Here is an 82783-nt window from a genome sequence, read left to right as displayed (position 1 = left end):
CGTGGGCTTCCTGGATCAATTGTTGTTTGAACTCGATTGAATAGCGTCTCCGTTGCATAAAAATATCCCCCTCTGTTCTTCTGATATCAGCTTAACAAGATAAGGGGGTATGACTCAAATCCAATTTTGGGGCTTAAAAGCTTTCGGGAAGAAGGGAGGGTGGGGCTTATAAAAGGGGAGGAAATGATTTATTATGGTCGTAAGGGTACATGATTATACGCCTGAAAGTGAATGCTAATGGCAGGGCACAGTCGGTTGCAAGTGGAGAAACAGTGACTTTCGAGGATCGGGCCTGTTTTTGGACAGAAAGGGAATGCTCGAAAATAGTCAAGGATATTGAGAGCTTTGACTGCGAGTGAAGCCTTGGGATTACTGGGTTTGTTCATGCCGGGCGAGGTCGGTTACATTGAGGACCCGAGGAACGAGGGGACTGAAACTCCGCCAGCCGCCGCGTCCGGGCACGTAGTCGATTCCGGTTACATTGAGGACCCGAGGAACGAGGGGACTGAAACTCCACAACAAAGGAGGCTGTCTCTGATACGCCTGTGAGTTACATTGAGGACCCGAGGAACGAGGGGACTGAAACCGTCTTCGTCACAGTGTCGTAGATGTCTACGAGTCTAGTTACATTGAGGACCCGAGGAACGAGGGGACTGAAACTGGTGAACGGATCGCAAGAGGAAAAGACGGCAAGACGGTTACATTGAGGACCCGAGGAACGAGGGGACTGAAACTGGTAGCATGATCGCTGATAAAGTCCGAGCAGTTACCGTTACATTGAGGACCCGAGGAACGAGGGGACTGAAACTTTAAAAATTTACGTAACCGCAAATCAACTTGCCAAGTTACATTGAGGACCCGAGGGACGAGGGGACTGAAACGTCTCCACTACGTCCTGCTCGCGTCCGGTTGCGACCTGGTTACATTGAGGACCCGAAAATAAGGAAACTGAAATACCAGAACCAAAATCCTCCTGGTTCCATCAGACAGAGTTGTGTTTAGGACATGAGTGGAACGGTGCAAAACTTGTATTCACCCCCTACTTTTAATAAACGAACAGTTCAGTAAAATGGCTAGGATCGTCCGTCTACTGCGCGGGGCTATGCAGCATCTTAGAATCTCAGCTCAATTTGTGCAATTCATGCTCGTAAACCTGCAAGGCCAGTAAATGGAGCTAGTTTGCATACTTTTCCATAGCTCCACTCTTGCAAAACAAAAGACACATTGGCCAACTGAAGTAGCCCGTCCAACTGATAATTTTCCGTCAGCCGATTTCGATAAAGTTTAAGCCGGCTGACGGCTTTTCAGTTTTCTTCTGCATTTGCACGAAATAATCTATAGGGGCTGAGCGAAAAACGCTCTGAATGGCTATCCTTCTCGTTTTCAATTACGAGCGTATAAACAGGAATGGATTCCTTGCGCGTCCCAGTTGCAAACAGTCGTTCTCCCATAGCAAAGAGAATATCCACATTTTTCGATCATCCAGAATTTAGGGACGATTTGCTGAATGCAATCCTGCCGCCCAATTTCAGCACATCGGATCAAATACGGGGTGACTCTCGGATGGGAGACTCTTTCTTTTGGGAAGCATTCTTCGGGATATCGTTCAAATAGTCAGCCAGGGGGTTGTTCAAATGCAGTAGCCAAGGCATCCAGATGTCTTATGTCAGCGGGCGGTTACTCCCCAAAATATCGCTGTGATTGGTCCCGACAGCGCATTGAGTTTGCTTAGGGTATAGCCGTATTGTTTTTGGATTTTTTTCTATCTCTGAGAGGAAGGAACGTTGCAACGGTTCTTGCAGCCTTATAGATAATACCTTCTGATTGTAAAAATTGATTTGTTTGGACGAGTTTCTCTCTTGGTGAATACTGGGATATTCAAAATTCACTTAGAATGCTGAGTCAAGGGAATATTGGGCGATGGATGGGAATGGCTGTTGAAGGGGAAGAGGGGAGGTTGCGGTGTGCCTCCTTAATTAACAAAAGATATTCTGTAGTGATTTCGTTAGGAAACGAGGGAGCAATCTTACAAAAATGAGGCAAATGATTTATTATAGTCGTGAGAGCACATGATTATACTCTTGAAAGTGAATACTAATGGTAGGATACAGCCGGAAAGCAAGTGGAGAAAAAGTGTTTTCGAGGATGAAGCCTGTTTTTGGACAAAAAGATAATCCTCGAAAAAAGAGAGGAATGTTGAAGGCTTTGACTACAAGCAAAGCCCTGGCATGACTGGGTTTGTTCACGCCGACCAAGGTCGGTTACATTGAGGACCCGAGGAACGAGGGGACTGAAACATGATCTTCTTAACGGCTTTGTCCGAAATCGCATCCGGTTACATTGAGGACCCGAGGAACGAGGGGACTGAAACAGGCCATTGTCCACCGTTCGGCAGGGATGCTCTCCAGGTTACATTGAGGACCCGAGGAACGAGGGGACTGAAACCGCCAAAAATCGCCAGTTGGCTGATCGGCAGCACCGTAGTTACATTGAGGACCCGAGGAACGAGGGGACTGAAACACGTATTGTGCCACGGGTGAATTTTCCCGTCCGCCTGTTACATTGAGGACCCGAGGAACGAGGGGACTGAAACGTAAACATCTCCATTGCAGAGGTCTATTTTCGCTGGGTTACATTGAGGACCCGAGGAACGAGGGGACTGAAACCTTGGAAGTGAGGTATCCAGGCTAATGGACGTATTGATAGTTACATTGAGGACCCGAGGAACGAGGGGACTGAAACTTTGTCGCGAAGAATCTCTATCATGTATCTCTTGCGCGTTACATTGAGGACCCGAGGAACGAGGGGACTGAAACGAGATTTCCTCCGGGTATTCTCCTTTTGCCAGGTGGCGTTACATTGAGGACCCGAGGAACGAGGGGACTGAAACGTGTAGGGTATACCGTCCAACTCCCACGCACGGGCGTTACATTGAGGACCCGAGGAACGAGGGGACTGAAACGGTTGCTGTTGATACGTCATTGTCGATAGCAGCTCATAGTTACATTGAGGACCCGAGAAAAGAGGGACTGAAACAACCGCATTCTTGATGATCGGGCCAATTTTACGTATCATTACCTTCATTTTTTAACGAAAACCTAATTTTGCAAAAGGCTCAATGATACATCCACTGCTTTTTTCTCGAACGCAGCGTCAAGAGTTCCCCAGACCTTTTCTATAAGAAAACCCCTCATAGTAGACAGAAAAAGTAAGCATGTACTCTGTCTACTATGAGGGAGCATATCATGGACGGGTGGTTATGAATTTATAGTATGTTTATCAGTCGAGAAGGAATTTTTTTGGAAACCAAGGTTTTGGTGCAGAGACTCGCATAATTCTGTATTTACTTTTTTACAATATGATGACGGAATAACTCATCTCGGGCAGGCACTTCCCGATTCGCTCGGCGATAAGCGTCAGCGATCATTTCACAATAGTGGTCAAACCACTCGCGGTTTATTTGGCAACGGGTAAGCCCCTGATAGATTGGATGATTTGTGATGTCAGGGTTTATCTTCTTTAACTCTTCCAAATAGGCATGGAGTGAGGCTACCAATTCTTTTTTAAAAGTATGATAAGGAACCGGTGCTTCATAATGGGCCACCAAATCCTCAAAAATAAAGTAATCAAGGACGAATTGCTCATCTTTCAATTCAAAATAGTAGGTGCCAACCGAATCTGGATTCTCCATCTTGATCTTGACACCCCTTGATTCCATGAGATAAAGCAGACTAAAAAACTCATCCAAGGCATCAACTGCCCGAAAGAAGGAAAACACAAACTCGTTTCCATTCCATGTGCACGTAATATCTACTTTTCCTTTAAAAAACTCAAAAAATTTCCCCTGTTCAAGCCGTTCCTGCTTCTCGATTTGAAAATGCATCTTCAAGTTAAAGCAGCCTCCTTTACAATCTTCCTTCTCGCACTTTCGATCCACTCAATGGATATGCAGTCGTTATCGTTCCTAAATTATGATTGACGACAATTCTCAATGATTTAATACCGTGCTTTTCTTGTGAAAATGTAATATCGTAGACATCATTCAAGTCGTAAGTTCCAGCATTATTTCTCATAAATTCCTGTGCGGTAGGTTTGTTCACCTTATTCAGTTGATCCATAATCAAATTCATGATGTCTCTCTCAGACATGGCGGAAGGGAAGATGGTTTTGCCTCTAGGGAGACGATTTGGGTCGCCTACGTGTAAATCCTTAATATGTTTCCAACCCCAGTTGCTATTCCCTTCAAACAAGACAGCTTTTTTGGATTCAGCCAAAGCTTCCCCGACATTGCTACCGAGATTAGCCATTCGAAGTACATGTTCCCCATCACCGCCAAATCTCGTCAAAAGGGCTGCGACAGCAGGGATTTTTAAAGCTTTACCAGTTGGAAGCAAAGAGGCGGCAGCTACTGTTTTCTCTGTTTTGCTGGCTTTGGGATCGAATAGGGTTTTCACATCGGAAAAGGCAAATTCAACCGCCATTTCACCCAAAGCGGCAAAGATAAAGCTTCCCGTTCGATTTTCCCAATCATCGAATGTAGATGTATTAATTTCTAACGTTCCTTTCCTCTGATCCCATTCTACATCCGTATCAGGCAATTTGTTTAGGAAAGAAGAAACGCGCACCACATCTTTGTGATCGAAGTTTTCCAGTTTGACGTCATATTTTTTCACCTTATGATTTTCATTAATCTCTAAGGAGCCTCTTTGAAGGTTGTATTTTACCCGTGTATCTCCTTTAGTCCCAATCAAGGTGGTTCCTTCATATTTGGTCTGATAGCCAGCCGCCCAAAGCAATTCTTGTGGCGTCGCATATAAATTATGGTCCCGAACCATTAAACTGTTAATTTTGACCTGATTTCCGTTTACCTCTGTTTGATTAATCGAGCTGTTAATAACTACCGAGTTTCCCTTTGGGTTTGAAGTGACTTTGACCGCATACAATCGACTAATTACATCATCCGAAACATAGGTCGTTCCATTTTTAATTTCAGCAGCACCGATTGTAATACTCCTTTCACTGTCACCGTCCTTCGAATATGTACCAGCGTAGGTGATTTGTCCACTGCTAATTCTGAGTTTAACGTAACTACCACCTTCCCCTTTTAAGGTGATTTTTGCAAACCCATTCCCCTGTTCATAAGAGACTCGCCCGCCAAGCTCCTCTAGCACAGCCTTGATTGCCACCATGTTCATTCCGTCTTTTTTATATCCATCCACGTTAGAATTACCAGCGGATATGTTTCTGCCGTTCACTGTAACATCTATACTATTAGAGCTTGCACTGTACGCCGTAACTCCTGCTACTTTACTTCCAGAAGCGGATGAAATGGACGGGCTATAGGATGTTGTAGACGTTGTTGAGCGGTTTGCAAAAGAAGACTGTTCGTAAGCCTGTTGTGCAGCCAGACTAATTTGAACGGAGTCACTTTTTGGTTTGGGTGTCGCAGTGGCTACTTCTTTAGGAGGAGGGGATGTTTTGGGTGGAGTAGTAACTTTTGCAGTTTGATCCGTGTTGCTTCTACTAGGTGTGTAATCGCGAATAGAGATGTTCTTTACCATTATGTTCACTCCTGGAATAACTTGTTAAAAACATATAGAATATAGGAATGAATACCATAATTGTAAATTATTTTTTGTTTACAAATTTCGACAATTCTTGTCGCAGTAAATTCGTATATAGTTGCATGTTTTACTTAATGTTCACGATATGAGCATAAGTTCCGTCTTGAGTGCGAGTAACATGAGAAGGCAACTACAAAGAGCCGTAGAGCAGCAGAACGATATCCAGAGCATCTGCTTGGGCATCGACGTTCAGACGACAAAGCGCACTTTATGGCCGCTGGAGATCGCGTGTGATTGATTGAAGGCATATTGCCTCGCAAGGCGGACGCCGCGTGTGTTCCTACCCGCCTCTACATGTAAAGCTGCTCATGTTGCCATCCGCCTGTTAAAAACCCATTTACTCAAAAAAATTTACATTCCCGAGAAATCGTGTAATCGCTATCATTTTGGATTCATACTGCTTTGAAACTGGACAATATATTCATCCAGACGCTGGCTCAGAATTACAACCTCTATATGGTCCAATCCTTTTTCCTGAACGAGTTTAACAAGTTGTCTTCGTAATTCTTCGATGATATTCAATAGGTCTTCTTCATTTTTCCTTTTTTTGTTCACTTGAATCATACATCTGTCTTTATGGAGAGATTAAAAGTGATTTGTACTAGTTTAATTGGGAAAAAGATCTGTTTAATCCAAATTTCTTTGCAATATCTTCCTTTTTGTGTGAGAGAAGGGCAATTCTACTATACAGCATTCTCCAAAAGATTCGGTTTAGAGAAAATAAGGAAATATAAAAGCCAGCACGTTTACACAAATGCTGGCTTTTATCTCAGGCTATTTCGTTTTTGAACTGCCAAGCAAAGCAAGTACTGCTTTGCGGAGTGGTTTGGACACGTCGCAGAGGACCGATACATTAACCAAAATCTAGCACAAGTCGGCAAGGTCCATGCAGCATAAAATTTCGTCGAGTGCTTTGTTCATGCGGCCGCGCTTCAATTCATATGCGATTTTAAAATACCGGAAGTTATAATGTCTTCCCTTATTAATCTGATCCTGATGTTCATAAAAGCGTTCGATTTCCGCAGAATACCGCTCTAAAACATGATCGATAGAAATGTCGAATTTGCTGGCAACTTCCATGATCGTCAAAAGTCCGGCTGGTATTTCCGCAGGGTGTTTGTCTAAAAAATCCAAATACTCGGGCAAGACTTGGGTATCTCCCATCAGTAAATCATACGTGTACATATTGGCTTTTGCCCATGTCTTGAACTTCTCTACTTCCATTCGCCCTGTATTATCAAGGAGTTCAAACCAGTCAAGGTCAGCATAGCCCTGCACATACTTTTTCGCTTCACCATACAGCCCTTGCATCTGCAAGGCAGCTCCTTTCAGCAGAAAGCCTTGACCGTAATACACAACCAGATGACGCTCGGTCTTGAGCGGCTCACACGTCTTGGCGTTTTTCCGTTTGCGCCATTCATGCTCGTAAACCTTCGAGGCCAGTAAGCGGAGCTCGTCTGCATACTTTTCCATATCGCTCCACCTTTGCAAAACAAAAGATACATTCGCCAACTGAAGCAACCCGTCCAACTGATAATTTTCCGGCAGGCGATTTCGATAAGGTTCAAATCGGATGACGGCTTTCCAGTTGTCTTCGGCATTCGCTCCTAGCGTTGCACGAAACAATCTGTACTGACTGAGCGAAAAGCGTTCTGAATGGCTATCCTTTTCATTTTCAATCACGAGCTGGTAAAAAGGAATGGATTCTTTGCTCTTCCCCGCTTCAAAGAGGCGTTCTCCTACTGAAAAGAGGATATCCACATTTTTTTGCTCATCCAGCAGTTTAGAAACGATCGGTTGAATGCAATCCTGTCGCCCAATCTCAGCACACCGGATCAAATACGGGATCACCCTCGGCCGCGAGACTCTTTCTTTGGCAAAGCACTCGTCGGGGTACAATTCATACAGCCATCCGGGAGGCTGTTCAAATGCTGTAGCCAAGGCATCCAACTGTCTTATCGTCATCGGGCGATTGCCCCGTAAAATATCGCTGAGATGCCCGTGATTGATTCCCGACAGCGCACTGAGTTTGCTTAGGGTGTAGCCGTATTGCTTTTGGATTTTTTCTATCGCTGACCGCAACGAACGTTGCAACGGTTCTTGCAGCCTCATAGAATACCTCCTAATCGAAAAAGTTTTGCGTGGGCGAATTTTGTTTCTGGTAAATATTGAGAAATCCAAATTCCACTTTAGTTTACTGTACAGTGCTGGTCAAGGGAAACTGGCATCTCGGTAACGAGAAGTTTTTTAACCAGGCTGCGAGTGGTATGGCACTGAGCTTGAGGGGAAAAGTCCCGATGGGGTCTTGTTTCTCCAAGAGCAATAGATACGCAGATGAGAGTGAGCAAGAAAGAATCTGAGGAAACAGGAAGAACCTTCGGCGCCATGCTGGGCGATGGGGATGTCTGCCGAAAGGGAAGATGAGAAGTGAGGTGCGTCTTTTTGTGGACAAAAGATATTTTGTCGTGATTTCGGCAGGAAACGAGGGAGAGGTATTATAAAAATGAGGCAAATGATTTATTATAGTCGTGAGAGCACATGATTATACCCCTGCAAGTGAATACTAATGATAGGACTCAGCCGGAAAATAAATGGAGAGAAAGTGTTTTCGAGGATGGGGCCTGTTTTTGGACAGAAAGGTAATCCTCGAAAAAAGTGCGGAATGTTGAGGACTTTGACTACAAGCAAAGCCTTGGCATTACTGAGTTTGTTCATGCCGACCAAGGTCGGTTACATTGAGGACCCGAGGTACGAGGGGACTGAAACTGCTGGAGCGTTACGCCTGGAATATCCTCGCCAGCGTTACATTGAGGACCCGAGGTACGAGGGGACTGAAACACGCTGAAAACTCAGGGTAAAAACCGATGAGGTCACGTTACATTAAGACCCCGAGAAACAAAGGGACTGAAACCGCTCTAACACAGACTGTTCTGCTTTTTTCGCTTCTGTACATTACGAACCCGAACACGAGTGAACTGCCACAACGAACCAAGTTCTTACGACAAAATGGCAACTGCCTAGAACACCCTAAACCCACAAAATAAGCCTACGAAAAAATTAAACTCATACTGAACAAACCGCAAAGCCCAACATTAAAAAATCCGCCCAACCAAAACCCCAGTTCCGAAACGAGGTGACCAAATGTTCGGATACTTCATCACGTTTGCCCTTAACTTTATAGTGGCCTACTTTATTTACGACGACCCCAGCATCCTGAAGCCTTTCGTGCACTCCGTTTTGATTCTGGCTTTGATCGTCCTCGTGGATCTATTTAAGAAAAAACAAAGAGCCACGCGCTGACTTTCAAGAAGGCAGTATGGAGCGCTAAAACAACTGGAAAGTAAGCAAAATGCCCTAATTCACACTTTTACAATTGTTGTATTTTGGGAACTATCCCGGACTGATCCAAATATAGGGAGCGAACCGTTACTATCCGTAAGACCATCCCCCATACACCCCACCCTCATTCCTACAACTACGCTATATCTATCTGTAATGACAAACGTACGTTCCTATGCTACTATAAAAATAAAAAGCAGGTGCTCCCCCAATGAACAAACCCGTCCACGTTAAATTGACGCACTATTCTCCCGCTCACTTGCCAGCGCTGCGCTCGTTTGAACTCCCCGAAGAACAGGGACAGTTTACATCATTGCCTGTCGAGACTCTCGCGGTAACAGAAGGCCAATACCCGATTGTGATTGTAAGCGAAAAGGAACCCGTAGGCTTCTTCTTGCTCCATTCCACGGAGCGGGTAAAGGAGTATTCCGCGAACCCCGACGCGATGCTGCTCACTTCCTTTTCCATTAACCATGCACAACAAGGCAAAGGCTATGCAAAGCAAGGAATGCTTCTCTTGCCGGCATTTATCCGTACCGAGTTTCCTGCCTGTACGGAAATTGTTTTGGCAGTGAACCATAAAAACATCCCTGCCCAGCGGCTGTATGTGGCAGCGGGCTTTGCAGATACCGGGCGCAGAAGAATGGGGCCGCTCGGCGAGCAATTTGTTTTCTGTTTGCCGCTGCCAAATGACCCGCAATAATCGCTAGCTACGCTATACGCTACTACAGCGCCAGCAGACAGCGGAGCGGCACACGAAAAACAAGCCGGAAACCCGCATTGGTAAAGGGCTCCCGGCTCTTTTCACACTCTGTTTGTTCCTGCAACTCGCAGTTCTCCTTCTTCGACAGCACTCATCTCAGCTCCGGCATGCTTGCTACGCATTCACACGAATACAACCGCCAGCCTGGACACTAGCCATCACACCGGAAACAATCGACCAAAAGCCAAGCCCGGCCCTAAAAGCGCAATCCATTCAGTTTTGCCTCTCTACCATACAAAATCCGCTTGTTAAGCCGAGCTACAACGACTTTCACTCGCTCTATACACGACAACCGCAACGAAAACAAACCGACAACACAACCGACAAAAAAACCGAAAACAAAAACAAGGCCCCACCCCAAAAAGGGACAAGACCTCGCTTTTCCAAACTCATTCACATTCAGCAACAATCGCGCCTGACACAGCGTAATGCTCCAACTGAATATCCATGTCCAGTCCTAGGGCAAGCTTGGCCATCTGATAACCGACGTAAGGCCCCATTGTCAGGCCGGACGCGCCGAGGCCATTGGCGACGAAAATGCCTTCCCAGCCGGGGAGCGGGCCGAGGACGGGAAGAAATCCCGGCGTGAACGGGCGAAAGCCTACCCGCGCTTCCACGAACGTGCTGTCGGCAAGCCTGGGGGCGATGTCCAGCGCTTTTGTGAACACTTCATGCAAGCCGCCTGGCGTTACGCGCGTGTCGAAGCCTGCGACGTCGTTTTCGTGCGTGGCTCCGACGACCATTTTTTGCTGATCGAAGGCGAGCAAATATTGATCGTTGGGCGGAATCACCACAGGCCAGTTGCCCGTATTCGCGTCTGGATAGTCCAGATGGACAATTTGCCCCTTTTGGAAAGTAACCTGAAACTGGACGCCCAGAGGCTGGAAAATTTCGTTCGCCCACGCTCCGGCACAGACGATGACGGAATCGGCGGTGATCGTTTCAGAGCCTGCACGCACTCCGGTTACCCGCGTTCCGTTGTGTACCAGGGTAGCTTCCTCGTATAGAAGCACAGCTCCATTTTTTTGCGCAGCCCGCAGCAAAGCATCCCGCAGAGCGCGGCCATCCACGCGAGCGGCTCCTGTGACATGCACCGCGGCGTAGTCCTCGTCGAGCGGAGGAAAAAGCGCTTTTGTCTCCTCGGAGGAAAGCATGGTGACGTCGCCCAGCTCCGGCGCATCTTCCTTGCGCGTGAGAGCCCGCTTTTCCAGCGCCTGCAGCTTGTCTGTATCCTTGTGAATGCTAAGAGCGCCGACACGGGCATACCCGGTGCTCGTCTCGCCGCTCTGCTCAAGCTCGGCGATCAGCGAGGGGTAAAAGCGCGCGCCTTCCTTCGCCAGTTTGTACCACGCCTGATTGCGCCTTTGCGACAGCCACGGGCAAATGATCCCTGCGGCTGCATCGGTGGCCTGGCCTTTATGTTTTCGGTCCACAATGATTACTTCTGCGCCTCTTTTTGATAGCTGATACGCCGTCGAAGCACCCAAAATTCCGGCACCTACAACAATGATTTTTTGCATGGTTCGCATCCTTTTTCATGAGGGGTGTACAATGGCTTCCTTATTACTATAAACTAACGGAGCAAGAAAAGGTACGTCTGCCATGGACCCAAGCTTGTGAACAGATGAAGGCGTAATTGTCGAAAAGATAATTAGTGCAAAAGTACCAATATTGGCGTAATCTGATAGTAATATAGTCGTTGGCGGATTGCTAGACAGCTAAAGGGCAAAACCGTCATGATTTTGCTTCTGGCGCTTATACGAAGCCAAGCCAAAAAGGAAAAAGGAGGAGAGGGAAAAAGTGAGAGTATGGAGGCTTTTGCTATTGTTCCTGCTCATGGTTCAACTGACGTTGGGGACTTGGGGGCCGCAGGCGATTAGCCATGCGAATAGCGGGAACGACTTGAAAAAGCAGATTTTGGAGATTACGGATTCCGGCAGTTCGGAGCTTTCCTTGTCCAGTTCCGACTATGCGATCACGACGATGAGCATGAAAAAATTCGTCGCGATTCGCGAAGAGCTGGACGGGAAATACGATGCGATCTACATCGGCTCCGGGAAGTACAGCACGGATCCGGTAAGCTATCGCAACATGGAAAACTCCAGTTCCCCGACGGATCGGGCCAACGCGCACGATACAAAAAACAAAATGAACGACATCACCGACCTGAAGGCCGAAGCGATCAAAAAGGAGTTTATCAGCAAAGGCCAACTGGTAGTCTTGCACAACGATACCGTTACCAAAAATACAGGCAAGTTGAAAGCGCATTTTAACCCATATAAAAGTGGCAGCCAGAAAAATGTCCTTTTTGCCAGCAGCGCCTCAGATGCAGCGAAAAAAATTGCGCAAAACATAGCGACAAGACCGCGCTTGACCATTCTTTCCCAGCCGAGCGATTACACGCTTTCCTCGCATGCCATTTACGGTCCGGGAGATAAGATCACCTACACGTTCAAGTTGGCGAACTACTCTTCTTTTGTCGGCCGCGGGCTGAGCGCCAATCTGTACATTGACGCTGACTTCGACAAAGTATATGAGCCGGAAGAGCTGGTCAGCACGACTTCGCTTACGGCGAACAACGCAGCCAACGAGCTTTCCTTCGTCCTGCCAAAAGGCTTGTCCACGCTGTACTACTGGAAGCTGGAGCTGGTAGACGAAGCGACCAAGCTGAAAGATTACGAGACAGGCATTTTTCAGTTCCGCGATCAAAAAGTGAACGTCAGGGTGCTGCAAGTAACCGTCAGCTCCAATGACGAGAGCGATTTGAACAAGCGGATTCAGAAGGCGTATCTGGACAACGGCACCGATTACGCCCTCCAGATCAATACGGTTTCGATGAGTGATTTCAACAAAACGTACTACAAGACCTTGAACGGCAACTACGACATGCTGGTGTTTGGCTTCCGGGATACATACAACGAAGGCGCGTCGATCAGTACAGCAGCAGCCGAAGCGGTGCAATCTTTTATCCGCACAGGCCAGGGCGTCATGTTTTCCCACGATACGATCTACCGCAGCAGCAACAACTGGCTCACGTATTTCAAAGACATTAGCGGACAAATCGACCCGATGCACAACCTGGGCTTCGGAGCGCCGAACCGTTCGAAAACGACCAAGCAAGTCAACAGCGGCTTGCTGACGCAGTACCCGTTTGCTTTGGGAGAATCCGTCACGGTGGCGGAAACGCACGACCAGTACTATACGCTTGACCTGGAAGATCCGACTGTCATTCCGTGGTACAACATGACAGGCAGCAACCGGGACGTCGACGATAGCTGGAACCATTACTACACCTACTCCAAGGGAGGCGTCACCTACTCGGGTACGGGACACACCTCCAGCAGCTTTCCGGATTCCGAGCAAAAGCTGTTCGTCAACACGCTGTACCGCGCCTTCATCGGTGCCAACCATGCGCCGATCATTACGATGATTGCGCCAAATGACAAGGAGCGCATTCGCAGCACCGACAAGGCGTTCGATATCGTCTACCGCGTGGACGACTACGATTTGAAAGACTTCATGCTGAAAACGAAAATCTACGTCGACGGCAAGCAGGTCTACTCCAATGATCGGACAGGTAACGGCTCGATCGTCATTTATCAGGCGGCCAATACCAAGCCGAACGGCGGCGAGATCGAGATCAGGGTAGAGGTGGAAGACAGCAAGGGAGCCAAGCAAACCGTTACGCGAAAAGTCATCGTGGACAAAGTGACACCTGCGCTCGCCCTGTCTCGCAAAGTGCTCAATGAAAATCCGGGACGGATCAAGAAAAGCGATCCGATCGCGATCGAGTACACCATCGAGCCTAGGGATATTCCCGTCAGCGAGCTGGCGTTGACAGGTCTGCGTCCAATCTGGATGCCGCAGGAGAGCTATGTGGTCGGCCAGGCGTATTCGTTCCAGGACCCGACAAAAGGAGATTTTGGACCGATTGCGTGGGCAAGTCCAAACACTGGCACGGCATACCTGAATCTGTTGAAGACAGGCTACACCCAATCCGTTTCACTCGGTGCGACCGTCAATACGCTGCCAGGCAGCAATCTGAAAAACGAACTGAATGAAGGCTTGAAATATTTGTATGATCGAAAGGCGATCATTACGCTGCCGATCGTCGACGATACGAAGCTGACCAGCAGTTCCACAGCGGCGCCGATCCTCAACTTTGGCCGCTTTGAAGTGAAAAAGGATGCGGCTGGCAACTACACAGGCGTCTTCCAGGGATACGTGTATCAGGTTACTGGCAATCAGCTTACCTTGAAAAATATCAGCTTCAACGAAATTTACCCGGAGGGCATTGAAGTGAGCAGCAATTCCGAAGGGTGGCAACAGTCTACGTCAGGAGGCAAAAAGCAACTGGCTGGACAGTTGCAGGATGTGACGTACAACCTCGTGAATACGTCTGCCGGCAAGGTGTACCGTGCGGAGAAACAGCAATTCACCGTAGAGCTGAAAGCAACGAAAAGCGGTCTGTACACGCTCAACCAAGCTCAGATGAATTACACCGATTTTACGGAAGCGGAGATTACGGACAAGTTCAACAGCGTGAACTTCAATGTGTACACGGCTGTGGAAGGCGTCACCCTCAATAAAGAGCAAATTACACTCGTCGCGGAAGATCCGGCTCGCAATACCGAGAAGCTGGTGGCAACCGTCTTCCCGGCTGATGCAGAAAACAAAGACGTGAAATGGACCTCCAGCAACGAAAAAGTAGCGACCGTCGACTCGGTAGGGCGTGTCGTCGCTGTCGGCAGCGGTCAGGCAACGATCACGGTGACGACAGTGGACGGCGGATATACGGACACGTGCCTGGTCATCGTTTCGTCCCAGCCGCAGTTGACCATGACACCTAACGATGGCTGGAACAGCTTGTATCCAAAAGAAGTAGTCATTACGGCAGAAGTCATCCACTTCAGTAAAACCGAAGTGCTGCAACCGGATTTCCGCATCAACGGTACTTCTGTAGACCCTGGCACACCGAAGGCTCCGGTTGAAGTCGGAAACGGCCTGTTCAAAACGACGTACCAGTTTACGATTGAGCAAAATCAGACCTCGTTGGGCGGACCTTTTGTCGGGCCTGCGGTGATTACAGGTCAGGTGAAAAACGGGCTGGGACAGCTTTCCAACGAAGCAGAAGGGAAAGTCTACTTTAACCCGCCAATCGAAATTACGGCGACGGGCGAGCGAGAGGGCAGCTCGCAGACGGCCAAGCTTGTCGCTACGCCGTCTGGAACGATCATGCCAAATGCAACCTTTGGCTGGGTTTACGAGAGCGATAACAAGAATGTCAACCACCAGACGCAACTGACCGATTTCAACAACGGCACCACTGCTCAAGGCGTACCGTTGAAGCCAGGCGTGAACCACTTTGTAGTCGCCATGCGCCAAGACTTTAACGAGGACGGAGATACGACGGATGTTAATGAAATGAGTGTGTCGAAGGTCATCACGATCGGCGGTAGCGAGTATCCGGTATTTACGGCAGAGGCGGAGAAGGTTTTGGAGCTGGAAAGCATAGGGACTGTGAAGGTGACCCCTCAAGAGCATGTCACCGAGGATACCGTCTGGAAGTACAGCACAACGCCTAACCCTACGGAAAGCGACTTTACGCCTATTCCCAACATGGACAGCAAAAACGATAACTACCTGGACATTCCGCTGCGCACGGAAGGCGGAAAGTACGTGGAAACCACGGTTATCATCAAGGCAGATAATGGCGACGGCTATGTGACGACTCGCCAGGTTGTCCTGACACCGCCGAAAGAAAGAACTTCGCCGTATGCCTTTGTCATCTCGACTGGAAGCGTGCAGGAAAACAGGGCGGTAAACGTGCGCCTGGGCTACTCTTTTAAAGACGTAGATGTCGATGGCAGAGTCAAGGTCAACGTAAAAAATGCAAAATATACGATTGTGCAGGTCGGAAGCGGTGAACCTGGCACAACGGTTGCTCTCCCGCATAGCGATATTTTTGCAGAGAAGTTCCTCAATCTGAAAACGGACAATTCGAAGACGAAAACATACAAGATTACCGTAGAAGTCGAATACACCGTTACGACCATTCGCAAGGGAGGAAAGAAAATAGAATCCCCAATCAAGCATACGCAAGATGAGTTGACCATCACCGTTCTGGCAACGGGTACACGTCAATAACCGCTTCCTGACATGAAAAATAGAAAGTGCCAATGCGAACTGGTTTGTCTCGCATTGGCACTTTTGCTTTTACTCCAGGATCGGATCTCCTACTTCGGGATACTCTTTGTCGTACATGTCGATGTGAAAACGGTCGCCAGGCGGGAGGCCCGGTGTCTTCTCTTCGAAAATGTTGCGGTCAAAAGAAATCGACATGTGCGTCGGTGGCTTTTCCGCACGGTCTTCGCGCACGGAGTTCAATTCGATGTAGCTGGTTCCTTCTTCTACAGCATCACGCACGCTGCGGCCTGTGGCGATTCCGCCAATCAGCCGGTTGTGGGAGTTGATCGAGTAAATCTCCATGGCGCTCTCCGAGTACAGGAAGGCCGAGAGTGGATAAATGTCCTTGCTGTCGATCGAGCTTTCGTCCTTGTACCTGTCTGTGAGGCTGATCGTGCCGGACGCGATAATGACCAGGTTGTTTTTCCGACCGGGCTGCGTAATATTTTGGATCTCGCGAATGACCACGTTGCCATCGACATAAACCGTGCCGTTGATGGACACGTCTCCGACAATGTCCAGGTTGCCCTTGATGTAGATCGTGCCCGTGTAAGTGAAAGGCTTGCCTTCATGGTCCGGCTCCGCCTTGAACGAGCCGCTTCTGCCCATCTCTACCGCTGCCATTCCTTCGCCGTCCGGACCGCTGATGTACAGATGGCGAATGTTTTCCAGCGAATCTCCCGTGAAGCGGGCCGTCAGGTTCAGGAAATCCGGGTTGGCATCGCGATAAGGCGATTCGATGACGAGCAACTCACCGCTCGGCGCGTAGGCATCGATAAAGCCAGGAGGCACTGCGCCATCCGCTTCGTCAGGGTCTCTGAACCATCTGGCCGATTCGACAGGCGGCATTTGCTGTGCGCTGGTCGCGAGTGCTTTTCCTTCGCGGATGCGGTCGGAGACGTATTTCGCCGTGCTTCCCACTTGTTCATCTATGAACAGCGAATCTGTCGGACGGTTTCTTTCGGTCACGATAGGCGGCTCATATCCGGGGATGTACGGCGTGGCCGGATCAGCACTGAGCGTAACCGCATTTTCCTCCGTGTCTGGCAGCGGGCTGGGGACGAAGGCAGATTCCAGATCAGCAATTCGCGGGCCGGAAAAAGCGGTGCTGCTCGGCTCCTCCGCAGGAAAAGCGGCAATTTCCATCAGGCGGCTGCGGCTCGGCAGGAAAATTTCGCCCTCCACGTAGTTGGGACCGCTTGTGCCGACCTCCCAGACTACCTCATCGTTTGCCGGATCGCTGTCCTCCGTATTTTTCAACGAGCTGTAACGATAGCGCGAGCTGGTCACAACCGAGTCGGCTGCGATGTTGCCAATCACGTTGCTCCCGCCGAAAAGCCGCAGTTGGCCGGGAGTGCTGATCGCATAGTGAAAAGGCGCAGGCACGGTATTCACGTAGACAGTCGAGGTGAGCTTGACCTTCCGCAAGTTTTCCGCCCGGTCGGGAATGCCGATCACGGACACTTTGAGCTTCAGCACATACGGCTGGCTGGTGCTGCCGGTGTCGCGGGGAATCCGCGACTCGATGGCGGTATGGATGGCGAAGCTGCCGTTCATGCCCGGCAAGCGGATTTCCTTGTATGTATTCGGTTCCGTAGCGGAGATGCTCTCGACCAGGTCGATGACCTTGTCGCTGGATTGGGTCACTGGCACCTCAGTGGGACGCGACAAAGAATCCCGCACCTCGCTGATCGTCCCATTCCCGTTCAGGAAGGAATGAGGCATCTGCAACTGCGTCTCCAAATACTCCTGGAAATAGGCCAGTCCCGCGTCTGCCAGCAGTTTGCCCTGCACCTCATCCTCGGCAAAGGTGCGCTGCTTTACGCTCTGCATGGTGTAGCTGGCGAGCGAGAGGGCCAGGACCGTAAACAGGACAATGATAAAAAAGACGATGACAAGGGCGCCGCCCCTCTCTTCTTTGACGATCTGCATGGACTCACCCCTTCTGCTCGCTGCCCAGCTCGATTTCCGTACGGACGACACGTACATACTGGGCTTTTTCCGTGTTTTGTGTGACGGCGTTCTCCACCTCGGTCCAATTGGCAAAAAGCTGGTGGTTTTGCCTGTCCTCCTCTGTGGAAGGAAGCGGGAAAGAACCGTAGCGCAGGGCAACGACGAGATAGAGAACTACCTGTTTTTTGGCAGCATCGTCGTTTTCTTGCTGAGGCATGGTGAAAAAGCCTTTTACCATATACTGGTTACGATCTGCCGGAAAGGGAATGTGGCTGCATGGATTGATCTCTGACCCGTGTGTTTCACAGGCGGCAAAAGCATACGTTTCCCTGGTGAGCAGCGACACTGTTTGCGTGCTCGTGGAGGCTCGATCAATTTTGACGGAGCGCTTGTGCAAATAGACCCGGCTGGAGCTGGTGGCATCGGCAAACTCGGGAAAAGAGGCGCTGACGATATGCCGTGCTGCCGTATCGTCCGCTGATCCTTGCTCGGGGTCGGCCGAGGCAGAAGGCAGCTTGACGTAGTCCGCCTCCTGGATCGTGCGCATCACGTCGCCAATGACAAAATCTGTATCGTTTCGCAACGTGTTTTTTAAGGAAGTAGTTTGATAGATTTCTACTCCTTTGACGTACACACCGATCAGCGGGATCAAGATGGCAAAGAAAATGAGCGACGTGGTGAGCACCTCAACGAGCGTAAGCCCGCGTTCATCCTTGAGGTATTTGGTTAGCGGTAGTTTGCGCGATCTGATTATCATGCGTCATTCTCCTGCCCAATCTCTGGATTGGCTATCAATGTTTCCAGCTCCGCGACTTTCACATCGTTTGAAAAGACTGTGACGACGACTCTGATGAGCGACTGGGATGCTGTTTGCTCTGTTGTGATAAACCGGGGGAGCACGTAAGTCTGGTAGACGCGATCGTTGATGGTCATGTCAGCGAGCTTGATCCCCTTGAAGTCGTTGGGCCAATTCGGTGCCTCGTTGGAGCAGATGCTTGCGAGCAGGTGAAAAGGAAGCGGTTTGCCCAAGTATTGATCTGCCAGCGAAATTCCTTGCTGCTGATCGGCTGGGATCACGCCATTTCCGGCCCGCCACTCTTCCACAGTCTGCCTGGCCAAGTTCATGGCGACTTGCCGACTGTCCTGATTGCCGGAGATTTCAAAGCTTCTGACGAGAAAATGGCTCAAAAACAGGAGGGCGATGGAAAAAATCAGAAGCGATGCGACCACTTCGACCAAGGACAAGCCTTTTTCGTTATCTAGTACTTTCATCCTGGTTATCCTCCTGGAAAGGTTCGTGACCTTATTGTACACGAAATGAGAAAAATAGGATATTATACAGGAATGTCAAAATTTCGAACAGGAATTTGCACATCAAAGTCGAATCGGGTTAGAGAGAAAGGAATGGGTCTAATGGCATATTTTTTTGAGAGGATAGGGTGAAATAAAGATGGATACAACAGGTGTCCTGATATTTATTGGCTGCTATTTTCTATTGTCTGCCCTATTTGGAGTGATGCTCTATCGGAGGGCGAAGCGCACTTTTGCGCGAAAAGGCTGGCTGGTAGCAGCGGGGGCGGTCCTGATCGGCGCCGTTTCTCCTTTCTTTATTGCTTACACAAGCTTGTGGCTGTGGCTGTCCGTTTTTCTTTTGCTCGCGGTTTGCCTGGCGTGGGGCGCATGGAAGCTGTCCGCAGTGCCTGTAAGGAGAGGCGGATTTGCTCCTGTTTTTTCTGTGCCGGCGACAGCGGAGCTGGGTCGGCAGCATCCGTGGAGTTTGGAAGAGGCAGCGGATGAGCAGCAAGACGAAGGCGTGCCAGCAGTGAGCGAGCTTGAGCAGCAGCATGAGAGTGAGCACCAGCATGAGCATGAGCTTGAGCATGACCTTGACCTTGAGTTGGAACTGGAGCTGGAGGAAGAAGTCGAACAGGCGGCTTTGGCTGAAGTGGCCGTGAGCCAGGAGGAAGGCAGCTTGCCGGAAATCCGCGACGAGGATGAGGCGATCAGCTACGACTTTTTGCAGGAGGAAGAAGCGGAGACGATTCCGTTCATGCCTGCACTGGAGCCTCCTTCGGCAAAAATAGAGGCCGAGGAAGCAGACGAGGATCGGATCATCTACTTTTTCGAGGAAGAGCCTCCTGCCGAAAAGAAAACCATGCCTGACACAACGGAACGGACAGATGTCGGGAAAGCAGATGAGCATGAATGGAATTTCATCCACGATGACAAGCAGACAAATGAATAACCGATAAAGAAAGGCGTTGACGTATGTACGCAACCCAACTCTCGCCTCGACGGCGCTATTCGTTTTCTTGGTTCTTTGCCATATTTTTCGTCCAGCTCATCCTGATCCCGGCGCTTTCGCTTTTTTCGATGATCGAGTGGGGAGGCGCCACTTTTGGCGAGAAGATTTTCCAGGAAGAGATCAGGATCGCATCGCTTCCCGTAGGCGGCCAGACATATGAGGAAGCAAGGCAGAAGCTGCTTGAGGCCGTACAGGCAAGCCGAAATACAGAAATTCGCTTTGTACTGGATGGACAAGCGTACCCGATTGACAAAAGCAAGCTGCAACTCAGCTTTGATGTAGAAGCGACCTTGCAGGAGGCGTATGCCCGCTCCCGAGAAAAGACCGGGTTTTTCTCCCGCTTGTGGGGGGATTCTGCGCCTGTCAATGTGCCGATCAAGATTGCCTTTGATCGCGCGGAGATGTCCAGACAGCTTGACGCCATCGGACAACAGATCGAGCGCCCGGCTGTGTCTGCGACAGGAGCTGTTTCGGGGAATACGATCTCAATCGTGCCAGAGGTGGTCGGTTACCGGATCAATCTGGAGCAGTCTTTGTCCGCCTTTGAGCAAGTCATCTCGTCCAATCTCGCAGATTGGTCGGGAGAGCTTCGTCTGGCTGTACAGGAGGACGTGCCACAAATCCGCACAGCAGATTTGGAGTCGATCAAAAACATGCTGGCTGAGCAGTCTTTGCCGATGGCTGTTTCCGGGAGCAGCGGGCTTGCCAATTTGCAGCAGCTCGTCTCCCGCCTGAACGGCACGGTCGTTTTGCCTGGCGAGACGTTTTCCTTCCTGAAGGCGACAGGGCCGTACACGCAGGAAAACGGCTATGTGCTGCAGCCGATTCTCGCCGACGAACAAGTCGTTCCGGACCAGCTCGGTGGAGCCGCGACACAGGCAGCGACTGCTCTCTACCAAACCATTTTGCAGAACCGTCTGACCGTGATCGAGCGGCATGCGGCTCAGCGGCCTGTTTCCTATACAAGTGCAGGGCTGGAAGCGCGGGTCGATGGGGAAGAACTCGATCTGCGCTTTTCCAACCAGACGGAGAAGCCGCTGTTTATCCATGCGGCACTGCAGAACAATCAGGTGCGAGTGGCGCTTTTCGGGGCAAAGCAGGACGTGCCTGTGGCGACGCTTGTTACGGAAAAAGGCGCGACGGTGTCGCCGAATACGATTGTTCGCGTAGACCAAACGCTGGGGCCAAACGAGGAGTTCATCGAGCGCAAAGGCAGCGAGGGCTTCACGATCGCCGTTTACCAGAGCTGGCAGGAGAAAGGGATATTCCGGAAGCAAAAGGTTTCCGAGGATTACTACAAGCCGCTGCACAACGTCGTTGCGGTTGGCCCCGTTTATGAAAAAGACAAGAAGGCGCGGGCGACAACTGTGCCAGGGGCGCAACAGGAAGGCGATGCGGCTCCGGCCGAAACGGCTGATGACGGCGGCGGAACACCTGCCGCTGCACCGCCTCCAGACATACCGATGCCAAGCGCCCCTTCCACTGACGCAAACAGCGGAAGCACTGGCGGGACGGAAGTGGTAAACGGCATTATTTATCAAAACTAGGCAAAGCAACCGTACGTAAGAGGGGGGAGTCTCTTGTCCCGCAAAAGGCTTGGCGACATCTTGGTCGAGAGCGGCATCGTTACCACCGACCAGTTGCAGGAAGCGCTGGTCGAACAAAAAAAATCGAAGCTGAAGCTCGGTGACCACCTGCTGCAAAGCGGCTACATCACCGAGCAGCAACTGATTGAAATTCTGGAATACCAGTTGGGGATTCCCCATGTCAGCCTGTTTCGCATGCGTCTGGATCCGTCTTTGTCAGCGATTGTGCCAGAGGAGCTGGCTCGCCGCCACTCGCTGGTTCCGTTGAAAAAAGAAGAGAACAAGCTGACTGTCGCGATGGTTGACCCGCTTGATTACTACGCAATTGACGAGCTGAGGATGAGCACGGGTTTTGTCATTAACGTGGTGATCGCGACCCGCGACGAGATTCAGCGCGCCATCTCGCGAATGTACAGCATGCAAGGCTCTGTGCAGGAGCTGATGGAAGGCATCGAAGTGCCGGAGGATTTGGAAGAAGCGCGGATTTTTGACGACAACTCGCCGATTGTTCGCCTGGTCAACCAAATGTTTGAGCAGGCTGTCCAGCTTCGGGCGAGCGACATCCATATCGAGCCGATGGAAGACGGCATCCGCGTCCGTTTCCGCATCGATGGTCTGATGCGAACGGAGCGGGTTTTGCCGCGGCACATGCAGGGGATGCTGACGGCCCGGCTGAAAATCATGGCGAATCTGAACATCGCCGAACGCAGGATGCCGCAGGATGGCCGGGTGCAGATGAATGTAGACTTCAAGGAAATTGATATCCGGATGTCGACTTTGCCTACCATCTACGGGGAAAAAATCGTCATGCGTCTGCTTGACCTGACCAACGCTCTGGTGGAGATGAGCCAGCTCGGCTTGTCGAAGCGCAATCTGGCGATGTTTCAAGAGCTAGTTACGATGTCCAACGGGATCGTACTGGTGACGGGCCCGACGGGAAGCGGGAAATCGACGACGTTGTACTCGGCGCTCAACCATTTGAACTCAGAGCATGTCAACATCATTACCGTCGAGGACCCTGTCGAGTATCAGCTTGACGGGATCAACCAGGTGCAGGTCAACGAAAATATCGGGATGAGCTTCGCCTCCGCGCTGCGCTCGATTTTGCGCCAAGACCCGGACATCATCATGGTCGGGGAGATTCGCGACAAGGAGACGGCTGAAATCGCCATCCGCGCCGCGCTCACCGGACACTCGGTGTTCAGCACGCTGCATACCAACGACGCGGTCAGCAGCATTACCCGTCTCGTGGACATGGGCATTCCGTCGTTTTTGATCGCTTCTTCGGTGCACGGCGTACTCGCGCAGCGGCTCGTCCGTCGCATCTGCAAGGACTGCAAGCAGGAATACCAGGCGTCCGAACAGGAGAAGAAGCTGTTTGCCCAAAAAGGGTTGAACGTGGAAACATTATGGAGGGGAAAAGGCTGCGCAAGCTGTCAAATGACCGGATACCGAGGCAGGATCGCCGTTCACGAGGTGTTCAAGATCGACGACACGATCCGCTCGATGCTGATTCAAAACCTCCCGTCCCACGAGTACAAAAAGTATGCGATGAAAAACGGGATGGTCCTGTTGTTCGACGATGGCCTGCTCAAAGTAAAGCAGGGCATCACCACCATGGAAGAAATTTATCGGATATCGGTCAGCCAGTGACGGCCGACGTCAGGAAGAGGGAGGATGAAGCGTGTCTAGTGTCGATATTAACAAGCTGCTGAAGTACGCCTTTGAAAAAAGAGCATCCGACCTGCACATATCGGTAGGGACGTCGCCTGTCTTTCGGATTGACGGCGAGCTGAAGCGGCTGGATTTGCCGCCGCTCACTCCGGAAGACACCGAGTCGATGGCGCGGACCTTGATCCAGGAGCACATGTACCACAAGTTCCAGGAAAAAGGCGAGCTGGATTTCTCTTACGGCCTGGCAGGGGTGTCCCGTTTTCGGGTGAACGCGTATCAGCAGCGCGGCTGCACAGGGATCGTGGCTCGGGTCATTCCGACATCGGTGCCGACCATTGAATCGCTCTGTATGCCGGAGATTTTGCGGAAATTCTCGCAAAAGCCCCAGGGACTGCTGCTGGTAACAGGTCCGACAGGCAGCGGGAAATCGACCACGCTTGCCGCGATGATCGACTATATCAACCGCACGATGAGAAAGCATGTGATTACGTTGGAGGACCCGATCGAGTATTTACACAAGCATCAGCTCTCCATCGTGAACCAGCGCGAGATCGGCTTTGATACAAAAGATTTTGCCAGCGGGCTGCGGGCCGCGCTGCGCCAGGACCCTGACGTGATTCTCGTCGGCGAGATGCGCGATCTGGAGACGATCAGCACCGCGATTACGGCGGCGGAGACCGGACATTTGGTGCTCGCGACGCTGCATACGTCAGACGCACCGCAGACCATCGACCGGATTATTGACGTTTTCCCCGGCAGCCAACAGCCGCAAATGCGGACACAGCTCGCTTCCGTCCTGGTCGGCATCATCTCGCAGCGCCTTTTTCCGAAGGTAGGCGGTGGCAGGACGGTGGCGACGGAGATTCTCGTCAATACCCCTGCGGTCGCCAACCTGATTCGCAGCGAAAAGGTGCATCAGATCAAGAGCATTCTCCAGACAAGCAGGGAGATGGGCATGCATACGCTGGAGATGTCGATCAAGGAGCTGATCGCAAGTGGCACGATCACGATGGAGGCGGCCCAGTATTTCCTGAATGAGAGGGTGCTGGAGTAATGCCTACTTTTCAATACGAAGGCCGCGAGCGGACGGGGAAAAAGGTCAGGGGCAAAATCGAAGCCAATACAAGAAACTCTGCCATCATGGAATTGAAGCAGCAAGGCGTCCTCGTGCTGAACATGCAGGAGCAGATCAAAGGCGTGCTCGACCGCAACATCGAGCTCACCCGCCCGGTAAAAGGCAGGGACATCGTCATTTTCTTGCGCCAGTTTGCCACGCTGATTCGCGCGGGCATCGGGATCGTAGAATCGGTACATATCCTCGCTGCACAGACCGAGAGCAAAAAGCTGCGCAAATACTTGGTGGATATCGAGGTAGATTTGCAGCAAGGGACACAACTGTCCGAGGCGTGCGCCAAGTTTCCGAAGGTGTTTGAGCCGCTATTCATCAGCATGGTGCGCGCGGGCGAGGCGTCGGGGAATATGGAGCTTGTGCTGGACAGGCTGGCTACGTTTTACGAAAAGTCCTACTACACAAAGGAAAAGATCAAGTCGGCGATGGCGTACCCGGTGACCGTAGGCTTGATGTCCGTCACCGTCACGGTCTTTTTGCTGGTCAGCATTGTGCCGACGTTTGTCGATATGTTTGCAGGCTTTCAAGCGGAATTGCCGGCGATTACGAAAGCGGTCATGGGCTTTAGCAACAGCCTGGTTGAAGTGTGGTATCTCTATTTTCTGGGACTTTTGGCACTGTTTATCGGTTTTCGAATTTTTGTCAACACTTCTTATGGACGATATTACACTGACTATGGTATGTTGAAACTACCAATATTCGGCAAGCTGCTGCAAAAAGGCGCGGTAGCAAGAATGACCAGAACGCTTGCTACGTTATTTGCCAGCTCGGTTCCGATTCTGCAATCTCTCAACATCGTCGAGGGAGTGGTAGGGAACCAGCTTATCAGCAAATCCATTGGCGAAGCGAAAGAAAGCCTGCGCCAAGGTCGTCCTCTGTCAGAGCCGTTCAAAAAATCGTGGGTAATCCCTCCGATGGTGTCCCATATGATTGCGGTTGGCGAAGAGACAGGTTCGCTTGATTCGATGCTGGACAAGGTTGCAGATTTCTACGAAAAGGAAGTGGAGAACTCTGTTGACAAAATCAAGTCGCTAATCGAACCAATTATGATCGTCTGTTTGTCCGGAATTGTGGGAGCCATCGTGTTATCTATCATGGTGCCGATGTTTGATATCTTCAGTAAAGTAAAATAACGGTCGGGGAGGAGTACTTGTATGTTGAAAAGAATGTTGAAGAATGAGAGAGGCTTTACACTGATCGAGCTGTTGGCTGTTATTGTGATTTTAGGGATTATTGCTGCGATTGCGGTTCCTTCGATCGGGAATATTATTGACAACTCCCGAAAAGATTCGCACATTGCGAATGCTCGCATGATTGTGGATGCGACGAGAATGTATTTGGTGAATAACTCGAGTGCAGCATCCCCAGTGACTCTGAAGACTCTCGTAGATAATGGTTATATCAACAATCCGACCGTGCCTGGGTTTGATGAAAATTATGACCCAGATGATACTAAAGTAACCTTCGATAAAGATAAGACAACCGGCCATGTCAAGGAATACTTGGTTACGTTAGTAGTGGACACCCAGTATGTTATTGGTTCAGCAACTAAAGCTGAGAACGTAGACGAATTAACTCGTGAAAAGGTAACATTGCCAACAAACTAATGACTTTGCCTATGGTGGACTTCCTTCACAAGAAGAAGGAAGTCTTTTCTGTAAGCTTGTCGCAGCGATACTCCCAGCAGAGGTGAAGAAATGCTCCAACTACCACTCTCCATAAGCTTCTTCCTCCTCGGCCTCCTCTTTGGCTCCTTCTACAACGTAGTTGGGCTGCGAGTGCCAAAAAAACAGTCCATCATTTACCCGCCGTCGCATTGTCCGACCTGTAAGCGGCGGTTATTGCCCGGAGAATTAATCCCGGTTATTTCCTATCTTCTCGCAAAAGGAAGATGCAAGGGCTGCAAGACGGCGATTTCTCCGCTCTATCCGGTGATGGAGGGCTTGACGGGGCTTGGTTTTGTCCTTGTCTATTTGCGGTACGATCTGACCTGGGAGACGTTGCTCGGGATGTTGTTTGTCTCCCTGCTGTCGATCATCACGGTGGCGGATTTGACGTATCGGCTGATCCCGAATAAAGTGCTGCTGCTGTTCTTTTTGCTTTTTCTCGTCATGCGCTTTTTTTGGCCCTATGGCGATGCCAGCTATGTAGCGCATTTGATCGGGATGGCGGCAGGGTTTTTGTTCTTTTTTCTGCTTGCAGTCATCACGCGTGGCGGGATGGGGGGCGGCGATACCAAGCTGTTTGCTGTGATCGGGATGTTTCTGTCGCCGACGCTGTTGTTTTTGACCGTGTTTCTCTCCTCGGCCTTTGGCGCCTTGTATGGACTGTTTCTGCTGGCGATTCGCAGGGCGACGCGCAAGTCGATGATTCCGTTTGGGCCGTTTATTGCGCTGGGAGCCGTCACCGCCTATTTATACGGTTCGGCTATCGTGGACTGGTATTTATCTTTTTATTAAGCCATCGGTCTGCCACTATTTACGGCAGGGTGGAGGCGAGCTTTGTCTAATTTAGTAGAAAACAAGAAATGCATTTCCTAGCATCAATAGAAAGGGTGGAGTCGAATGGGGGTCCATCTGCCGTTTCTCCCGTCCAAAAAGAGAATTGGCATTACGATAGAAGATGACGGGATTCGCGTCGTCGAAACGTCGCAGAACGCAGGAGCTGTCCAGGTCCACCAGATGGGCATGATTCCGTTGGAGCGAGGTTTGCTTGTCGGCGGGAAGATTATGAACCAGCAGGCGCTGGAGCAGCAACTGTCCGCAGCCAAAAATCAGTTACTATTGAGCGGGAACAAGGTGTGCCTTGCCGTACCGAGCTCGTTTGTCGTCATCAGGAAGATCGCTTTGCCGCGAGTGCCGGATAAGGAAGTTCGCCCCTTGATCGAGATCGAGCTGGAATCATCCGTTCACTTGCCGTTTTCCCGTCCTTATTTTGACTATTACAAGCTGCCGAAAAACAATGTGTGGGCGCTTCCCAACCAATTCTCCGCCGAAAAGCTCGGCTCGGGAGAGGAGGAGCAGTATCTGGTCATTGCGGCGCCGGGTGAGCTGATTGACCAGTATTTGTCGCTTTTGAAGGTGCTCCGTTTGGAGGCGACTTCGGTTGATATCGAGCCGTTGGCGTTGCATCGGCTTCTGACCAGTGGCGGGATGGAGCTGAGCCGGAACATGCTCGTGGTGCAGCTCGGGGTACGCTCCATCAATGTCGGCATTTTTGAAGGCGATATTCCGGAGTTTTTGCGCAATATTCCGCTTGACCTGGAAAATTACAAGAACAGTGCAGACGAGAACGAGCCGTCGACCAAAGAGCTGCTGCAATTCCTTGAACGCCGCAGCGCCTTTTCCAACTTTGCGGAGGAGTTGGCACGAGAGCTGGAACGGGTAATTAACTTTTACCAGTTCTCCTTGAAAAACGGGATAGTCAAGCTGGACACGATGTACCTCACAGGCGACTTTCCCGACCTGGATAAAATGGTCAGGTTTTTGCGCGAGCGACTTCCTCAGTTGAAGATCGCGCCGCTGCCGCTAGAGCACATTGAGCACGTAGGGGCAAACCAGGCAATGCTGCAAGCCTTCTCTGTGGCGCTGGGATTATCTTTGAGAGGTTGAGGGCTATTGGTTACGATAAATCTGCTTCCGCGAAAGAAGCGGTTATTTACCGCCTCGCATATCGTATTGTCAGGAATCGGCTTGACGTGGGTAGCTGCTGCCAGCTTTCTCTGGCTCACGTATGGCTCAACGAATGAGTCGGTCACTCTCTTGAAACAGGAAATCAAAATGAAGGAAACGGCGATTGCTGCCCTGCAAAAACAGGCGGTAGCCGTGCAAGCGGACGACTCGCTGGATCAGTATGTGCTTTTTTCCGAGCGGATGCAGCAGTTGTTTTTGCCGACGAACCTGCTCATGGACGAGATAGCGCACGCTTTGCCCGAGCATGGCCGCCTGGACAGCATCAAGTATAGCTTGAGTGGCAGCATTGAACTGGAAGGCAGCTTTGAGCAGTACGAAGATGTTGCTGCGTACCTCCACAATTTGCAAGCCTCTCCCTACGTCGTGAAAGCGGAAGTTACCAGCATCAAGGCGAGAGAAATCAAATGGCAAGGCCCTGTAGATGACCAGGGAAAACCGCTGTCGGCCATTTTGAGCACCGTTGGCGGAAAGCTGCTCCCTCGCTATACTGCTTCCCTGAAAATAAAGGCGATTACTGTTGATTTGCAAGAGCTGGTTGCCAAGGAGCAAGCTGCCGCAACAGGAAAAGCCGAAGTGAAGAAGTAAGAGGAGGGGAACCGTTGCATGGGAGAAAAGACGCGTCAGATTGCACTCTTCATCTTTGCGTTATTGTTCGCTGCCTTGGCAGGAGCTTACTATTTATACATCGTACCTGTTACGGACCAAAAGACGAGCTTGCAGGTGCAGCTTGAGAAATTGAAACAAACCTTTGACCAGTTGCAAAGCGCACAGGCGACGGAGCCGACAACCCCAATGGTGATCTCCAATAAAATCCTGGAAGCGATCCCGGTTAGGCCGTATGCGGATCAGCTTATCAAGGACCTGGAGAGGCTGCAATCTGTCAGCCAGATTTCGATTGAAGAAGCCTCCTTTTCCGAGCGGGAAAAGCTGTCTGCAAAAGAATTGGCTAATCAGCTCACCTACATGGATCAAGCTGAGGGGGGAGAAGCGCAGGCAACACTCGAAGGAGAGGTACAAAAGCTTGATGAAAAAGCGCAGAAGATCGCCAAGTCCGCGCAAAATGCGGGTTCATCGGCCGGACAACCAAAGCCGGCTGCCGGGAAAGAAGAGCGCCAGGTGAAGGCGGAAATGATTGAAAAATACTTGCCGCCAATTCCTTTTCATAGCGTGGAAATTTCCCTCAAGATCAAAGGCGATTACAAGGAAATTTATCGCTTTGTGAGCGAAATGCAAAAGATGTCGCGTTATTTGCGTGTCGATCAGCTCGACTTCAAGTCGAACCAAAAAGACGAGTTTGTCATTCCGGAAGACACGAAAATGGTCGCAACCGTCAAGCTTACGAGCTACTTTGCGCCCCAGTTTGAAAAGGACCTGGAAAAGCTGCCAGCCGTGCAGGTGGAAGGGCCTGCGGGCAAGTGGGACCCGATGCAGTACGAAACGGTCAAAAAAGAAGAAGCATCTGTCGGGACCACTGCGAACGAAGCGAACTAGCCGTACAAACCGCAACTGATAAGAATGAAGCCTCCCAGCCTGTTAGGGAGGTTTGTTTTCGATAGAAAAAGGCTGACAGTTCAAGTTGCTGCCAGCCTTTTTCCGCTTGATTTATTTCCCTGGCCGTTCGACCGGAGTTTTGTTAATGATGTAATAGCTAATAATCAAAATGAGAATCACGCCGGAGTAAATCAGCGTGTTGAGCGGGCTGTGGTGATCGACGATAATCAGACGAACCATGGCCGTTATGCCGATGTAAAGAAAATAGCGCAGGGGAAAATGGTAGTTCTCGCGAAAGTACTTGACGATCATGGCAATAAATTCGAAGTAGAGAAAAAAGGCAATGATAGCTTCGAGAAATTCGTTCAGCGAGGAATCGCTCGAGATCATCATTTTCCCGAAGTGGATCAGCTCCTTGCCGAGCAGCACGACAAGGATGACGGCCAGGATAATCAGGGCGAGGTTGAGGATCAGTTGGAGCAGGGACGGAACGGAGAAATGCTTGATAACGGCTTTGACATGGTTCATGACGGTGGCCTCCTATGGAAAAAATAATCGGACAAACACAACCGTTACAATATGTTATACAAATATAATTAAAATTCAGAATATAATCAACGCATCTAGCGAAAGTGACATACTATTTACACAATCAAAAGTGAAGTCTCCCTTCGCACAAAATGGCTGGCTCATAAAGGCGAAGGGCGGTATCATTTGTGACAAGACTGTCTGAAAGGAGCGAGCCTTTTTGAATCAGCATCAAAACCAGAACCATGCCATCGCCGTCATTTCTGACATACATAGCAATGTCTTCGCGCTCGAAGCGGTTTTGCAGGACATTGGCGCGCGAGGGATTCAGACGATTGTGAACCTCGGAGACGCGCTGTTTGGCCCGATTGCCCCGGTGCAAACCGCGGAGCTGCTTATGCAGCGCACGGATATCGTCCATATTATTGGCAACTGCGACCGCTATTTGCTGGAGGAGGAGCTGGATTCGCCCACTTTTCAGCATGTGAAGCCGCTGCTGCGCCAAGACGTGCTCGACTGGCTCCGCACGTTTCGCAAGCAGTGGGTTTACGAGGATCTTTTGTTTTGCCATGGAACGCCTTTTGCGGACGATGAGTACCTCATGGAGCGGGTCGCTCCGTACGGGACTGACGAGAAAAGCGTCACTGAACTGATGATTGAGCTGGCGAATGTACCGCAGAACATCATTTTTTGCGGACATACGCACGTGCACAGATCGGTGTGGCTGCCAGATGGAAAATGGATCGTAAATCCGGGGAGTGTCGGGCTGCCCGCTTACTTTGAAGAGAAGCCCCATCCTCATTTCATGGAGTCATTGACGCCGCACGCCAAGTATGCGACGGCCACGCGGCAAGGGGACTCCTGGAGAGTGGAGCACGTCCTGCTTCCGTATGATTATGAAAAAGCGGCCAAAATCGCAGAGGAAGCCGGGCGCATGGACTATGCCCATGCGATCCGGACGGGCAGAGCGCGGCTGTAAAACGAGCATAGCGACCGGAGTGTCGGGCAACAAAAAAGGGGTGCACGTCGATGTGCTCCCCTTTTTCTTCTATATGTCATGGAGTCATTGACGCCGTACGCCAAGTATGCGACGTCCACAAGGTGAAATTCTCCCTTTACCAAAAAAAGAGAAAGTACCTTGGATTTCACACCTAAAAGTAGTTCTCCAAGATACTTTCGAAATTTGGATTAATTACTTGTAAAATTCTAAATCTGAGTCACTCGTATAATACGGGCAATCATCGGCCATATGTTCTACTAATCCTAATTGCCCCCATTTGGATTTAACTTTAATCATACTTGCTTGATCTTTTCCAGGTGCAGGTGGGCCAGAATAAACTGTCGTAACTATCCCAGTGTGTTCATTACCTCTTACATCGTAGTAAATTTTGCTATCTCCAGAAGCAGAACTCCTTTTTTTATAACTCCCATCTGTCATATAGGCGCCAGGGTCATTCATCCAATATTTGTTGCTAGAAGAAGTACTGTACCAAGCATAGGAATGACAATTGTAATTTGTTGTAGCTGATCTTAGGAGAGTAGTACGAGGATATGCCCTTTCAACCTCCCGATCCAGAGCTTTAATCTCCGCAGAAGATAAACGTTCCCCTAGTTGCAACACTTCCACCTTAGTGCCCTTTGGTGTCTTTACATATATAGCAGCCGCTGCCCGTTTTGGTTCTTCCGTAAGCTCTTCCACTTCTTCTACTTCGTTTGGAGATAACTTCTCTTTAATCTCACTTTGTTCTAAAATAATTTCAAGATTCTTCAAGTCTAACATTTCATCTGAAGATGCTTTCTTAACTCCCTTCGATTCTTTTGTCACTTTGTATTTCTCAAGTAGCTTCGAAGCAGCATCTTCTCTTTTCAGCAGTTCCTTTAGACCGTTGAAATTGGATGAAACAGCAGAAAAACCTTGTTCAAAAGAATCGTATGCATACATGTCGATCAGGAACGGATAGTCTAAAACAGTTTCAACAAGCTCTTCGGTTGACAATTGTTCCAAAACATCCTCAGGTATTTGGCTTACCTTTTGGCGTTCCATTTTGCTTTCAAGTGCTTTCCACTCAGTTGTTCCGGGTTTCACGGGGTACTCATATCCGCCAACTTTTTCTGCACTAGCAGGTGCGACTAAGCTTATCGCTAATAAAAACACGGGCAAAGCTCTCTTAAATAATTTCATACCTTTCCTTCCTTTTCATACGATTTGGAAAAAATAAAGAAATGGTCAATCTTGAAAGTTGTTCTAAAATCTAACCTCCCATCGCATTAGATTTCATATATGGTTTGATTCTTTGATGAGCAAAGATGATTATCTGTTTCCTTAGTTCAAATGAGCAACTTTGTTTCAATTCGAAAGCATTAGTAAGCATCTGTTTTTATTACAAATCCAAATGGATATTCCTTATCATCTTTATAAGCATTGATTCGAAAACCTCTATAAACCGTTTGACACGGTTCATCGTTCGAATTTAAAGCAGAAGCGAAGTGCTTCTCTAATTTGAATTGATATTTATTGTCTATCCGGGTAAAGGCAACATTCTTGATTTCTTTATCCGTATATAATTGTTCACCTTTAGAATTTAGGAGAATGTCCAAAATAGTTATGTTATCATATACTGTTTCACCAAAATCGATGGTAACTGTCTCACCGTTTTTGTAGTATTTAATCTCTTGGGGAACTGTTGGGTCAAACGCAAATTTGAATTGGTCTTTGAGATTTTGATTACCGCTTAATTCATATAATTTAATAGTGTCTGCTCCAATCATTGCACTTCCCTGCTTGCTAATTGGATTTTCAGTGACACTACTATTCTCTTCCTTATTGTCAGTGGCCCCCCCACATCCGCTAATTCCCACTAAGATCAACAATAATAATAGAAAGTTTTTTAACAGGTTCATCTTCGTCACCCCATTTAGGAATTGTCATGTTTCTATTTGTGAATTCTATTGTGAAACAAAATCCATAAAAAATATATCATAATTGGAATTAACAGGGAATGGGACCCGCGTTCTATTTCAAAATAATGTAAAAAATCCTTTATTCAAGAGAGTTCTCGAAATCGTATTGAACTAAAACAAGCAGCTTTGTACAGTTCCCATACGAGTTCCCTTGCCCGCGAGTGCTCCTGGAAAGTGGAGTACGTCCTGCTTCCGTATGATTATGAAAAAGCGGCCAAACTCGTAGAGGAAGCCGGGCGCATGGACTATGCCCATGCGATCCGGACGGGCAGAGCGCGGCTGTAAAACGAGCATAGCGGCCGAGGGCCGGGCAACAAAAAAGGGGGTGCACGTCAGTGTGCTCCCCTTTTTCTTCTATAATAAATATGTCTTACTCTCAAGCTTTTCCTGCAGCCTGCGCACCGTCCCATTCGGCGGTACTTGTCGCCGGGGTTTCCTTTTCGGACGATTTCTTTTGCTCCGGCTTGTTTTGGCTGCGCAACGGGATTTCTTTCAGGAACAGCGCGATCACGACCGCAAAGCCAGCGACAATGGCTCCGGTCAAAAAGGTGGTCGTAATGCCGTAGCTCATCGCTTCGCGGATCGTGTCCAGCATGTGGGCAAACACGGTCTGCGACTCAGGCGGCAAGCTGTGCAGCGCCGCTTCGATTTTGGGCTGATCGAGCAAATTTTGTGGATTGGTGAACAGCGACAGCTTTTCAGCCAACGCCGGATCAGCAGGCATCGAGGCAGCGCCCTGGCTCATGGTAGGCGAGAGCTGGTTCATTTTTGCAGACATGCTGGCGCTCATGACGCTGCCCATGACGGCAATTCCGATCGTACCGCCCAGGTTGCGGAACAACTGGGAGGTAGCGGTGGCGACACCCAGCTCCTGCGGTGCGACTGCGTTTTGCACAGTCAAGGAGAAGACGGGCATCGCGATGCCCATGCCCAGGCCGAGCACGATCATGTACAGCACGAGCAAATAAATCGGCGTGGTCGGCACCATGAAGTACATCAGCACCATGCCGAGCGTCATGACGAGCAGCCCGCTGATCGCCATCTTTTTGTATTTGCCTGTTTTGGTCATCAATTGTCCGGCGAGCGCAGACGTCACGAGCATGGCAATCGACATCGGCATGGCGACGTAGCCTGCCATGGTAGGCGAGATTCCTTTTACGCCCTGGACGAAAAACGGAACGTAGATGATCGCTCCCATCATCCCGGCATTCAGGAAAAAGCCGACCAGATTGGAGACGGTGAAAATGCTGTTTTTAAACAAGCCAAGCGGCAGCACAGGTGTTTTTACCCGCGTCTCGATCCACAGGAACACGAGCAAGGACACGACGGTGACAGCCAGGAGGCCGAGAATTTGCCAGGAGCCCCAGGCGTATTTGTGCGGGCCTTCTCCTGCCCAGGAAAAAGCAAGCAGCATCGGAACGATGGTCGTCGTCAAGAACAGGGAGCCAAAGTAGTCGACGGATTCGCCCTGGCGTTTTTCCACCTGCGGAAAATGAAGCAAAATCAAGGTGAAGGCGATCAGCCCGATCGGCAGGAAAATCCAGAATACCCAATGCCAGTCGAGATGATCGACAATATATCCGCCCAGGAGTGGACCCGCGACGCTGGAAACGCCGAATACCGCGCTCATGACTCCGGTCCATTTGGCCCGCTCGCGAGGCTCATACAGGTCGCCCATGGCGGTGAAGGCGGTGGACATGATGATACCGGCACCTGCCCCTTGAATGGCGCGATAGGCGATCAACTGAAAGATCGTGGCGGAAAAGCCGGATAGCAGAGCGCCGATGCTGAACAGCCCGATCCCGGCCAAAATAAACGGCTTGCGCCCGTAGATGTCCGACAGCTTGCCGACCAGGACGGAAGCGACGGTGGAAGTCAGCAAGTAAATGGTGATGGCCCAAGAGTAATAATCCATGCCGCCCAGCTTGGCGATAATGCGCGGCATGGCGACGCCGATGATCGTTTGGTTGATCGCGGAAAAGAACATCGCCGTGATGATCGCGATCATGATCGTCACTTTCTTTTTTTCGGTTAACCCGTTCATGCGTGATTCTCCTCTCTTCGCTGTTCGATGTTAAGCAAGACTTGCCTGTAGATGCGGTTCAGGTGCTGAAGGTCTTCTTCCGACAGCCCGGCAAACAAGTCTCCGATCGTTTTTTTCAGTTCCACTCTGTATTGCTGCAAAATCGCTTTTCCCTTCTCGGTAATTTCCAGGTAGACTACCCGGCGATCGTGGCTGACCCGGCTGCGGCTGGCGTAACCGCAGGCGATCAGTTTATCGGAAAGGCTGGTCACTGCTCCGGGAGTGATCTGCAAAAGCTCGGCCAGAGCCGACGCTTTTTGCGGACCGTTTTTATCCAGCATCCGCAGAAGCATGGCTTGCGACGCGGAGACGAGCGGGTCCAGCCGCTTGTGCCATTTTGCTGAGACACTTCGCTGCACCTGGATGTAGAGCTGTTCAAAATCAGTAAGACCGGATTGGCTCGGCATGCTAATCGCTCCTGTTTTAAGTGTAAAATAATATATATGGTTAATAATTAAATACTTGAAACATTAATCAGTGTAAATGTTCTGCTCGGGGATGTCAAATCTACCTTTTACCAAATGAACCAGTTCATTCGATGAAAATCGAGGTGTTTCGCCAAAAATCGGGAAAAAAGTCGAGTTTGCCGGAGGGATTTCATGGAATTTTCTGAGTTGTGGTGCTACAATCAAGTTTGTCGTGTTTGGCATCATGGAAAAAGAGATAGGTGGGGATTTTTTTGTTCGGAAAAAAATGGACCAGCGCATTGCTGGCAACGGCGCTGATGATTCCGCTGCCCGCATTCGCTGCGCAAGGAACGGGCCAGGCGGCGGGACAAGCCTCTGGTCAGGCGACTGCGGATGCTGCGAAGCAGGCAGTCGTGCAGCCGGCCGATGTCGTGTTGTCGGGCGGCGCCGTGTACACCGTGGACAGAAACAGAAACTGGGCACAGGCTGTCGCGATTCGCGGCGGCGAGATCGTCTACGTAGGCACGGATGAGGGCGCAAAGGCGTACATCGGGAAAAGTACGAAGGTAACCGACTTGAAAGGGCAAATGGTGCTGCCAGGCTTCATCGACAGCCATACCCATGCAAGCAAAACAACCGGGCTGATCTATTCCATCGACCTGTTTGACGCGGGCTCGATGGAGGAGTACACAGAGGTGGTTTCCGCGTTTGTCAAGGCGCATCCACAAGAAGTAGCCTTGCAAGGACGCGGCTGGAGCAATCCGGTAGCGCCGGGGATCGGTCCGCGCAAAGAAGTGCTGGACGCCATCGTGCCAAACATTCCGATCGCTCTGACCTCGGATGACGGACATTCTCTGTGGGTCAATTCCGCCGCGCTGAAACTGGCGGGCATTACAAAGGAAACGAAAAATCCGGAAGGCGGCATTATCGAGCGCGATCCAGAGACAGGCGAACCGTCGGGAACGCTGCGCGAAAAAGCAATGGATCTCGTGCTGTCCAAAATCGGCGGCTACACCGTGCAGCAGTACAAAGCGGGAATCGAGGAGTATCAGCACAAAGCGGTTGAGCGCGGCGTGACGACTGTCCGCGACCCGGACATGCTGCGCTATCCGAACGTGCTGGAAGCGTATGAGGAGCTGGCTCGCGAAAACAAGCTGACTATCCGTTTTCGCAATGCCATCACCGCCAACCCGGACAAAGGACCTGAGCAGATTGCCGAGTTTGTGAAAATTCGCGAGCGCAACCAAAACCCGCTGTTCCAGGTGAACGCCGTCAAAATTTTCATGGACGGAGTCGTCGAAGGCGCTACTGCATACCTGGAAAAGCCGTATGAGCACAAGCACACGAACGGCGAATTGATCTGGAAGCCAGAGGTGTACAACAAGACGGCAGCGGCCGCTGACAAGGCGGGCTTCCAACTGCACGTTCACTCCATCGGCGACGCTTCCACCCGGATCGCGCTGGATGGCATGGAGTACGCGGAACAGCAAAACGGCAAACACGATGCCCGTCACTCGCTCGTTCATTTGCAACTGGTCAACCAGGAGGACATCGCCCGCTTCAAAAAGCTCGGAGCTGTCGGCATCGTGCAGCCGTTCTGGTTCATGCAGGAGGACGGCTACTACGACGAGATCGAGGTGCCGTATCTCGGCCAGGAGCGCGCAGAAAAAGAATACCCGATGAAAAGCTTCCTGAATCAAGGCGTGCATGTAGCGTCCTCTTCGGACTACATCGTGACGCCTGAGTTCAATCCGCTCCACGGCATCCAGCAGGGCATTACGCGCATCGAAGACGGCGTGACCGATCCGGCGAAAATCGCCAATCCGAATGAGCGCGCCACCCTGCCTGACATGATCGCCAGCTTCACGATTGACGGCGCATACGCCAACCACGTCGACGACATCACCGGATCGATCGAGGTGGGCAAAAAAGCGGACCTGATCGTGCTGGACAAAAATCTGTTTGCGATCCCGGCTACAGAGATCAAGAATGCGAAAGTCGTGCTGACCTTGGTAGAAGGAAAAGAAGTGTACAGCCTGAAAGCTGCTGCTGCAAAATAAACCAGACCCCCAAAAATGGCCATCCGTGCTGCGATGGCCATTTTTCTTTTGGTGATGCGTTGGCTTTTTTTACAAATTCAGCGGGATTTTGTATGTTGGTCGGAGAATCGGTCAGTACATGCCAAAAGCTGAATGGGAAAAGAAAGGGAGAGAGAAAATGCTGCAAATACGCAGAGCACACGTGGACGAGGCAGGCGCACTGAGCGACCTCTGTTTTCGTTCCAAAGCCTATTGGGGCTACAGTGACGCATTCATGGAGGCATGCCGCGAAGATTTGACGGTGACGCCAGATTACATAGAGACGGGGCTTGTGATTGTGCTGGAAGACGAGAATCGTCTCTTAGGGTTTATGGGACTGGAACAACTTGAGGAAAGCGGCCGCTGGTTGCTGAAGGATTTGTTTGTCGAACCAGACGCAATCGGAAAAGGCTATGGAAAAACATTGTGGGAGCACATGCGGAAGCTAGCGAAGGAGTTGCGGATTGGCAGCCTATTGATCCATAGCGCCCGCATGCGGAAGCGTTTTATTTGGCGAGGGGAGCAAAGCGCATCGGGGAGAGAGACAACAGCGACAAAGCCATCCCGTTACGGATAACGGATGGCTTTTTTGCGTTCCCAAGCGCTTGGCGCCCCACGGAACCAGCCAACCTTTCTTTTCCCCTCCCACGACCTTACAAAAACGAAAGCGAACTGTAAGGTAGATCAATAGCTCCCTATATGGAAACGAGTTACAGTAAATAGCGAAGAGAACCACGGTAGGCAGCCGAATGCCAAAAAAACGAATGGAGGAACAACGAGTGAGTACAGCCGTACTGGAAGTCAAAAACGTCCAAAAAATATACGGGACAAAGGGCGAGAGCCAGTCCCACGCCTTGAAGGGCGTATCGCTGACGATCGAAAAAGGAGAGTTCGTAGGAATCATGGGCCCGTCCGGCTCGGGGAAAACGACGCTCCTGAACGTCATCTCCACGCTGGATCGGCCATCGGAGGGCTTCATCCAGATCGCCGGAACGAACATTACACAAATGAAACAAAACCAGTTGGCCGATTTCCGCTCGCAAAAGCTCGGTTTCATTTTTCAAGATTTCAACCTGCTGGAAAATTTGACGGTGTACGAAAACATCGCGTTGCCGCTGTCGCTGCAGGGCGTGCCTTCCAAAGAGATCAGCGCCAAAGTGAACAAGGTCGCGCAAACGCTTGGCATCAGCGAGATTTTGCAAAAGTATCCGGTGCAAATTTCCGGGGGACAAAAGCAACGCGCTGCGGCGGCGCGCGCATTGGTGCATGAGCCGGCGATTTTGCTTGCGGACGAGCCGACGGGTGCGCTCGATTCGAAAAACGCGAAAAGCTTGCTGGAAACGATGTCCGACCTGAACGAAAACCACCAGGTGTCGATCATGATGGTCACGCACGACGCTTTTAGCGCGAGCTACTGCAAACGCATCCTGTTCATCCAGGACGGCAGCTTGTACACCGAAATTCACCGCGAAACGGACCGTCAGCAATTTTTTAAACAAATTTTGGATGTACTGGCTGAGCTGGGTGCAGCTCATGATGGGCGTTAGGAGGAAGTTGTCATGTTGTGGAAGCTGTCGTTATCGAGTATGCGCAAGATGATGAAGGACTACCTGGTGCTCCTGGTCGGACTCGTCATTTCCATTTCGATTTTTTACATGTTCCAGACGTTAGGCATGAATAGCGAGTACGTGAAAGCGAACTCGATGATCCGCTCGATCGGGATCGTTTTCAATGTAGGGGCCTTTCTGCTGGCGTTCATTACGATCTTCTACATCTTTTACGCGAACTCGTTTTTGCTCTCGCTAAGACGCAAAGAGCTGGGGATGTACATGGTGCTCGGGGCGAAGAAAGCCAGGATCAGCCAGATGTTGTTCGGGGAAACTTTGCTGATGGGAGTTGTCTCCCTTGTGATCGGCAGCCTTGTCGGAATCGTGTTGTCCAGCGGAATCGGGCAATTGCTGATGAGCTTGCTGGACATTTCCACTGAAGGGTACCATCCGTTTTACTTGCCGTCTTTGCTGATGACGTGGGGCTTTTTCCTCGTGCTGTTCCTGATTACGTCGACGATCAACGCCATTCGGCTGGCGCGGGCGACAGAGCTGGATCTTATACGCGCCGAGCAGCAAAATGACAAAGTCAAGGCAAAAGGCGTCGGCACGATTGTCGTGGCTATCCTTGGGATATCGCTGGTAGCTTTTGGCTACTACTTGTTGACTCACCTTAGAGAATACGTCGCACTTGGCTTCATCGTCGGGGCTGTCGTGACGACGATTGGGACCTATCTGATCTTTATCTCGCTCTTGCCTGTATTCGTCCAGATGTTGAAGAACAACAAAAAGCTGAACGACTGTCAATTGAATGCCTTCACCTTTGCCCAGCTTCGTTTTCGGGTCAACAACCTGACGAAAATATTGGGAACCGTCGCGATGCTGATCGCCTTGGGCGTCGGCGCGATGGCGGGCGGGCTGGCTTTCCAGCAAAACGTAGAGCTGGTGGCGAGCATCGGGCGCATCTACGACATCACCTTGCACGATCCGGTCGAGGAAGATTATCAGGCGCTTGCCAACATGCAAGTGCTGGAGCAAAATACGTATCGCTACAAAAAGGACGAGAAAGCCTACTACTTTACCAAAGAAGACTTGCTGGCGCATCCTCCGCTCATCTCGACCAATACGATGGAGCAGTATTCGCCGGATAACGAGCCAAAGCGGGTGACGCAGCCGCTGCCGGAAAAGGCGTACATCATGTATAACGATCCGGCCGAAGATCCGCAGCTTGCCGCGGTGCCGGATGAGTGGAGCCAAGCGATTTCCCGCGAGTTCATCAGCAGTTACGAGATGCTCTCGGACCATGCCGTGCAAATCGTCGACCAGGAGACGTATGCGGCAATCAAGGGCAGCGAGCACAAAGTTCTCGTGGCGCAAGTGGATGACTACCTCAAGTACAAAGCCGACTTGAAAGCGATGGACGAGCGCCAAATGAAGCTGCTCAAGCCTGAGCATGTTGACGAGGACCATGAAGTCTCCATCAACTCCAAATACAGCACGTACCAGCAAGTGTACGCTTTTACCAGCGGCACGATGTTTATGGGCTTTTTCCTCGGGATTGCGTTCCTGGCGATGATGGCAAGTTGCCTGATGTTCAAAATTTTGTCCGGGGCCACCCGCGACAAAGACCGCTACAGCATGTTGCGAAAAATCGGCGTGCGCAAGGAGCTGCTGGTCGGCTCGATCTACAAGGAGCTGTTTGTCGTGTTCGTCTTCCCGGCTTTGCTGGGCCTGCTGCACGTGCTCGTTGGGATGGAAATGTTTTCGATCATCCTGCTGGACCCATATGTAAACATCTGGATTCCAACGGTCATTTTCGTAGCCGTGTACGCGATCTACTACCTCGTCACAGTTCAGCTCTACCGGGGAATTGTGTTGCCGAAAGAAGTGTAGTAGAAGGAAGTAAAAAGGAAAAATCCTCCTCGCATGAGGGGGATTTTTGGTTGTGGGGCGAGCGCTTATCGTTAGCCAAAGACAGTGGAGTCTATTGCGAGGTGGAATCTGAGGAAGCCCAGGGCTAATGCTTGACCCAATGTACACAACTCAGTTTGAGACGAGGGCAAGTCGATTAGAACTGTCAAACCAGAAAATGTTAGGTATAATAAAGGCACTCTCCAATGATTGACATTTAAGTATTATAAATGGTGTTTTTTATGCAAAAAAGGAGTTGAGTTTGATGAAGGGGAGAAAAATACTAAAAATTTCGACGTGTATTGTTCTACTCATGACAGTGGTTGCGGGGAACTTTGGTGTTGAAGCTCGAGAAGTAGAGATTACTACCTCAAAAATAAAACAAGGCCCTTTTAAAATTGGCGTAATTGGCTATGAGCAAAATAGCGCTGTCGGTAAAACAATTGAAGAAGCTACCCGTGAACAGAGAAGTCTTGGTAAAGTAGAGGAATCCATCCAAATATTAGAAGAGGATATTCAAGAAATTCCAGATGAGATCGATGCGCTTTGGATCGCTGAATCGAATCTAAAGGACACGAAGGTGAAAAAATGGTATAAACAAGCTAAAAAAGAACACAAGCCTTTTTATATTTTCGGCGAAAAACTTGATGCGGAAAATATCATAAACACTTTTGAACCGGATTTGGGTTTGTCCCCTGAGTATCCGAAAGATTCAACATACTCGCTTGATCTGTTTGGTTACAAATTTGAAAATAACCAGGTGAAATTGTCATCTGTTATCTCGATTAATCGAGAAAATCAAGGCTATAATCTGGAAGATCTCGAGAATATCACAAAGAGATACAATATTAAAATAAATAAGATCGCTAACCCTCGAAAATCCCAAATTAGCTTTCTAAGTCCAAATAAAGCCAAAGCAGCGGGAATAGACGTGAACCTTCCAGATTCATTTTCAAATATATACACTTGGGAAACGGAAATGAATAACTTTATTGATATTAATTCTACCCAACAGAGACTAGCAAAATCATACCATGTCTGGGAAGTTTATAAAGATGACACTCCCTCTAACCCTGATACAAAAAGCTATGCCTATTTCCGTGCAGACCAGCCGCTTAATGAGATTGAAGTTTTTGAATCGAGAGAATTTGTGGACAGACTTGATGCGGATAAAACAAGTAATATCATTACAAAAGGGTGGCTTCCTGATGATTCCAGTATTTCTGGTAGTGTAGATTTTGATCTTACATGGCCTCCCGGCGCGAGTGTATCTTGGGATACATCTGGAGACATAGAGATTTTTGATTCAAATGGAAGTCTTTCCGGCGATTGGCATGAATTTAAGGTAGAGGACAATGAGTATTTTGATGATGTTCTAAGGGAATCTGATGTTTGGGTATCTTCACAGTCGTACACGATTAGTCAGAATGCAAAGGGACATAAAATAGGTCATGACTTCGAGGCAACAATCGATGGCCATTCTGGCCGAGCAGAGCCAGCGGAGGTTGATAACGGGGATACTTCCGGTAACTTGTACTTCTGTTGAGTGGTAAGAAGGTAAACCCTTTTTAAATCTTATTCCTATTTTCTAGGCACTCGGAATGAACGGAGTGTCTTTTTTTATGCCAAAAAGACCGTCAAAACCCTCGCAAAATCCGGGACAAAACGGTACTTGGGGCGAATGACTACTTCATTTCGCCTCGATCAGCAAGGCACGAAAATCGAACATATCTGCATATTCTAATATTGACAAAGAAAATGATAATCATTATCATTGAATAGTGGAAGACATGACCATCGCCAGTAATCATCTTTAGAATGCTTGCAACGTAAAAAAGGGGGAGTCATCGCATGCGTATCACGAAGTTACCAATCCTGCTCGTCTTTTTGTCTGCCATGCTTCTGTTGGCAGCGTGCGGGAACGGAGGGACTGCTACTCAAAACGCCCAATCCGGTTCCGGGCAGGCACAGCCGGCAGCATCTGCGCAGCCAGAGGCAGACAAGGCGGCGGAAGAACAAGTGCGCACTGTCAAGCACTTGATGGGAGAAACGACAATCAAAGGTGTTCCTAAGCGCGTTGTTGCCCTGGAATGGAGCAGCGCTGAGCATGTTCTGGCTCTCGGCATGCAGCCTGTAGGAATTGCCGATATTCCAAATATGAAAAAGTGGGTCAAGCTCCCTGTGGAAATTGCCCCGGATGTAGTGGACGTGGGAAGCCGCGTCGCGCCAAACTTGGAATCTATCATGCTCCTCAAGCCTGACCTCATTATCGGCATGAAGCGCAACGTGGAAGCGAACTACGACGAGTTGAGCAAAATTGCGCCAACCATCGCGTTTGAATCCAACCCGGCAGAAGGCCAGGGCGATCAATATACCCAAATGATTGCCACTTTTAAGGAAATTGCCGATATTTTGGGCAAAAATGCGGAAGCAGAAAATGTGCTGAAAGAGCTCGACAAAACTTATGCAGAGGCAAAAGAGCGAATTGTCAAAGCTGGCATGGACAAAACGCCAATCGTACTCGCCATGGGTTACAGCAACCAGAACGCAGTAGAATTCCGTCTGTCCACGGACAACTCTACCGCGATCCAAATTCTGAACCGCGTCGGACTGACCAACGCATACAAACCTAAGAAATTTGAGATGAACGGAATGACGACGACAGACGTGGAAGCACTTCCTGCGCTCCAGGATGCCAACTTCCTGCACATCATTCAGGACGATGACAACGTCATCGAGAACCAGTTGAAAAACAACCCGGTTTGGAACGGCCTCAAATTTGTCAAAGAAAATCGCATTTACGCATTGGGCGGCGACATGTGGCCATACGGCGGTCCATTGTCCGCACAAATCATGGCGAAAAAAGCTGCTGATCTGCTGGCGAAATGAGTCTGGCCAAGCGTGAAAGCGATGCCCCAATCGGCATCCATCAAGCCCCTTCTTCTTCAAGAGAAGGCTTGAGGCCGTTATGGATGCTGCTTGGCGGCCTCGTGCTTCTGGTGTTGCTCACATTTGTCAGCCTGACACAAGGACTGGCTGACATCTCGGTACGTACCGTGATCGAAGCGATCCTCTCCCCACAAGATATTGCCGACCATCAGATGATTCACGGCGTCCGTCTGCCGAGAACGGTGATGGGGCTCTTATCCGGCGCGGCTTTGGCGGTTGCGGGAGCGATGATGCAGACCGTGACGCGAAATCCGCTTGCTTCGGAAACGACGCTGGGCGTAAATGCCGGAGCCTATTTGTTTGTCGTTTTCGGAATGGTTTTTTGGCCGGCGATCTTGCACCAGTACCCGCTGCCATTTGCCATGGCGGGAGGGATACTGGCTGCTGCTGCCGTTTACTACATGGCGGGTGGGCGAAAAGGAACGCCCGTGCGCGTAGCTTTGTCCGGGATGATCGTTACCCTGGTGTTTTCTTCGCTGACCAGTGCCATTATTTTGTTTAATGAAGAAACGACACAAGGCATCTTCATCTGGGGTTCAGGCTCGTTGAAGCAAAACGACTGGACAGGGGTGCAGTTCAGTTGGCCGCTGATTTTGCTCGGGGTGGCAGCGAGCTGCCTGATGGCCAGACAGCTTGACGTGCTCAGCTTTAACGAAGAAACAGCGCAGTCGCTTGGGCAAAAGGTCGGCAAAACGCGCCTGATCGCCATGCTCATCGCGATTTTGATTACGTGTGTCAGCGTCAGCGTAGTCGGGCCGATCGGCTTTATCGGGCTGGTGGCACCGCATCTGGTGCGGCTCAGCGGGCTGACAAGACACATCTGGCTTTTGCCGATCAGTGCGATCTGGGGGGCGGCGCTGCTCGTTGTCTCTGACACGATCTCACGCACGTTTATCAATGCGTACGGCGAGCTGCCTGCAGGTGCGATTACGGCGGCGATTGGCGGGCCGTGGCTGATCTGGCTGGCGATGCGGGTATCCCGCAAGCTGAGCGGAGGCACAGGCTCCGGGGCGCAGACCTCGATGAGCGTAGGCGGCTGGCAGCGCAAAGTTCCGTATCCGATCGTCGTCGTCATCTTGTGCGTGCTGCTCGTCCTCGTCTGGATGTCCGGCCTGGCAATCGGGAATCTGTATTTGCCTTGGGCGGAAATCATCGCCGTTTTCATGGGACAAGGAAACGAGATGTACAGCCAGCTTCTGTTCGAGCTGCGGATGCCGCGGCTTTTGACCGCGATGCTGGCCGGAGTGGCCTTGGCGATCAGCGGCAGCCTCATGCAAAGCGCCGTGCGCAACCCGCTCGCTGATCCGCAAATCGTCGGGGTGACCAGCGGTGCGGGCGTGGGAGCCATCCTGCTGCTGCTCGTGTTCCCGCAGTTTTCCGCGTGGATGCCGCTGGGAGCCATGCTCGGAGGGATTGTCTCTGCCACGATTGTGTACGCCGTTTCGTGGCGGAGGGGCTTGAACCCGATCATTCTCACTCTGGTCGGGATCGCGGTTGCCGCAGCAGGCGCCGCTTTTATCAATATTTTGATCGTAAAAGCACAGCTTTTGGCTGCACCGGCGCTCGCCTGGATGGCAGGCAGCACATACGGACGCGGCTGGACGGAAATAAGCCGACTGCTGCCCGCGATCCTCGTGCTGACTCCGCTCGCCTGGTGGCTGGGACGCCGCGTGGACCTGCTCGCCTTTAACGATGAAAGCTCGATTGGCTTGGGCTTGCAAGTTCGCCGGACGCGACTCGCTGTAGCGGTCATTGCGGTGCTGCTCGCTTCGGCGGCTGTTGCCAGCGTCGGGGCTGTAGGGTTTATCGGCTTGCTCGCGCCGCATGCGGCACGCTTGCTGGTCGGGGCTCACCACCGCAGGGCAGTCGTCGTCTCCGCGCTGTTGGGCGCGGTCTTGCTGGCCGCCTCCGACTTGCTCGGGAGAGTCGTGATGATTCCAAAAGACATCCCGTCAGGCATCGTGGTTGCGCTGTTGGGTGCGCCGTATTTGTTCCTGCTGATGTTCCGTGCGGCAAAAGTACGACAATCGTAGACAGAGATGCGATCCAGCATGATCGAACAAAAAAGAAGTAGTACAGGCGACGGCTGCACCGACGCTTGGCTACTTTTTTCTTGTACAGATAATGACGAAAGCAAGGATGTGAGTCTGATGAGGAACAGCCGGGGTTGTCATGCTTATGTATGGACTGCTTTTCGCAAGCAGCGGTTGAAAAGAGGCTTTCGTCTGCGGCAACTGCGACTGGAAGAATACGTCCTCTGCTATGTGGCAGAAGGCAGCGGAGAGATTACCGTCAATGGCAAAAAGCATGGAATCGAGGCGCGCACGCTCATCATGCTGACTCCTGCGATGCGCATTGACGAGCTGTCCGTTCCCTCGGGACCGCTGCAGATGTATCGGCTGCACTATACGCGGATCGACGCGGCATCGCCAGCAGGCGGCAAGCAAGCGGCAGCACCCGGCGCACAGAAGCGGCTGGCGGGGGAAGCGGCGGGAGCAGAAGTGTTTCCTGTCGCGTCCGCATCCGCTTTTGTGACGAAGCTGGAGGAGTTGTACCGCTTGGGGCAAGAAGCGGACGAATGCCTGCATCTGCGCGCCCAGTCGTTGTTTTACGACTTGCTCGCCACGGCTTGCGAGGAGCGAAGCGCTCGGGCAAAAGGCGGGGACAGCTCCGTTGCCGCGACGATTGACTACATGAAAAAGCATTTTCGCGAGGCTTTGGACCTCGGGGCCTTGCCCAAGCTGGCCGGGTTGACGCCAAGCTCCTACTGCCGGGCGTTCAAGCGGGCAGTCGGGATGACGCCGGGGGAGTATTTGACGCAGCTTAGGATGGAGGAGGCGAAGGCGATGCTGTCCTCGTCTTCTTCCGCCAATCGCGTCAAAGACGTGGCCCGCAGTGTCGGCTTTTCGGATGAGCTTTATTTCAGCCGTCTGTTCAAAAAGCGGGAAGGCTTGTCGCCGCAAATTTACATGAAGCAGGCGGGCCAGCGCGTGGCGATCGCGAGCAAGCTGTTTTTGCAAGATCACTTCCTCGCGATCGGGATTCAGCCGATTGCCGCCCCGTCGTTTCCCAACTATTTCCCGACGCGAACCGGGTTTCCGGTTTATTTGCAGCAGCGCCTGCGCGGGACGAAGGCGTTGAATGCGGAGCGCAGCATCACGCCGCAGGAGGTTTTGCCTTTGTCGCCGGACGTGATTGTGCAGATCGACACGGGACAGGAGCAGGGGCAGGGAGAGTGGAAAAAGCTCGGGGAGACGTTCATGTTCAACGGCTACTTGAGTTGGCACGAGTATCAACGGCAGATCGGCACGGTTTTCAATAAGGAGAACCAGGCCCAGCGGATTATCGACCACGTGCAAAAAGTGGAGAAAGCGGCAAGAGAGGCGCTTCTCCCCGTCACGCGCCAAGGCGAATGGACGATCGTCCGGGTGCTGGAGAATGAGGTGCGGCTGTACGGGACGGAAGGGCACGCCTTGACCGACCTGTTTTATGACAAGCTCGGCTTCCAGCCCGATCCGCATGTGACACACGCCTCCTACAAGCCTGACGCGTTGATGGAGCTGGTCAGGATCGACCCTGAGCGCATCATCCTGTTCTGGAGCGAAAAAGAGGACGTGGAGCGCTTGTGGCCGAACCCGCTGTGGCAAAGCTTGCGGGCTGTTCGGGAAAACAAGGTGTACTATCCGGAGAGCAAAAATTGGGACCCGTGGGGGCCGCTGGGCAGGGAGTACATGATCGAGCAGTGCACGGCGTACTTTTTGCGGGCAATCCCGTCCATATAAAACAGGCAATGGCGTGCATGGAAAAGCGGGAGCAGTCTCTATATACTATCAATTGATAATGGTTATCAATCAAGCGACTGATAGAAGTGGGGGCATATCTCGATATGAAAAGAAAGACCAGCGCACGAACCATGCGCCACATCATGACCAGCTTTTTCTCCCTTTGCATGCTGTTTGTTCTGGCAGGCTGCGGAGGAGGCGCCAATCAGGCACAGCAGACACAGCAGCCAGCCCAGCAACAAGCGACGACGGAGCAAAGCACAACGGCCGCCCAGCCAGCTCCAGCGGAAGCAGGCGAAGTGCGCGAGATCAAGCACGCCATGGGTACGACCCAGATCAAAGGAACGCCGCAACGCGTCATCATCCTGACCAACGAAGGAACGGAAGCGCTGCTCGCTCTCGGCGTGAAGCCAATCGCTGCCGTGCAATCGTGGGAAGGCGAACCTTGGTACGACCATATCAAGGACGAGATGGCAGGGGTAGAGTCTCTCGGCTTTGAAACCGAGCCGAACCTCGAAAAGATTGTATCGCTTTCCCCAGACCTGATTATCGGAAACAAAGTCCGTCATGAAAAAGTGTACGACCAACTGTCCAAGGTCGCGCCAACCGTGTTCGCGGAAGAGCTGTCGGGCAGATGGAAAACCAACTTCGCCCTCTAAGCCGAAGCGGTGAACAAAAAAGCGGAAGGCGAGAAGGTGCTCAAGGAGTTTGACGAGCGCGTAGCCGCAGCCAAAGAAAAGCTTGGCTCGAAGACGGCTACCAAAGTATCCGTAGCGAAATTCTCGAAAAAAGGCGTGCAGATTTACCAAAAGGATACCTTCAGCGGTGTCTTGCTCGAACAACTGGGCGTCGCGCGTCCAGCTTCGCAAGACGTGAACAACTTCGCGGAGTTCGTGTCCGAAGAAGGCATGTCCGTCATGGATGGAGACGTCCTGTTCTACTGGGTATCGGAAGAAAAAGGCGCCACCGATATTACCAACATGGCAAAAAAGTGGATGGACAGCCCAGTTTTCAAATCGTTGAACGTATCGAAAAACAACCAAGTATTCCAGGTTAGCGAGACGATCTGGAACACAGCAGGCGGCATCAAAGCGGCCAACCTGCTGCTCGACGACATCATGAAGCGCCTTGATGTCCAGTAAATAGCGAGCCAATCCAATAAACAACGCAACGCACAAGACCTCATCCGGGCAAGGGATGAGGTCTTGTTTTTGTTTGCAGCCGTGCAAGTGCAACCAAGGCTAAGGCTCCTGCTCCGCCAATGGCAAGGTGCAGCCGCGTTTTCTACTGGGGAGAGACAGCCGTTGCTGTGCGCTCGTATTTTCGCAAATCTTTGTTCCATTCGTAGACGGTGCTCGTCAGCCGCTTCGCGGAGCCTTCCCCGCTAAATTTTTTTATCATCCGGCAGGAAAATATTTCTCGTAAGCCCTGGAAAGGGAACAGAACGGGAGGGCGACCACTGTGAAATTTGGAAAAAGTGTCTTTTAGGCTATAGCCTCGATGCGATTATGCGCTAAAATATGGAAGGAAAAATATACCTGTGTAGGATGCTCGGCATGGACAAGGAAGGGGAATCCTTTGTGGATAAAAAAGCCAGGCATTTTGGAGCAGCCAAGGCTGGAAAAGTCACCCCTACGACTATTCGGGTGAAGATTTTGCCTATGCGAAAAGCAAAGGGCTGATGTTCGATCCGCTAACGATTCATCATGACGAGTGTGTGCGCCAGGTCGTGGAATGGCATGAAAAGGTGCCGAAGGAAAAGGTAGCGGCCGCCTTTTTGCACAGCTTATCCACCCGCAAGCTGCACTTGCGCAGCGCGCTCTCCAGTTGGGCGTTGACGCGGCAGTTTACGCTGCATCCGTTTGCAAGCAACGCAGGCAGATATACCGCAGCGGAAAACGGCGTCGCCTACGCGATGCACGGGGATTGCTACGTGTGCGACAGCTTCCATATCGCCTCCCGGGAATCGTATGTGGAAGAGGATTTGAATGTGCTGAATTTCGAGCGACACAAGTGGGGCGGCGAGGACGGCTATTCCAGGCAGGCGGTACAAGACTTTTTCGGTCCGTGGCTGTAGAGATAGAGGAGGAGAGAAACATGGCGAAAAAATGGCACGAAAACGGAGTAATCCTGTATCCGAAGGCAAGCGATGTTTTTACAGACGAGAGGCTTGCTTGTTACTTCAGGCCGCTGCTCAGCTTTGCCTGTAGGCAGGACGGCAGAGAGTACACGTTTCATTTGCTCGGCACGGATGGCCTTTACTGTGAGAGAGAGTACCGCAATGCGGAAAACAATTTTTTCGGCTTTCGCTACGTAGCAGGCAAGTACGAGTTTCTTGGCGACCTGGCGGCGTTTGGCGAAGGCAACGTGGAGGAAGTCTACGCCTTGCTGCAGGCCGATTTTGCGCAAAACAAGGAAACGTACTGGAAGGAAAAAGTAACGGTTGCGGCGTACAAGGAGCGGATGATCGACGAATTGGCCGAAGTGGCCGATTTTGACGTGGACTACTATGCCGAGGCGTTTTACAGTTACGAATTTACGAAATATCATTACGAGCGGACTGGCGAATTTCGACATATTACCGAGCTGACGGAAGGCTGGGGCCATGACGATTCGCCAGTGCTGATCGCTCGGGAGACGGCGCAGGAGATGAGCGAAGAGTTTTTCATGAACCTGCAATGGAACGTCAAATTCGATTACGGAATCGACAAGAGCATGGTTTGCGCAGCGACGGAGCGCTTCCGCTTCATGTCCGCGATCGGCGGCGGGACGGTGTTTGCTCTGTGGAAGCCGCAGGAGCAGACGGTTTATTTGTTGGAGTATTTTTCGTGATCGTTCGAACACCCTAAATTTTCCAGTTCTTTTTTCAACCATGACATTTGTCATACCCTCGACTTGACGTTTATGACTACAGGGGCCAGCGCGTATTTCTTACAATATAGATAGAAAAATGCGTCTGATGCTACCTGAGTCATCCGCGCAGTTCAATCGAGGAGGTACCAATTGATGCATCAATCGAACATCGCCCAGCTCAAAAAGAATGTGGCCCCCTTTGAAAAAACAGACACCAAGTCGAGCATTCGCCAGATGGTCAACACGATTCTTCCCCTGCTTTTGCTCTGGTATGGCGCCTATCTCAGCCTGTCCGTATCGTACTGGTTGACGTTGCCGCTGGCGATTTTGACAGCCGGCTTTGTCATCCGCACGTTCATCATTTTTCACGACTGCTGCCATCAGTCTTTTTTCAAAAGCCGTCGGGCCAATGACATTCTCGGCACGATCACGGGCGTGCTGACATGCGTCCCGTACGAACAGTGGAAGCAAAGCCACTCCATTCACCACGCGACGAGCAGCAACCTCGACAAGCGCGGTGTCGGCGACATCTGGATTTTGACGGTGGAGGAATATCTCGCCGCTCCGCTTTGGCGTAAAATCGCCTATCGCATCTACCGCAATCCATTTGTCATGTTCGGGATCGGTCCGATTTTTGTATTTGCGCTGCAATACCGCTTCAATCGCAAAGGAGCCCGCCGCAAAGAGCGATTGAACACGTATTTGACCAATGTGTTGCTGGTTGGCCTGTATGCGCTTCTGATCTGGGCGATCGGTTGGCAAGCATTTTTGCTCGTGCAGCTTCCCGTCTTTTTTGTCTCCGGGTTGCTTGGGATTTGGCTGTTTTACGTGCAGCATCAGTTCGAGGATTCGTATTTTGAAAACGAGGAAGAGTGGAGCTACGTGAAGGCCGCAGTAGAGGGCAGCTCCTACTACAAGCTCCCGAAAGTGTTGCAGTGGATCACGGGAAATATCGGCTTCCACCACGTGCATCATCTGAGCCCGAAGGTGCCAAACTACAATTTGGAAAAAGCGCACAACGAGACGCCGCCGCTGCAAATGGCGACGACGATTACGCTGTCTACAAGCGTGAAATCGTTGCGCTTCCGCCTGTGGGATGAAGAGAGCAAGCGTTTTGTGAGCTTCAAGGAAATCAAGGAACGCAAACAGCAGCAAGTCAAGCTAATGTCGGCATCGGCTGAGGCGATTATCGACGCGCTGCACAGCAAAAAAGCCAGTTTGGAAAGAAAATAAGCCTGCCCGAATCCCCTGCATTCCGATACACTGATAAGTAGCGGCGAAGAAAAAAAGGTGGGCATCCATGCAAAAGTGGTATCACATTCTCCATAAAAACACGGGCCTTAGTCCTTATGTGTGGGTTGTTTTCTACATCCTGCCGTTCTACTTCATCTTTCGCTCGTCGTCCACGTACGAGGTCGTGAGCGGAATCGCGATGATTATCCTGTTTTTCGTCTGCTACGTCCTGGCGTTTCTCTCCAAGGGCTGGCTGATTTACTTCTGGACCAGCTTGCAGATCGTGATTTCGATTGCGATGACCGTCATGTTCGGCTATGTGTACTTCTCGCTGTTTCTGGCGTTTTTCATCGGCAATATCCAGAACAAGATCGGCTTTATCACGCTGTACACGATTCATTTGATTAGCACCGTCGTGACGATCAACATGGGCTTTCTCTCGAAAAACGCGCAGCTTTTCAACCAGTTGCCGTTTGTGCTCGTCAGCCTGATCGCCGTCATTCTGCTGCCGGTGACGACGTACAACTGGAACAAGCGGGAAAAGCTGCAGGGAGAGCTGAACCACGCGAACAAGCGGATATCTGAGCTGGTCAAACTGGAGGAGCGGCAGCGCATCGCCCGCGACCTGCACGATACGCTGGGGCAAAAGCTGTCCTTGATCGGCCTGAAAAGCGACCTGGCGAGCAAGTTGATCTATAAAAACCCTGTGCGCGCGCAAACGGAGCTGGAGGAAATCAGGCAGACGGCGCGAATTGCGTTGAAGGAAGTGCGGGAAATGGTCACGCAGATGCGGGGGACGCGGCTTGCGGAGGAAATGTTCCGCATCAAGCAAATTTTCAAGGCGGCGGAAATCGAGTTATCCGTGGAAGGCGATCCGGATTTGAAGCACACCTCCCTGATGGCGGAAAACGTGCTCAGCATGTGCCTCAAGGAAGCCGTCACAAACGTCGTCAAGCACAGCAACGCCACGGCATGCTCCATCGTCATCGAGCCAGCCCGGACGGATCTGATCGTGCGCGTCATCGACAACGGCAGCGGGATGGCAGAGGAATCTGTTTGCCGGGGGAACGGGCTGCGCGGGATGCGGGAGCGGCTGGAATTTGTCAACGGCAGCATGGACATTCAGTCGTCGGAGTCTGGCACCCAGGTAGTCTTTCGGGTGCCAAACGCCTTCCAACAACCGGAAAAGGAGGCGGGATCATGATTCGCATCGTCATTGCAGAGGATCAGCGCATGCTGCTTGGCGCCCTGGCTTCGCTGCTCGATCTGGAAGAAGATATGCAGGTCGTCGGGAGAGCGAGCAATGGCGAGGATGCCGTCAAGCTGGTGCATTTGCACAAGCCTGACATCTGTATCATGGATATCGAGATGCCTGTAAAAAGCGGTCTGGATGCCGCAGAGGAGCTGAAAGGCAGCGGTTGCAAGGTGATGATCCTGACGACCTTTGCCCGTCCCGGCTACTTCGAGCGCGCGCTGAAGGCCGGGGCCAACGGCTATCTGCTCAAGGACAGCCCGAGCGAGGAGCTGGCCAGCTCGATTCGCAGCATCATGGCGGGCAAGCGGATTTACGCCCCGGAGCTGGTGGATGAGGCGTACGGACAGGAGAATCCGTTGACCGAGCGGGAAAAGGAAGTGCTGCTGCTGATCGCGGACGGCAAAAACACGAAGGAGATCGCTAGCCAGCTTTTCATTACGACGGGGACCGTGCGCAACTACATTTCCGTCATTCTCGACAAGCTCGGCGTGAGCAACCGGATCGAGGCGATCATGCATTTCAAGGAAAAAGGCTGGTTCAAGTAGCCAAGTAGTCAAGTAGTCAAGTAGCGAAAACGGGAGCATAGCAGGAGAGGCCCTTTCTGTAGCAGGCAGGAAGGGTTTTTTCGTGCAACTAAGGCTGGGCAAATGGCTTGGCGCAGCCAAGTTTTCTAATGCGGCATGTTGGTGGAGTGGCCTGTTGACGTAGCGGGATGCGTGCGGGGGGCCGGGCTTTTCTTTTTTAGTCAGAAAAGTACGAATGCTTTATTTTCTTTCCGACCTGTGCTAAAACTAAAGCTAAGCAACTTTGTAAAGCCATTGGAGAAAATAATGTAAGCTGTAGCAATCATTTTGCAGGAATCAGAGCAACGGAAGGAGTGGACGCACATGGCACGGGACGAGTATGCGATTGGATTGGACTTGGGTGGGACGAAAATATTGGCAGGACTGGTGCACAGCAGTGGAAAAATGCTCGGACAGACGCTGCTGCCTACGGCTTCGCAGGAAGGAGCGGAGGCGGTGATCGACAGAGTGTTGGCGGCGATCGAAGGCGTTTTGGCTGCGGCGCAGGTGGAGCGGCGAAGCGTGCGCGGAGTCGGCATCGCCTCGGCCGGAGTCATCGACAGCGCGGCTGCCGAAGTGATTTTTGCGGGCAATCTCGGCTGGCGGAATGTTCCGATTGGCAGGCTGATTGCAGACAGGTTCGGGCTGCCTGTCCGGCTGATGAATGACGCGAATGCCGCTGCGGTGGCGGAGTGGATGTGGGGCGCGGGCAAGGGGACGCAGAACATGATCTACGTGACGGTCAGCACGGGAGTCGGGGCGGGGATCATCAGCGGCCGCCAACTGGTGCAGGGGGCGGAAGGCGGGGCTGGCGAGTTCGGCCACATTTCCATCGACTGGAACGGCCCGTTGTGCGGCTGCGGCAACCGTGGCTGCCTGGAGCTGTACGCTTCCGGGACGGCGATTGAAAAGCTGGCGCGCAAGCAGGTCGAGGCGGGCGAGCTTGTTTTGGCAGGTGCAGGCGGTGCCTTGACGACGGGCGAGGCGTTGACGGCAAAAGCGATCGGAGAAGCGGCGCTTGCCGGAGATCGCGCCTGCATCGAGATCGTAGAGCGGGCGGGCTTTTATTTGGGCGTGGGCACGACCAGCCTGATTCATCTGTTCAACCCGGAAGTAATCGTCTTCGGCGGAGGCGTCATGAACGCTTCGTCCATCCTGCTTGCGGAAGCAGAAAAAAGCGTCAGGGAACGGTGCATCCCGTCCATGGCGAACCAGGTGAAATTCGCGCTGCAACAGGTCGGCGTAGAGGCGGGCGCGGTCGGGGCGGCAGGGTCGTTTTTTTCGTGGGACGGGCAGGAAGCAAATCTTCCCATTTTCTCGCGGAAACTATATTGCAAAGATTAAGATTATTTTGTATCATTCAATTAATAACTCCACTGAAAAAATAAATTAACCAGTTAAACGACACAGGGGGGAAACATCCGCATGGAAAAGGTAAAGGTTGCGGTGATCGGGGCAGGCTCGATTTCGGACATGCACCTGCAATCGTATCAGCAAAATGACCGCGCACAGTTGCAGGCCGTCGTCGACTTCAACGAAGCACGGGCGAAGGAAAAAGCAGAAAAGTACGAGGCGGCGGCGCACTACAGCAATCTGGAGGAAGCGTTGGCTGACCCGCAGATTGACGCGGTGAGCATCTGCACATGGAACAACACGCACGCCGACATTGCCGTATCCGCTCTGCGCGCAGGCAAGCACGTGCTGCTGGAAAAGCCGCTCAGCACCTCGGTAGAGAGCGCCCTGCTGATTGAGGAAGCAGTGAAGCAGAGCGGCAAGCGGCTCCAGGTCGGCTTCGTCAGAAGGTACGACACCAATGCGCAGTTGCTCAAGCAGTTTATCGACGCGGGCGAGCTGGGAGAGATTTATTACGCCAAAGCATCCTGCCTGCGCCGGTTGGGCAATCCGGGCGGCTGGTTTGCGGACAAGGAGCGCTCCGGCGGCGGGCCGCTGATCGACCTCGGCGTACATGTGATCGACCTGTGCTGGTATTTGATGGGCTGCCCGAAGGTTGCGACCGTAAGCGGCAATACATACAACAAGCTCGGCAACCGCGCCCACGTCAAAAACTTGTCTTTTTACAAAGCGGCTGACTACGATCCGAGCAAAAATACGGTCGAGGATATGGCAAACGCGCTGATCCGCTTCGAAAACGGCGCTTCCCTGTTCGTGGATGTCAGCTACACGCTGCACGCCAAAAAAGAGGAGCTGGCCGTGAAGCTGTACGGGGACAAAGGCGGCGCAGAGGTGGAGCCGGAGCTTTCCATCATCACGGAAAAGCACGACACGATCCTCAACGTCACGCCGCAGATCGACAAGCTGTCGTTTGACTTCAAGCAAGGCTTTCAAAATGAAATCGACCACTTCATCTCATACATTTTGGGCGAAAAAGAGACACTCAGCCCAGTGGAACACGGCGTAGAGATGATGAAAATTCTCTGCGGCATTTACGAATCGGCGCAGACCGGACGCGAGGTCGTCTTCTCTTCCTGAGAAAAATGGCGGCCGTGCCCAGCAGCGGACATCCAGATTGCATCCATAAACAAGATTGCATCCATAAACAGAACCTTGTAAGGGGGAAAAGGGGAATGAAAAAAGCATCGTACTTGCGAGCAGCATCTGTCTTACTTTTTTCAGTGGCATTACTTTTTGGATGTTCCAGCGGAGGCGGGACTCCGGCAGCGTCGACCAACACGGGCGCGAACACGGAAACGGGCGCACCGCAGAAAGACCAGATGGTGATCGCCGTAAACGAAAACTTCATCACGATGGACCCGCAAAATACCGGGGATGCCCTGTCCTCTGGCGTGCAAACCTCGATGTACGAAGGGCTGCTGATTTACGACAAAGACTTGAAGCTCATGCCGGGGCTGGCGACCGAATATTCGGTCAATGAGGACGCGACCGAGTACACGTTCAAGCTGCGGCAAAACGTCAAGTTCCACGACGGCACGCCGTTCAATGCCGAAGCGGTCAAAATCAACTTCGACCGGATGAGCAACCAGGACAACAATCTGCGGGCGTACCGCAACTACAAATACATCAAGAGCACAGAGGTTGTCGACGAGTACACCGTCAAAGTGACGCTGACCCAGCCGTTTTCCGCGATGATTAACAAGTTCACGACAGGCATCATCAGCCCGGCGGCATTGGAAAAGTACGGCAAGGAAATTTCCAAAAACCCTGTCGGCACTGGCCCTTACAAATTCGTGGAATGGGTACAAGGCGACCATCTGACCGTCGAGCTGAACCCCGATCACTGGAACAAAGGCGCGGCCAAGGTCGGGAAAATCGTTTACAAGCCCGTGCCGGAAAACGGCTCGCGCGTAGCGATGCTCAAAACTGGCGAGGCCGATGTCATCTATCCGCTGCCAGAGCAGCAGGCCGAGACGCTTGGCGGAGCAGAAGGCGTCAAGGTGGAGCGCACGCCGTCCACGATCACCCGCTACGTCTCGATCAACATGCTGAAAAAGCCGTTTGACGATCTGCGCGTGCGCCAGGCGATCAACTACGCGGTCGACAAGGATGCGTTTATCAAAGTGGTGAAGGCAGGCTACGGCACGCAACTGGAATCGGTCATGTCCCCGACGATCGCGCACTACGCCAAGCAGGGCGTCTATGAGTACAATATTGAAAAGGCGAAGCAACTGCTCAAGGAAGCGGGCTACGAAAACGGCTTTACAACAGAAATCTGGGGCAACACGAACTCCGACACGATGAAAGGCATGCAGTTCATCCAGCAACAACTGCAAAAAATCGGCGTGACTGTAGAAGTGAAGTCGATGGAGGAAGCGACGCTGTCGGACGAAATCTACGGCATCAAATCGCCAGAGGAAGCGAAGATGAACATGTGGTACGTTAGCTGGTCTTCGGCGGACCCGGACAATGCGATGCGCTCGTTGTTCAGCAGCGAGAACTTCCCGCCAGCGGGCGCCAACACCGCTTTTTACAAAAACGACATCGTGGACCAAAGCATCAAGGAAGCGACGCAGTCTTCCGATGAAGCCAAGCAAAAAGCGCTGTACGGAACGGTTCAGGAACACGTCTTCAAGGATGCGCCGTGGATTTTCCTGGCGGTCGACGAGATTTTGTACGGCAAGCGCGCCAACGTAAACGGCGTCTACATCACGCCGAGCGGCGGCATCTATGTGAGGGAAGCGGCATTCCAATAACGGTTTTTCTGGCAGCGTTGGGTCGCTGCTCGCAGCCCAACGCTGCTTTCCTATTACGTTTTGGTCGCAACAATCAAGAAAAGTCTTTGGGAGAAGGAAAGCATGGCGTTGCCATCCGCTGTGCTTTCCCATCCGTTAGGGGGAACCGCTAAATGTTCCGTTATATCGTCAAAAGGCTCATCGAGATCATCCCGATCATTTTCGTCGTGTCCCTGCTCATTTTCTTCTTTATCCACCTCGTCCCGGGGGACCCTGTCCGCTTGGCGGCGGGAAAAGACGCCACGCTCGAAGAGATTACCCGCGTGCGCCAGGAGCTTGGACTGGACAAACCGCTGCTGTCGCAGTACGTCACCTATATGCAAAACCTGCTCACGGGCAATCTCGGCCATTCCTTGAAAACAGGGCTTCCGATCAGCGACATGTTCGCCAACCGCTTTACGATTACGATGAATTTGACATTTATGAGCCTGGGCTGGGCGCTCGTCCTGGGGCTGCTCATCGGCACGGTCTCCGCTGTCTTCCGCAACAAATGGCCGGACTACGTGGGGATGCTGACGGCGATTTCCGGCATTTCCTTGCCGGGCTTTTGGCTGGGGCTCATTCTCATACAAATTTTTTCCGTCACGCTGGGCTGGTTCCCGACGGGCGGAGTCGACGGCTGGAAAAGCTACGTGCTGCCTTCGCTGACGCTGGGCGCGGGGATCATGTCGATGCTGGCCCGCTTTACCCGCTCCTCGCTTCTGGAGACGCTGAAGGAGGACTTTATCCGCACAGGCCGCGCCAAAGGCTTGAAGGAGTCCGTCGTCGTTCGCAAGCACGCGCTGAAAAACTCGATGATTCCCGTCGTGACGATCGCCGGGTTGCAATTCGGCTTCCTGTTGGGCGGCTCGGTGGTCGTGGAGACGGTGTTCAGCATTCCGGGCATGGGGCGGCTTTTGGTCGACTCGATTGCCTTCCGCGACTATCCGGTCGTGCAAGCGGTCATCCTGCTGTTTTCGCTGGAGTTCATTCTCGTGAACTTGCTGGTGGACATTTTGTACAAGGCGCTCAATCCGAAAATCCGTTATGAAAGCTAGGCGAAGGGGGGCGAGGTAAATGGAGGTAGTAAAGGAAATCGGCCAGACAACGGGCGTTGCCGTGGAACAGAAAAGCTCCAGGGCGCGGGAGTTCTGGAAAAAGTGGAAGAAGCAAAAGACGGCGTTCTGGGCCGGATTTTTCATCCTGTTTTTGCTGCTCGTGGCGATTTTCGGCCCGGCGATTGCCCCGTATGATCCGTACGAGCCAAACTACGACGCCACGCTGCAGACGCCGTCGATGGCGCACTGGGCGGGAACGGATGAGTATGGACGGGATATTTTGAGCCGGATAATCGTCGGGGCGCGTCTCTCGCTCGGCGTCAGCTTTACCTCGGTATTTGTGGGGGCTGTGCTCGGAACGATTTTGGGGCTGTGCAGCGGCTACTACGGCGGCTGGATTGATCGGCTTATCATGCGCGGCAGCGACGTGATGTTCGCTTTTCCCGACCTGCTGCTCGCGATCGCCATTGTGGCGATTCTCGGCCCCGGCTTGACGAACGTGGTGGTGGCCGTGGCGGTGTTTAGCATTCCGTCGTTTGCCCGCCTGATTCGCGGCAATACGCTGGCGGCCAAGGAAGCTGTCTTCGTGGAAGCGGCGCGCTCGATGGGGGCAAAAAGCAGCCGGATCATCTTTCGCCACATTTTTCCGGAAACCGTCTCCAGCATGATCGTCTTCTTTTCGCTCAGGATCGGCACTTCTATCTTGGCGGCTTCGAGTCTCAGCTTTCTCGGTCTGGGCGCAAAGCCGGAGAGTCCCGACTGGGGAGCCATGCTCAGCATGGGGCGCGATTATCTCGCCACTTCCCCGCACGTCGTGATGATTCCCGGCCTGGCGATTTTCCTGTCGGTGCTGGCGTTCAATCTGGTAGGGGATGGCCTGCGCGACATTCTGGACCCGAAAACGAAGAACTAAACGAGGGAGTTGGGGCAGATGAGTGAAAACATCATCGAGGTTAAGCATCTGCAAACACAGTTTACGAGAGATGAACGCAAGACGGTCGTCCTCGACAACGTCAGCTTTCATATAAAAAAGGGCGAAGTGCTGGGCCTGGTCGGGGAATCGGGCTGCGGCAAGAGCGTCACCTCGCTTTCGATCATGCGGCTGTTCAAGGATACGACGGGCGAGATCACGCAGGGAGAAATTCGCTACAACGGAACGAATCTGCTGTCCATCTCGGAGAACGACATGCGCCGGATTCGCGGCAAAGAAATTTCGATGATTTTTCAGGAGCCGATGACCTCGCTCAATCCGGTGATGAAAATTGGCGAGCAGTTGATGGAGGCGATTCGCCTGCACCTTGGCTATTCGGACAAGCAAGCGCGCGAGCACGCGGTCAACATGCTGACAAAGGTAGGGATTCCCCGGCCGAAAGAAATTTTGGGCGAGTACCCGCACCAGCTTTCAGGCGGGATGCGGCAAAGAATCATGATCGCCATGGCGATGTCCTGCCATCCCAGCCTGCTGATTGCCGACGAGCCGACGACGGCGCTCGACGTGACGATCCAGGCGCAAATTCTCGACGTCATGAAACAGTTGCAGGCGGACGAGCAGATGTCCATGCTGCTCATTACGCACGATCTGGGCGTCGTCGCGGAGATGTGCAACCGCGTCGTCGTCATGTACGCCGGGCGGGTCGTGGAAGAGGCGTCCGTCTACGACCTGTTTGACGATCCGCAGCACCCGTACACAAAAGGGCTGATTGGCTCCGTCCCGAAAATCGGCCAGAAGCGCGACAGGCTGGATTCTGTCCCCGGCAATGTGCCGACGCCGAACAACATGCCAAAAGGCTGCAAATTCGCTCCGCGCTGCAAGGACGCGATGCCGCTCTGCTGGGAGCAGGAGCCGGCGATTGCGAGCGTGGGCGAGAACCGTTTTTGCCGCTGCTGGCTGTACGACGCGGAAGGGAGGGGGGCCAATGCGTAAACCACTGGTGCAGGTAGACGGGATCAAAAAGACGTTTCCGATCGACAGCGGCCTTTTTTCCAGCAAAAAAAGCGTGAAGGCCGTCAACCGCGTCTCCTTTGTCATCCACGAAGGCGAGACGTTCAGCCTCGTCGGGGAGAGCGGCTGCGGCAAATCAACGACCGGACGGCTGGTCACGCGGCTTTTGACCCCGGATGAGGGCAAAATCTGGATCGCGGGCGAAGAAATTTCGAGAATGAACGAGACGAAGCTGCGCGAGGTGCGCAAGCAGGTGCAGATGGTGTTCCAGGACCCGTACGCTTCGCTCAATCCGCGGATGAAAATTCGCGATGTAGTCGCAGAGCCGCTGGTGATCCATACGAAGCTGTCCCCCAAGGAGCGGGAGCGAACCGTCGCCGAGATGCTGGAGGTCGTCGGCCTGAACAGCTACCACGCGGAAAAGTTCGCCCACGAGTTCAGCGGGGGGCAGCGGCAGCGCATCGGGATCGCCCGCGCCCTGATTTTAAAGCCGAAGCTGATCGTCGCCGACGAGCCGGTCTCGGCGCTCGACGTGTCCATCCAGTCGCAAATCCTCAATCTGCTGAAAGATTTGCAGGAGGAGTTTCATTTGACGTATTTGTTCATTTCGCACGACTTGAGCGTGGTCGAGCACATCAGCGACAAAATCGGCGTGATGTATTTGGGCAGCCTCGTGGAGTCCGGGGCGAAGGAGACGATTTTTGCCAACCCGCAGCATCCGTACACAAAAGCGCTGCTGTCCTCCGTCCCGATTCCCGATCCGCGCGCGAAGCGGGAGCGCATCATTTTGCAGGGGGATGTCCCGAGCCCGGTAAACCCGCCGGCAGGCTGCCTGTTTCATACGCGCTGTCCGTATGCGATGGACATATGCAAGACGACACCGCCAGATTTGCGAAAGGCGGCAGACGACGATCATCTGGTCGCGTGCCATCTGTGAACGGCATGCGCGGCAGGAGAGGTATCCATGAATAAAAGGGATGGTGTCAAACGCAGGACGGGCGATTTGAAGCTGATCCAGGAACTGAACCGATCCATCATATTGGACACGATCCGTCAATACGGCCCCATTTCCCGAAGTGAAATCGCCAAGCGGAACAAGCTGAGTCCGACAACCGTCACTTCGGCAGTCGGCGAGCTGATCCGCGACGCGCTCGTGTGCGAGGTGGGAGTCGGCGAGTCGAACGGGGGAAGAAAGCCGATTCTCGTGCAGTTTTCGCCGGACAGCCGTTTTTTGATCGGCATTTCGCTTTCCGGCTCCAAACTGACCATCGCCCAGATGAATCTGGAGGCGCGCGTCAGAAAAAAGGAAACGCATCCGTTGAAGCTACAGCAAGGCGAGAGTGTCCTCCGCTTTTTGCTGGACACGATCGAACGATTTTTGGCGCAGGTCGGAAGCCTCGACAACTGCGTAGGCATTTCGATTGTGACGCAAGGGATTGTCGATGCCGCGACAGGCGTCATTCGCTACAATCCGAAGCTGCGCCTGCGGGATGCGCCTGTAAAAGAAATGGTCGAGCAGCGGTTTCAACTGAAGACGTGGGTGGACAACGACACGAATGCGTACCTGCTCGCCGAAAAGACGCTGGGACAATTTCGCCACTATCAAAACATGCTGTACGTGACGATTGGGGACGGACTGGGCGCGAGCCTGCTGATGGACGGGGCGATCTACCGCGGCTACAAGGGCGGCGCCGGAGAGTTCGGCCATACGACGATCGACCGGGCGGGTATGCGGTGCGATTGCGGCAATATCGGTTGTCTGGAAAACTACGTGAGCTGGCCCGCCATCTACTCGAAGCTGCTCTCGGCGCTCGCCAAAGGCAAGGCGAGCAGCATCATGGAGCTTGTGGAGGGCGACATCAGCCGGATCAACGCGAAAATTTTTCGCCTGGCCTTGACCGAAAAAGACGCGCTGGCGATCAGCATTTTGGAAGAGACGGCTTCTTACCTGGCCGCCGGGATGGTGAACCTGATTCATCTGTTCAATCCGGAGGTCATCATTTTGGGGGGCGAGATCGCGTTTGAAAACGAGCTGCTGATCGAAAAGGTGCGTGAGTATGTTAGCGAATACGCCCACGGCATTTTGACAGAGGAGCTGGAGCTGCGGCCAAATTCGCTCGGGGAGGACGTCGAGGTCGTCGGCGCCGCCGCTATTTTGTTGCAGAACACGTTCCAGTTTTCGCTGTCGCTTTAGCTTGGCGGATCAGGAGAAAAGGAGGGCTTGCTTCATGGGGAGAGTAGCAGTAGTCGGGGCAAAAGACGCTGTGGATGAGCAGCTCGGCATCTGGGCGCGCGTGCGCGGCGCGAAGCTGGTAGGGCGGGCAGAAAGCTTGCAGGAGTTGCACAATTTGTTGGCAGAAACAAAGGTGGAAGTGGTGGAGTTCGCAGGCGAGGCGGATGGCGCTGCCCTCGCGGCGGCAGCTCAGGCGGGTGCGCACATTTTCATAGGAAGCTGCCCCCGGTCCGGGGAGCACGAGCTGTTGCAGGCAGCGCGCCTGTGCCAGCAAAAAGGACGCGTCCTGCAACTGCCAGACACGCTGCGCTTTTGCCCGGAGTACGAGTTGGCGCGTGAACACGTTCGAAACGGGGCGATCGGCAAGCCCGGCGTTTTGCGACTGCGGCGCGGAGCTGTGGCGTCGGCTGAAAACGCGGACCGCTGCCTTTTTGCAAGTCTCGGCTGGCGCGAATTTGACTGGCTGCGCTGGACGTTCGGCGAAGTGGAGCGCGTGCAGGCAAACCAGGTCGTACATACCGACGCGGCAACAGGGCAGGTGCTTTCATATGCGCTCGTCATCCTGAAAATGCGCGCGGGAGCGATCGCCCAGGTGGAGCTGTCGTGGGCAGAGTCTGCGGAGCAGTCGTTTTTTGAGCTGACAGGGGACGCAGGCATGCTGCTCCACGACAGCCGGGAAAGCTCGCCGATTCGCTGGAGCAGGGGCGGCGCGGGCGGACGTGCAGATGCGTCAGCAGCAGGCGGATGGGACAGCCGGCTTGCAGGGATCGACCCGCCGTGGAAGCAAAGAGACAATCTCATCCGCTATCTCGCGGGCGAGGAAGCCGTCCGGCTGAATGCAGAAGATTGGCTGCGCGCCATGGACATCGTGCAGGCGGCGAGGGAGTCGGCGAAGACAGGGCAGCCTGTCCAGCTTGCCGAAGGAGGTGTTGCCCGATGAAGGTAGGGATTCTCAGCTTTGCCCATATGCACGCCCAGAGCTACGCCGTCCAATTGCAGCGTCATCCGGAGGCCGAACTGGCAGCGCTCTGGGACGACGACCCGATCCGCGGAGAAGCGATGGCGGCAAAGTACGGCGCGACTTATTTTCGCGACCTGTCCGCGTTTTTGCAGGCACCGCTTGAGGCTGTCGTCGTCTGCTCGGAAAACGCGCGGCACAAGGAGCACGTCATCGCCTGCGCCCGAGCGGGAAAGCATGTGCTATGCGAAAAGCCGATTGCGACAGACGTCCAGGATGCACTGGAAATGATCCGGGTCTGCGCAAAGGAACAGGTGATGCTGCAAGTCGCGTATCCGGTCCGGTTTGCCCCCGTGATGCAACATGTAAAAGAACTGGTGCAATCAGGCGCGCTCGGCACGATTCTCGCCATCAACAGCACGAACCACGGGCAGATGCCGGGCGGCTGGTTCGTGGAAAAAGAACAGTCTGGCGGCGGTGCGGCGACCGACCATATCGTCCACCTGATGGACCTTGTGCGCTGGATGCTCGGCGACGAGGTGAAGAGCGTCTACGCGGAGCTGGATACGCGTTTTTACGAGCTAGCGGTGGAGGACTGCGGCATGGTCAGCCTGGTCTTGGAGTCTGGCGTAGTGGTCGGAATTGATCCGAGCTGGTCCCGGCCGAAGACGTTCCCGACGTGGGGAGATGTGACCATGCGCATCATCGGCACGAAAGGAACGGTCGAGGTAGACGGTTTCCGCCAGCATGTGCTGCACTATGACGACACAGCAGGCAAGCTCCAGCAACTGCCGTGGGCCGCAGACATGGACGAACGGCTGATTGCCGATTTCGTGCAGAGTGTGCAGGAAAAGCGGGCCCCGTCCATCACGGGAGAGGACGGACTGCGAACGCTTGAAGTGGTGAAGGCCGCTTATGAATCCAACAAGCGGAAGCAAACGGTCGTCCTCGACAGGGTGCCGCTTGCCTAGCTAAGTTTTTTTTGCCAAAAAAATGGCGTACGACTACAAACATTCAAATGAGGTGGAAAGAATGAAAATCGGATTGAGCACGTACAGCTTGCTGACAGCAATTCGCGCTGGGGAAATGGATGTACTGGATGTCGTGCAGTGGATCGCGGACAACGGCGGAGAGCACATGGAAATCGTGCCGTACGGCTTTACGCTGGTGGACAACTACGAGCTGGCGGACGCGGTGCGGGACAAGGCAAAAGCTCTCGGCATCGAGCTGTCCAACTACTCGATGCCAGCCAACTTCATTCACGAGACGGAGGAAGCATTTGCCGCAGAGGTCGCCCGCATCAAAACGCACGTCGATTTGCTGCACCGCATGGGCATCCGCCACATGCGCCACGATGTCTCCACCTTTACCGTACCTGTCGAGCAGACGACGATCGCGTACTTTGAACAGCATCTCGATGCGATGGTCGAAGGAAGCCGCCAGATTGCCGATTACGCCGCTCAGTTCGGGATTACGACGACGATTGAGAACCACGGCTGGCTCGTGCAGGCGAGCGACCGCGTCCAGCGCGTGCTGCAAGCGGTCAATCGTCCGAATTTCAAGACGACGCTCGATATCGGCAACTTCATGTGCGTGGACGAGGAATCGCTCGTCGGCGTGAAGAAAAACTTGCCGTACGCTTCGCTCGTTCACTTCAAAGACTTTTACTTCCGCCCGTACTATCAGGACCCGGGAGCGGGCAAATGGTTCAAGACGGTTAACGGCAATTACTTGCGCGGCGCAATCGTCGGCCAGGGCGACATCAACATTCGCGAGGTCGTCAAGCTGGTGAAGCAGTCGGGCTATGACGGCTACATCACCGTCGAGTTCGAAGGCATGGAGGATTGCCGCGAAGGCTCGCGAATTGGCATGGACAATCTGCGCCGCTTCTGGGAAGAAGCATAAAAAAAGAAAAGGCCTCTCCCGCAAAAAATGGGGAGAGGCTTTCGCATGTTACGCCAACACGCTTTCTTCGGTTTTTGGATTTGGACCGTAGTCGTTGTCCGGTGTGCTGTCCAGGCAGAAGAACACGATCAGGACAATGGCGCCGATAAACGGAACCAGCGCGAGCAGCAGCCACCAGCCGCTTCTTCCAGTGTCGTGCAGACGACGGACGCCTACGCCCAGACCCGGCAGCAGGACAGCCAGCGAGTAGAGCGAAGACAAAGATTGCGGCAGACCAATCAAGTATTCGATGAGCATGAGTACGATAGAAATAATGGCACTGAACAAAGCAAACATCCAATACTCTTTGCGTCTGGCGCGTCCGGTGAAGTTGACGTAATTTTTTAAAACTTTCAGGTACCAATCCATGACCTAATTCTCCATTTCTTTCTAAAATTTAGCATGCAATATTACTTTGGTATCATTTTCCATATGATAGAAAGGAAATAATCTTATTTTTTGGATTTGGTGCTATTGAAGCAGCGAGAGATAGGAAAATGGTAATGATTCTCAACTGCCAGCCGCTTTCCTGCAAACGTCCGCATGATTTTTATCGAAAGGAATGGGTACCCTAAAAAAAGGAAATGATGGCAAAGACTCGCTCATAACAGGGGAGGACAAAAGAAGTGGAACCGACGAAAGACCAGCATATTACTTTGCACGGCTTCAACAACCTGACGAAATCGCTCAGCTTCAATATGTACGACATCTGCTACACGAAGACAAAAGCGGAGCGGGAAGCGTACATCGAATACATAGATGAACAGTACAACGCTGCACGGCTGACCAGCATCCTGAAAAACGTTTCGGAGATTATCGGGGCGCACGTATTGAACGTGGCGCAGCAGGACTATGTGCCGCAAGGGGCGAGCGTGACGTTTCTCGTTTCCGAAGGTCCGGTCGTGGAAGTGCCGACGGAGTCGTATGAAGAATCCCCCGGGCCGCTGCCGGAAAATGTCGTGCTGCAGTTGGACAAAAGTCACATTACGGTCCATACGTACCCGGAATACCATCCCGATGAGGAAATCAGCACGTTTCGCGCAGACATTGACGTCTCGACCTGTGGCGAAATCTCGCCGCTCAAGGCGCTCAACTATTTGATCCGCTCCTTCGATACGGATCTGATGACCATTGATTACCGGGTGCGCGGCTTTACCCGCGATATCCACGGCTACAAGCTGTTTATCGACCACGACATCAGCTCGATTCAAAATTATATTCCCGAAGAAATTAAAGATTTGTTCCACATGATTGATGTGAACGTGTACCAGGACAACATTTTTCACACGAAATGCAAGCGCAGGCGGTTCGACCTGAACAATTACTTGTTCGGCTACACAAAAGACAAGCTGACGCCTGCAGAGCAAGCGGAAATTACCGAGCGGCTGCAAACAGAGATGGACGAGATTTACTACGGGAAAAATATTATTCGCCACTAAGCAAGGCTGCTTCCCTTGCAGCAAGTCCGCGCCCAAGCGACGAGGCAGCGGTTCGAGGGAGAGCAGCCTTTTTGCATTTGCGGGCGCTCTTTGCGATCTTACCATTTGACGCTGAAAATCATTATCAATCATAATGGGGGCATAAGCGCAAAAGGACGGTGGCAACCAGCTATGCAAAGCAAACAAGGCAGCGAGAAAAGAGGGACAGTGTCATGGCAAGGCTTGTGGATGAAGCTGCGGCACAGTGAACAGATCATGGTCAAGCAGGATGTCCCGCACGCGGGTCAAGGCTGCATAGACAAGCATCGGCTGATCGTTGCGCTGGACGGCAGCGGCTCCATCGAGATCGACGCGAGCTGCTATCCCGTCAAGGAAGGGGAGGCGTGGCTGCTTCTCCCAGGTCAGTCGTGTTCTTTCTATATAGAATCTTCTCGCAAGCTCACCTGCCATGCGCTCGCTTTTGACGTGTACCGGGAAGCGGAGAGCGAAGACGGCGAGGCGATCACGCTGCACCGGACGACGTTGCCGTTTGCCGGACGCGTGACATGCTTGTCGCAGCCGACGCTTCGCATGCGCTGCGGTTCGATTGGGGAAGCGTGGGAGCAGACGGACGCGCGCAGCCGCTTCCGCGCACAGACGCAGCTTCAGGAGCTGATGTACGAGCTGCTGCCTGATTCGCAGTGCGCAGCATCAGAGGATTCCCTGGAAACATTGGAGCAGACCCGGCTTTATTTGGACGGCCACTACCAGGAAAGTTGGACGATTGAAAAGCTGGCGGCCATGGCCGGATTAAGCCCGTCTTACGCGCCATGGATTACGTGACGCAACTGCGCATCAACAAGGCCAAGCAACTGATGGGCCAGGGAAACGAGCGGATACGCGAGATCGCCAGACAGGTCGGCTTCAGCGACGAGTATTACTTCAGCCGCAAATTCAAGCAGCAGCAAGGCGTGGCCCCGACTGTCCACATGAAAAGCAGGCGCCACAGGGTTGCGACGTATCACACGGCGATCACCGGACAGCTTTTGGCGCTGCAAACGATCTCCAGCGCGGCCCCGCTCGATCCGAAATGGTCGGCGTACTATCGGCAAAAATACGCTGGCGATATTCCCGTTCATTTGCGCGATCCGTTTGACGCAACGAACTGGATGGCGAACCGGGAAGCGCTGCGCCGCTTCGGGCCGATCTCATCATCACGAGCGACTACCTCGATCATGCGGTCAAGCAGGAGCTGGGCGACATGGCGAATGCGCTGTTCGTCCCCTGGAAGGAAAAAGACTGGCGCGTGCACCTGCAACATCAATCAGGCGACGCTGTATGCGTGCGGCAGCCAACGCACCGGGTCTGTGCTGTACAGCGACCTGCAACTGCGTCCGGTCTCCCAGGTGGAGTCGCTTTTTGCCTATGAAAAAATTACGCTTGCGGAATTGGCGAGCTACGAGGCTGACCGCCTGATCGTGATCGTCAAGCGGGATCAGGCGTCGCGCGACTACTGGGCCGCGCTGCAGGCCGATGAACAGTGGCTGGCGCAAAGCGCCGTGCAAAACAGGCAGGTGTACGAAGTGGCGCCTGATCCGTGGCTGGAATATTCGGCGGTCGGCCACGAGAGGATCATCGAGGAAAGCTTGCGATTGTTTGCGCAGCATCATCCAAATTAGATGGCAGGATTGTCTATGGTCGGGCCGGGAGCATACCATTTATAATCACTCCTAGTGATAATCATTATCAACCACGAACCACAGGGAGGATACGAATGAAACGGGCACTTATGCATACGTTTATGCTCATTTTGCTTGCCACAACCGCAGTCGGATGCGGCCAGGCAGCAGCGCCGAAGGAAGAGCCGGCACAGGCGCAAGCCGAGGCGAGCCAGACCAGAAAAGTACAGGATGCAAAAGGCGAGGTGGAGATTCCGGCGCATTCGAAGCGGATTGCGGACATTTCCGGCACTTCCGAGGAACTGCTGATTTTGGGCCATACGCCGGTTGCCACTGCCAACACGGACTCGTACGACCACGAAAACCCGCCGCCGTACGTGCGCGACAAGCTGAAGGATTCCAAAATCGTCGGCTTCTACATGATGGTTACGATCAACATCGAGGCCGTGATGTCGGCGGAGCCTGATCTGATTATCATGAACGCCCGGCAGGAAAAAATTTATGAGCAGCTCAAAAAAATCGCTCCTGTCGTCGTGCTGAAAAACAGCCTCGAAAACTGGCGCGAGCGGTTCACCGAAGTAGGAGCGATTCTCGGACAAGAGCAAGACGTGCAAAAATGGCTGGCTGACTACGATGCCAAGGCGAAAAAAATCGGCGAGCAAATCAAGACCAAGTTCAAGGACGAAACGTTCTCGATTTTCCTGGCGCACAAAAAAGGCCCGTATCTGTTGGGCAGCGAAGGCGCAGGCTCGGTTCTGTATGACGATCTGGGGCTGCCGAAGCCAGCGACATCGCCGGACACGAAAGAAAAAACGATGGTGCTGCTGACGCTGGAAGGCATCACGACGATCAACCCGGATCGCATCGTGCTGCTGCATCCGGAGGGCGGCGAGCAGTCGTATAAAGATTCGGCTGTATGGCAAGGGCTGAAAGCCTACAAAAACGATCACATTTACTACTTGCCTGCAAACCCTTACTACAACCAGGCTTACATGCCGCTTGGCAAGGAGCTTCTGCTCGATACGCTGGAGCAGGCGTTGAACAAATGAGTGGCGCGGCTTGGGAAGCGGCAGGGATTCCGTGGACGAAGCAGTCGTGATGCAGGCAGGAGGCAGCGGGCAAACGTACCGCATCTGTTTGGCAGTGCCGCCGGGCGAGGCGCCGGAGGGAGGCTTCCCGGTCCGCTCGATGCCAACTCGGTCATCGGCACGGTGGTAGAGGCGGTGCGCTTGCAAGGCAGGAGCAGGGACGGCCAGGGCAGTCCGGCGGTCGTGGTCGGGCTCGGCTACGACGAAGAGGTTCCTTTTGCCACTGCGCGCTTTACCGATTACTCCTTGCCGATGCCAGTAGAGGAACTGCCTCCTTTTTCGCGCGGGGGAGAATGGCCGCGCCAAGGCGGAGCAGATGATTTCCTGCGCTTTGTGTTGGAAGAAGTACGGCCGATGGTGGAGAGCATGGCGACGGTCAATCGCGAGCGCCAGGCGATTCTCGGCCATTCGCTCGGAGGGCTGTTCGTTCTGCATGAGCTGTACACGCGGCCGGACGCTTTTTCCACCTATTTGGCCGGAAGCCCGTCCATTGACTGGTACAAGCGGCTGATTTTCGCGGAGGAACAAGCTTTTGTCACGCAGTTGCAGCCAGGTGGCAAGCGCAAACACGTGCTGATCGGAGTAGGCGAAGAGGAACTGACGCACCCGACGCGGATTAACGAGCATGCGCGCGGCGTGGCCGAGCGGCTGGGGGCTTTTGCCGACTGCGGGCTGGACGTTCAGTTCAAACAGTTCGCGCGGGAAAATCACATCTCGGTGCTGCCCGTGTTCATCAGCCGCGCAGTTCGCTTGTTTTTGAGAGGCGTGTGAATAAAAAAGATGAGCGTCGTCGTTGCAAAAGGAGCTGCTCTTTTTGCGCGACGGCTCATCTTTTTTTGCGTCCCGTTCCGGCTCAATCCAGCTCGGTCAGGTCGTGCTCAGGGCGCTTTCGGTTTGCAAATATCCCTTCGCGCTTCGACTGTGCTCCAGTGTCAGATGCCCAAGGTAGTGCGCCCGAATTTCCTCCAATGTCTTTTGGGCAGGCTGGACAAATTCGCGGTCCCAGTCTTCCGGAGGCGATTCGAGCGAGATGCCTTTTTCGTCGAGAATTTGGAACAAGTCTTTGTCCGCCTGGGTAGGAATCCACCAGGTGTAGACGGGATTGGTCTGACCTTTGACTAGCGACTCCAGGATGAACTTCAAATATTCTGCGATGGAGAGCGGGCCGTAGTTCACGTCAAATTCCGGTCCGGGGGCAGGGTACTGTTCCGGGTAGCGCAGCGGGCCGTAGTGGATGGAAATGCCCAAAAAGCCGACGGGCGGGATGTTGTTCCCGTACCCGGTGAGCGAAAACGGTAGGTCAGCGGCGAAATGCAGGCGCACGATGACCGAGTTGATGAACTGCCGCTCGAAGAAGCTTTCCTTTTGCCAGATGCCCAAATCGCGGGCGATCGTATCCCAGTAAATGATCGAGGTGTTGTGCGCCAGCCAGAAGGCGGAGGACATCTCCTCAAAGGTTTTGAAAAATTCGTCGTCGTGCTCGTTGAACGGGTCGATCAAGTCGTACCATTTGAAATAGCCGTGCTTTTTGCGCCAGCTTTGGGCGAGCAGCAAAAAGTCGATCAGGCGCTGGATGCGCAGCTCCGGGCTTTGCTGGTTGTTGGCAAACAAGTGTGTCGCTTCCAGCAGGTCGGCGGTGAAGTTGCCGTTGACGAAGTCCCAGTAATTCACGTCTCCGGCCTGGGAGCGCTGCTCGTCTATCCGCTTCGTTTCCGCTTCCCAGTGGGCAAATGTCGCGACGTCAATCCCGAAGTACAGCTCAAACGGCAGCAGATCGCCAAACAGGCTGAAACGGTAAGGGCTGGATTGCTGAAACCAGGTTTTGATGAAAGCGAGCCGGGAAGAGGGCGGCACGACGACGGCTCTTTCCAAATAGCTCGTTTTGGCGATATCGGCCTGGAACTGTTCCAGCGACGTAGCGCCATCGGCAAAAGGAGACGAGGAGGCCAGAAAGTCGACGCCGTCCTCGTCATTGTCGTACTGGACGAGAATGTGCGTGAAGCTCGTTTGGGCCGAGGGAGAGAGGACGAGCTGGCTCCAGCGGTGCGAGCTGCCGTTGTCGATCGCCCCGATGATGACGACGGGGTTGTCCGCTTCTCCGTTGAAGGCGATGGAGCAGCTGTCCTCGACGATGAGCTTGTGCTGGCAGCGGACATTGATCGAGGTGCCGGCTTCAAAACTGACGCGGACGCCTGCGGGAATGGTCACGTCTTCAGGGCCGATCAGGTAAGGGCCGCCTTTTGCCGTAAACACGCGATCGCTCTCGATCGTGCCGCTCAGCCGAACGTATTTGTCGACGTGCAACTGACAGGCGTGCTGCGGGTCGGGGTCTGGGCCAATCGTCAGCTTGATGTAGTAGAAGCCGTCTTCGTCGGGGAAAAAGGGCAGGATGATGCTGCCGCCGGGAGCAAAGCGGGCTTCGCTCAGCTTCGTTCCGTGCACGTCATACACTTCGATGGCAGAGGACGGATGCGTCAAATTGCTGATATGTATTTCGACTGCCTCTTCGGAGGTGAGATAGAGCTTGTACATTTCGATATGGGGATCGAGGTCTGGTGACGCCTTGCGGATGGGCTTGTCTGTTTCCAGCATGGATACGGATGCAAAAGTATTCATGGAACGCCGACTCCTATTCGAAAAATTCAATCATATGCAGGCGAAGCTTCATTCTATTAGTGATACGCGCAACGCTGGAAAAAGTTTTGGCGCGACCGAGTCTTTTGGACTACAAAACAGGACAAAAAAAGGACAGGAGAGCCAGTTCTGACTGACGTTCCTGTCCTGTTTGCTTGTGGCTGCCAGATGCCAAATGGCTTACTTTCCGCCCGCCTTTGTGAGCATTTCGATCATTTCCTTGTAGCCACGCTGTTTGGCGTGCTGGAGGGGAGTGACTCCATCGTGATCGGCCAAATTGACATCGGCTCCGTGCTCGATCAGCAGCCGGACGATTTCCTGGTGCTTTTTGCCCCCGTCTCCCAAAATGACTGCTTCCAGCAAGGCGGTCCAGCCGAGGTTGTTGACGTGGTCGATGTTGACGTCCGAAGTAGTGAGCAGCTCCCGGACGATCTCCACATGCCCGCGGTCAGCGGCGGGGATGAGGGCAGTGCCGCCAAAACGGTTGGTGATGGTCGTATCGGCACCTGCCGCTATAGCGGCCCGCACAAAGTCCAGCTTGCCTTCTGCGCCTGCGTACAGCAGCGGATTGTCGGAGCGGTCGTCTCGGATGTTGATGTTCGCGCCATGTTCCACGAGCAGGTTGAACATCGCAAGCTGGTTCGTGTGCACCGCGATCATTGCAGACGTCCGTCCGCGTTCATCCGTCGCGTTGATGTCGGCTCCGTCCGCGAGCAGCTTTTGCATCGTTTCTGTGTCTCCCTGCTTGACTGCTGCAAGCAACGCCTGATTTCGCTTGTCCATTTCGTCGTTTTCCGCCTGTGTCGCTTGCTGCTCGCTGCTCGCAAGCAGCGTATCCACGTTCGCCGCACACCCTGCCAGCAGGAGGGCGACGGTCAAAAGACTTGCTTGCAGCATGGCGAACCGGCCCCTTTCTGCTCGTTTGGTTGTTCGCATGAAAAGTGGTTTATTCGACTGTCAGCTCGGCCCGGGATTCGCCAGCCCAGCCGCCGACCCGTCGCGCAGGGCGAGCTGCAAGCCTTCGTTTCCGTTGTGGCACAGATCGACCTGAAAGCCGTTAAGTTCAAAATAATCGCGTTCGAGCTGCGCGATCGTCGTCTCGTCTTCAATGATGAGGATGCGCGTCGTCATGTGGCTTGGCCCCTCCCAGGTAGTTCGATCGTCTCAAAGTAAAAAACAGGCTCGTGCCGACGCCCTCTTTGCTTTTCACCCAGATGTCGCCGCCGTGTCCCTCGATGATTTGGCGGGCGATGGAAAGTCCCAGACCGCTGCCGCCCGTCGAGGAATTGCGCGATTGCTCCGCCCGGTAAAAGCGCTCGAACAGATGGGGGATTGCTTCTTCGGGAATGCCGATCCCGTTGTCCCTGATCTCGATGGTCGCCCACTGCGGGTCAGCCTGAACCGAGACGAGAATCTGCTTTTCCGGCTTGTCCATGAACTTCTGGGCGTTTTCGATCATATTGAGCACGGTTCGCTTGGTTTTTTCCAGATCGACGAGCACCTGTACGCTGGAGGCCGGGCGCTCTGCCCATTGCAGGCGAATGCCGTTTTCTTCCAGGTCGTAGTGCAGCTCGTCAATGCAGTCGTCGAGAAAGCTCGCGATGTCGACAGGCTCAAACGTAAACGGCACTTGCTTCAGATCGAGCTTGGAGTAGAGAAACAGCTCGTCGACGAGCTTGTCGAGATCGACCGCCTTGGAGTAAATGATGTTGACGTACTTGTCCATTTTTTCCGGCGTGTCGGCTACTCCGTCGCGGATGCCTTCGATGTAGCCTTTGATATTGGTGATCGGCGTGCCAGGTCGTGCGAGATGTTGGAAATCAGCTCTTTGCGGCTTTCCTCGTCCTGCAGGCGGCGCCTCATGCTCTCAAACGCTTCGTTTAGCTGGCCGATCTCATCTTTGCTGTTTAAGGCAAGCGCGAAATCGAGGTTGCCTTCCTTGATGTTCTCCGACGAATGGCGCAGCATGTCGAGCGGCTTGACGACGCTTCTGGTAATCCAGCGGTACAACAGCACGTTGGCGACGACGATCACGCCGAGCAGCAGGCAGACGAGGATGGGAAGCAGCCTGCGGGTCACCTCGCCAAACGGGCTGCGCTCGCGAGTGACAAACACGCTGCCTTTTGCCCCGTCCGAGTAGAGGAAGTCAAATTTGGCGTAGGCGTAAAAGCGCTCCCCGATGTTGAACGTGTTGCGAATCTGGCTGTTGTTCAGGTCGTAGGGCGGAAGGCTTTTTTCCAGCTCCGGCTGGTTGAAGGTGAGCGATTCGAAAACCTGGTTGCTCTCCCTGCGGACGTACAGGCCGGCGCGGACGGTTCGCAGCTTGAAATCGTAGTCTTGCAGCAACGACTTGTCGAGCAGCTCGTCCGGCTCGTTTTTGGCGAGGTATTTCAGTTCGAGAAAAATCGCCTCTTCCTGCTCGTGAGCGGGTTGAGCTAGTAGTGCACTTTATAAAAATCGCGAAAGCTGTGGATGTCGCCTGTGGCTGCAATCGTAAACAGGCTGGCGGCGAGAACAAACATGAGCAGACTGATGACGAGCATCCCCGTGTAGGAGAGCAGCAGCTTGATGCGGATAGACATAAAACTCACCTCTCCCGATAACTGGGGTGTGCAAAAGATGACTAGTCCATTATATACAACGAGCACGGCGGGTAAAGCATTATTGCTTGGAACTGGGCGAATATCCGTTATACTAGCATATAAGAGCAAACAGATTTTGCACGTAGGGGAAGGACGGGGGATAGAAGATGAAAGTAGCGATTGCACAGCTTACAGCGAGCATGGACAAAGCGCTGAATCTGCAAAAAGCGCAAGACTATATCGCCAAAGCCAAAAAAGCCGGGGCAGACTTTGTCATTTTGCCGGAGATGTACAGCGCGCCAGCCACGCCGAAGTCGGGAGTGACGCCAGCCGAGGTGGCGGAAAAGCTGGACGGCCCGTTTGTGACGGGACTGGCGGAGGCGGCGCGTCAGCACGGCCTCTACGTGGTGTGCGGCGTGTTCGAAGCGATTGACGGCGACGAGAACCGCGCCTACAATACGACGGTCTTTCTCAATCGCGAGGGCGCGCTGATTCACGCCTACCGCAAGACGCATTTGTACGACGCTTTTTCCTATATCGAATCAGACTTTATTGCGCCTGGCGACAATCCGTATCGCGTGGTGGAGACAGAGTTTGGCAAAATTGGGCTGATGGTCTGCTACGAGGTGCGCTTTCCCGAGATCGCGCGGCAGTTTGCCCTGCAAGGAGCGGATATTTTGTTCGTACCCGCAGGCTGGGTAGCGGGCGCGATGAAGGAGGACCATTGGGAGACGCTGGTTCGGGCGCGGGCGATTGAAAACACGATGTTCGTGTGCGCGGCTGACCAGGTTGGCAACATTTTCGCGGGACGCAGCATGATCGTCGATCCGATGGGCGTCGTGATCGCCAGCGCCGGAGAAGAAGAAACTTTGCTGATAACAGAATTGGATCTGGAACGGATTCAGCGCGTGCGCGGCAAGCTGCCGAGCGTCGCCAATCGCCGGGCAGAGCTGTACACCAATTAAATACATGGGATTTCTGTAAAAAGGCAGTCGGTCGCCCCACCAGCTCAAGCGGGCGGCCGGCTGTATTTTTGTTTTGGGAAAAGGAAAGTGGTCAGGCACATTTTGCTTTTTTCTTCATAGGATTATAGTAGATATCCATTCATCTTTCGAGCCCTTATGCAAGCGTTACCATCATGAGAAAGGAAGTGTGTGCGGATGTTCTGGTTCGTATGGGCTGTCGTCGGCGTCGTTGTCTGGTGGGCAATGAACATGATTTTGACAGGAAAAGCGGCAGGAACAAACTGGTGGGCTTCGCTCATCGCTGCGCTTCTGGGAAGCTGGCTTGGAGACTTGGTGTTGGGCGATTGGCTGTGGATGTGGGCTGGCTTCAACGTCATTGCCGGGGTAATCGGAGCGGCTGTGCTCACCTGGCTGTGGACACTGCTCAGCAGACAATCCAAGTAGCCACACGAGTACAATTGTCATTGGCACAAGCAAACAGCAGACAGCAGACAGGAATCGCCCTGGTGGCGGTTCCTTTTTTTCGTGCAAAAAAGCGGAGCGCGCACACGCATAAAGCGGCGCGGAGCGCATAAACATCAGCGAAGGAGAAAGTGCAGGTTTCGACAGTGTATCCATAAGTCTTACTTGACCAGTAGGGATTGTTGGTAATATAACTATATCTAGACCGACAAGATGGACATTACGAGTTCGAAGGAGAAAGGGAGGGGAAAATATGTCAACACTTCTTACGATTCTCAACATTATTATCATGCTCTTATTCATTGGCGGCTTGTATGCCATGCAGAAGAAACATATTTCTTTTTCCAAGCGAGTATTTGTCGGTCTCGGAATCGGGATTGTTTTCGGACTCATCCTGCAATTCGCCTATGGAGTAAAATCAGACGTCCTGAAAGATTCCATCGAGTGGTACAACATCGTGGGCAAAGGCTACGTGAAGCTGCTGCAAATGATCGTCATGCCGCTGGTGTTCATTTCGATTGTTGCCGCTTTTACCAAAATGAAGCTGGCCAACAACATCGGCAAAATCAGCTCGCTGATTATCGGGCTTCTGGTCGGCACGACAGCGATTGCCGCCGCAATCGGGATCGCCTCGACGTTTGCCTTCAATCTGGACGCAAGCCAGTTCCAGCAGGGAGAAGCGGAGGCGGCGCGCATTGAACAGGTGGAGCAACGGCTGGGCGATATTCAAAACATGACCTTGCCCGCAAAAATTTTGGAGCTGCTCCCGGCCAATCCGTTCCTCGATTTGACGGGGGATCGGGCTACTTCTACGATTGCGGTTGTCATTTTCTCGGCGATTATCGGGATTGCGTATTTGGGCGTGAAAAAGAAAAGCCCCGAGCAGGCGGAATTGTTCGCGAAAATCGTCGACGCGCTGCACGCCATCATCATGCGCGTCGTGACGCTGATTTTGCGCCTGACGCCATACGGGGTGCTGGCGATCATGACGCGCGTAGCTGCGACGAGCGACTACAATGCGATCTGGCAGCTCGGCAAATTCGTCATCGCTTCGTACGTGGCGCTGGTGCTCATGTTTGTCGTGCATCTGTTGATGCTGGCTTTTGCCGGACTGAACCCGATCACGTACATGCGAAAGGCGTTTCCTGTCCTGACCTTCGCCTTCACCTCCCGCACGAGTGCAGGGGCATTGCCGCTGAATGTGAAAACGCAGACGCAAGACTTGGGTGTGCCTGAAGGGATCGCCAACTTTGCCGGCTCCTTCGGCCTGTCGATCGGTCAAAATGGCTGCGCAGGCACGTATCCCGCGATGCTGGCCGTCATGGTAGCGCCAATGGCCGGAGTCGATCCGCTGACGCCTTCGTTCATCCTGACGTTGATCGTCGTTGTCGCGCTCAGTTCCTTCGGCGTTGCCGGAGTAGGGGGCGGAGCGACTTTTGCCGCGCTGCTCGTCCTGTCGACGATGAACCTGCCGGTGGCAATTGTCGGGCTGCTCATCTCCGTGGAGCCGCTGATCGACATGGGCCGGACAGCGCTCAACGTGAGCGGCAGCATGACGGCCGGGCTGTTGACGAGCCGGGCGACGAAAGAGTTGGATACGAAAGTGTTCAACGGAGTACAGCAGCAGTCTGTGACGGTGTAAAACTGAAAGACGCGAAAAACAACCCCGGTTGTTCTGCCTGTCTGGCAGGAGCAGCCGGGGTTGTTGCCTTTTGCTGGAACGGGACTTAAAGCAAGCAACAAACAGGCTATACCGAAGCCAAAATTTGAGGAAATTGCTCGCGTGAATGCTCTGAATAAAGTTGAAAATTTCCTGCAAAATGGCGATCAAATTGTCTCGATCAACGGTGAGAGTTCTATACCAAAGATCATTTATTGGACAAGGTATCCTCAAACTATCCCAGACGAGACAGTGACAGTGAATATTTATGGGAAGCAAGATCTGAAAATGACCAAACAATTGTTCATAGAAAAATTAATGAAGGCAAATGTCCAGGTCAGATCAAGAATTTCCTAAACTAGATTTGAATACCCTCCCTGCGAAAGTAATTGCCAGGGATGATTTTAAAGGGGACTCAAGCAGTCTGTCTCGCGCTTTAAAGGTGTACCAGCAGCTTACAGGTAAAACTTGGTAAAAGGACGCAAAATTGCAGCTACGGGAGGAATACAGACAGACGGAAGGATCACAGGGATTGGTTCTTTGTTTTACAAGTACCATGAGTTGGTAGATGAAGGGTTTCGTTATGAGAGCTCATACCAGGATAATTATTGATCCGTTCACAGCGAATTTTCAAAGTAGTTACGCAGGATTCTGATGGTTCACACTCGGAAATAAAAAGTATCAATTGATACCGTGGACAAGTTGTGGTAATCTTTAGTTAGGTATCAATTGATACTGTCTAGGATATCATAGTAGGGAGGTGAAAAAGTGAGTTTGGAGGAAACGTGTAAGACTGTCCTTGCGGAGATGAAGCAATTAATACTTGAAGGAAAGAAACACTTCGTAAGGCGAAATCGACAAGGTAAAAATTATTTGCAACAACTTCTCGATATGAACTTAACCAGTATTGATGCAGCGTGGGAGTGCATCGTAAATGACCTAAATCATACTCATTATCACTCCGGTCCAATGCATGACCATCAAGATGGACCTGGAAGTCCCCTGGTCGTTTGGGTGTTCAAAATGGAAATAAACGGAGTCATTGCTTACATCAAGTTAAAGATTGAGACGAACGGACGTGGCTGTGTCTGCCTCTCATTTCATGAAGACGAACCATAGAACTTAATACTTAACGATTATATTGCAGAGAAAAATATGTGAGTGGTGGATGGGCTCCTTCCCCCATCCCCAACCTTAAAATTTTAAACTCACTTTATATCATAAAATAAACATTAAACTATATTCTACGAATTATTCATTGGAGGAAAATTCATATGTTGAAAAGGATAAGGTATTGTGATGAGTGCCGTTGCGAACGCGAAGCCGTGGTCAAAGAAAGGAACTCCACATACACTTACCGGAATGAGCAGTTTGAGATTATTGAAGAGTACGCTGAATGCACAGAATGTGGAAATGCTGTTACTGATGAAGAACTGGATAATAAAACCCTCAAACAGGTGAGTGACCTTTATCAAATTAAGCACTCTGTTAATCCGGAAATGTTAAAGGAAATAAGAAAGGGATATGATCTTTCACAATATTTGTTTGCGAAGCTTTTGAATATGGGTATTGCGACAATTAAGCGATATGAACTGGGCACATCTTCTCCGGATACAACTCAGATTGGAATCTATAAGCTGCTGAAGAGTAATCCGAAATCAATCATGCAGTTTTTTGAACAGAACAAAAGCAACTTCGAACCGGATGAATTGAAAACGGTGGAAAAAAAGCTCGAGTCATTCATTGATAATGATGATATCGAGGATTCAAGTCAGCGATTATTGGAGAAAACATATGAGCCGCATAATAATACGATTGAGACAGGGGGGATCACATTTAACTATCAAAAACTGTTCCACATGATTTTGTTTTTCTCCAGAGAACATGTTTTGAAAACTAAACTCATGAAGTTATTATGGTACTCTGACTTCCTCAGATATAAGAGAACACAAAAGCCAATAAGTGGCACCCCATATTGGCATTTGCCATATGGTCCTGTCCCTAAAAAGCATGATTTCGTATTGGGAACAATGGCAGGACTGGATCTTATTTCTATCCGGGAAGAGGAAAATCCTGAAGGATACACGATGATACTCATTCAGGCTAAGAAGGATTTTGATCCCAATATTTTTGATCATGCAGATTGGGATGTACTTCGTTACGTGGAAGATTATTTTAAAACATATGGATCCAGAAGGATCAGTGACTTCGCTCATGAAGAAGAAGCATGGAAACAAACCAGAGACGAACAAATTATCTCTTACGAATATGCGGAATCACTTCGATTAAATTGATTAAAGAGGGGCTGTCCAGAAAGTCAATGTAAACTGACTGCTGGACGCCCCGTTTATGCGGATGAAAGAAGACCACATGAAAAACGGTCAACTGAAACTGGGTTACAATGTACAACTGGCGACGGAAAACCAGTTTATTTTGTTCTACAGTCTGCACCAATGCCCTACCGATACGCGCTGCTTCCTCCCTCATCTGGAGCGACTAGCGGCGTCTTCTTTGCCGATACGGGCTATGGCTGCGAAGAGAACTACTTGTATGCGATCGGAGAAGAAAAAGAGCCCCGTTTCGACTTCCTGATTCCCTATGGTGGCTATAAGAAAGAAAAAACCCGTCGGTACAAGAAGGACATCCGTCACGCATCCAACTGGACATATGAAGAGTTGGAAGATCGGTTCGTTTGCCCGAATGGCCGCTACGTTTCCTTTATGAAATACAAAACCAGGAAAACGGCATCGGGTCTGGAGCAAAGTTTCAAGATCTATGAATGCGAAGAGTGCAGCGATTGTCCACTCAAACCGGCTTGTACGAAAGCAAAAGGCAACCGTCAGATACACTGGAACACGATTTGGGAATAGCTAAAAGTTAAGGCAAAAATAGCCCTTGAGGATGACGAGAAATCCGCGATCTATGCTCGATGTAAAGTCGAGGTCGAAAGCGTGTTCGGTCACATCAAGGACAAGCGGTCGTTCCGTCGGTTCTCCTTGCGAGGACTGGAGAAGGTGCACACTGAGTTTGGGATTGTGGCTTTGGCCCACAACTTACTGAAGGTGGCGGGTATCCGCCTCGCCACTTTCCAGCAAAAACAAAAAAGTTGGACGGGAAATATTGCGTTTTCCCGTCCAACTTTTTTATTTTGGGGACTTATTAGACAGCCCCGTGAACCTCTAAATTATTCAGATGTCTTTTACAACGAAAACCTAGATAGAAAAATCAATATACGTACTGTGAGTTTTAGTAGAAATTGTACCTACTCCCTCAATTAAAACAACCAAACTTAATGTTCCCTCAATATAAGCAGTTCCACCGGTTTTCTTTGAATTTAAATCTACATAGGACCTATCAGAATTATGTTTCCAAGTATTCATAGGATGAAATCCAATTAGTTCACTAGATGTTACAGCTTTGGATATTTTTCCATTATCATAAGTTACGGTAACATACCCCATAACAGTTTGGGTCAGGGCGCTAGCGACAACTTTTTCAAAAGTTTTTGTTGCAAACGGAGTAACAACACCAGGCTTAGGCTTAACTGGTCCATTTAATTTTACCGTTTGAGTTTGACCATCTTGATCCTTTAAATAGAATAACAAAGCGGCATATTCATCTACATTATTTACTTTTATTCCTTTATGTCCTTCGCCAGTAGAATTATTGATTGTTTTTGCATCAATAGTTCCGTCCAAGGTAAAACCAGCACTTTTTCTAACTTCTTCATAAGTTTTGAATTTATTGGTGTATTTTGTTAAGTACTCTGATTCTACAATATCGGCAACAGTTAGAAATTGAGAATCATCAACTACTTGCGCAGAGGAAATTTCAGAAACATTAAAAAGCGATTGGAGATGTAGTATTAGCAGAAGCATAGTTTGGCACTACCAGAGAAGATACCAATAAACCAGTACTTAACAAATACGGAACTAACTTGTTAGTTTTTTTCATGACGGATTGTCAAGCCAAGTGCGACACTGCCTCCATGAATGATTCGTAGGCGGTCTTCCAACCCAAACACTTTCTTGGACGATTGTTAATGAGATATAACGCATGGATCAATTCTTCCGTTGATACT

The 82783-nt window shown here is 52.1% G+C and carries 66 protein-coding genes, 5 pseudogenes and 2 CRISPR repeat arrays; of the genes and pseudogenes, 51 read left to right on the top strand and 20 right to left on the bottom strand.

The window, feature by feature from the left end; translation table 11 throughout:
* Positions 1-400: 400 nt before the first annotated feature.
* A CRISPR array of direct repeats spans positions 401-881; the repeat unit is 37 nt; unit sequence GTTACATTGAGGACCCGAGGAACGAGGGGACTGAAAC.
* Between the two features lie 1379 nt (positions 882-2260).
* Positions 2261-2962: a CRISPR direct-repeat array (repeat unit 37 nt; unit sequence GTTACATTGAGGACCCGAGGAACGAGGGGACTGAAAC).
* Between the two features lie 381 nt (positions 2963-3343).
* The 4 genes from AC27IT_RS21220 to AC27IT_RS21205 all read right to left on the bottom strand — a co-directional run bounded on the left by AC27IT_RS21220 (position 3344) and on the right by AC27IT_RS21205 (position 7736).
* On the bottom strand, positions 3344-3883 hold the full coding sequence (locus tag AC27IT_RS21220; protein ID WP_235694662.1) for a hypothetical protein: 540 nt from the start codon (positions 3881-3883) through the stop codon (positions 3344-3346).
* A 22-nt stretch (positions 3884-3905) separates the two neighbouring features.
* Complete coding sequence (locus tag AC27IT_RS21215; protein WP_035986771.1) at positions 3906-5561, bottom strand: stalk domain-containing protein; 1656 nt, start codon at positions 5559-5561, stop codon at positions 3906-3908.
* Between the two features lie 444 nt (positions 5562-6005).
* A complete protein-coding gene (locus AC27IT_RS21210; RefSeq protein WP_025845198.1) occupies positions 6006-6188 on the bottom strand; it encodes an aspartyl-phosphate phosphatase Spo0E family protein in 183 nt (60 codons plus the stop codon).
* Positions 6189-6488: 300 nt separating this feature from the next.
* Positions 6489-7736 carry a helix-turn-helix domain-containing protein gene (locus AC27IT_RS21205; RefSeq protein WP_025845197.1) on the bottom strand — a complete coding sequence of 416 codons (1248 nt, stop codon included), beginning with the start codon at positions 7734-7736 and terminating at the stop codon, positions 6489-6491.
* Positions 7737-9174: 1438 nt separating this feature from the next.
* Between AC27IT_RS21205 and AC27IT_RS21200 the strand changes: the two genes are divergently transcribed.
* The gene (locus AC27IT_RS21200) at positions 9175-9666 is read left to right on the top strand and encodes a GNAT family N-acetyltransferase (RefSeq protein ID WP_005830902.1); all 492 of its coding nucleotides are present in this window, start codon (positions 9175-9177) and stop codon (positions 9664-9666) included.
* A gap of 449 nt (positions 9667-10115) precedes the next feature.
* On the opposite strand, the gene AC27IT_RS21195 is transcribed toward AC27IT_RS21200, so the two are convergent.
* On the bottom strand, positions 10116-11246 hold the full coding sequence (locus AC27IT_RS21195; protein WP_122953240.1) for an NAD(P)/FAD-dependent oxidoreductase: 1131 nt from the start codon (positions 11244-11246) through the stop codon (positions 10116-10118).
* A 280-nt stretch (positions 11247-11526) separates the two neighbouring features.
* Between AC27IT_RS21195 and AC27IT_RS21190 the strand changes: the two genes are divergently transcribed.
* Positions 11527-15873 (top strand): Ig-like domain-containing protein, encoded by a 4347-nt coding sequence (locus AC27IT_RS21190; RefSeq protein ID WP_487092081.1) that lies wholly within the window; start codon positions 11527-11529, stop codon positions 15871-15873.
* Between the two features lie 69 nt (positions 15874-15942).
* Here AC27IT_RS21190 and AC27IT_RS21185 read toward each other — a convergent pair whose 3' ends face one another.
* Genes AC27IT_RS21185 through AC27IT_RS21175 form a run of 3 tightly spaced genes read right to left on the bottom strand, consistent with a single transcriptional unit; the run spans position 15943 to position 19137 of the window.
* On the bottom strand, positions 15943-17844 hold the full coding sequence (locus tag AC27IT_RS21185) for a hypothetical protein (RefSeq protein ID WP_007778831.1): 1902 nt from the start codon (positions 17842-17844) through the stop codon (positions 15943-15945).
* Positions 17845-17848: 4 nt separating this feature from the next.
* Entirely contained in the window at positions 17849-18622 is a 774-nt protein-coding gene (locus AC27IT_RS21180) for a PilW family protein (protein WP_283858675.1), read from the bottom strand.
* Positions 18619-19137: a type IV pilus modification PilV family protein gene (locus tag AC27IT_RS21175; RefSeq protein ID WP_005830893.1), complete on the bottom strand. Its 519-nt coding sequence runs from the start codon at positions 19135-19137 to the stop codon at positions 18619-18621. The genes AC27IT_RS21180 and AC27IT_RS21175 overlap by 4 nt, the downstream gene beginning before the upstream one ends.
* A 178-nt stretch (positions 19138-19315) precedes the next feature.
* Between AC27IT_RS21175 and AC27IT_RS21170 the strand changes: the two genes are divergently transcribed.
* From AC27IT_RS21170 to pilO, 10 genes are all read left to right on the top strand, one after another.
* Positions 19316-20110, top strand: a complete 795-nt coding sequence (locus AC27IT_RS21170; protein WP_290426897.1) for a hypothetical protein — start codon at positions 19316-19318, stop codon at positions 20108-20110.
* 23 nt (positions 20111-20133) lie between these two features.
* Entirely contained in the window at positions 20134-21717 is a 1584-nt protein-coding gene (locus AC27IT_RS21165) for a VanW family protein (RefSeq protein WP_487092080.1), read from the top strand.
* 33 nt (positions 21718-21750) lie between these two features.
* Entirely contained in the window at positions 21751-23409 is a 1659-nt protein-coding gene (locus AC27IT_RS21160) for a GspE/PulE family protein (protein ID WP_290426900.1), read from the top strand.
* A gap of 31 nt (positions 23410-23440) precedes the next feature.
* Positions 23441-24484, top strand: coding sequence for a type IV pilus twitching motility protein PilT (locus AC27IT_RS21155; RefSeq protein WP_005830885.1), 1044 nt, complete (start codon positions 23441-23443; stop codon positions 24482-24484).
* Positions 24484-25692, top strand: coding sequence for a type II secretion system F family protein (locus AC27IT_RS21150; RefSeq protein WP_429776159.1), 1209 nt, complete (start codon positions 24484-24486; stop codon positions 25690-25692). Before AC27IT_RS21155 ends, AC27IT_RS21150 begins: the two co-directional genes overlap by 1 nt.
* Positions 25693-25713: 21 nt before the next feature.
* The gene (locus tag AC27IT_RS21145) at positions 25714-26166 is read left to right on the top strand and encodes a competence type IV pilus major pilin ComGC (protein WP_327944752.1); all 453 of its coding nucleotides are present in this window, start codon (positions 25714-25716) and stop codon (positions 26164-26166) included.
* Positions 26167-26256: 90 nt separating this feature from the next.
* Positions 26257-27018: a prepilin peptidase gene (locus tag AC27IT_RS21140; protein WP_007780131.1), complete on the top strand. Its 762-nt coding sequence runs from the start codon at positions 26257-26259 to the stop codon at positions 27016-27018.
* A gap of 105 nt (positions 27019-27123) precedes the next feature.
* Positions 27124-28170 (top strand): type IV pilus biogenesis protein PilM, encoded by a 1047-nt coding sequence (gene pilM / locus AC27IT_RS21135; protein WP_005830877.1) that lies wholly within the window; start codon positions 27124-27126, stop codon positions 28168-28170.
* 6 nt (positions 28171-28176) lie between these two features.
* Positions 28177-28836: a PilN domain-containing protein gene (locus AC27IT_RS21130; protein ID WP_005830874.1), complete on the top strand. Its 660-nt coding sequence runs from the start codon at positions 28177-28179 to the stop codon at positions 28834-28836.
* A gap of 18 nt (positions 28837-28854) precedes the next feature.
* Entirely contained in the window at positions 28855-29742 is an 888-nt protein-coding gene (pilO, locus tag AC27IT_RS21125; protein WP_005830872.1) for a type 4a pilus biogenesis protein PilO, read from the top strand.
* Between the two features lie 111 nt (positions 29743-29853).
* Here pilO and psiE read toward each other — a convergent pair whose 3' ends face one another.
* Positions 29854-30270, bottom strand: coding sequence for a phosphate-starvation-inducible protein PsiE (gene psiE / locus AC27IT_RS21120; protein ID WP_005830870.1), 417 nt, complete (start codon positions 30268-30270; stop codon positions 29854-29856).
* Positions 30271-30490: 220 nt separating this feature from the next.
* On the opposite strand from psiE, the gene AC27IT_RS21115 reads away from it, so the two are divergent.
* Positions 30491-31249 (top strand): metallophosphoesterase family protein, encoded by a 759-nt coding sequence (locus tag AC27IT_RS21115; RefSeq protein ID WP_487092079.1) that lies wholly within the window; start codon positions 30491-30493, stop codon positions 31247-31249.
* 213 nt (positions 31250-31462) lie between these two features.
* Here the strand turns inward: AC27IT_RS21115 and AC27IT_RS21110 are convergent, their stop codons facing one another.
* From AC27IT_RS21110 to AC27IT_RS21095, 4 genes are all read right to left on the bottom strand, one after another.
* Positions 31463-32452, bottom strand: coding sequence for a hypothetical protein (locus tag AC27IT_RS21110; RefSeq protein ID WP_005830866.1), 990 nt, complete (start codon positions 32450-32452; stop codon positions 31463-31465).
* Between the two features lie 179 nt (positions 32453-32631).
* On the bottom strand, positions 32632-33171 hold the full coding sequence (locus AC27IT_RS21105) for a hypothetical protein (protein WP_242507410.1): 540 nt from the start codon (positions 33169-33171) through the stop codon (positions 32632-32634).
* A 436-nt stretch (positions 33172-33607) separates the two neighbouring features.
* Positions 33608-35275, bottom strand: coding sequence for an MDR family MFS transporter (locus AC27IT_RS21100; RefSeq protein WP_327944751.1), 1668 nt, complete (start codon positions 35273-35275; stop codon positions 33608-33610).
* Positions 35272-35721, bottom strand: coding sequence for a MarR family winged helix-turn-helix transcriptional regulator (locus AC27IT_RS21095; protein WP_005830858.1), 450 nt, complete (start codon positions 35719-35721; stop codon positions 35272-35274). The genes AC27IT_RS21100 and AC27IT_RS21095 overlap by 4 nt, the downstream gene beginning before the upstream one ends.
* A gap of 272 nt (positions 35722-35993) precedes the next feature.
* On the opposite strand from AC27IT_RS21095, the gene AC27IT_RS21090 reads away from it, so the two are divergent.
* The 26 genes and pseudogenes from AC27IT_RS21090 (at position 35994) to AC27IT_RS20965 (ending at position 66175) form a co-directional block, all read left to right on the top strand.
* Complete coding sequence (locus AC27IT_RS21090; protein WP_283858686.1) at positions 35994-37781, top strand: amidohydrolase; 1788 nt, start codon at positions 35994-35996, stop codon at positions 37779-37781.
* A 157-nt stretch (positions 37782-37938) separates the two neighbouring features.
* Entirely contained in the window at positions 37939-38376 is a 438-nt protein-coding gene (locus AC27IT_RS21085; RefSeq protein WP_241752896.1) for a GNAT family N-acetyltransferase, read from the top strand.
* 187 nt (positions 38377-38563) lie between these two features.
* Complete coding sequence (locus AC27IT_RS21080; RefSeq protein ID WP_174435214.1) at positions 38564-39346, top strand: ABC transporter ATP-binding protein; 783 nt, start codon at positions 38564-38566, stop codon at positions 39344-39346.
* Positions 39347-39358: 12 nt separating this feature from the next.
* Positions 39359-41239 (top strand): ABC transporter permease, encoded by a 1881-nt coding sequence (locus AC27IT_RS21075; protein WP_283858687.1) that lies wholly within the window; start codon positions 39359-39361, stop codon positions 41237-41239.
* A gap of 283 nt (positions 41240-41522) precedes the next feature.
* A complete protein-coding gene (locus AC27IT_RS21070; protein ID WP_487092078.1) occupies positions 41523-42803 on the top strand; it encodes a hypothetical protein in 1281 nt (426 codons plus the stop codon).
* Between the two features lie 305 nt (positions 42804-43108).
* A complete protein-coding gene (locus AC27IT_RS21065) occupies positions 43109-44146 on the top strand; it encodes an ABC transporter substrate-binding protein (RefSeq protein WP_005830841.1) in 1038 nt (345 codons plus the stop codon).
* Positions 44143-46239: a Fe(3+)-hydroxamate ABC transporter permease FhuB gene (fhuB, locus tag AC27IT_RS21060; RefSeq protein ID WP_283858690.1), complete on the top strand. Its 2097-nt coding sequence runs from the start codon at positions 44143-44145 to the stop codon at positions 46237-46239. The genes AC27IT_RS21065 and fhuB overlap by 4 nt, the downstream gene beginning before the upstream one ends.
* A 117-nt stretch (positions 46240-46356) precedes the next feature.
* Entirely contained in the window at positions 46357-47988 is a 1632-nt protein-coding gene (locus tag AC27IT_RS21055; RefSeq protein WP_283858691.1) for an AraC family transcriptional regulator, read from the top strand.
* 104 nt (positions 47989-48092) lie between these two features.
* Positions 48093-49130: pseudogene (locus AC27IT_RS21050) on the top strand (ABC transporter substrate-binding protein).
* A gap of 414 nt (positions 49131-49544) precedes the next feature.
* Positions 49545-49670: a hypothetical protein gene (locus tag AC27IT_RS21045; protein ID WP_255320436.1), complete on the top strand. Its 126-nt coding sequence runs from the start codon at positions 49545-49547 to the stop codon at positions 49668-49670.
* On the top strand, positions 49670-50065 hold the full coding sequence (locus AC27IT_RS21040) for a hypothetical protein (RefSeq protein WP_283858692.1): 396 nt from the start codon (positions 49670-49672) through the stop codon (positions 50063-50065). Before AC27IT_RS21045 ends, AC27IT_RS21040 begins: the two co-directional genes overlap by 1 nt.
* Positions 50066-50085: 20 nt before the next feature.
* Entirely contained in the window at positions 50086-50820 is a 735-nt protein-coding gene (locus AC27IT_RS21035) for a hypothetical protein (protein ID WP_025845153.1), read from the top strand.
* 174 nt (positions 50821-50994) lie between these two features.
* The gene (desA, locus tag AC27IT_RS21030) at positions 50995-52074 is read left to right on the top strand and encodes a Delta(5) desaturase DesA (protein ID WP_005830828.1); all 1080 of its coding nucleotides are present in this window, start codon (positions 50995-50997) and stop codon (positions 52072-52074) included.
* 67 nt (positions 52075-52141) lie between these two features.
* A complete protein-coding gene (locus AC27IT_RS21025) occupies positions 52142-53278 on the top strand; it encodes a sensor histidine kinase (protein ID WP_005830826.1) in 1137 nt (378 codons plus the stop codon).
* Positions 53275-53874, top strand: a complete 600-nt coding sequence (locus tag AC27IT_RS21020; RefSeq protein WP_005830825.1) for a response regulator transcription factor — start codon at positions 53275-53277, stop codon at positions 53872-53874. Before AC27IT_RS21025 ends, AC27IT_RS21020 begins: the two co-directional genes overlap by 4 nt.
* 342 nt (positions 53875-54216) lie before the next feature.
* Positions 54217-55236, top strand: a complete 1020-nt coding sequence (locus AC27IT_RS21015; protein ID WP_238503851.1) for an ROK family protein — start codon at positions 54217-54219, stop codon at positions 55234-55236.
* 81 nt (positions 55237-55317) lie between these two features.
* Positions 55318-56382 (top strand): Gfo/Idh/MocA family protein, encoded by a 1065-nt coding sequence (locus tag AC27IT_RS21010; RefSeq protein ID WP_005830821.1) that lies wholly within the window; start codon positions 55318-55320, stop codon positions 56380-56382.
* A 95-nt stretch (positions 56383-56477) separates the two neighbouring features.
* On the top strand, positions 56478-58061 hold the full coding sequence (locus AC27IT_RS21005) for a glutathione ABC transporter substrate-binding protein (RefSeq protein WP_007780070.1): 1584 nt from the start codon (positions 56478-56480) through the stop codon (positions 58059-58061).
* A 152-nt stretch (positions 58062-58213) separates the two neighbouring features.
* Entirely contained in the window at positions 58214-59137 is a 924-nt protein-coding gene (gene nikB / locus AC27IT_RS21000; protein ID WP_005830817.1) for a nickel ABC transporter permease, read from the top strand.
* 19 nt (positions 59138-59156) lie between these two features.
* Complete coding sequence (locus tag AC27IT_RS20995; RefSeq protein WP_007780063.1) at positions 59157-60050, top strand: ABC transporter permease subunit; 894 nt, start codon at positions 59157-59159, stop codon at positions 60048-60050.
* An 18-nt stretch (positions 60051-60068) separates the two neighbouring features.
* Positions 60069-61061, top strand: coding sequence for an ABC transporter ATP-binding protein (locus AC27IT_RS20990; protein WP_005830814.1), 993 nt, complete (start codon positions 60069-60071; stop codon positions 61059-61061).
* Positions 61054-62016: an ABC transporter ATP-binding protein gene (locus tag AC27IT_RS20985; protein ID WP_025845143.1), complete on the top strand. Its 963-nt coding sequence runs from the start codon at positions 61054-61056 to the stop codon at positions 62014-62016. The genes AC27IT_RS20990 and AC27IT_RS20985 overlap by 8 nt, the downstream gene beginning before the upstream one ends.
* Before the next feature lie 27 nt (positions 62017-62043).
* Positions 62044-63273 (top strand): ROK family transcriptional regulator, encoded by a 1230-nt coding sequence (locus AC27IT_RS20980; protein WP_005830808.1) that lies wholly within the window; start codon positions 62044-62046, stop codon positions 63271-63273.
* Between the two features lie 34 nt (positions 63274-63307).
* On the top strand, positions 63308-64252 hold the full coding sequence (locus tag AC27IT_RS20975) for a Gfo/Idh/MocA family protein (RefSeq protein ID WP_005830806.1): 945 nt from the start codon (positions 63308-63310) through the stop codon (positions 64250-64252).
* The gene (locus tag AC27IT_RS20970; protein WP_221843488.1) at positions 64249-65241 is read left to right on the top strand and encodes a Gfo/Idh/MocA family protein; all 993 of its coding nucleotides are present in this window, start codon (positions 64249-64251) and stop codon (positions 65239-65241) included. The genes AC27IT_RS20975 and AC27IT_RS20970 overlap by 4 nt, the downstream gene beginning before the upstream one ends.
* Positions 65242-65302: 61 nt before the next feature.
* On the top strand, positions 65303-66175 hold the full coding sequence (locus tag AC27IT_RS20965) for a sugar phosphate isomerase/epimerase family protein (RefSeq protein ID WP_005830802.1): 873 nt from the start codon (positions 65303-65305) through the stop codon (positions 66173-66175).
* Between the two features lie 48 nt (positions 66176-66223).
* Here AC27IT_RS20965 and AC27IT_RS20960 read toward each other — a convergent pair whose 3' ends face one another.
* Positions 66224-66583: a DUF805 domain-containing protein gene (locus AC27IT_RS20960; protein ID WP_005830801.1), complete on the bottom strand. Its 360-nt coding sequence runs from the start codon at positions 66581-66583 to the stop codon at positions 66224-66226.
* Positions 66584-66840: 257 nt separating this feature from the next.
* On the opposite strand from AC27IT_RS20960, the gene speD reads away from it, so the two are divergent.
* From speD to AC27IT_RS20935, 5 genes are all read left to right on the top strand, one after another.
* On the top strand, positions 66841-67653 hold the full coding sequence (speD, locus tag AC27IT_RS20955) for an adenosylmethionine decarboxylase (protein ID WP_005830799.1): 813 nt from the start codon (positions 66841-66843) through the stop codon (positions 67651-67653).
* Positions 67654-67824: 171 nt separating this feature from the next.
* Positions 67825-68475: an AraC family transcriptional regulator gene (locus tag AC27IT_RS20950; protein ID WP_007780049.1), complete on the top strand. Its 651-nt coding sequence runs from the start codon at positions 67825-67827 to the stop codon at positions 68473-68475.
* A complete protein-coding gene (locus AC27IT_RS20945) occupies positions 68463-69311 on the top strand; it encodes a helix-turn-helix domain-containing protein (RefSeq protein WP_487092077.1) in 849 nt (282 codons plus the stop codon). The genes AC27IT_RS20950 and AC27IT_RS20945 overlap by 13 nt, the downstream gene beginning before the upstream one ends.
* Positions 69312-69406: 95 nt before the next feature.
* Positions 69407-70360, top strand: coding sequence for an ABC transporter substrate-binding protein (locus tag AC27IT_RS20940; protein WP_487092076.1), 954 nt, complete (start codon positions 69407-69409; stop codon positions 70358-70360).
* Positions 70361-71170: an alpha/beta hydrolase gene (locus AC27IT_RS20935; RefSeq protein ID WP_487092075.1), complete on the top strand. Its 810-nt coding sequence runs from the start codon at positions 70361-70363 to the stop codon at positions 71168-71170.
* Positions 71171-71266: 96 nt separating this feature from the next.
* Here AC27IT_RS20935 and AC27IT_RS20930 read toward each other — a convergent pair whose 3' ends face one another.
* The 4 genes and pseudogenes from AC27IT_RS20930 to AC27IT_RS20915 all read right to left on the bottom strand — a co-directional run bounded on the left by AC27IT_RS20930 (position 71267) and on the right by AC27IT_RS20915 (position 75615).
* Positions 71267-73015, bottom strand: coding sequence for a hypothetical protein (locus tag AC27IT_RS20930; RefSeq protein WP_487092074.1), 1749 nt, complete (start codon positions 73013-73015; stop codon positions 71267-71269).
* Between the two features lie 198 nt (positions 73016-73213).
* Positions 73214-73930, bottom strand: a complete 717-nt coding sequence (locus tag AC27IT_RS20925) for an ankyrin repeat domain-containing protein (protein WP_005830787.1) — start codon at positions 73928-73930, stop codon at positions 73214-73216.
* A 99-nt stretch (positions 73931-74029) separates the two neighbouring features.
* Positions 74030-74164 (bottom strand): annotated as a pseudogene (locus tag AC27IT_RS20920) (DNA-binding response regulator); the annotation flags it as partial.
* A pseudogene (locus AC27IT_RS20915) lies at positions 74139-75615 on the bottom strand (sensor histidine kinase). The pseudogenes AC27IT_RS20920 and AC27IT_RS20915, both read right to left, overlap by 26 nt.
* 167 nt (positions 75616-75782) lie before the next feature.
* Between AC27IT_RS20915 and AC27IT_RS20910 the strand changes: the two are divergent.
* From AC27IT_RS20910 to AC27IT_RS20880, 7 genes and pseudogenes are all read left to right on the top strand, one after another.
* The gene (locus tag AC27IT_RS20910; RefSeq protein WP_005830783.1) at positions 75783-76580 is read left to right on the top strand and encodes a carbon-nitrogen hydrolase family protein; all 798 of its coding nucleotides are present in this window, start codon (positions 75783-75785) and stop codon (positions 76578-76580) included.
* A 195-nt stretch (positions 76581-76775) separates the two neighbouring features.
* A complete protein-coding gene (locus tag AC27IT_RS20905) occupies positions 76776-77024 on the top strand; it encodes a hypothetical protein (protein WP_025845124.1) in 249 nt (82 codons plus the stop codon).
* 271 nt (positions 77025-77295) lie between these two features.
* Positions 77296-78684, top strand: a complete 1389-nt coding sequence (locus AC27IT_RS20900) for an L-cystine transporter (protein WP_283858698.1) — start codon at positions 77296-77298, stop codon at positions 78682-78684.
* Between the two features lie 60 nt (positions 78685-78744).
* Positions 78745-79059, top strand: a complete 315-nt coding sequence (locus AC27IT_RS20895; RefSeq protein WP_005830777.1) for a hypothetical protein — start codon at positions 78745-78747, stop codon at positions 79057-79059.
* Positions 79060-79470: 411 nt separating this feature from the next.
* Positions 79471-79821, top strand: a complete 351-nt coding sequence (locus AC27IT_RS20890) for a hypothetical protein (protein WP_005830775.1) — start codon at positions 79471-79473, stop codon at positions 79819-79821.
* 155 nt (positions 79822-79976) lie between these two features.
* Complete coding sequence (locus AC27IT_RS20885; RefSeq protein WP_283858699.1) at positions 79977-80996, top strand: type II TA system antitoxin MqsA family protein; 1020 nt, start codon at positions 79977-79979, stop codon at positions 80994-80996.
* Positions 80997-81155: 159 nt separating this feature from the next.
* Positions 81156-81980 (top strand): annotated as a pseudogene (locus AC27IT_RS20880) (transposase).
* On the opposite strand, the gene AC27IT_RS20875 reads toward AC27IT_RS20880, so the two are convergent.
* Positions 81915-82580 carry a hypothetical protein gene (locus AC27IT_RS20875; protein ID WP_327944668.1) on the bottom strand — a complete coding sequence of 222 codons (666 nt, stop codon included), beginning with the start codon at positions 82578-82580 and terminating at the stop codon, positions 81915-81917. The pseudogene AC27IT_RS20880 and the gene AC27IT_RS20875 overlap by 66 nt on opposite strands.
* Positions 82581-82665: 85 nt before the next feature.
* Positions 82666-82783: pseudogene (locus AC27IT_RS20870) on the bottom strand (IS30 family transposase); the annotation flags it as partial.

This window comes from Brevibacillus sp. YAE8, from assembly GCF_057543335.1.
Note: the sequence above shows the minus strand (reverse complement) of the source record. Positions and strands in the feature narration are given on the sequence as shown.

Excerpts from the sequence above, each read along its gene's own strand:
- AC27IT_RS21220 (WP_235694662.1), bottom strand. The coding sequence starts at position 3,883 with ATGCATTTTCAAATCGAGAAGCAGGAACGGCTTGAACAGGGGAAATTT.
- AC27IT_RS21215 (WP_035986771.1), bottom strand. The coding sequence starts at position 5,561 with ATGGTAAAGAACATCTCTATTCGCGATTACACACCTAGTAGAAGCAAC.
- AC27IT_RS21210 (WP_025845198.1), bottom strand. The coding sequence starts at position 6,188 with ATGATTCAAGTGAACAAAAAAAGGAAAAATGAAGAAGACCTATTGAAT.
- AC27IT_RS21205 (WP_025845197.1), bottom strand. The coding sequence starts at position 7,736 with ATGAGGCTGCAAGAACCGTTGCAACGTTCGTTGCGGTCAGCGATAGAA.
- AC27IT_RS21200 (WP_005830902.1), top strand. The coding sequence starts at position 9,175 with ATGAACAAACCCGTCCACGTTAAATTGACGCACTATTCTCCCGCTCAC.
- AC27IT_RS21195 (WP_122953240.1), bottom strand. The coding sequence starts at position 11,246 with ATGCAAAAAATCATTGTTGTAGGTGCCGGAATTTTGGGTGCTTCGACG.
- AC27IT_RS21185 (WP_007778831.1), bottom strand. The coding sequence starts at position 17,844 with ATGCAGATCGTCAAAGAAGAGAGGGGCGGCGCCCTTGTCATCGTCTTT.
- AC27IT_RS21180 (WP_283858675.1), bottom strand. The coding sequence starts at position 18,622 with ATGATAATCAGATCGCGCAAACTACCGCTAACCAAATACCTCAAGGAT.
- AC27IT_RS21175 (WP_005830893.1), bottom strand. The coding sequence starts at position 19,137 with ATGAAAGTACTAGATAACGAAAAAGGCTTGTCCTTGGTCGAAGTGGTC.
- AC27IT_RS21170 (WP_290426897.1), top strand. The coding sequence starts at position 19,316 with ATGGATACAACAGGTGTCCTGATATTTATTGGCTGCTATTTTCTATTG.
- AC27IT_RS21165 (WP_487092080.1), top strand. The coding sequence starts at position 20,134 with ATGTACGCAACCCAACTCTCGCCTCGACGGCGCTATTCGTTTTCTTGG.
- AC27IT_RS21150 (WP_429776159.1), top strand. The coding sequence starts at position 24,484 with ATGCCTACTTTTCAATACGAAGGCCGCGAGCGGACGGGGAAAAAGGTC.
- AC27IT_RS21145 (WP_327944752.1), top strand. The coding sequence starts at position 25,714 with ATGTTGAAAAGAATGTTGAAGAATGAGAGAGGCTTTACACTGATCGAG.
- AC27IT_RS21140 (WP_007780131.1), top strand. The coding sequence starts at position 26,257 with ATGCTCCAACTACCACTCTCCATAAGCTTCTTCCTCCTCGGCCTCCTC.
- pilM (WP_005830877.1), top strand. The coding sequence starts at position 27,124 with ATGGGGGTCCATCTGCCGTTTCTCCCGTCCAAAAAGAGAATTGGCATT.
- pilO (WP_005830872.1), top strand. The coding sequence starts at position 28,855 with ATGGGAGAAAAGACGCGTCAGATTGCACTCTTCATCTTTGCGTTATTG.
- psiE (WP_005830870.1), bottom strand. The coding sequence starts at position 30,270 with ATGAACCATGTCAAAGCCGTTATCAAGCATTTCTCCGTTCCGTCCCTG.
- AC27IT_RS21110 (WP_005830866.1), bottom strand. The coding sequence starts at position 32,452 with ATGAAATTATTTAAGAGAGCTTTGCCCGTGTTTTTATTAGCGATAAGC.
- AC27IT_RS21105 (WP_242507410.1), bottom strand. The coding sequence starts at position 33,171 with ATGAACCTGTTAAAAAACTTTCTATTATTATTGTTGATCTTAGTGGGA.
- AC27IT_RS21100 (WP_327944751.1), bottom strand. The coding sequence starts at position 35,275 with ATGAACGGGTTAACCGAAAAAAAGAAAGTGACGATCATGATCGCGATC.
- AC27IT_RS21095 (WP_005830858.1), bottom strand. The coding sequence starts at position 35,721 with ATGCCGAGCCAATCCGGTCTTACTGATTTTGAACAGCTCTACATCCAG.
- AC27IT_RS21085 (WP_241752896.1), top strand. The coding sequence starts at position 37,939 with ATGCTGCAAATACGCAGAGCACACGTGGACGAGGCAGGCGCACTGAGC.
- AC27IT_RS21080 (WP_174435214.1), top strand. The coding sequence starts at position 38,564 with ATGGAGGAACAACGAGTGAGTACAGCCGTACTGGAAGTCAAAAACGTC.
- AC27IT_RS21075 (WP_283858687.1), top strand. The coding sequence starts at position 39,359 with ATGTTGTGGAAGCTGTCGTTATCGAGTATGCGCAAGATGATGAAGGAC.
- AC27IT_RS21070 (WP_487092078.1), top strand. The coding sequence starts at position 41,523 with ATGAAGGGGAGAAAAATACTAAAAATTTCGACGTGTATTGTTCTACTC.
- AC27IT_RS21065 (WP_005830841.1), top strand. The coding sequence starts at position 43,109 with ATGCGTATCACGAAGTTACCAATCCTGCTCGTCTTTTTGTCTGCCATG.
- fhuB (WP_283858690.1), top strand. The coding sequence starts at position 44,143 with ATGAGTCTGGCCAAGCGTGAAAGCGATGCCCCAATCGGCATCCATCAA.
- AC27IT_RS21055 (WP_283858691.1), top strand. The coding sequence starts at position 46,357 with ATGAGGAACAGCCGGGGTTGTCATGCTTATGTATGGACTGCTTTTCGC.
- AC27IT_RS21045 (WP_255320436.1), top strand. The coding sequence starts at position 49,545 with ATGGACAAGGAAGGGGAATCCTTTGTGGATAAAAAAGCCAGGCATTTT.
- AC27IT_RS21040 (WP_283858692.1), top strand. The coding sequence starts at position 49,670 with ATGTTCGATCCGCTAACGATTCATCATGACGAGTGTGTGCGCCAGGTC.
- AC27IT_RS21035 (WP_025845153.1), top strand. The coding sequence starts at position 50,086 with ATGGCGAAAAAATGGCACGAAAACGGAGTAATCCTGTATCCGAAGGCA.
- desA (WP_005830828.1), top strand. The coding sequence starts at position 50,995 with ATGCATCAATCGAACATCGCCCAGCTCAAAAAGAATGTGGCCCCCTTT.
- AC27IT_RS21025 (WP_005830826.1), top strand. The coding sequence starts at position 52,142 with ATGCAAAAGTGGTATCACATTCTCCATAAAAACACGGGCCTTAGTCCT.
- AC27IT_RS21020 (WP_005830825.1), top strand. The coding sequence starts at position 53,275 with ATGATTCGCATCGTCATTGCAGAGGATCAGCGCATGCTGCTTGGCGCC.
- AC27IT_RS21015 (WP_238503851.1), top strand. The coding sequence starts at position 54,217 with ATGGCACGGGACGAGTATGCGATTGGATTGGACTTGGGTGGGACGAAA.
- AC27IT_RS21010 (WP_005830821.1), top strand. The coding sequence starts at position 55,318 with ATGGAAAAGGTAAAGGTTGCGGTGATCGGGGCAGGCTCGATTTCGGAC.
- AC27IT_RS21005 (WP_007780070.1), top strand. The coding sequence starts at position 56,478 with ATGAAAAAAGCATCGTACTTGCGAGCAGCATCTGTCTTACTTTTTTCA.
- nikB (WP_005830817.1), top strand. The coding sequence starts at position 58,214 with ATGTTCCGTTATATCGTCAAAAGGCTCATCGAGATCATCCCGATCATT.
- AC27IT_RS20995 (WP_007780063.1), top strand. The coding sequence starts at position 59,157 with ATGGAGGTAGTAAAGGAAATCGGCCAGACAACGGGCGTTGCCGTGGAA.
- AC27IT_RS20990 (WP_005830814.1), top strand. The coding sequence starts at position 60,069 with ATGAGTGAAAACATCATCGAGGTTAAGCATCTGCAAACACAGTTTACG.
- AC27IT_RS20985 (WP_025845143.1), top strand. The coding sequence starts at position 61,054 with ATGCGTAAACCACTGGTGCAGGTAGACGGGATCAAAAAGACGTTTCCG.
- AC27IT_RS20980 (WP_005830808.1), top strand. The coding sequence starts at position 62,044 with ATGAATAAAAGGGATGGTGTCAAACGCAGGACGGGCGATTTGAAGCTG.
- AC27IT_RS20975 (WP_005830806.1), top strand. The coding sequence starts at position 63,308 with ATGGGGAGAGTAGCAGTAGTCGGGGCAAAAGACGCTGTGGATGAGCAG.
- AC27IT_RS20970 (WP_221843488.1), top strand. The coding sequence starts at position 64,249 with ATGAAGGTAGGGATTCTCAGCTTTGCCCATATGCACGCCCAGAGCTAC.
- AC27IT_RS20965 (WP_005830802.1), top strand. The coding sequence starts at position 65,303 with ATGAAAATCGGATTGAGCACGTACAGCTTGCTGACAGCAATTCGCGCT.
- AC27IT_RS20960 (WP_005830801.1), bottom strand. The coding sequence starts at position 66,583 with ATGGATTGGTACCTGAAAGTTTTAAAAAATTACGTCAACTTCACCGGA.
- AC27IT_RS20950 (WP_007780049.1), top strand. The coding sequence starts at position 67,825 with ATGCAAAGCAAACAAGGCAGCGAGAAAAGAGGGACAGTGTCATGGCAA.
- AC27IT_RS20945 (WP_487092077.1), top strand. The coding sequence starts at position 68,463 with ATGGATTACGTGACGCAACTGCGCATCAACAAGGCCAAGCAACTGATG.
- AC27IT_RS20940 (WP_487092076.1), top strand. The coding sequence starts at position 69,407 with ATGAAACGGGCACTTATGCATACGTTTATGCTCATTTTGCTTGCCACA.
- AC27IT_RS20930 (WP_487092074.1), bottom strand. The coding sequence starts at position 73,015 with ATGAATACTTTTGCATCCGTATCCATGCTGGAAACAGACAAGCCCATC.
- AC27IT_RS20925 (WP_005830787.1), bottom strand. The coding sequence starts at position 73,930 with ATGCTGCAAGCAAGTCTTTTGACCGTCGCCCTCCTGCTGGCAGGGTGT.
- AC27IT_RS20910 (WP_005830783.1), top strand. The coding sequence starts at position 75,783 with ATGAAAGTAGCGATTGCACAGCTTACAGCGAGCATGGACAAAGCGCTG.
- AC27IT_RS20905 (WP_025845124.1), top strand. The coding sequence starts at position 76,776 with ATGTTCTGGTTCGTATGGGCTGTCGTCGGCGTCGTTGTCTGGTGGGCA.
- AC27IT_RS20900 (WP_283858698.1), top strand. The coding sequence starts at position 77,296 with ATGTCAACACTTCTTACGATTCTCAACATTATTATCATGCTCTTATTC.
- AC27IT_RS20885 (WP_283858699.1), top strand. The coding sequence starts at position 79,977 with ATGTTGAAAAGGATAAGGTATTGTGATGAGTGCCGTTGCGAACGCGAA.
- AC27IT_RS20875 (WP_327944668.1), bottom strand. The coding sequence starts at position 82,580 with ATGCTTCTGCTAATACTACATCTCCAATCGCTTTTTAATGTTTCTGAA.